General features: G+C 34.1%; 99 protein-coding genes, 2 tRNA genes and 1 riboswitch (1 of these 102 cut by a window edge). Of the genes, 46 read left to right on the top strand and 55 right to left on the bottom strand.

The features are described 5' to 3' along the window. Nucleotides 1-1,012: the start of an AsmA-like C-terminal region-containing protein gene (locus BSF41_RS02920; RefSeq protein ID WP_095928024.1), read on the bottom strand. 1,751 nt of this gene lie to the left of the window's left edge; only the first 1,012 of its 2,763 coding nucleotides appear in the window; it begins with the start codon at nucleotides 1,010-1,012; its stop codon lies beyond the left edge, outside the window. Nucleotides 1,013-1,064: 52 nt separating this feature from the next. Continuing rightward, on the bottom strand, nucleotides 1,065-1,646 hold the full coding sequence (locus tag BSF41_RS02915; protein ID WP_095928023.1) for a tRNA-(ms[2]io[6]A)-hydroxylase: 582 nt from the start codon (nucleotides 1,644-1,646) through the stop codon (nucleotides 1,065-1,067). A gap of 113 nt (nucleotides 1,647-1,759) precedes the next feature. Between BSF41_RS02915 and BSF41_RS02910 the strand changes: the two genes are divergently transcribed. After that, entirely contained in the window at nucleotides 1,760-3,001 is a 1,242-nt protein-coding gene (locus tag BSF41_RS02910) for a glycosyltransferase (RefSeq protein WP_095928022.1), read from the top strand. A gap of 42 nt (nucleotides 3,002-3,043) precedes the next feature. On the opposite strand, the gene BSF41_RS02905 is transcribed toward BSF41_RS02910, so the two are convergent. The 8 genes from BSF41_RS02905 to porU all read right to left on the bottom strand — a co-directional run bounded on the left by BSF41_RS02905 (nucleotide 3,044) and on the right by porU (nucleotide 15,343). After that, nucleotides 3,044-3,934 carry an AraC family transcriptional regulator gene (locus tag BSF41_RS02905; RefSeq protein ID WP_253251749.1) on the bottom strand — a complete coding sequence of 297 codons (891 nt, stop codon included), beginning with the start codon at nucleotides 3,932-3,934 and terminating at the stop codon, nucleotides 3,044-3,046. 87 nt (nucleotides 3,935-4,021) lie between these two features. Next, nucleotides 4,022-4,552, bottom strand: a complete 531-nt coding sequence (locus BSF41_RS02900) for a carboxymuconolactone decarboxylase family protein (protein ID WP_095928021.1) — start codon at nucleotides 4,550-4,552, stop codon at nucleotides 4,022-4,024. A 408-nt stretch (nucleotides 4,553-4,960) separates the two neighbouring features. Beyond that, complete coding sequence (locus BSF41_RS02895; RefSeq protein ID WP_095928020.1) at nucleotides 4,961-6,808, bottom strand: hydrolase/aminopeptidase; 1,848 nt, start codon at nucleotides 6,806-6,808, stop codon at nucleotides 4,961-4,963. Between the two features lie 91 nt (nucleotides 6,809-6,899). Further along, complete coding sequence (locus tag BSF41_RS02890) at nucleotides 6,900-8,534, bottom strand: pyruvate dehydrogenase complex dihydrolipoamide acetyltransferase (protein WP_095928019.1); 1,635 nt, start codon at nucleotides 8,532-8,534, stop codon at nucleotides 6,900-6,902. Nucleotides 8,535-8,538: 4 nt separating this feature from the next. Continuing rightward, entirely contained in the window at nucleotides 8,539-9,537 is a 999-nt protein-coding gene (pdhA, locus tag BSF41_RS02885; protein ID WP_095928018.1) for a pyruvate dehydrogenase (acetyl-transferring) E1 component subunit alpha, read from the bottom strand. A gap of 159 nt (nucleotides 9,538-9,696) precedes the next feature. Continuing rightward, nucleotides 9,697-10,179: a cytidine deaminase gene (gene cdd / locus BSF41_RS02880; protein WP_095928017.1), complete on the bottom strand. Its 483-nt coding sequence runs from the start codon at nucleotides 10,177-10,179 to the stop codon at nucleotides 9,697-9,699. An 80-nt stretch (nucleotides 10,180-10,259) separates the two neighbouring features. Continuing rightward, nucleotides 10,260-11,465 (bottom strand): type IX secretion system outer membrane channel protein PorV, encoded by a 1,206-nt coding sequence (gene porV / locus BSF41_RS02875; RefSeq protein ID WP_095928016.1) that lies wholly within the window; start codon nucleotides 11,463-11,465, stop codon nucleotides 10,260-10,262. A 41-nt stretch (nucleotides 11,466-11,506) separates the two neighbouring features. Next, a complete protein-coding gene (gene porU / locus BSF41_RS02870; RefSeq protein ID WP_095928015.1) occupies nucleotides 11,507-15,343 on the bottom strand; it encodes a type IX secretion system sortase PorU in 3,837 nt (1,278 codons plus the stop codon). A 212-nt stretch (nucleotides 15,344-15,555) separates the two neighbouring features. Between porU and gldJ the strand changes: the two genes are divergently transcribed. Then, the gene (gene gldJ / locus BSF41_RS02865; RefSeq protein ID WP_095928014.1) at nucleotides 15,556-17,241 is read left to right on the top strand and encodes a gliding motility lipoprotein GldJ; all 1,686 of its coding nucleotides are present in this window, start codon (nucleotides 15,556-15,558) and stop codon (nucleotides 17,239-17,241) included. Nucleotides 17,242-17,359: 118 nt separating this feature from the next. Further along, nucleotides 17,360-18,643: a UDP-N-acetylmuramoyl-tripeptide--D-alanyl-D-alanine ligase gene (murF, locus tag BSF41_RS02860; RefSeq protein WP_095928013.1), complete on the top strand. Its 1,284-nt coding sequence runs from the start codon at nucleotides 17,360-17,362 to the stop codon at nucleotides 18,641-18,643. A 38-nt stretch (nucleotides 18,644-18,681) separates the two neighbouring features. Here the strand turns inward: murF and BSF41_RS02855 are convergent, their stop codons facing one another. Next, a complete protein-coding gene (locus BSF41_RS02855) occupies nucleotides 18,682-21,561 on the bottom strand; it encodes a triple tyrosine motif-containing protein (RefSeq protein WP_095928012.1) in 2,880 nt (959 codons plus the stop codon). Between the two features lie 344 nt (nucleotides 21,562-21,905). Between BSF41_RS02855 and BSF41_RS02850 the strand changes: the two genes are divergently transcribed. The 14 genes from BSF41_RS02850 to BSF41_RS02785 all read left to right on the top strand — a co-directional run bounded on the left by BSF41_RS02850 (nucleotide 21,906) and on the right by BSF41_RS02785 (nucleotide 46,360). After that, a complete protein-coding gene (locus BSF41_RS02850; RefSeq protein WP_095928011.1) occupies nucleotides 21,906-25,136 on the top strand; it encodes a TonB-dependent receptor in 3,231 nt (1,076 codons plus the stop codon). Nucleotides 25,137-25,152: 16 nt separating this feature from the next. Next, nucleotides 25,153-26,862 (top strand): RagB/SusD family nutrient uptake outer membrane protein, encoded by a 1,710-nt coding sequence (locus tag BSF41_RS02845; protein ID WP_095928010.1) that lies wholly within the window; start codon nucleotides 25,153-25,155, stop codon nucleotides 26,860-26,862. 28 nt (nucleotides 26,863-26,890) lie between these two features. Next, the gene (locus BSF41_RS02840) at nucleotides 26,891-27,682 is read left to right on the top strand and encodes a hypothetical protein (RefSeq protein WP_095928009.1); all 792 of its coding nucleotides are present in this window, start codon (nucleotides 26,891-26,893) and stop codon (nucleotides 27,680-27,682) included. Nucleotides 27,683-28,697: 1,015 nt separating this feature from the next. Continuing rightward, a complete protein-coding gene (locus BSF41_RS02835; protein WP_095928008.1) occupies nucleotides 28,698-31,808 on the top strand; it encodes a TonB-dependent receptor in 3,111 nt (1,036 codons plus the stop codon). 15 nt (nucleotides 31,809-31,823) lie between these two features. Further along, nucleotides 31,824-33,332 carry a RagB/SusD family nutrient uptake outer membrane protein gene (locus tag BSF41_RS02830; RefSeq protein WP_095928007.1) on the top strand — a complete coding sequence of 503 codons (1,509 nt, stop codon included), beginning with the start codon at nucleotides 31,824-31,826 and terminating at the stop codon, nucleotides 33,330-33,332. A 29-nt stretch (nucleotides 33,333-33,361) separates the two neighbouring features. Beyond that, nucleotides 33,362-34,237, top strand: coding sequence for a hypothetical protein (locus tag BSF41_RS02825; protein ID WP_141248111.1), 876 nt, complete (start codon nucleotides 33,362-33,364; stop codon nucleotides 34,235-34,237). Between the two features lie 150 nt (nucleotides 34,238-34,387). Then, the gene (locus BSF41_RS02820; RefSeq protein WP_095928005.1) at nucleotides 34,388-35,842 is read left to right on the top strand and encodes a glycoside hydrolase family 30 beta sandwich domain-containing protein; all 1,455 of its coding nucleotides are present in this window, start codon (nucleotides 34,388-34,390) and stop codon (nucleotides 35,840-35,842) included. A 91-nt stretch (nucleotides 35,843-35,933) separates the two neighbouring features. Then, nucleotides 35,934-37,385: a glycoside hydrolase family 30 beta sandwich domain-containing protein gene (locus BSF41_RS02815; RefSeq protein WP_095928004.1), complete on the top strand. Its 1,452-nt coding sequence runs from the start codon at nucleotides 35,934-35,936 to the stop codon at nucleotides 37,383-37,385. 28 nt (nucleotides 37,386-37,413) lie between these two features. After that, a complete protein-coding gene (locus BSF41_RS02810) occupies nucleotides 37,414-38,886 on the top strand; it encodes a glycoside hydrolase family 30 beta sandwich domain-containing protein (RefSeq protein WP_095928003.1) in 1,473 nt (490 codons plus the stop codon). Between the two features lie 17 nt (nucleotides 38,887-38,903). Further along, a complete protein-coding gene (locus BSF41_RS02805; RefSeq protein ID WP_095928201.1) occupies nucleotides 38,904-40,646 on the top strand; it encodes a cellulase family glycosylhydrolase in 1,743 nt (580 codons plus the stop codon). A 60-nt stretch (nucleotides 40,647-40,706) separates the two neighbouring features. Further along, a complete protein-coding gene (locus BSF41_RS02800; protein ID WP_095928002.1) occupies nucleotides 40,707-41,780 on the top strand; it encodes a family 16 glycosylhydrolase in 1,074 nt (357 codons plus the stop codon). A 72-nt stretch (nucleotides 41,781-41,852) separates the two neighbouring features. Beyond that, on the top strand, nucleotides 41,853-42,692 hold the full coding sequence (locus BSF41_RS02795) for an endonuclease/exonuclease/phosphatase family protein (protein WP_095928001.1): 840 nt from the start codon (nucleotides 41,853-41,855) through the stop codon (nucleotides 42,690-42,692). Between the two features lie 2 nt (nucleotides 42,693-42,694). Continuing rightward, nucleotides 42,695-44,119, top strand: coding sequence for a glycoside hydrolase family 30 beta sandwich domain-containing protein (locus tag BSF41_RS02790; RefSeq protein ID WP_095928000.1), 1,425 nt, complete (start codon nucleotides 42,695-42,697; stop codon nucleotides 44,117-44,119). 12 nt (nucleotides 44,120-44,131) lie between these two features. Continuing rightward, nucleotides 44,132-46,360 (top strand): glycoside hydrolase family 3 N-terminal domain-containing protein, encoded by a 2,229-nt coding sequence (locus BSF41_RS02785; RefSeq protein WP_095927999.1) that lies wholly within the window; start codon nucleotides 44,132-44,134, stop codon nucleotides 46,358-46,360. Nucleotides 46,361-46,406: 46 nt separating this feature from the next. Here the strand turns inward: BSF41_RS02785 and BSF41_RS02780 are convergent, their stop codons facing one another. Further along, a complete protein-coding gene (locus BSF41_RS02780; RefSeq protein ID WP_095927998.1) occupies nucleotides 46,407-48,428 on the bottom strand; it encodes a hypothetical protein in 2,022 nt (673 codons plus the stop codon). Between the two features lie 149 nt (nucleotides 48,429-48,577). Beyond that, nucleotides 48,578-48,835: a hypothetical protein gene (locus BSF41_RS02775; RefSeq protein WP_095927997.1), complete on the bottom strand. Its 258-nt coding sequence runs from the start codon at nucleotides 48,833-48,835 to the stop codon at nucleotides 48,578-48,580. A 283-nt stretch (nucleotides 48,836-49,118) separates the two neighbouring features. On the opposite strand from BSF41_RS02775, the gene BSF41_RS02770 reads away from it, so the two are divergent. Continuing rightward, nucleotides 49,119-49,874: an NUDIX hydrolase gene (locus BSF41_RS02770; RefSeq protein WP_095927996.1), complete on the top strand. Its 756-nt coding sequence runs from the start codon at nucleotides 49,119-49,121 to the stop codon at nucleotides 49,872-49,874. Between the two features lie 63 nt (nucleotides 49,875-49,937). Then, nucleotides 49,938-50,258 (top strand): MmcQ/YjbR family DNA-binding protein, encoded by a 321-nt coding sequence (locus BSF41_RS02765; protein ID WP_095927995.1) that lies wholly within the window; start codon nucleotides 49,938-49,940, stop codon nucleotides 50,256-50,258. A gap of 4 nt (nucleotides 50,259-50,262) precedes the next feature. Here BSF41_RS02765 and BSF41_RS02760 read toward each other — a convergent pair whose 3' ends face one another. The 10 genes from BSF41_RS02760 to ahcY all read right to left on the bottom strand — a co-directional run bounded on the left by BSF41_RS02760 (nucleotide 50,263) and on the right by ahcY (nucleotide 59,496). Further along, on the bottom strand, nucleotides 50,263-50,871 hold the full coding sequence (locus BSF41_RS02760) for an alpha-ketoglutarate-dependent dioxygenase AlkB (RefSeq protein WP_095927994.1): 609 nt from the start codon (nucleotides 50,869-50,871) through the stop codon (nucleotides 50,263-50,265). Further along, entirely contained in the window at nucleotides 50,858-51,103 is a 246-nt protein-coding gene (locus tag BSF41_RS02755) for an Ada metal-binding domain-containing protein (protein ID WP_095927993.1), read from the bottom strand. The genes BSF41_RS02760 and BSF41_RS02755 overlap by 14 nt, the downstream gene beginning before the upstream one ends. A 133-nt stretch (nucleotides 51,104-51,236) precedes the next feature. After that, a complete protein-coding gene (locus BSF41_RS02750) occupies nucleotides 51,237-51,950 on the bottom strand; it encodes a 2OG-Fe(II) oxygenase (protein ID WP_095927992.1) in 714 nt (237 codons plus the stop codon). 82 nt (nucleotides 51,951-52,032) lie between these two features. Next, nucleotides 52,033-52,875, bottom strand: coding sequence for a methylated-DNA--[protein]-cysteine S-methyltransferase (locus BSF41_RS02745; RefSeq protein WP_095927991.1), 843 nt, complete (start codon nucleotides 52,873-52,875; stop codon nucleotides 52,033-52,035). Between the two features lie 273 nt (nucleotides 52,876-53,148). After that, on the bottom strand, nucleotides 53,149-53,616 hold the full coding sequence (locus tag BSF41_RS02740) for a GNAT family N-acetyltransferase (protein ID WP_095927990.1): 468 nt from the start codon (nucleotides 53,614-53,616) through the stop codon (nucleotides 53,149-53,151). Nucleotides 53,617-53,634: 18 nt separating this feature from the next. Further along, complete coding sequence (locus BSF41_RS02735) at nucleotides 53,635-53,967, bottom strand: multidrug efflux SMR transporter (protein WP_095927989.1); 333 nt, start codon at nucleotides 53,965-53,967, stop codon at nucleotides 53,635-53,637. A 39-nt stretch (nucleotides 53,968-54,006) separates the two neighbouring features. Then, nucleotides 54,007-55,086, bottom strand: a complete 1,080-nt coding sequence (locus tag BSF41_RS02730; RefSeq protein ID WP_095927988.1) for a WG repeat-containing protein — start codon at nucleotides 55,084-55,086, stop codon at nucleotides 54,007-54,009. 10 nt (nucleotides 55,087-55,096) lie between these two features. Then, nucleotides 55,097-55,381, bottom strand: coding sequence for a hypothetical protein (locus BSF41_RS02725; RefSeq protein ID WP_095927987.1), 285 nt, complete (start codon nucleotides 55,379-55,381; stop codon nucleotides 55,097-55,099). 275 nt (nucleotides 55,382-55,656) lie between these two features. Beyond that, nucleotides 55,657-57,975, bottom strand: a complete 2,319-nt coding sequence (locus tag BSF41_RS02720) for a patatin-like phospholipase family protein (RefSeq protein WP_095928200.1) — start codon at nucleotides 57,973-57,975, stop codon at nucleotides 55,657-55,659. Nucleotides 57,976-58,179: 204 nt separating this feature from the next. Further along, entirely contained in the window at nucleotides 58,180-59,496 is a 1,317-nt protein-coding gene (gene ahcY / locus BSF41_RS02715) for an adenosylhomocysteinase (RefSeq protein WP_095927986.1), read from the bottom strand. Nucleotides 59,497-59,813: 317 nt separating this feature from the next. Here ahcY and BSF41_RS02710 point away from each other — a divergent pair, with 317 nt between their 5' ends. Beyond that, nucleotides 59,814-60,464: a 4'-phosphopantetheinyl transferase superfamily protein gene (locus tag BSF41_RS02710; protein WP_095927985.1), complete on the top strand. Its 651-nt coding sequence runs from the start codon at nucleotides 59,814-59,816 to the stop codon at nucleotides 60,462-60,464. A gap of 46 nt (nucleotides 60,465-60,510) precedes the next feature. Here the strand turns inward: BSF41_RS02710 and BSF41_RS02705 are convergent, their stop codons facing one another. From BSF41_RS02705 to BSF41_RS02695, 3 genes are all read right to left on the bottom strand, one after another. Continuing rightward, nucleotides 60,511-60,909 (bottom strand): group III truncated hemoglobin, encoded by a 399-nt coding sequence (locus BSF41_RS02705; RefSeq protein ID WP_095927984.1) that lies wholly within the window; start codon nucleotides 60,907-60,909, stop codon nucleotides 60,511-60,513. After that, nucleotides 60,906-61,193, bottom strand: coding sequence for a hypothetical protein (locus BSF41_RS02700; protein ID WP_095927983.1), 288 nt, complete (start codon nucleotides 61,191-61,193; stop codon nucleotides 60,906-60,908). Before BSF41_RS02700 ends, BSF41_RS02705 begins: the two co-directional genes overlap by 4 nt. 82 nt (nucleotides 61,194-61,275) lie before the next feature. Next, a complete protein-coding gene (locus BSF41_RS02695) occupies nucleotides 61,276-61,872 on the bottom strand; it encodes a Crp/Fnr family transcriptional regulator (protein ID WP_095927982.1) in 597 nt (198 codons plus the stop codon). Nucleotides 61,873-61,967: 95 nt separating this feature from the next. On the opposite strand from BSF41_RS02695, the gene BSF41_RS02690 reads away from it, so the two are divergent. The 5 genes from BSF41_RS02690 (at nucleotide 61,968) to BSF41_RS02670 (ending at nucleotide 68,266) form a co-directional block, all read left to right on the top strand. Beyond that, nucleotides 61,968-62,696 (top strand): geranylgeranylglyceryl/heptaprenylglyceryl phosphate synthase, encoded by a 729-nt coding sequence (locus BSF41_RS02690; RefSeq protein WP_095927981.1) that lies wholly within the window; start codon nucleotides 61,968-61,970, stop codon nucleotides 62,694-62,696. 21 nt (nucleotides 62,697-62,717) lie between these two features. Further along, a complete protein-coding gene (pnuC, locus tag BSF41_RS02685; RefSeq protein WP_095927980.1) occupies nucleotides 62,718-63,341 on the top strand; it encodes a nicotinamide riboside transporter PnuC in 624 nt (207 codons plus the stop codon). Continuing rightward, a complete protein-coding gene (locus BSF41_RS02680) occupies nucleotides 63,302-65,416 on the top strand; it encodes a DUF4301 family protein (protein ID WP_095927979.1) in 2,115 nt (704 codons plus the stop codon). Before pnuC ends, BSF41_RS02680 begins: the two co-directional genes overlap by 40 nt. Nucleotide 65,417: 1 nt before the next feature. Continuing rightward, nucleotides 65,418-65,822 carry an alternative ribosome rescue aminoacyl-tRNA hydrolase ArfB gene (arfB, locus tag BSF41_RS02675; RefSeq protein ID WP_095927978.1) on the top strand — a complete coding sequence of 135 codons (405 nt, stop codon included), beginning with the start codon at nucleotides 65,418-65,420 and terminating at the stop codon, nucleotides 65,820-65,822. 281 nt (nucleotides 65,823-66,103) lie between these two features. After that, nucleotides 66,104-68,266, top strand: coding sequence for a TonB-dependent receptor (locus BSF41_RS02670; RefSeq protein WP_095927977.1), 2,163 nt, complete (start codon nucleotides 66,104-66,106; stop codon nucleotides 68,264-68,266). A 52-nt stretch (nucleotides 68,267-68,318) separates the two neighbouring features. Here BSF41_RS02670 and BSF41_RS02665 read toward each other — a convergent pair whose 3' ends face one another. After that, nucleotides 68,319-68,735, bottom strand: coding sequence for a hypothetical protein (locus tag BSF41_RS02665; RefSeq protein WP_095927976.1), 417 nt, complete (start codon nucleotides 68,733-68,735; stop codon nucleotides 68,319-68,321). Nucleotides 68,736-68,892: 157 nt separating this feature from the next. On the opposite strand from BSF41_RS02665, the gene greA reads away from it, so the two are divergent. Then, on the top strand, nucleotides 68,893-69,369 hold the full coding sequence (gene greA / locus BSF41_RS02660) for a transcription elongation factor GreA (RefSeq protein WP_057117494.1): 477 nt from the start codon (nucleotides 68,893-68,895) through the stop codon (nucleotides 69,367-69,369). Between the two features lie 71 nt (nucleotides 69,370-69,440). Beyond that, on the top strand, nucleotides 69,441-69,830 hold the full coding sequence (locus BSF41_RS02655) for an HIT family protein (RefSeq protein WP_095927975.1): 390 nt from the start codon (nucleotides 69,441-69,443) through the stop codon (nucleotides 69,828-69,830). A 90-nt stretch (nucleotides 69,831-69,920) separates the two neighbouring features. Here the strand turns inward: BSF41_RS02655 and BSF41_RS02650 are convergent, their stop codons facing one another. Beyond that, entirely contained in the window at nucleotides 69,921-71,072 is a 1,152-nt protein-coding gene (locus tag BSF41_RS02650; RefSeq protein ID WP_095927974.1) for a PAS domain-containing sensor histidine kinase, read from the bottom strand. A 160-nt stretch (nucleotides 71,073-71,232) separates the two neighbouring features. Here BSF41_RS02650 and BSF41_RS02645 point away from each other — a divergent pair, with 160 nt between their 5' ends. From BSF41_RS02645 to BSF41_RS02630, 4 genes are all read left to right on the top strand, one after another. Further along, complete coding sequence (locus BSF41_RS02645; RefSeq protein WP_095927973.1) at nucleotides 71,233-72,108, top strand: flavin reductase family protein; 876 nt, start codon at nucleotides 71,233-71,235, stop codon at nucleotides 72,106-72,108. 33 nt (nucleotides 72,109-72,141) lie between these two features. Continuing rightward, nucleotides 72,142-72,513 (top strand): DUF3127 domain-containing protein, encoded by a 372-nt coding sequence (locus tag BSF41_RS02640; RefSeq protein ID WP_095927972.1) that lies wholly within the window; start codon nucleotides 72,142-72,144, stop codon nucleotides 72,511-72,513. A gap of 121 nt (nucleotides 72,514-72,634) precedes the next feature. Beyond that, nucleotides 72,635-73,273 carry a leucyl/phenylalanyl-tRNA--protein transferase gene (aat, locus tag BSF41_RS02635; RefSeq protein ID WP_095927971.1) on the top strand — a complete coding sequence of 213 codons (639 nt, stop codon included), beginning with the start codon at nucleotides 72,635-72,637 and terminating at the stop codon, nucleotides 73,271-73,273. A 3-nt stretch (nucleotides 73,274-73,276) separates the two neighbouring features. Next, on the top strand, nucleotides 73,277-74,071 hold the full coding sequence (locus BSF41_RS02630) for an MOSC domain-containing protein (RefSeq protein ID WP_095927970.1): 795 nt from the start codon (nucleotides 73,277-73,279) through the stop codon (nucleotides 74,069-74,071). Here the strand turns inward: BSF41_RS02630 and BSF41_RS02625 are convergent. The 13 genes from BSF41_RS02625 to BSF41_RS02565 all read right to left on the bottom strand — a co-directional run bounded on the left by BSF41_RS02625 (nucleotide 74,068) and on the right by BSF41_RS02565 (nucleotide 84,281). Continuing rightward, nucleotides 74,068-74,778 (bottom strand): HesA/MoeB/ThiF family protein, encoded by a 711-nt coding sequence (locus BSF41_RS02625; RefSeq protein WP_095927969.1) that lies wholly within the window; start codon nucleotides 74,776-74,778, stop codon nucleotides 74,068-74,070. The two genes, BSF41_RS02630 and BSF41_RS02625, sit on opposite strands and share 4 nt — an antisense overlap. A 70-nt stretch (nucleotides 74,779-74,848) precedes the next feature. After that, on the bottom strand, nucleotides 74,849-75,961 hold the full coding sequence (gene thiH, locus BSF41_RS02620; RefSeq protein WP_095927968.1) for a 2-iminoacetate synthase ThiH: 1,113 nt from the start codon (nucleotides 75,959-75,961) through the stop codon (nucleotides 74,849-74,851). A 74-nt stretch (nucleotides 75,962-76,035) separates the two neighbouring features. Further along, nucleotides 76,036-76,413, bottom strand: coding sequence for a GxxExxY protein (locus BSF41_RS02615; RefSeq protein WP_095927967.1), 378 nt, complete (start codon nucleotides 76,411-76,413; stop codon nucleotides 76,036-76,038). A 140-nt stretch (nucleotides 76,414-76,553) separates the two neighbouring features. After that, nucleotides 76,554-77,330: a thiazole synthase gene (locus BSF41_RS02610; protein WP_095927966.1), complete on the bottom strand. Its 777-nt coding sequence runs from the start codon at nucleotides 77,328-77,330 to the stop codon at nucleotides 76,554-76,556. Then, nucleotides 77,311-77,949 carry a thiamine phosphate synthase gene (locus tag BSF41_RS02605; protein ID WP_095927965.1) on the bottom strand — a complete coding sequence of 213 codons (639 nt, stop codon included), beginning with the start codon at nucleotides 77,947-77,949 and terminating at the stop codon, nucleotides 77,311-77,313. The genes BSF41_RS02610 and BSF41_RS02605 overlap by 20 nt, the downstream gene beginning before the upstream one ends. Further along, nucleotides 77,942-78,682 carry a hydroxymethylpyrimidine/phosphomethylpyrimidine kinase gene (locus tag BSF41_RS02600; RefSeq protein ID WP_095927964.1) on the bottom strand — a complete coding sequence of 247 codons (741 nt, stop codon included), beginning with the start codon at nucleotides 78,680-78,682 and terminating at the stop codon, nucleotides 77,942-77,944. The genes BSF41_RS02605 and BSF41_RS02600 overlap by 8 nt, the downstream gene beginning before the upstream one ends. Then, nucleotides 78,649-79,254 (bottom strand): thiamine phosphate synthase, encoded by a 606-nt coding sequence (locus tag BSF41_RS02595; protein WP_095927963.1) that lies wholly within the window; start codon nucleotides 79,252-79,254, stop codon nucleotides 78,649-78,651. Before BSF41_RS02595 ends, BSF41_RS02600 begins: the two co-directional genes overlap by 34 nt. A 47-nt stretch (nucleotides 79,255-79,301) precedes the next feature. Continuing rightward, nucleotides 79,302-81,125 carry a phosphomethylpyrimidine synthase ThiC gene (gene thiC, locus BSF41_RS02590; protein WP_095927962.1) on the bottom strand — a complete coding sequence of 608 codons (1,824 nt, stop codon included), beginning with the start codon at nucleotides 81,123-81,125 and terminating at the stop codon, nucleotides 79,302-79,304. Between the two features lie 113 nt (nucleotides 81,126-81,238). After that, nucleotides 81,239-81,445, bottom strand: a complete 207-nt coding sequence (gene thiS, locus BSF41_RS02585) for a sulfur carrier protein ThiS (protein WP_095927961.1) — start codon at nucleotides 81,443-81,445, stop codon at nucleotides 81,239-81,241. Between the two features lie 67 nt (nucleotides 81,446-81,512). Further along, a riboswitch (TPP riboswitch) is annotated at nucleotides 81,513-81,610 on the bottom strand. Nucleotides 81,611-81,695: 85 nt separating this feature from the next. After that, the gene (locus BSF41_RS02580) at nucleotides 81,696-82,259 is read right to left on the bottom strand and encodes a DNA-3-methyladenine glycosylase I (protein WP_095927960.1); all 564 of its coding nucleotides are present in this window, start codon (nucleotides 82,257-82,259) and stop codon (nucleotides 81,696-81,698) included. Nucleotides 82,260-82,329: 70 nt separating this feature from the next. Next, nucleotides 82,330-82,755 (bottom strand): lipocalin family protein, encoded by a 426-nt coding sequence (locus BSF41_RS02575; RefSeq protein ID WP_141248110.1) that lies wholly within the window; start codon nucleotides 82,753-82,755, stop codon nucleotides 82,330-82,332. 165 nt (nucleotides 82,756-82,920) lie between these two features. Next, nucleotides 82,921-83,601, bottom strand: a complete 681-nt coding sequence (locus BSF41_RS02570) for a hypothetical protein (protein WP_095927958.1) — start codon at nucleotides 83,599-83,601, stop codon at nucleotides 82,921-82,923. Between the two features lie 17 nt (nucleotides 83,602-83,618). Then, nucleotides 83,619-84,281 (bottom strand): queuosine precursor transporter, encoded by a 663-nt coding sequence (locus BSF41_RS02565; RefSeq protein ID WP_095927957.1) that lies wholly within the window; start codon nucleotides 84,279-84,281, stop codon nucleotides 83,619-83,621. A 169-nt stretch (nucleotides 84,282-84,450) separates the two neighbouring features. Here BSF41_RS02565 and BSF41_RS02560 point away from each other — a divergent pair, with 169 nt between their 5' ends. After that, nucleotides 84,451-86,514, top strand: coding sequence for a M3 family metallopeptidase (locus BSF41_RS02560; protein ID WP_095927956.1), 2,064 nt, complete (start codon nucleotides 84,451-84,453; stop codon nucleotides 86,512-86,514). Nucleotides 86,515-86,575: 61 nt separating this feature from the next. Here the strand turns inward: BSF41_RS02560 and tsf are convergent, their stop codons facing one another. From tsf to BSF41_RS02530, 6 genes are all read right to left on the bottom strand, one after another. Beyond that, nucleotides 86,576-87,538, bottom strand: coding sequence for a translation elongation factor Ts (gene tsf / locus BSF41_RS02555; RefSeq protein WP_095927955.1), 963 nt, complete (start codon nucleotides 87,536-87,538; stop codon nucleotides 86,576-86,578). 140 nt (nucleotides 87,539-87,678) lie between these two features. Continuing rightward, nucleotides 87,679-88,443 carry a 30S ribosomal protein S2 gene (rpsB, locus tag BSF41_RS02550; RefSeq protein ID WP_095927954.1) on the bottom strand — a complete coding sequence of 255 codons (765 nt, stop codon included), beginning with the start codon at nucleotides 88,441-88,443 and terminating at the stop codon, nucleotides 87,679-87,681. Between the two features lie 176 nt (nucleotides 88,444-88,619). Next, nucleotides 88,620-89,006, bottom strand: coding sequence for a 30S ribosomal protein S9 (gene rpsI / locus BSF41_RS02545; protein WP_035645327.1), 387 nt, complete (start codon nucleotides 89,004-89,006; stop codon nucleotides 88,620-88,622). Beyond that, entirely contained in the window at nucleotides 89,006-89,461 is a 456-nt protein-coding gene (rplM, locus tag BSF41_RS02540; protein WP_095927953.1) for a 50S ribosomal protein L13, read from the bottom strand. Before rplM ends, rpsI begins: the two co-directional genes overlap by 1 nt. 194 nt (nucleotides 89,462-89,655) lie before the next feature. Then, the gene (locus tag BSF41_RS02535; RefSeq protein WP_095927952.1) at nucleotides 89,656-90,468 is read right to left on the bottom strand and encodes a ferritin-like domain-containing protein; all 813 of its coding nucleotides are present in this window, start codon (nucleotides 90,466-90,468) and stop codon (nucleotides 89,656-89,658) included. 26 nt (nucleotides 90,469-90,494) lie between these two features. Then, nucleotides 90,495-91,241 carry a ferritin-like domain-containing protein gene (locus tag BSF41_RS02530; protein WP_095927951.1) on the bottom strand — a complete coding sequence of 249 codons (747 nt, stop codon included), beginning with the start codon at nucleotides 91,239-91,241 and terminating at the stop codon, nucleotides 90,495-90,497. Between the two features lie 208 nt (nucleotides 91,242-91,449). On the opposite strand from BSF41_RS02530, the gene BSF41_RS02525 reads away from it, so the two are divergent. Beyond that, nucleotides 91,450-92,475, top strand: coding sequence for a LacI family DNA-binding transcriptional regulator (locus BSF41_RS02525; protein ID WP_095927950.1), 1,026 nt, complete (start codon nucleotides 91,450-91,452; stop codon nucleotides 92,473-92,475). Nucleotides 92,476-92,583: 108 nt separating this feature from the next. Here the strand turns inward: BSF41_RS02525 and polA are convergent, their stop codons facing one another. Both polA and BSF41_RS02515 read right to left on the bottom strand, forming a co-directional pair. Then, the gene (polA, locus tag BSF41_RS02520) at nucleotides 92,584-95,424 is read right to left on the bottom strand and encodes a DNA polymerase I (protein ID WP_095927949.1); all 2,841 of its coding nucleotides are present in this window, start codon (nucleotides 95,422-95,424) and stop codon (nucleotides 92,584-92,586) included. 71 nt (nucleotides 95,425-95,495) lie between these two features. Continuing rightward, nucleotides 95,496-96,071 carry a hypothetical protein gene (locus BSF41_RS02515; RefSeq protein WP_095927948.1) on the bottom strand — a complete coding sequence of 192 codons (576 nt, stop codon included), beginning with the start codon at nucleotides 96,069-96,071 and terminating at the stop codon, nucleotides 95,496-95,498. A gap of 295 nt (nucleotides 96,072-96,366) precedes the next feature. Here BSF41_RS02515 and BSF41_RS02510 point away from each other — a divergent pair, with 295 nt between their 5' ends. From BSF41_RS02510 to BSF41_RS02485, 6 genes are all read left to right on the top strand, one after another. Beyond that, a complete protein-coding gene (locus BSF41_RS02510) occupies nucleotides 96,367-96,594 on the top strand; it encodes a hypothetical protein (RefSeq protein ID WP_095927947.1) in 228 nt (75 codons plus the stop codon). 184 nt (nucleotides 96,595-96,778) lie between these two features. Beyond that, the gene (locus tag BSF41_RS02505) at nucleotides 96,779-97,453 is read left to right on the top strand and encodes a response regulator transcription factor (protein WP_095927946.1); all 675 of its coding nucleotides are present in this window, start codon (nucleotides 96,779-96,781) and stop codon (nucleotides 97,451-97,453) included. 10 nt (nucleotides 97,454-97,463) lie between these two features. Continuing rightward, nucleotides 97,464-98,792 (top strand): cell wall metabolism sensor histidine kinase WalK, encoded by a 1,329-nt coding sequence (locus tag BSF41_RS02500; RefSeq protein ID WP_253251748.1) that lies wholly within the window; start codon nucleotides 97,464-97,466, stop codon nucleotides 98,790-98,792. 105 nt (nucleotides 98,793-98,897) lie between these two features. Beyond that, entirely contained in the window at nucleotides 98,898-99,098 is a 201-nt protein-coding gene (locus tag BSF41_RS02495) for a hypothetical protein (protein WP_095928199.1), read from the top strand. Nucleotides 99,099-99,258: 160 nt separating this feature from the next. After that, nucleotides 99,259-100,494, top strand: a complete 1,236-nt coding sequence (locus tag BSF41_RS02490; protein ID WP_095927944.1) for a metallophosphoesterase — start codon at nucleotides 99,259-99,261, stop codon at nucleotides 100,492-100,494. A 73-nt stretch (nucleotides 100,495-100,567) separates the two neighbouring features. Continuing rightward, nucleotides 100,568-100,870 carry a co-chaperone YbbN gene (locus BSF41_RS02485; RefSeq protein WP_008466807.1) on the top strand — a complete coding sequence of 101 codons (303 nt, stop codon included), beginning with the start codon at nucleotides 100,568-100,570 and terminating at the stop codon, nucleotides 100,868-100,870. A gap of 24 nt (nucleotides 100,871-100,894) precedes the next feature. On the opposite strand, the gene BSF41_RS02480 is transcribed toward BSF41_RS02485, so the two are convergent. Together BSF41_RS02480 and BSF41_RS02475 are read right to left on the bottom strand one after the other, a co-directional pair. Continuing rightward, nucleotides 100,895-101,536: a polysaccharide deacetylase family protein gene (locus BSF41_RS02480; protein ID WP_095927943.1), complete on the bottom strand. Its 642-nt coding sequence runs from the start codon at nucleotides 101,534-101,536 to the stop codon at nucleotides 100,895-100,897. A 97-nt stretch (nucleotides 101,537-101,633) separates the two neighbouring features. After that, entirely contained in the window at nucleotides 101,634-104,915 is a 3,282-nt protein-coding gene (locus BSF41_RS02475; protein ID WP_095927942.1) for a DUF2723 domain-containing protein, read from the bottom strand. Between the two features lie 245 nt (nucleotides 104,916-105,160). On the opposite strand from BSF41_RS02475, the gene BSF41_RS02465 reads away from it, so the two are divergent. Then, a tRNA-Gln gene (locus BSF41_RS02465) sits at nucleotides 105,161-105,231 on the top strand. Nucleotides 105,232-105,340: 109 nt separating this feature from the next. Continuing rightward, nucleotides 105,341-105,411 (top strand) — tRNA-Gln (locus BSF41_RS02460). Between the two features lie 99 nt (nucleotides 105,412-105,510). Here the strand turns inward: BSF41_RS02460 and BSF41_RS02455 are convergent. Then, entirely contained in the window at nucleotides 105,511-106,317 is an 807-nt protein-coding gene (locus BSF41_RS02455) for an AraC family transcriptional regulator (protein ID WP_095927940.1), read from the bottom strand. 62 nt (nucleotides 106,318-106,379) lie between these two features. Next, entirely contained in the window at nucleotides 106,380-107,801 is a 1,422-nt protein-coding gene (locus BSF41_RS02450) for an aldehyde dehydrogenase family protein (protein ID WP_095927939.1), read from the bottom strand. Nucleotides 107,802-108,118: 317 nt separating this feature from the next. Here BSF41_RS02450 and BSF41_RS23675 point away from each other — a divergent pair, with 317 nt between their 5' ends. Continuing rightward, on the top strand, nucleotides 108,119-108,286 hold the full coding sequence (locus BSF41_RS23675) for a hypothetical protein (protein ID WP_172426839.1): 168 nt from the start codon (nucleotides 108,119-108,121) through the stop codon (nucleotides 108,284-108,286). A 79-nt stretch (nucleotides 108,287-108,365) separates the two neighbouring features. Here the strand turns inward: BSF41_RS23675 and BSF41_RS02445 are convergent, their stop codons facing one another. Then, the gene (locus BSF41_RS02445) at nucleotides 108,366-109,190 is read right to left on the bottom strand and encodes a universal stress protein (protein WP_095927938.1); all 825 of its coding nucleotides are present in this window, start codon (nucleotides 109,188-109,190) and stop codon (nucleotides 108,366-108,368) included. Between the two features lie 174 nt (nucleotides 109,191-109,364). Here BSF41_RS02445 and rimP point away from each other — a divergent pair, with 174 nt between their 5' ends. The 4 genes from rimP to BSF41_RS02425 all read left to right on the top strand — a co-directional run bounded on the left by rimP (nucleotide 109,365) and on the right by BSF41_RS02425 (nucleotide 114,697). Next, nucleotides 109,365-109,829, top strand: coding sequence for a ribosome assembly cofactor RimP (gene rimP / locus BSF41_RS02440; protein WP_172426838.1), 465 nt, complete (start codon nucleotides 109,365-109,367; stop codon nucleotides 109,827-109,829). Between the two features lie 19 nt (nucleotides 109,830-109,848). Beyond that, nucleotides 109,849-111,102: a transcription termination factor NusA gene (nusA, locus tag BSF41_RS02435; protein WP_095927936.1), complete on the top strand. Its 1,254-nt coding sequence runs from the start codon at nucleotides 109,849-109,851 to the stop codon at nucleotides 111,100-111,102. Nucleotides 111,103-111,160: 58 nt separating this feature from the next. Next, the gene (gene infB / locus BSF41_RS02430; RefSeq protein ID WP_095927935.1) at nucleotides 111,161-114,037 is read left to right on the top strand and encodes a translation initiation factor IF-2; all 2,877 of its coding nucleotides are present in this window, start codon (nucleotides 111,161-111,163) and stop codon (nucleotides 114,035-114,037) included. A 150-nt stretch (nucleotides 114,038-114,187) separates the two neighbouring features. Next, a complete protein-coding gene (locus BSF41_RS02425; protein ID WP_095927934.1) occupies nucleotides 114,188-114,697 on the top strand; it encodes a DUF4920 domain-containing protein in 510 nt (169 codons plus the stop codon). A gap of 131 nt (nucleotides 114,698-114,828) precedes the next feature. On the opposite strand, the gene BSF41_RS02420 is transcribed toward BSF41_RS02425, so the two are convergent. Beyond that, the gene (locus BSF41_RS02420) at nucleotides 114,829-115,218 is read right to left on the bottom strand and encodes an SPOR domain-containing protein (RefSeq protein ID WP_095927933.1); all 390 of its coding nucleotides are present in this window, start codon (nucleotides 115,216-115,218) and stop codon (nucleotides 114,829-114,831) included. Nucleotides 115,219-115,343: the final 125 nt, after the last annotated feature.

Below are 115,343 nucleotides of genomic sequence, written 5' to 3'. Positions count from 1 at the left end.
TTTTGTTATAATTAACAAAACCGTCATTTATTTTTACATCTAAGTTCAAATCTGGAGCAATATTTTCTGAAGCGATATACTTTCCTTTTAAGGTCAGTAAAAGATTCGTATTTCCTTTCAATTCGGTTTTAGAAAGCCAAGTAATGTATTTTGGAGGAAAAGCGGTAAAAACATCATATAGATTGCTATTGTCAGATTTAATAACAAAATCCATGTTGTAACCATCTTTCAAAATGTCAAATTTTCCTTTAAAGTCAACCAGAAGCTGATTGATTTTAAGGTTGTTTTGTTGGAAAAAGAAAGAAAGCGAGTTGATGTTGACTTTTGTGATCAAATCAGCATCAATTTTTTTGTTCATTAAATAAGGTTCATCTTCATAAACGATATTCAATTTCTCAATTTTAGCTTTCGAATACAAGTCAAAAACAGCTTTATTCAAATCTCCTTTTCCTAAATAATTAAATCCGTAAGCATCAAAATGGACTTTTGTCGACTTATCGTCGTAAATAATTTTACTATTCAAAATCTCAATTCGCTCTAGTTTTAAGGCAGTGTCGGAGCTGTCTTTTGGTTGCGAAGCCTGTTCCTGAGATTTATAAATGTTGTAATTGGCTTCTCCATTTGGATTCACTTTTACATTTATAAAAGAATCGGATAGATAAATCTGGTCAATTTTTACCGATTTGCTGAAAATAAGACTCGCTACATTGATTCCGAAAGAAACCTCTTTTGCAGTGATAAATTTTTCATTTGTATATGGAGCTGAACCATTTAAACTTAAATTATCTAAAGTTAAAGTAAGAGAAGGAAAATGGCGGAAGAATGAGACAGAAACGTCAGAATAATTTAGTTCTGCGCTTAATCTTTCGTTAGCTGTTTTCTTTATTTGCTCTTTTATTTGATCCTCAAAGACGATAGGCGTTAAAAATAATAATCCTATAATAACCGCGAAAGTTATTCCGAAATACTTCGCAATTTTAAAAACGATTGATCTGGACTTACTTTTCTGCATAGCGAATAGTGGTGTTTAAATATGAAAATAGAGTAATAAAAAAGAGCGTAATTTATCCGTGAACGGTTTCGTTTTTACCATAATTAGTAATAATCGAACCTTCATATTCAATCCATTCTTTCCAGCGTTTATCGATATCAATATTATCTTGATATTTTCTGGCAAATCCTAAAAATGTAGTGTAATGGCCAGCTTCAGAGATCATTAAATCGCGGTAGAATTTTGCTAATTCTTCATCTTTAATGTTTTCAGAAAGTACTTTAAAGCGCTCGCAACTTCTAGCTTCGATCATTGCAGAAAACAATAATCGATCGCAAAGTGCATCTCTACGGCTACCATCTTTTTTCATGAACTTAAAAAGTACATTTACGTAATGATCTTTTCTTTCGCGGCCTAAAGCAAGTCCGCGTTGCTTTATAATGTTATGAACCATCTGAAAATGTTCCAGTTCTTCTCTTGCAATTTCAAGCATTTCGGTTACCAATTCTTCGAGTTCAGAGTTGTAAGTAACGATACTAATCGCATTTGAAGCCGCTTTTTGTTCGCACCAGGCATGATCCGTTAAAATTTCTTCGATATTTGACTCAACGATATTTACCCAGCGCGGGTCCGTAGCTAATTTTAATCCCAACATAATTTCCCACCATTTAGATTTTGCAAAATTAGTGTTTTTTTACGACCGAATTTCAGGAAATTGGGTGCAAATCCGCGGAAAATAGTATTATTTTGTAATATGAAACAAAGATTATGAATCAAATCAAAAAACTTTTAATTATAGGGTTTGTCTGGCCCGAGCCAAAGTCTTCTGCAGCAGGTGGAAGAATGATGCAATTGATTTCTATTTTCAAAGAAAATGGATTCGAAATTACTTTTGCAAGTGCGGCTCAGGACAGTAATTTTATGGTTGATTTATCTGAATTTGGAGTAATAAAAAAGAGTATCGAACTCAATTCTTCCACTTTTGATGATTTTATCTTGGAATTAAATCCAGATGTTGTCTTGTTTGATCGCTTTATGATTGAAGAACAATTTGGGTGGCGCGTAATTGAAAAGTGTCCAAAAGCGATTAGAATTTTAGATACAGAAGATGTGCATTGTTTAAGAACGGCGAGGCAAAAAGCTTTTAAAGAAAATCGGATTTTCGAATTGGAAGATTTATTGTCTGAAGAAGTTGCAAAACGAGAAATTGCCAGTATTTTAAGATGTGATCTGTCTTTGATTATTTCTGAATTCGAAATGAATATTCTAAAAGATGTTTTCAAAATTAATGAAGACTTATTTTTTTATCTTCCTTTTTTGGTGGATGAAATGAAAGAGGAAGAACTTTTGAAATTGCCTTCTTTTGATGAACGAAAAAATTTCATTTTCATTGGAAATTTTCTTCATGAACCAAATTGGAATACCGTTCAATATTTGAAAGAAGCGATCTGGCCTTCTATAAAAAGAGATTTTCCAGAAGCCATCTTGGAAGTTTACGGAGCATATCCCTCGCAAAAAGTACTGCAATTGCATCAGCCAAAAAATGGTTTTTATATAATGGGAAGGGCAGAAGATGCCAATGAAGTTGTGAAAAAAGCTAGAGTAGTTCTAGCGCCAATTCGTTTTGGTGCGGGTTTAAAAGGTAAACTTTTAGAAGCCATGCAATGTGGAACGCCAAGTGCGACAACGTCAATTGGTTCTGAAGCAATGCATGAAAATTTGCCTTGGAATGGTTTTATTGAAGATGATTCGGTTGAGTTTGCAAAAAAAGCGATTGAGCTTTATAAAGATGAAAATCTTTGGAGACAATCACAAAAAAACGGAATTAAAATCATTAATAAATGCTATCAAAAAAGCACTTATTCAAGTCAATTGATTTCATTGATAAATTCACTTTTAATAGATTCTAAAAGCCACCGACTTCATAATTTCATGGGAAATCTGCTGCAACATCACGCTTATACAAGTACGAGATACATGTCTAAATGGATAGAAGCGAAAAATAAGTAATCAGTAACAGTTTTATAGTAATCAGCAAATTGCGACTCTAAACTAAGCTTCCATTTTTCCAAAACCTACCGTTTCGCGATAAATTTGTGGAGAAACATCGGCATTAGTTTTAAAGAAACGACTGAAATAATGTTCGTCATCATAACCTAATTCGTATGCAATTTCTTTGACCGTTTTGTTGGTTAGATATAATTCTCTTTTAGCTTCAATAATAATTCTTTCTGAAATTAAATCGGTTAAGGTTTTATTGAAATAATTCTTAGATAATTTTGCCAAGGCTTTTGGAGAAATGTTCAATAATTCAGCATAGTTTCCCGCAGAATGTTTCGTTTTAAAATTCAGTTCAATGGCATCTTTTAAGTTTTGGAGAATTATAGGTTCTTTAGAATCTGGAACCGATTTCATCTCTTCCAATTGTTCTGTTTTTAATCTTGAAGCGGTAATTAAAAATATTTTCAAGTAAGAAATCAATAATTCATACTGCGCTAATTCTGCGTTCTGAATTTCAGCTTTCATCTGATCAATTACCATATTAAAAGTTTGTGAAGCTTGTTCTGTAACCTGAACATACGGTGGCTGATAAATATTATTGAATAAAACGCCATTGCAAGAAATTTCTTTTTGATGCATGTGAATGCAATAGAAATCAGAATGAAAATGGATTGCGATTCCTTCAATTGGTTCGCTCACGCAAAGCATAAAAGGCTGGTAAGGCGAAAAAGCAAGAAGTGAGTTTTCTTCAAAATGATGTTCTGCAAAATCGGCTTTTACTTTGCCTTTTCCTTTGGTTACCCAAATTAAAGAGTAATAATTATTTCGCTGCAAATGATCAAAATAGCTGTTATCTTCAAAAGGAAGAATTTTAAAAGCCAAATTTCCATTTTGCGGATTTATTAAGGTGAAAACATTTTGAGCGCTCATATTTGGTTTCATTTTTAAAAATATAAAGATAGTTATGAAATAAATTCACAACTATCTTTATAAATTGTTTTTTGTTATAGTGATTGCGTAAATCTTGATTTAAACTGCTGGAAAATCAATTTCAGTATTTGCTACATTGTTAAAGTAGTTTGTCAATACATTTAGAGCTACATGAGCGATAGTTTCTGCAATTTCAGCATCAGAAACTCCTGCGTTTTTCGCTTTGTTGACATCTTCGTCATTTACTAAGCCACCTTTGCTAATTAAGGTTTTAGCTAATTGTAAAATAGCCTCTGTTTTAGCATCATCAGAATTTCCTGTTCTTGCTGCTTTTAAAATTGCAGGATCTGCTTTTACTAGTTTTTCTCCAATAAAAGTGTGGGCTGCTAAACAATAATCACAAGAATTGCTTTCTGAAACTGCTAATGCAATTAACTCACCTGTTTTTGCGCTTAATTTTCCGTGACTTAATGCACCGCTCAAATTCAAATATCCTTCCAAAACGGCTGGAGAATTTCCCATTGTTCTCATCATGTTTGGAACAACGCCTAATTTTGCCTGAACTGCTTTGAATAAATCTTTAGTTTTTCCTGTTACTTCTTCTGGGTTTAAAGCTGTTAATCGTGTCATTTTATTTAATATTTAATTGTTGTTATTTGTTGTTGTCTTTTGACATTACAAAGTTGCGACGATTACAGATTTTAAAACATGGAGAATGTACGCTATGTGATGGATGATTTTCCCTGCTGTTTTTTTAGAAGCTATTTCCCGCTATCCGTTCCAATCTTTTGTGCCGAACCCCGGCACAAAAGGATTTCCACTTCTATCGGGGCTAGGGCTCTCGTTTTTATAAGATTGTTTTCGTTTAGTTTGTCATCCTGACGAAGGAAGGATCGCACACGAAACTCGACAAAGATTAAGGAATTGCTTTGCGGAATTTCTAGTGCGATTCCTCGTTCCTCGGAATGACAAACAAGGCGAAAAAAAAGTGTCTGTTCCTAAAGAACAGACACTTTTAAACTTAAATTCTTGAAAAAACTATTTCAAAACACTTGCAGCATCTTGAATAGTCGTTGCGTGATAACCAGATTTTGCTTTATCAAAAACTTTTTTGGCCCAAACTTTTCCTTCTGGAGTTTTAACCATTTCTTTATAAAGCATCATGATAGAGCCAGTTCTGCTGCTTCCAATTAAAAATTGTTCAATTGCAGGATCAGCAGCTTTGTATTGATGACGAATTGCCTGAACAAACCATTGACGTTTAATGATGAAATTACCGCCCTTAGTAAAGTTGAATTCTTTATCAATCGCTTCCATTTCTTTTACGGTAATATCAGCAGGAAGATGGTCAATAAAATGCTGTTTTTCTGCAGTAGTTGTGATTTTTTTGCTTAAACCTGCAACACCAGTTTCTCTCCAGCTTTTTTGGATTGCGTCAATAGCATCAAATTCTGCCGAGCTAACAGGAACAATGTTTGATGGAATTCCTGGTTTGTAAATCCAGTTGTCTAATTGTATTTTATCTGCTAAAGCCTTATCTCCTTTGATAAGATTTTCGTTTAAATACGTTACAAAATCTTCTGTTGTGATAGATTGGAAAGCATGAGAATCGAAATAGTTTTTAATAAACGGATCGAATTTTTCTCGTCCAACGGCATTTTCAATAACTCTTAAAAAAGAATATCCTTTTACATAAGGAATCATGCTGATTCCGTCGTCAGGATTTCTTCCTGTCAAACTAACTTTTAATCTTGTGTCTGGATTTGTATCTCCATATTCAGCAACATTATCAATCAATTCTTTATTGGTGATAACGTTTTGCATGTCAAATTCTTTTTTGCCAAAAATTGCTTCTCCAATTCTGTGCTCAACGTATGTCGTAAAACCTTCGTTTAGCCAAATATCATCCCAAGTAGCATTTGTAACTAAGTTTCCGCTCCAGCTATGGCCTAATTCGTGTGCTAGTAAACTTGTTAGCGAACGATCTCCAGCAATTACTCCAGGAGTTAAGAAAGTGAGGTTTGGATTCTCCATTCCGCCATAAGGGAAACTTGGTGGCAAAACCAAAACATCATAACGTCCCCATCTGTAAGGTCCGTATAATTTTTCAGCAGCATTTACCATTTTTCCTAATTCAGCAAATTCATAAGCAGCACTTTTTAGAACAGATGGTTCTGCATAAACTCCAGTTCTGTTGTCGATTGCTTGAAATTCGATATCTCCAACTGCAATTGCCATTAAGTAAGACGGAATCGCTTTGTCTTGTTTGAAAGTATAAACTCCAGTGTCATTTTTCTTCTGCGGATTTACAGCGCTCATAACTGCCAATAAATCTTTAGGAACCGTAACTTTTGCATTATAAGTAAAACGAATTCCTGGAGAATCTTGACAAGGGATCCAAGTGCGTGACCAAACGCTTTCGCCTTGAGAAAAAACAAAAGGTTTCTTTTTGTCTGCAGTTTGCTCTGGTTTTAACCATTGTAAAGCTACAGCATCTTTAGTAGTGTTGTAATAAATGTTTACTTTGGTTGTGTTTGGTTCGATTGTGATATGAAGTGGTTTTCCGTGAAATTCTGTGTCTTTTCCAAGTTCGAATTTGGTTTCTTTTTCTTCGTCGCCTAAAGTTACTTTAGTAATATTTAAAGTGTTTTCGTCGAAAATAATTTCATTTCCTTTACTGATGTTGTCAATTGTCCAAGATGCTTTTCCTGAAATTGTTTGAGTGTCAAAATCAACTTTAATATCAAGATCAAGATGTTTTGCGACAGCGAGTTCTGGTTTAGAGTAACTGTGTTCATCAACAACAGCTGTAGTTTTTTCTGTACTTTCTTTTTTCTGGCAGGCAATTGCTGTCAGAAATAAAGTGGCAAGAATTAGTTTCTTCATTTTGTGAGGTTTTGAATTTGAGGATGAAAATTAAACAAAAAATCCCGTTTTGAATAAACAAAACGGGATTTAATTATAAAATTAACAACGATTATGCCAACATTGTAACTGGGCTTTCGATGTATTGTTTTAATGTTTGTAAGAACTGAGCTCCAGTTGCACCGTCAATTGTTCTGTGGTCACAAGCTAATGATAACATCATTGTGTTTCCAACTACGATTTGACCGTTTTTAACTACTGGTTTCTCAACAATTGCACCTACAGAAAGGATAGCAGAGTTTGGTTGGTTGATAATTGAATTGAATTCAGTGATACCAAACATTCCAAGGTTAGATACTGTAAAAGTACTTCCTTCCATTTCTTGTGGTCCTAATTTTTTGTTTTTAGCTCTTCCAGCAAGATCTCTTACAGAACCGCCAATTTGAGATAAACTCATAGCATCTGTAAATTTCAATACAGGAACTACTAATCCGTCTTCAACAGCTACAGCAACACCAATGTTTACGTGGTGGTTGATGATGATAGCATCTTCTTTCCACTGAGAGTTGATTTTGGGATGTTTTTTCAATGCTAAAGCACAAGCTTTGATTACCATATCGTTGAAAGATACTTTTGTATCTGGAACGCTATTGATAGCAGCTCTTGCTTGCATTGCTTCGTCCATACTTACTTCGATCACTAAGTTGTAGTGAGGCGCAGTAAATAAAGATTCTGCCAAACGTTTTGCAATGATTTTACGCATTTGAGAATTTTTGATCTCTTCTGTGTAAACTTCTCCAGCAGGAACAAAAACTTTTGGTGCAGCAGGAGCAGACGCTTCTTGTTTAGCAGCAGGTGCAGAAGCAGTTTGCGCTTGAGCAGATGGAGTAAAGTTCTCGATATCGCTTTTCACGATACGTCCGTTTTCTCCAGAACCTTTAACTTGAGATAATTGGATTCCTTTGTCAGAAGCAATTTTCTTAGCTAATGGTGAAGCTAAAATTCTTCCTCCGTTTGAAGTTTCAGCAGCAGCTTCAGGTGCTTTTTCAGCAGCAGGAGCAGCTTTTTCTTCTGCAGCAGGAGCACTTGCAGTTGCAGCGCCTCCAGCAGTAAAGTTATCAGCAACTCCAGAAATATCAGTTCCTGCAGGTCCAATGATAGCTAATAAGCTGTCAACAGGAGCAGTGTTTCCTTCTTGAATTCCGATGTATAATAATGTACCAGCATTGAAAGACTCAAACTCCATAGTCGCTTTGTCTGTTTCAATTTCTGCTAAAATATCTCCTTCAGCTACAGTATCGCCAACTTTTTTCAACCAAGTTGCTACAGTACCTTCAGTCATTGTATCACTCAAACGTGGCATAGTTACAACTATAACACCTTTTGGTAATTCAGCAGCTTTTGCAGGAGCAGCAGTTTCAGTTTTTGCTTCAGCAGCAGGAGCATCCGCTTTTGGAGCTTCAGCAGCAGGAGCATCACCACCAGCTAAAAGAGCAGATATATCTTCTCCCTCTTTACCAATGATAGCTAATAATGAATCAACTGGAGCAGTTTCTCCAGCTTGAATTCCGATATGTAAAAGAGTTCCTTCGTTAAAAGATTCGAACTCCATTGTTGCTTTGTCTGTTTCGATTTCAGCTAAGATATCACCTTCGCTTACTTTGTCGCCTACTTTTTTAAGCCAAGTTGCTACCGTTCCTTCAGTCATAGTATCGCTCAAACGAGGCATTGTTACTTTAATCGCCATGATATTATAATTTATGAGGTGTAAATGGATAGTCTTCTTGTGCGTATACTACATCGTATAATTGTTGTAAGTCTGGGTATGGAGATTCTTCAGCGAATTTCGCACACTCTTCAACTAAGTCTTTAACTCTTTGGTCAATTACTTCAATTTCTTCTTGTGTAGCATATTTTTGATCCAAGATTACGTCAAGAACTTGAGTAATTGGGTCGATTTTTTTATACTCTTCAACCTCTTCTTTAGAACGGTATAATTGAGCATCAGACATAGAATGTCCTCTGTAACGGTACGTTTTCATTTCAAGGAAAGTTGGTCCATCTCCGCGACGTGCTCTTTCGATAGCTTCGTGCATTGCTTCAGCAACTTTTACAGGGTTCATTCCGTCAACAGGTCCGCAAGGCATTTCATAACCTAAACCTAATTTCCAGATGTCAGTGTGGTTTGCAGTTCTTTCTACAGAAGTTCCCATTGCGTAACCATTGTTTTCAACGATAAATACAACTGGAAGTTTCCATAACATAGCCATGTTAAAAGCTTCGTGAAGAGAACCTTGTCTAGCAGCACCATCACCAAAGTAAGTCATAGTAACACCGCCAGTGTTGAAATATTTGTCTGCAAAAGCAATACCAGCTCCCACAGGAATTTGAGCACCTACGATTCCGTGTCCTCCGTAAAAACCATGTTCTTTAGAGAAAATGTGCATAGAACCTCCCATACCTTTAGAAGTTCCTGTTGCTTTTCCTAAAAGTTCTGCCATTACGTTTCTAGGATCAACTCCCATACCAATTGGCTGAACGTGGTTTCTGTAAGCAGTAATCATTTTATCTTTGGTCAAATCCATAGCGTGCAGTGCGCCAGCTAATACAGCTTCTTGACCATTATATAGGTGTAGAAAACCTCTAACTTTTTGTTGAATGTATAATGCTGCAAGTTTGTCTTCAAACTTTCTCCAAAGTAGCATGTCCTCATACCACTTTAAATATACCTCTTTTGTAACTTCTTTCATCTGAATTCTTTCTTTTGCTAAAGTTGTTTGTGTTATCGATTATTGTGCCTGTAACGCAAAATAGTTTCCTCCCACAAATTTGCGCCCGAAAGGTCGGGATGCAAAAATAAGACATTACATTTAAGAACTAAAATTAAAACGATACTTTTTGGCTTTTTTTTACAAGAACTTTTTGTCGAACATCAATGGGAGTAAATTTTTTAGGGATGATGATTTATAAATTTCACCAATTTCTCCCATAAAATAGATTTCAATAGGGGTGTCTTGTTTTATTTCGTATTCTGCTATTGATTGTCGACAAGATCCACAAGGCGGAATAGGGGCAGTGGTCTGATTGATGTCTGAAGCTGCTGTAATTGCCATTTTTAAGATTTTTGCTTCTGGATACGTACTTCCTGCGTAAAAAATCGCAGTTCTTTCTGCACAAAGTCCAGACGGATAAGCGGCATTTTCTTGATTAGAACCTAAAATAACTTTTCCGTTATCTAAAAGCAAAGCGGCTCCAACTTTAAATTTTGAATAGGGTGCGTAAGCTTTTTTTCTAACCTCAATAGCTTGATGCATTAAATCCTGAATTTCAGTTGGAAGTTCATTTAGGGTATCAAATATGGTAAATGACGTTGTTATATTGATTTCTTTCATCTGTTTTTAAGGGAAAAAAAATCCAAATTCCTAAAATGCCGGAATTTGGATTGAATTATTTTTATTTTAAACTTTCTCTATTAATACGTTTCGTATTTGTCTCCAAAGTTAAACGTTAAAGAGAAACGAAGTGTGTTTTCTAAAGGATTTTTTATTTTAGATGCTGAGAATAAGTACGACACATCGATTTTCATAATGTTGTATTTGAATCCTGCTCCTAAAGAGAAAAATTGTTTAGCACCTTTTTCTGGGCTTTCATGGTAATATCCTAAACGCATTACAAAAGCATCTTGATACATATACTCTGCAGCTACGCTATACGTTACTTCTTTTATTTCTTCTTTAAATCCGCCTGGTGCATCTCCAAAAGACTTAAAGATTCCTTGAAACCAGCCAATGTCGTTATAATTTTTATAACCAATGTCTGTCGCTTCTTGTTGAGAAATATCTTCTGGATCGTCAAAATCACCATCGCCGTTTACGTCTACAGGTGTTCCAATTCCTGGAGGAGTCGGAACTAAAAGTTTAGTAAGCTCAGCACTTAAAGTAAGTTTGTTGTAATCATCAAAGATAAAATCAAATCCTCCTCCTAATCTTAAATTTGCAGGTAAGAAGTTTGTGCTTACGTCGTCATTATCATAGCTGATTTTTGGTCCCATGTTTTGGAAGTTAACACCGGCTCTCCATCTACCATTGAAATCTTGATAAGCAATTTCTTCAGATTGGTAAAAAGCGGCCACATCAACAGCAAAAGATCTTGCAGATGTAGCATCAACTTCTTCTGAAGCAACTTTTAAGTTTGAACTGATGAAACGTCCAGCAACAGCCATCGAGAATTTCTCGCTTAATTTTAATGAATAAGATCCGTCTAAGGCAAATTCGTTTGGATTTACTTCTCTTACGGCTTCATTTGGGTCTCCAGTGTATCTTAATTCAATTCCTCCAAAACCAAAATAGCGAAAACTTCCTGCAAAGGCACTTTTTTCGTTGATTTTGTTGTAGTACGTAATCTGACCTAATGAGATATCATTGGCAAGATCTGTTAAATAAGGAGTGTAACTGATAGAAAGCCCTTGTGCATCTTCAGAAAATGCATACTTTGCAGGGTTCCATTGTTGAGAGAAAACGTCTGCAGAAGTGGCGACACCTTGATCTGCCAAACCTGCTGCTCTAGCATCAGCAGCGACTAATAAAAAAGGTACTCCGGTAACAATAGGTCTTGATTCCTGAGCCCTAGAATTGTAAATGCTAAAAATACAAATTAATAAAAGTGATAGTTTTTTCATTTATGGGACTAATGTTTTTGGTGGTGCAAATATATATAATATTATAGGATGACAAGCTTTTCGTATTTTTCTGCTTTTTTATTTGTTAAATTAGATTTTACAGTCAGTTTGTAAATATACACTCCTTTTCCGATTTTGTCACCAAAATCGTCTCTTCCGTCCCATGTTATTTCTCTAGATAAAAAACCTTCTGTTGTAATCGTTTGATTTTTTGTCCAAACTACTTTTCCTGTAATAGTCATTACTTGTACTTGTACGTCTAATGGTTCATAAGGTCTATTGTGCGAAAACCAGAATTGGGTATAAGTTGAAAATGGATTTGGATAATTAAGAACGTGTGATAGTGTCAAGGAATCGTCTCCTACCACTGTAAATTGGATTTCACTCGTTACGGGATTATTGTAAACATCCCAAGCGGTAAAGCTTATAGTGTGCAGTCCAGGGGCTAAATTTCGGAAAGGAAAACGTAAATTTCCATTAGTGTAATCGTCTAATTTTGTTTGGTAATAATCATTCAAAATATAAGGATTACTCACATCTCCGTCTAAAATAGCGACAATATCATGTCCGATTCCACTTGCTGTATTAATTCCGTTTTCATCTTCTAAAAAAGCCAAAAGAAAAGGCGATTCATTCGTTATTCCACCAGATACAAAAGTTTCGTCGTTCATATATAACTTCACTTTTGGACTTATATTGTCCTGAGGTGCATTTTCGTTAATTCCTCCAATTTTGATCGTATTGTTGTATCCTGTTTGGTTTTCTAGCGATTCGTTTTTCTTTGAATAAAAACTGATTCTGCCGTTGTCAACAGGAATTCTAATGTCTCTAGGGACAACAAAACTAAATTCGAATTGTCCGTTGGTAACAGATGCATTTCCTCTAAAAATGGTTTCTCCCAAAGTTTTAAACTGCATTGGAGGGCTAAATCCGTCATTGTTTAAAGTGGTGTTTGTGATTAATTTATCGAAAATGGCCGTTGCCAATTCTCCATTATAATTGCTTAAAAGCGTATTGTTTTCGTCTGTGATTTCTCCTGAAATTTTAATTTTTGACAATGATTTTAAATCAGGAATTGCCTGCGAAATCACAATATCGTTTACTTTAGTTAAATTAATTCGGGGTTTTGCAATAGCAAGCATCAAAGCAGGATCTCCTAAATAAAATACAACATTGCTGGAAGAACTTGGATTTTCGTTTTTGGATATTCTTAAAGACTCTGCAATAGTGTTGTATTGATTTGAGCCATAAGAAAGAAGGTTTTTGCTGAGTGTTCTGTTGAATTCTTCTGCGTTTGCCTGTCCGATTTCGCGAATGGTTGTCAGCATTGAAATAGCTCCTCCTTTTGGATTCCAGAAAACATATTCGCCAGCGGTTGGTCTCGTCGGATCATCAAAACGAGAAAATTCGCAGGTAATGGTAATAAATAAAGGATATTTGTATTGATTGGCCAGGTTTTGCCCATCCGATTTTTCCCAAATTCTTTCGCTTGCTAGTCCGTCCTCTCCACCATGACCTAAATAGTTAAATATTAAAGCACCTTTTTCGAAAGCATTAAAAAAGTCGGTTCTTGCTTTAGGATATCGCGCTCCACCCGCAGAAGCTTCTTGCGTATAAGCGTCTAAAAATATTTTATCAATATTAAAAAAAGGCTTTTCGGTTGCAATTTGATCTGCAAGAGCATTTTGGTTGGCTTGTAAGGTCTGATCACCAGCTTTGTCTGAATCGTCACTAATTAAAACAACATTATTTCTCCAATTTCCGTATGATTTTGTGTCATAATATTCAAAGACTTTGTTCACCATTTCCTGTGCTTGGGCATTATCTGAAACTAACATTCTTCCTACGGCTATGTCTATTCCTGCAACAGACGGAATAATAATTCCTTCGTTAGGATCCATTAATCCGTAAAAATCATCAGAAGCAAATGAAGATTCTCCGACTGTATTGCTTATTAAAGATTGATATATAGGTACAATATTGGAATTGTTTGAGATACGATCTTTATAATCAAACGAAGCATCTCCAAATAAGTTTACATAGCGTACTCTTTTTTCTGGCGAAGAAGCATTGTTGTAGATGTATCTGATGCAGTTTCTAATAGCGGCAATATCTTGTTTGCCAGAAGAAAATTCTTGATAGATGTTTTCTAATGCAATCACTTTTACATTTAAATTGGAATTGGTTCTATGAAAACTCGCTAATCTTTCGGCCTGTGACGCTAATACCTTTGGAGTTATAATTACATAGTCAATATCTTGAAAAGAGCTTTGATTGTTTCTGAAAAGCGTTCCTTTTAAATTCTGGTTGGCAACTTTTGACTGATTTTCTTTTAATGGTGTATAATAATCAGAAGCATCTATTGCAATATATTTTCTAACTTCTCCCAAATTGGCCTTAAAGCTAAAAGAGGTTTGATTGGCATTTTCGATTTTATATACATTATATAGGTCAGTAACGTCCCAGATTTGTGTTATTCCAGATGCGTTTCCGATGGTGTAATTGACAATTCCTGCTTTAGAGCCAGCATCATTGTATTGAAAATGAAATTGTTTGCCTGTTCCTAAAAGTTTTCGTTTGGCAGTAAGATTGATATAATCTAAATAGCCTTTAGATCCCGGAACACCATTATTATTATAGGTAAGCTTTATTTTGATATTGTCTGTTCCAGTAAATTCGGTATTAGCTGGAAGTTTTCCCGTCCTATATTTAGTGTCAGAGTTTGCAATTAAAGAAGGAAAGCTTATAGATCCCGCATTTTGTGTGTTTGCAGCTATTGAAAAAGAAGTGTTGGTTAAAGACGCAGATGCTGCACTTACTTCTATTTTTACAGGCACAGTGGTATCAAGGTTTGGAAAAGTAAAAGAAAATTCCTGTTCCTGATTAATATCAAACGATTCGCCGACCCATTGACGACCAAGATGGACAATGTTGGTTTGGTCGATTTCATGATATTGATAGTCATCAAACGTGTTTAGCTCTAAGGTGCTATTTCCTGAAGGCTGATTTAAGTTTGGAATTCTTTTTCCGTCTCCGCCAGAAGCTGTAATATAATAATAGGACTTGGTGTCGTATAAATTTAAGTTAGTTTGGTTTTCAGAACTCCAATTGTCGGGGCCTTCGGCATAAAAAAGAATGTAATCTTCATTGTTAAAAACGCCATCATTTTCATCTATTACCTGTATAGTGTTTTCTGTTAAATCATCAGGATAATAACTGTCATTGGGAAGAGGTAACATTCTTCCGCCATTTCCATAGATTTTAATTTTTCTCGGGTCAGCTTTAGAAGGGTCAAATCCTAAACTTTGTAAAAAAGATCGGTTTATTCTGTAAACACCAGATTTCTGAATATAAAAGCGATACCAATCTCCGGATGCTAAGACCGAATTTGAAATTGCTGCCGATTTTTGAAAGGAAGAAGTAGACGCCGTTCGTCCTGTTGTGTTACTAATAAAGTAAGAAAAAGATTTGATGCGTTTGTAGCTGTTTCCTTCCTTAATTATAGGAGATAAGGAGAGAAAAGTATATCTTATGTCTCTTGCATTGGTCACTATTAAGGATTCATTTGGTTTTTCTGGAATGTTTTCAAGTGTTAAATCTCCTAAATCTGCTCTAGAAACCGACTCATAAATGACATTACTAATTTGTGCCGAACTACTGCCTGAAGCGTTAGGTTGATTCAGATTTTGCAGGAACATTATGTTTTTTTTTGTAGTGTCGAAGCGAAAACTACTTCCTGAGAAGAATGGAATTGTAATTTTATTTTCGCCATAATTTACCTCTTTTTTGTTTTGCCAATCTATCGTTATACTCCCATTTATCTGGGAAAACGAAAGAATTGGGATCAGTAAAAGAGAGATAAGAATTGCTTGTTTCATGAGTTAAAAAACCGAAATTTAATTAAAAAATAATTAGTAAGTAAAAATATAGTATTTCATGTTACAGTAAATAATAAAAAGTATATTTTTGCGTTCGTAACTAAAGGTTATTTTCTGGAAAAAACAGCTAAATAAAATTATTAGAACAGATGTTGCCAATTAAATGTTAATTATTATATTGCAGCACCTAAATTTATCACCTAAGAATGAGTATGAAAGTAAACAAAATTGTAGTCTTGCAGTTAATGATGTCAATGGTATTGATGTTGGGCACGGCTAGTTGTAGCAAAAAATCGAGTTCGAGCCATGCTTCTAGAGCTACAGGCTGGGATGTAGATAGTCAGAATGGAACTGCTGCCAGAAATGCAGGTAAAAAACAACAGGCTGGTCCTGGTTTGGTTTTTGTTGAAGGAGGTACGTTTACTATGGGTAAAGTACAGGATGATGTTATGCATGATTGGAATAACACGCCGACTCAACAACACGTTCAATCATTCTATATGGATGAAACCGAAGTTACGAACGGTATGTACTTAGAATACCTAGAGTGGTTAAAGAAAGTTTTTCCACCAACAGAAGAAAATTACAAGAATATTTATGAAGGAGCATCTCCTGATACATTAGTTTGGAGAAATCGTTTAGGATACAACGAAACGATGACTAATAACTATTTAAGACACCCATCTTATGCTAACTATCCTGTAGTTGGTGTTAACTGGATTCAAGCAGTTGAGTTTAGTAAATGGAGAACAGACCGTGTTAATGAGGCTGTTCTTGAAAAAAGTGGTTATCTTAAAAAAGGAGCTAAAACTGCAGATGTAAGTGCAGAAAGCTTGTTTAATACTGAGGCTTATTTAGCTTCTCCATCTACTACTTATGGTGGAAACGAAGAGTTAGTATTGAAGAAAAATCCAACAGGAAGAAAACCTAGAGCTGGTAAAGACGGTGTAGTTCCTGAAGAGAAAAACGTTTATGCTCAGCGTTCTTCTGGTATCATTTTACCAGAATATAGACTTCCTACTGAAGCAGAATGGGAATATGCAGCTGCTGCAGACGTTGGACAAAGAGAATACAACATCTACAAAGGGCAAAAGAAATATCCTTGGTCTGGAGATTATACACGTTCTAACAAACGTAAAAATAAAGGTGATCAATTGGCTAACTTTAAACAAGGAAACGGTGATTACGGTGGAATTGCAGGTTGGTCTGATGATGGAGCTGATATTACGAATGAAGTAAAAAGTTACGCACCAAACGATTTCGGTCTTTATGATATGGCAGGAAACGTTGCAGAATGGGTAGCTGACGTTTACAGACCTATTATTGATAATGAAGCAAATGATTTTAACTACTACAGAGGAAATCAATATGCTAAAAACAAAATTGGTAAAGATGGTAAACTTGAAATCGTTTCTACTGCTAATATTAAATATGATACTTTAAGTAACGGTAAAGTTATTGCAAGAAACCTTCCAGGAGAAATTGCTCAGATTCCAGTTGACGAACAAGAAACATATTTGAGACAAAACTTTAGCACAAGCGACAATATCAATTACAGAGATGGTGATAAACAATCTTCTAGATATTTTGATTTTGGTGACTCAGAGTCTGGATCTAAAACAGAACAGGCAATGTACAACTCTCCTAAGCATAATGTTACAACAGACAGTTTAGGAAAAATGATCAGAAAATATGATAACTCTAGTAAACGTACTACTTTGATCGATGATAAAGTAAGAGTTTACAAAGGAGGATCTTGGAGAGATAGAGCTTACTGGTTAGATCCAGCTCAAAGAAGATACTTCCCGCAAGATATGGCAACTGATTACATTGGTTTCAGATGTGCAATGTCTAGAGTAGGTTCTAAAGCTGAAAAAAGAAAATCTCCTAGAAACTAAGATTTAGGAATTCAAAATAATAAAAATTCCAAATTCCAAAAGCTGAATATTCAGTCTGGAATTTGGAATTTTTTTATTGTTTTTTTTCTACTTTTATGACATATTAAAAAAATTATAAATGAATATTCAAGACATTCATAACTTATATTTACAGTGCAGTTCTCTGTCTATCGATACCAGAAAAATCGAAAAGGACTCGATGTTTTTTGCTATTAAAGGAGAGAATTTTGATGCTAATACATTTGCTAAAGAAGCATTAGATTTAGGAGCTTTATTTGTTGTTATTGACAACGAATCTTATTTTATTGACGATAGGACTATTTTGGTAAAAAATAGTTTGGAAACGCTTCAAGAGCTGGCAAAGTTTCACCGTGCTTATTTAGCACTACCAATTGTTGCTTTGACAGGTAGTAACGGAAAAACGACGACAAAAGAATTGATCAATGTTGTTTTGTCAAAAAAGTTCAAGACAAAAGCGACTGTTGGTAATTTAAACAACCATATTGGCGTTCCGTTGACACTGCTTTCTTTTACAAAGGAAACCGAAATCGGAATTGTAGAAATGGGTGCCAACCATCAAAAAGAAATTGAATTTTTATGTCAGATTGCACAGCCTGATTTTGGCTATATAACCAATTTTGGAAAAGCGCACTTGGAAGGTTTTGGCGGAGTTGAAGGTGTAATCGCAGGTAAAAGTGAAATGTACCAATATCTTTCTGCAAACCAGAAAACTGTTTTTGTAAATTTAGAAGACCCGATTCAGATTGAGAAATCAGCAGGCATAAAATCTTTTACTTTTGGAGTAAAAAAAGAAAAAGCAGACTTAAATATCGAGAATATTACAGCAAATCCTTTTGTTGCTATTAAATACAATGATTTTTCAATAGAATCTCATTTAATTGGTCTTTACAACGCCAACAATATAAATGCGGCTACAGCAATAGGAAAATATTTTAAGGTAAACGAAAGCGATATTAAGAGTGCTATTGAGGATTATATTCCGGCTAATAATAGATCTCAAATGATGCAAAAAGGTTCAAATGAGATTATTTTAGACGCTTATAATGCTAACCCGAGTAGTATGGCTGTGGCGATTACCAATTTCTTGCAATTGGACAAGAAAAACAAGGTTATGGTTCTTGGAGATATGTTCGAATTGGGAGATGAAAGTCTTCATGAGCATAAAGTTATAATTGATTCTTTAGCAGATCAAAAACAGGCTTTATGTTTTCTAATAGGAAAAGCCTTTTTTGCGAATAAGATTTCGAGTGAAAACATTCAATTCTTTGAAACATTCGATGCTTTCGCCGAATTTTTAAAGACCTTCAGCTTTGAGTCTAATATGATATTGATAAAAGGTTCGCGAGGTATGGCCTTAGAACGAACTTTAGATTATATTTAATTAAAAGAAAAGCCATTCAAATTTGAATGGCTTTTCTTTTATATACTCATTAAGAATCCGATTAGGTTTTCCTTTTTGTTTAGGCCTAATTTCTTTCTTAGACGATAACGAGCCAATTCGACTCCACCTGTAGAAATGTTCATAATTTCGGCTATTTCTTTGGTAGACATATTCATTAATAAATAAGTAGATAAATCTAATTCTCTTGGAGAAATGGTTGGATATTGTCCTTTTAATCGCTTTAAAAACTCAAAATGAACGTTTTTAATGTGCTTTTCGAGGTCTTTCCAGCTCTTGTCGGTATTTACTTCTTTTACAATGCTTTTATGTAATTTGCTAAACTCGGATTTGGTTGTTTCGTCTAAAATTCCAGTGTCAATATCTTTCAGTTTATGAATGATTCCGTTTAAAACTTTGTTCTTTTTTACAACCTGTAAAGAGTTGTTTACTAGTTCTTTATCCTTTGCTAAGATTTTGATTTGAAGCTTATCGTTTTTCAGCTTTTCAATTTCTTTTTCCAGGTCATGTTGCTCATGTCTAATTTTAGACTCCTTTTCAAGATATAGTCTTCTTTGTTCAATGGTTTCATAATACCTGTTTTTTCTAATCTTCAGTTTAATTCTAACTGAGATTAAATATGCGCCAAGCAAAATAAGCACCAGATAAAATAAGTAAGCCAAAAAGTGCCTGTACCATGGTGGAGATACTGTAAATTCCACTTCTGTGATACTAGATTCTATACCATAGCTATTTCTGGCTTTCAGTTTCATTACATAATTGCCTTCTCTCAGATTCGTATATTCTTTTATTGCTGTCGATGACCATCCGCGCCAGTTTTCTTCAAAAGGTTCTAATTTATAGGAGTACATTACGTTATCCTGATTTTCATATGTTGGCGACGCAAAAGTAAATTTGACACGATTGTATTTATAAGGTATGCTGTAGGATTCTAGTTTATTGGCCAAATTGCCAGTTAAAATAGTGTCTCCAGGATTCGTAAAGCTTTCAATAAAAGCTTTTGGTTTTGTCATAAAAGTGTTTGGAATAGTGGAGTTATAATGCGCCAAACGATCTGTCAAACCTATAAAAACATTCTGAGGATCTATTGCGTTTACAGATATGTAATTGTTAACCAAATTCCCCGTTAAATTTGAAAAAATAGCTTGTTTTTTCGTAAAAGTTCCGTTTTTGTTTTTGACTAATACGCCAAGAGATTCGTTAAATGCATACCAAAGGTTTCCGGCAGAATCTTCAATTAAGGTATTAATAGTAGGAATTCCGTTGAATAAGTTTGTTATTTTTTTATCTTCAAAAAAGGCTTCCTGCTCGACAGAATATCTGTAAAAATGATTTTTTACTTGAAAATAGACTTTGCCATTTATATTTTGCAGACTGTTTATTCCTTTGTACTTTTCTGATATGTTGACGTGCTTTTTTATGAAATCAAAGCGCTGTAAGTCTTCAGATAATTTTACTTGGTACAAGAAAGGGTTTTTCTTTAGCCAAAGATAGTTCGCATCAATTTCTATAGAAAAATTATTGGTCGTTTCATCAAATCCTTTTACTTGATGTAAGTAATCGTATCCAGAGGCTGATCGTTTAAAGACTGAAAATCCATTATAACTTTCACCTATAATGTAGTTTTCATGATCAGGTATTTTTTTGAAGCCAAAGTATCCTTTATTGTCCAATATCTTTGAAACCCTGTTATTCTCAATGATTAGTGCTCCACTATTACTGGCGCATATTAATACATTGTTTAAAACCTGGATGTTCCAAACTTGCGAAATTGTTCCTTCAACTCTTGTAAATGGACTGTCTTTAAAAGAACCTCCCCAAGAATGATAAAATAATCCCTGGTTGGTTGCGACATAAAGATTCCCATTATACATCGTAGAGGCGTATACAGTACCTATATTATAACTGTAATCAAAGTAGGAGAAAGGAGAATTTTCATTTATAAAAGTGATACCATTATCTAGCCCGAGCCAAATATTACTTTTGTTGTCAACAAATGAAGCTAAAATTGTATTGTTCTGAATTCCTTTTTGGCGGTTTAAATGCTGGATTATTTTTCCGTTTAGATCGCAGATAATGGCTCCGTCTAATACCGAATTAAGTATTATAAATTTATTTTTGATGATAGATCCACCAAGCGAAGTGTTTTTCTTTATAAATTCATTGGCTTCAGTTGCCCATGGTTTAATAATGCCATTTTCGGACACAAAAAGTCCCTTTTCTAAAGTAGCGTATAATAATTTATTGTTAGACAATGGGAAAAGAGACCATATCTCTTTATCATTAAACATGGTAGTGCCTTTTATTGCAGTAAGCTTTCTGTTTTTGTATTCGAGTACACCTAATGTTTTATCTTGAAAGTAAAGTCTATTGTTTACTAAAAATGAAAATTGAAATTTATGTGGAGCTGTAAGGGTTGTGACTTTTTCATTTTTTAGAAAAAATACTTTGCTGAAAGACTGAAAGATAACTTCTCCATTAAAAATATGAATTCTCCATATTAGGTTGATGTTTTCTTTGTCTATTGGACTCAATAGATTATAGAGAGAGTGATATTTTAATATTCCTTTTTCGTCGTTTTTGAAATAGCCAAATTCGTTATTTCCTCCAACAAATATTCGTCCTAAAGCATCAATTTTTAAACTTCTGATCTCAGATTTGTTTGGTAAAGAGTATTTGTGCCAGTTGGAGCCGTCAAATTGAATTAAACCGCTGTTGTTAGCAAAATAAATATTTCCATTTTTATCCTGATCAATACTCCAATTTTGAGTTCCACCTTTATATTCTGATCTTTTATAGTTTTTTATGTCTGGAATTCCAATATTTTTTACTTGCGAAAAACCTTTAATTTGTAAGAATAATAACAAAATTAATGTAAAAATTCGAACTATGTATTTCATAAAATTTTAAATATATTTTTATTAGAAATGCTTTATTTTGATTTTAAATTGTTGATTTATCAATCATGATAAATCTTGTTTTTTGATTTTTTTATAAATTATAACGTAATAGTTACTCTTCTGCTCATGTAATATACGTTTTTTTTAATTAACATTTTTATAACAATTTTTTTTAAAAATTAAAACACAGTAAATGAGTTTATTAAAAGATAAATGTTGTGTTTTTGTAGTGTGTTAATATTTAGTTTGAAGTGTTTTTGTAAAGATTTTTAATAAGAGTTTATTCAAATTTAACATTATCATTGCATTAAATTACTAATTAATTAACCAAAATTTTTAGAAAAATGAAATTGACAAAATTATTTATTTTTTGTATTTCGTCTTTACTGTTTTCTGTTGTCGCATTAGCTCAGGATGTGACCATAAATGGAATCATTAATGACGAAAGTGGATTACCCGTCCCAGGTGCGACGGTTTTAGTAAAGGGGACCAATAAAGCAACTGCATCTGACTTTGATGGGAAATTTCAGATTAGTGCTCCCTCTAACGGAACTTTGACTATTAGTTTCGTTGGTTTTGAAACTGTAAATGAAGTAATAGGAGGTAAAACCAAACTTACTATTGTTCTTAAAGCAGTATCTCAAAGTTTAAATGAAGTTGTGGTTATCGGATACGGTACGCAAAAGAAAGCTTTGATTACGGGTGCTTCTACTAACTTAAAAGGAGAGACACTAAAGGAATTGAATACGGGATCGGCTATGGAAGCTCTTCAAGGTATTGCGCCTGGTATTAGCATTACAAGAAATAGTGGTGCGCCAGGAGCAGGTACAAAAGTTGTTATCCGTGGTATCGGTACCATTGGGTCTTCAAATCCGTTGTACATCGTAGACGGAGTGGCTGTTGGAGATATAGATTATCTAAGCCCTTCAGATATCGAATCTATAGATGTTCTTAAAGATGCGGCTTCAGCTGCAATCTATGGTTCTAGAGCAGCAAATGGAGTTGTTTTGGTAACTACAGTGAAAGGACGTAAAGGAAGACCAGCTAAAATTTCTTATGACACTTATTTTGGAATTCAGAACATCTACAAAAATCTGGATCCTTTAAATGCGCAAGAATACATGTACATCATGGATGAAGGAAGAGTAAATGATGGTCTTGCTCCAAATGACTGGAAAACAATGTTGACTACCAACGATTGGTTAGAGAGAAATTATCCTGGAGCTGGAACGCAGCTTGGAGAAGAGATCTGGAATAAACTGCAAAATGGTTGGACAGGAACAAACTGGATCAATGAAATGTCTAAAAAGGATGCTCCTGTAGTGAATCACTCGATTAATATTACTGGAGGAACTGAAGATATTACGTATTCATTTGGGGTTTCCTATTTTGATCAAGACGGTATACTAGGTGGAAATATCGTAGATGCTGGATTTAAAAGATTAACCGCAAGGATGAATACGCAAATGGTTTTGAAAAAAAATGAAAGCCATAACATCATTACTATTGGAGAGAATTTAACTTATACCAATATTCAAAAGAGAGATGTTTCAAATGGAAATATTTATGGAAATGACTTGCATAATGCTCTTACACAAAATCCGTTACAGCCTGCTTATTGGCAGACAGCGATTGATAGAAATATCAACGAATACGGATTTACTCCTACATTAGATGGATTAAATACAAATCAAACCAACCCTTTGGCGGTAATGTATTACAGAAGTAATTACAATTATCCAAAAGATCATAAAATTATTGGGAATGTATTTGTAGAGATTGAGCCAATTTCTAACCTGAGATTTAAATCAGTTTATGGAATCGATTCATGGTTTGGTTACAATAGAACAATGAACCCAACCTATCATTTGGGAGTGCTTTACAATGATGCTATTGATGGCGCTACGCAATCTCAGTATTTTGGTGCTAACTCAACATGGACGAATACAGCTGCGTATCAGAAACAAATTGGTAATCATAATATTAATGCAGTAATTGGTACAGAGTTATGGCAAAGAATTGTTGATAATAATGTATATGGTTCAAGAAATGGTTTATTGTTTCCAAATGATCCAAAGTATTCTTATTTAGATAACACTAAGAGCCCTGGAACTGTTGCGGATATTAATACAACAGGCTTTGATAAAGCAGCAGGTGGTGGTGCTATTATGTCGTATTTTGCACGTGCACAATACGATTATAAAGAGAAATATCTTCTTTCTGCTGTTATACGTCGTGACGGATCTTCAAACTTTGGTGATGGAAACAAGTATGGTAATTTCCCTTCTGTTTCTGCAGGATGGGTTGTTACAAAAGAAGATTTTATGGCAAGCACTTCAAAATATCTTAACTTCTTGAAGTTAAGAGCAAGCTGGGGGCAAAACGGTAATCAATATACTGATTATGCTTTCTATTACTCATCTAGTATTAAATATGCTTTCCCTGGATATTTCTTTGGAGATACAAAACCAGTTTCCGGACAGACTGCTTATCCTTCAACAGTGCCAAATCCAGATGTTAGCTGGGAAACGTCAGAACAGTTAGATTTCGGATTTGATTCAAGTTTTTTCGATTCAAGATTAGGAGTAACATTTGACTGGTACAAGAAAACAACAAAAGACTGGTTGGTTAAAGCGCAATACCCTGGAACTGCTGGTGCTGATGATCCTTATATTAATGGAGGAGATATTGAAAATACGGGTTATGAGCTTTCTGTTACTTGGAAAGATAAAATTGGTGGTTTTAAATATGGTGCTACTGTAAGTGGAGCTTTCAATAAAAATAGAGTTACAAGAATTGCAAACGGTAATGGTATCATTAACGGTTTATCTCACGTACTATCTCAAGGAACCTCAGAGATTTCAAGAGCACAAGTAGGTTATGCGATTGGTTCTTTCTATGGCTTTAAAACAGCAGGAATTTTGCAAAACCAACAAGAGGTTGAGGCTTACGTAGGTCCTACAGGTCAGCCGTATTTTAATGATCAGCGTCCTGGAGATGTTCGTTTTGTCGATCTAAATAATGATGGTGTTATAGACGAAAAGGATAAAACAATGTTAGGAGATCCAAATCCTGATTTCCAATTAGGTATTCAGTTAAACTTCGAATATAAAAATGTGTATTTAAACACTACAATGGCAGGAAAATACGGAATGCAGGTAATGCAATCTTACAGATCATTTGCTGATAGCCCGAAACAAAATTATACTTCAGATGTTTTTGATCGTTGGCACGGAGAAGGAACTTCAAACAAAATGCCTCGTTTAAGTTCTGTATCAAACAGAAACACAAATTATATTTCTGACATATACATGCACAATGCTGATTATTTGAGAATTAATAATTTAACTGTAGGTTATAATTTTAATGAAATACTGAAAGATTTCAAATTTATCTCGAATCTTAAATTTTATGTTGCTGTAAATAACTTGTACACATTTACTAAATATGATGGTATGGATCCAGAGGTGCGCTGGGGAGGAGATAATACAAACTATTCATGGGCTTCTGGGGTAGATCTTGGTCTATATCCACAATCGAGAACAGTAATGTTTGGATTAAGTGCAGATTTTTAATATTAAAACATTGACAATGAAAAAACTAAGATATATAATAGCAATTTCAGCAATTTTTGCAGTATCAAGCTGTGATGATTATCTGGATACCGAGAACCTTTCAGAAAAGAGTTTAAATAGTTTTTATAAAAGCCCTACTGATATAAACGAAGCCATGGCAGGTGTTTATAATGCCATCTATACAGCGAATGTTCATAGTGAAGAACAAGTTGCAGCTAACTTAATGGATAATATGATGTTTGGCGGTGGTGGTCCTGATGATAAGTCTGCAAAATGGGTAGATAATTTTGAAGACCCGGCTGAAGATACTTATCGCGACATGTGGAAACAATCATACAATGGAATTTCTAGAGCAAATGCCATTATAGAAAAAGTGCCAACGGCAGATTTTTCTAAGTATTTTAATACACCGCAAGAAGCAGATGATTTTAAAAAGCAAGCGCTTGGTGAAGCTTTATTTATGAGAGCTTTCTTTTACTTCAGATTAGCTAAATTCTTTGGAGGTGTTCCACTGATTATAACGTATGATGCTGATAGATTGGTGCCGAGAGCAACTTACGAGGAGACCTTTGCACAAATTGCATCTGACTTGAAATTGTCTATTGAAACCTTGCCTTCTACGCCATTTACAAGTATTCCGACTTCTAGATATGGACATGCTAATAAATGGGTTGCTGAAGCTTATTTAGGACGTGTATTTTTGTTTTATACTGGATACATGAGCAATATCGAAAAGAAAGCAACCGCAGATTTACCTCTTGTAGGCGGCGGTTCTTTAACAGGAACGCAAGTTGCCTCTTATTTAGATGATTGTATCAATAATAGTGGTCATAAGCTAGCATCTGATTTCAGAAACCTTTGGCCGTATTCTTATGTGAATAAAAGTGCAAAAAGCGATAGTGTATTGCCTTGGGCTGCAGCAGAAGGATTGTCATGGGTTGGTCAAGACGGTGTTACTCCAACATTTGGGACAGGAAATTTAGAGACTATGTTTGTACAAAGATATTCTTTTGGTAACTGGGATTGGACAAATGGTCAGAGCTATACTAATAGACTTGCCCTGTTTAATTCATTGCGTGGTAACTCATTGGCACCTTTTGGAGAAGGTTGGGGATGGTGTACCGTAAACCCAAGATTATATAGTGGCTGGGATGATGCAGACCCAAGAAAAAGAGGTTCTATACTTGAAGTGGGGAAAGCAGATCAAGGAACAGATGGCTATGCAGCAGATAAAGGAGACCATGAAACAGGGTATTTTAATAAAAAATATGTTTCATTACAGCATGACAATGGTAAAGGATCATATGTTGGTATGTTTGTTCAAATGTATGCTTGGTCAATTACAGATATGCAGTTGATGCACGCTCAAGACTTTATTTTCATGCGTTTTGCAGATGTATTATTAATGCACTCTGAAATTACTAAAACAGCTGACGGTATGAATGCAGTAAGAGGAAGAGCACATCTTGGACCAGTTGCCTATTCTCTTGAAAATATTAAAACAGAACGCTTGCATGAATTGGCTTTTGAAGGTTTACATTGGTTTGACTTAGTTCGTTGGGGAGATGTTGAAACCGCTTTTAATGATGTAACTCAAGTTAGAAATTCTGGTGTTGATGCTAATTATAGTGTAAAATACAGAACCGAAACTAAAGGGTTGGTTCCGATTCCTGAAACTGAAATTAGACTATTGAATGGAGTTTACAATCAAAATCCGGGTTGGTAATATTTAATAACTATTAATAATTAGAAAGATGAAAATTCACAATATAAAATATTTACTAATTGCTGCATTTATGCTGGTCTTTTCGGCATGTGACCCAATTGTAGATGAACAGCATTTACAGAATTCTACAGACGTTGCAGGTGTTCAATTAAAAAGTGTGCAAACCCCTCCTGGCGGAAATAAAATTACTTTAAGTATGGATACGCCTGGTGTTACGGGGTATTGGGACTATAATTTAGGAAAAGCGCTTACAAATGAAGTAACTGTTGTTTACCCAATTCCTGGTAAGTCTACTTTTACATTTATAGGAACTTTAGGAGGAGAATTTTTTACAAAAACGATAGATGTACAAGTTGACAAACTTGATACTCCATTAGATCAAGATTGGTATGATTTAGTTAGTACTAATACTGCGGCAGGTAAGACATGGGTTTTTGATGGTGCTGCAGGTACAGGTGAAGCCTATTGGTTTATGTCTCCTCCAGATAATCCTGATTCAGCCATGACTGCTTGGTGGAATGCGGGAGATTGTTGTCCTCCTTTAGACGTTGATGGTAAAATGCATTTTGACTTAAATGGGGCTGCGAATTATAATCATTATCAAACGGCTTCTGCAACAGCTGAAAAAGGAAGCTTTGTTATGGATATTGCTAATAAAAAGTTATTTATCACTAATTCAAAAATTTTAGGATATGAGGCAGGAAATACAGCTAACGAATATTCTATTGTTACACTTACAGAAGATAAATTGGTTTTATATGTGCCAAGAAGTTTAAAAGATGCTGGAACTGGTTGGACATTTGTATACAGACCTGAATAATATTTTGTGTTAGTTATTTCGAAAAAGGAAGACTAAAAGATTCCTTTTTCGAATTTCAAACCTTTTATGCTTCATTCTAAGAAAGAAGTGTATTTAAGATTTAAACTATGGTTAGTTTAAGTTAAGTTTATTGCCTGGTTAGCCCATAATTTAGATTATGGGCTATTTTTTGCTTATTACTTTCCTAGAATTTATTACTTTGATTTTATGTATTGATATGCTCTCTAATAGCCTTAAAAGGCTCTTTATGTCCAATTTCTTGACGGTATTCCAACATAACTCTTTTTTATTTTCATTTAAGGTAGTATAGGACAGTTTTAAACATGTAGAAATGGTGTTTTGAAGCTTTTTAAAGCTTTTCTGGAAGATTCTTTTCTTTCTGTATTCGTTTTTCTTTAAATAAAATTATAGTTGTCCTGAAAAGGTTTAAAAGAAATCCCAATTGCGAGATTAAATTTCATTGAAAAAACCAATCTTCTTCTCATTTGCGCTAAAAAATGATGTTTTTCCCATTTTTTAAGACGCTATTTCCCATTTTTTTGATTGGTAAAGCCATTTAAAAGAAAGTAATTTCTTGTGAAATTTAGCAAAATAAGGTTTTTCTTATAATAAAAATAATTGCTGATAATGTAAAAAAAGTAGGGTAAAAAAATGATATTCTCTATTTTTTTGATTTTAGTAAAAATGAACGTTTTATTCTTCTAATTGTTTATTTAATAGCTGTTTACAACGTAATAGTAGGCACTATCACGTTGTAGTTTTGATGATTTTTAATAAACTATTCTGCTAAAAAGTTCATGTAGTGTTATTTTTTAATATTAACTTTTTTTTAGTACTATTTTTTGTTTTATCAAAACACTAATAATCAAATATTTATGCTTTTTTTGATGTGTTTTTATAATATTATTTTTTTGTTTTTGATGTGTTTTTGTAATGACTTTTAGATGTGAAAAGTAAAAATTTAGTTTTAGTATTGCATCAAATTACTAATTAATTAACCAAAATTTTTAGAAAAATGAAATTAACAAAATTACTTGTTTTTTGTATTTCATCTTTGTTATTCTCGGTTATCGCTGTGGCTCAGGATGTCACAGTAAATGGAATAATTAAAGATGAAACTGGTATGCCTGTTCCAGGTGCAACAATTTTATTAAAAGGTACTACTAAATCTACTGCGTCAGACTTTGACGGAAAATTCCAGATGCAGGTACCTTCAAACGGATCATTAACAATTACGTTTATTGGTTACTCGACAGTAACAGAAGCGGTAAACGGAAGAACAAAAATTACTATTCAATTAAAACCAGAATCACAATCTTTAAATGAAGTTGTTGTTGTTGGATACGGTACTCAAAAGAAATCTGTTGTAACTGGAGCAATCTCTAGTGTAAAAGCAGCTGATCTTGAAAAAGTGCCAAACGGAAGAGTCGAGCAGACGCTACAAGGTAGAGTAGCAGGGGTTTCTGTAGCGGCAACTTCTGGACAGCCTGGTGCGGCATCAAAAGTTCGTGTAAGAGGTATCACTACATTTAGAGAAGGTGGAAATGATCCTTTATGGGTTGTTGACGGTATTGCTGTAGATGCTGGTGCAATTGGTTTCATCAATCAATCTGACATTGAGTCTATTGAGGTACTTAAAGATGCTGCTTCTGCTGCAATCTATGGTACTCGTGCTGCAACTGGGGTTATTTTAGTTACTACTAAAAAAGGAAAATCAGGAAAAATTTCTGTAAACTATAATGGTTTTGCAGGTATTTCTGCTCCAGCTAAAAGATTAGATATGTTGAATGCTACTCAGTATGCAACTCTTATGAATGAAAAATCTTTGAATGATGGTGGTGCTATTAAATATGCAAATCCAGCTTCTTTCGGTAAAGGTACAGATTGGCAAGATGCCATTTTTAACGATTCTGCTTTCAGATACACACATGAATTAAGCATTAGCGGTGGTGGTGAAAAATCTACTTTTTATGCTTCTTTTGGAATTCAAGATCAAGAAGGTATCGTAGCTACTCAAATTTCTAACTATACAAAGAAAAACTTCAGATTAAACTCTACACACAAAATTTCTGATTACTTTACTTTCGGACAAACTTTCGGATATACACACCAAAAGTCTAAAGGTATTGGTAATACAAACAGTGAGTTTGGTGGACCTTTAAGCTCTGCAATTAACTTAGACCCACTTACTCCACTAGTGGTTACTGACCCTGCTGTAGCAAATACAGGTTTCTATACAAACCCAAATGTTATTAGAGATGCAAACGGAAATCCTTACGGAATTTCTTCTTTAGTGCAGCAAGAGATGACAAACCCTCTAGCATATACTCAAACAAGATTAGGAGGTTACAACTGGTCAGATGATTTTGTTGGTAATGCTTATTTAGAAGCTAACATCACAAGTCATTTAAAATTTAGAACTACACTTGGTGGTAAGATTGCATATTGGGGAGATGAGATGTTTACTCCGGTTAACTTCTTAAACCCAAATATGAAAGCGGATAGAAATAACTATAACCAAAACAATGAGAAATCATTTTCTTGGACTCTTGAAAATATCTTAACATACGCTAACAAATTTGGAGATCACAATTTTAGTGTTTTAGCAGGACAAGGTGCTTATGTTGAGAATATTGGTACTACTATCGGAACAACAATGTTTGGTCTTCCAATTACAAGCTACAAAGATGCTTCTTGGAATTTTGATATTCCTCAAACAGATAGATCAACAAGAACAAGCGATAAAGTAGAGCACAAATTATCTTCACTATTCTTACGTGCAAACTACGATTACATGGAAAAATATCTTTTTACTGGTATTGTTCGTCGTGATGGTTCAACTCGTTTTGGAGAAAATAACAAATGGGGAGTTTTCCCTTCATTCTCTCTTGGATGGGTACTTTCTAAAGAAGGTTTCTGGAAAGAAAACAATGTAGTTAATACTTTAAAAATACGTGGAGGTTATGGAGTTGTAGGTAACGATAATATTGATGATTTTAAATATAGAGCATTAGTAGTTGGAGGTTACAATTATGCTGTAGGAAATACAGGAGATATTACAACAGGATACGGAAACTCTACTCTTCCAAATGCAAACTTAGGATGGGAAGAAACTTCTCAAACAACTGTAGGTCTTGACGCAAAATTATTTAATGATTTTACTTTTACTGCTGATTACTACAAAAAAACAACAAAAGGAATCTTAAGAAACATTGTAATTCCTGGATATGTAGGAGTTGTTGATGCGCCTTCTGCAAATATCGCAGATATGGACAATAGCGGTTTTGAGCTTGAATTAGGATACAAGAAAAGACTTGGCGATTTTAACTTAGGTGTTAATGCCAACGTTGCTTACCTGAAAAACGAAATTACTTATGTAGGATCATCTACTAATTTCATTGTTGGAGATGCTAGTTTCCAATCTATGGGGCCAGTAACTAGAACACAAGTTGGGCACTCATTTAACGAATTCTATGGTTTTAAAACAGCAGGTATTTTCCAAAATGAAGCTGAAGTTGCAGCATACAAAAATGCAGCAGGTGGTTTAATCCAACCAAATGCAAGACCTGGAGATTTCCGTTGGGTAGATACAAATGGTGACGGAAATATTACTGAGGACGATAAACAATTCTTAGGAACAAACTTGCCTAAATATACTTTTGGTTTTACAGTAAATTTAGATTACAAAAACTTTGACTTTATGGCATTTACTCAAGGAGCTGCGGGAAGTAAAATTTTCCAAGGTTTAAGAAGATTAGATGTGCTTAATGCAAACTATCAGACTAAAGCTTTAGAGCGTTGGGTTGGAGAGGGAACTTCAAACGATTATCCAAGATTGACAAATAATGACCCAAATAAAAATTACACTAACATGTCTGATTTTTATCTTGAAAATGGAAACTACTTGCGTCTAAAAGTTGTAACTCTTGGTTACACAATGCCAGCAAGTTTATCATCTAAAATTGGAGCAGATAAATTACGTTTTTATTTAACTGGAGAAAACTTAATCACTTTTACAAAATATACTGGATTTGATCCAGAAATTGGAGGTCAGGTTTATGGTGTAGATAAAGGAGTTTATCCGCAAGCAAGATCTATTCTGTTTGGAGCTAACGTTCAATTTTAAAAAAATTAAAGAATCATGAAAACGATAAAATTTAAATATATATATATCGCTGTGGCAATGGCTGTTCTAGGATCTTGTTCTGAAGATTTTGTGACCATCGATCCACAAGGAAAATTTGATACAAGTACCTACTTTTCTAATGAGCAGCAATGTTATGCGGCTTTAATTGGAGTTTACGATCCAATTAGAAAAAACACAGGTGGTTTTGAAAACCTAGTAGCAATGTTGAATGCTGGTTCTGACGATTTTTATGCTGGTGGAGGTAGTTCTACAGATGGAACAGGAATTCAAAATTTCTCTACACACTCACTTTCTTCAATCACTATTCCAGGAAGCTACTGGAACGATCACTATCAAGGTATTTCTAGAGCAAATATTTTGTTAGCTAAGTTACCAGCTGCTTCAATGAATGATGCAGTTAGAAGTAGATTTGCTGCAGAAGCTAAAACACTACGTGCATTTTACTATTTTAACTTAGTACGATTGTTCAAAAACATTGCATTAGTTTTAGAGCCATTAACAACAGAAACAATCTTTACACCTGAGCAAGTTGCACCAGAGGTAATTTATGCTCAAATCGAAAAAGATTTAACAGAGGCTATTGCAGTTTTACCAAATACGGTAGTTGCAAAAACTGAAGCTGGAAGATTTAACAAAGGAGCAGCTCAAGCACTATTAGGAAAAGTATATTTATTTGAAGGTAAAAAAGCTGAAGCAGCAGCTGTTTTAGCAGAAGTAAATGGTACTCCAGGAGGAGTAAATCAATATGGCAATAAATTGTTAGATAAATTTAGTGACTTATGGATTACATCAAACAAATTCAACGCAGAATCATTAATCGAAGTATCTCACAGTAGTGCAGGAAACTCTGATTGGACTTTCTGGGGGAATGGTAGAGACGAAGGTAACTCTTTAAATATCATGGTTGGACCTAGAGGATATTCTAGACCAGAAGGTTCTGATGCACCAAATCTTCCTGCGGGATGGGCATTTAACGTTGCAACTCAAAAATTATATGATGCAATGCAAGGTGATCCACGTTTAGAAGCTACAATTCTTGATCTAAAAGCATTAAAAGCAGCAGGAAAAGCAGATTATATTCCAGCTTACCAAGATACTGGATATTTCTTGAACAAATACCTTCCAAGACAGTCAGATGTTAGTACTGGTGGAGGTAACTCAGAGTTGAACTACAAACAAAATTCTTATATAATCAGACTTGCAGATACTTACTTAATGGAAGCAGAAGCTTTAGGATCTGGAACAAGAGCACAGCAATTACTTGATGCAGTTAGAAAAAGAGCAGGACTAGATCCAGTTCCTGTAACATTAGCAGCTATCAAGCATGAAAGAAGAATGGAGTTAGCAGGTGAAGGACATAGATTCTTCGATTTAGTAAGATGGGGAGATGCAGCGGCAGCTTTATCTGATAGAGGTTTTGATGCTGGAACAGATGAGATTTTCCCAATTCCGTACACAGAACTTAACGGTACTAAATTGAAACAAAATCCTAATTACCAATAGTATTTACTAATTAACCAAAACAAAAAGAAATGAACCTAAATATATATTTTAGAAAAAGTGTATACCTAATGCTAGCTTTAGCATTAGGAACACTAAATAGCTGCAGCGAAGAAGTTAATGAAAATCCTCTTGTAGCTACTAATGTTGATGCTGCGTTTACTATTACACCAGTTGCTGGCGCAATGAATACGTATCTTCTAACGGCACAGACTAAAGGAGTTATTTCTTCAAAATGGGATACTGGAGACGGTGCTAGTCCGGGAAAAATGAATCAAGTGATTTCTTTACCTGATGCAGGAACGTATACAGTTACACATACTGCTATTGGAGCTGGAGCTGCTATGGGAACTTCTTCTCAGCAGATTGTGGTTGCTCAGACAGATCCTGCAAAAGGAAACTTAGTGCAAGGCGGAACTTTTGCAACAGCTGCAGATCAAGCTAAATGGACAAGTGCAAAATTAAGCCCATCTGGTACTGCTTTTTGGTCTTATGCTAATAACAGTGCTACAATTCATTCGCCAGGCGGATGGGCTCAGGAAGGTATTTATCAAGCAATCGAGGTTGTAAAAGATAGAGAATATACTATCGACATGTCAATCTCTTGCCCTAGCGGTTTAAAAGAAACTTTTTTTGAAGTATATGCTGGTAAATCGGTACCACAACCAGGTGTTGAGTATAAAGAGAATAAAGTGATGGGATTAAGTACTTGGGATGGTTGCGGAACATCTAAATTTTCAGGAAAATTATCTGGAATTGGATGTGTAAAAAACGATGTAACTAAGACAGTTTCTAATGTGGTTAAATTCTCTGAAAGCGGAACAATTTACCTTTTAATTAGATCTGGATGTAATGCTACAGGTAATGAGCCAATTACTATCACAAAGGTTGAATTCAGAGGAAAATAAAAAGTTAAGTTAAGTTTAAGTTTAAGTTTGGTTGTAAATAGCCCATAATCATTATGAGTATGGGCTATTTTTTAAATCCTTCAAAGGGTAGAACTCGATTTTTGATTTCTTCTAAACTTCAATTTAATAACACACAATAATTGGAAGCGAATGAAAAAAAATAGCCTAAAAATTATATGCCTTTTGTTTTCTGCTGCAGCTTTTGCACAACAGCCAAAAACAAAAAAAGAGTTTACAACCAACGGCAAAAAAATAACCGTTTACACTACCGCAGAGAACTCTAAGTTGCGATTAACTACCACAGACAATTTGACTTTTTCTGCCGCAAAACAGCCTTTAGAAATAGAAACTTCTGTTTTTGTACAGCCAGCTAAAAAATTTCAAACATTTATGGGAATCGGAGGTGCTATTACAGATGCTAGCGCCGAAATATTTGCTAAACTTTCAAAAGAAAAACAAGCAGAATTTTTAAATGCCTACTACGATCAACAAAAAGGTATTGGCTATTCTTTGCTAAGAACAACAATTCAAAGTTCTGATTTTAGCAGTGGAAGCTATTCTTACATCGAGGAAGGTGACAAAGATTTGAAGACTTTTTCTATTGATCATGATAGACAGTATCGTATTCCTTTAATCAAACAAGCCATTCAGAAAGCGGGAGGAAAATTGACAACATACGTTGCGCCTTGGTCTCCAAATGCTTTTATGAAAAGCAATAAAAATGTATTGAAAGGTGGTACTTTACTTCCAGAATACTACCAGACTTGGGCAAATTTCTATGTAAAGTTTATTAAAGCCTACGAGAAAGAAGGTATTCCAATTTGGGGAACTTCTACACAAAATGAGCCAATGGCGGTGCAGACTTGGGAATCTTGTATTTACACAGCTGAAGCTGAAAGAGACTTTATCAAAAATTACCTTGGACCAACTTTGAAAAAAGAGAACCTTGGCAATAAAAAAATAATCGTTTGGGATCATAACCGCGATTTAATGAACTATCGTGCAAACGTAATTTACTCAGATCCAGAAGCGTCAAAATATGTTTGGGGAATGGGATTTCACTGGTATGAAACTTGGTCGGGCGGTGCGCCGATGTTTGATAATGTAGGAAAAGTAAACGAAGCTTATCCAGATAAAAAATTGATGTTTACCGAAGGATGTATCGAAAAATTTGACGCATCGAAATATCAATTTTGGGGTAATGCAGAGCGTTACGGAATCAATATGATAAATGATTTTAATAATGGAACAGTAGCTTGGACAGACTGGAATATTCTTTTAGACCAGTTTGGAGGACCTAATCATGTTGGAAATTTCTGTTTTGCACCAATCCATGCAGATACTACAACAGGAGAATTAATCTACACACCATCTTATTATTATATCGGACACTTTTCAAAATTCATCCGTTTAGACGCAGTTAGAGTAAGTACTGCAGTAAGCAAAAGCGCTTTATTAAGCACCTCTTTTTTAAATGCTGACGGAACAATGGCAACAATTGTCATGAACCAATCGGCAAACGACCTTACCTACAATTTGATTATTGGAGATAAAAAGGCAGAAGTAAAAATTCCGCCACACGCTATACAAACACTTGTTTATTAATATTTTGCAGTAAAGTAATGAAGAGGACTAATTTGAATCATCCATCTTAGTCTTCTCTTGCTTTTAATTTTAAAACGATTATTTAAGCAACATGAAAGTTACCTCTCAAATATTTTTATCAGCCTTTGTCTTAATACAATTAAGCGGTTTTAGCTCAAAAATAACAGCTCAAAAAAACAGTAAAATAAAGGTTTATACTACAGCCGAAAACACCAATTTGAAATTGACTTTATCAAACGATTTAATTTCAAAAAACAACACTACACAACAAAAAATAGCAACAGTATCTATTCGAATAAATACTGAAAAAACAGACCAGACTTTCCTTGGAATAGGAGGAGCAATTACAGATGCAAGCGCAGAAGTCTTCGCAAAATTATCGCCGAAAAAACAGCAGGAATTCTTAACTGCTTATTACGATAAAAACAAAGGCATTGGATATTCTTTAGCAAGAACAAACATTCACAGCTGTGATTTCAGCAGTGACAGCTATACTTATGTTTCAGAAGGAGACAAAGAATTAAAGACTTTTAATATAAACCACGATCGCAAATATAGAATTCCATTAATTAAAAAAGCAATTGAAACAGCCGGCGGGAAACTAACCTTATTTGTCAGCCCTTGGAGTCCCCCAGCTTTCATGAAAGACAATAACGATATTTTGCACGGCGGCGTTTTGTTGCCAGAATTTGCTCCTGCTTGGGCATTGTATTATGCTAAGTTTATAAAAGAATACGAAAAAGAAGGAATTCCAATCTGGGGATTAACGGTTCAGAACGAACCAATGGCTAAACAAAGATGGGAATCTTGTATTTACACTCCAGAAGCAGAAAGAGATTTTCTTAAAAATCATCTTGGTCCAACTTTAGAAAAAGAAGGGCTGGGTTCTAAAAACGTTATTATTTGGGATCATAATAGGGGAGATATGTTGGAAAAAAGAGCCAATCTTGTTTTCTCAGATCCAGAAGTTTCTAAATATGCTTGGGGAATTGGATTTCACTGGTATGAAACTTGGAATGGAGGCCCACCTCAATTCGAATCTGTAGCGAAAGTTCATGAAGCATTTCCAAATAAAAATCTCCTTTTTACCGAAGGATGTATTGAGAAATTTGATGCTGCAAAATATCAGTTTTGGGGAAATGCAGAACGTTACGGAACCAATATAATTCATGATTTTAATAACGGTACTGTGGGCTGGACAGACTGGAATATTCTTTTAGACCAGAACGGAGGGCCTAACCATGTTGGTAATTTCTGTTTTGCGCCTATTCATGCCGACACCACAAAAGATGAATTAATCTATACTCCAATGTATTATTATATTGGACATTTCTCAAAATTCATTAGACCAAATGCAAAAAGAGTACTTGAAACTGTAAACGATACATCGTTGTTAAGTACTTCTTTTAAAAATTCTGACGGAAAATTGATTACGATCGTAATGAATCAATCTGAAAAAGAGATTGTTTATTCTTTAGAAAATCAAAAAGAAAAAACAACAATTACAATTCCGGCACACGCTATACAGACAATTGTATATTAATTGTCAGCTAACTAAATAACCACGAAATATGAAATTTAATTTAAAGAACTCTATAAAAGTATTTTTCTTTATTACAGCCGTATTGGCTCAAGTAAAATGCTCTTCTTCAAGTGATCCAGTAGAAAATCCGCCAGTAGATCCACCAGTTGTAAACCCTCCAGTAGTAGTAACAAACGATGTTGATTTTTGGCTTACAAAAGGCAATCAGAGTGTTTTATTGGCAAAACAATCAGGGACATTAGGATTTGGTACAACAGCAAATGGGCATGCTAATATTGAAGTGAATGTTGCTCAAAAATACCAGACTATCGATGGTTTCGGATATACCTTGACAGGAGGAAGTGTAGATGTTATAAACCAATTAAACGCTGCTAAAAGAACCGCTCTTTTGCAGGAATTATTCGGTAATGGAGAAAACTCAATTGGAGTGAGTTATATTAGAATCAGTATCGGAGCTTCAGATTTAAATGCAACACCATTTACTTACAACGATCTTGCAGCTGGAGAAACAGATTTAAATCTAGAGAAATTCAGTTTAGAAAAAGACAAAAATCTAATTGCCATGCTGAAAGAAATTGTGGCAATTAATCCTAAAATATTAATCTTAGCAACACCTTGGTCTGCACCTATTTGGATGAAAGATGTAGCAAGTTTTAAAGGCGGAAAACTGAAAACAGAATACTATGATGTTTACGCTAAATATTTTGTAAAATACATTCAGCAAATGAAAGCAGAAGGAATTACCATTGATGCTGTAACTCCTCAAAACGAACCTTTGCATGACGGGAATAACCCAAGTATGTATATGTCTGCTGCTGATCAGGGAAGTTTTATTAAAAATAGTTTGGGGCCTGCATTTAAAGCCGCAAATCTAAATGTAAAAATTATTGCTTACGATCACAATTGCGATAATCCAAATTATCCAAAAGCAATTTTGGCAGATGCAGATGCCTTTCCTTTTGTAGACGGATCGGCTTTTCATTTATATGCAGGAGATATTAGTGCGCTAACCAATGTGTACAATTCTTATCCGACCAAAAACGTATATTTTACAGAACAATGGACTTCTTCTGAAGGTAGTTTTGATGGCGATTTAAAATGGCATCTTCGAAATGTAATTATCGGATCAATGAGAAATTACAGTAAAAATGCTTTAGAATGGAATGTGGCCAACAATCAAAATTTTGGCCCGCATACTGATGGTGGTTGTACAATGTGTAAAGGGGCTATCACGATAACTTCAGCCGATAGTTTTCAGCGTAATGTGGCGTATTATATTATTGCTCATGCTTCAAAATTTGTTCCAATGGGATCTACTAGAATCGAGAGCAATTCTGGTGGTAGCTTGCAAAATGTCGCTTTTATCACCCCTTCAGGTTCAAAAGTATTGATTGTTGAAAATGATGGATCTGCAACAGAAACTTTCAATATTAAATTCAATGGAAAATGGGTAACCACTTCACTTGAAGGAGGATCTGTCGGAACTTATACATGGAAATAATTGAAAAACTATTTTATATGAAAAAAATACTTTTAACATCGCTGCTTTTTGTTTCGATTGCCTCTTTTGGACAAGGTTTTTTGCATAGAGACGGACAAAAAATAGTAGACGGAAATGGTAAAAATGTTCTTTTAAGAGGTTTAGGTCTTGGCGGATGGATGGTGCAGGAAGGTTATATGTTGAAGACCCAGCCATTTGCTAGTCCGCAATATCAGATAAAACAAAAAATAGAAGATGTAATAGGCGTAGAGGGAACAAAAGAATTCTACGCAGCCTATAAAGCAAACGGGATCACAAAGCGAGATATTGATTCTTTGGCAAAATGGGGATTCAATTCGATTCGTCTTCCAATGCATTACAATCTGTACACACCGCCAATCGAGCAGGAAAAAAATGGTGAAATCACTTGGATAGAAGAAGGTTTTACCATGACCGATAATTTGTTGAAATGGTGTGCAGAGAATAAAATATATCTGATTTTAGATTTGCACGCAGCTCCTGGAGGACAAGGAAACGACGCTGCAATTTCAGATTTTGATACTACAAAACCAGCGCTTTGGCAGAGCGAAGCCAATCAGAAAAAAATGATTGCTTTATGGAAGAAATTGGCTTCTCGTTACCGAGATAATCCTTGGATTGGAGCGTATGATATTATCAACGAACCCAACTGGAATTTTACAGGATCAAACAAGAATGGTTGTGACGAAAATTCAAACGGACCTTTAAGAGATTTAATGGTCGCAGTTACAAAAGCCATTCGCGAAGTCGATACCAATCATTTAATTTTTATTGAAGGAAATTGTTGGGGAAATAACTACAACGGAATTTTTCCGTTATGGGATGATAATTTGGCTTTAAGTTTTCATAAATATTGGAACTATAACGACAAAGCTTCTATCGAAAAGATGCTAGAGTACAGGGAAAAATACAATGTGCCAATCTGGATGGGAGAAAGTGGAGAAAATTCGAATGTTTGGTTTAAAGATGTACTTACTTTAGTAGAAAACCATAATATCGGATGGGCATTTTGGCCAATGAAAAAAATAGACAATATCGCTGGAGTAGCTTCTGTTACTAAAACTCGTGAATATGATGTTCTGTTGAAATATTGGAAAGACGGTGGTCTAAAACCATCTCCAGAATTTGCAAAAAAGACGCTGATGAAAATGGCCGACAACTACAAAATGGAAAACGTAACCGTTAAGCCAGATGTTGTAGATGCCATGTTTAGACAAGTGCAAACAGACGATACAAAACCATACAAGAAGAATGCTGTTCCAGGAAAAGTTGCCGCAACGCATTACGATTTAGGAACCAACGGAAAAGCCTATTCAGATACTGATTTTGTAAATTATAGAAGCGTTACCGGAAAAGATGATCAATGGAATCGCGGTAACAGTATGAGAAATGATGGAGTTGATATTTTGCCTTGCCAAGACAAAGATTCAAACGGTTATCAAGTTTCTTTTATTGAAGACGGAGAATGGATTCAATATACGGTTGATGCAAAAGAAGGAACTTACAATGTTGCCATTCGTTATTCTAGCGAGAAAGCTGAAGGAAAATTGCACTTAGAAATTGATGGAACAAAATCTAATGAAATCACGCTTCCCGCAACAGCTGGAGATAACAAATGGAAGACTGTAGTTTTATCTACGGTAGCATTAAAATCGGGTTCAAATAAAGTAAAAGTTGTATTTGAAAAAGGAGGTTTTAATTTGAACTATTTTGACTTTGTTATGAACAAAAACAAAAAGTAGAAGAAATAATATTTATCTTGATATTCAATTTATTAACTAAACCATTTAAATAATAAAAAGATGAAAATGATTAATCTCGCAAATAGAGCTGGAGTTCTTACTTTAATCCTATTGTTTGTATTCCAGTCTTGCAGCAGTAACAACGATACGACAGATACTCCTGTTGTTGTAGCTCCCGATAAAATTTCTGTACAAGTTGATGTAGTGGGCAAAACCGCCGAAATGCCAAATGGAGACGGAAGCGGAAAAATTAATTTAAAAATTGAAGCTCCTAATGCAAAGTCATATAAGGTAGTGGTAAACAACGAAACAAAAGAGTTTACAACTAGCAGTTTTACATATGAATTTACGCAGCCAGGAACCAAAACCTATACGATTGATGTTACAGCATTTAACGGAATAAAGTATACGAATACTTCTGCAACAGTAAATATTTTCGTAGCCAGAAAATTAATTTGGTCAGATGAATTCAATACCGATGGAGCGCCTGATAGTTCAAAATGGGGTTATGATTTAGGAACAGGAAATGGCTGGGGAAATAACGAATTGGAATATTACACCAATCGTTCTGAAAATGTAAAAATCGAAGGAGGTCTTTTGAAAATTACGGCAATCAAAGAAAATTACCAAGGAAGCCAATACACTTCTACAAGAATGCTAACCAAAGGGAAGTTTTCTTTTAAATACGGAAGAGCAGAGATTCGCGCAAAATTGCCAGCTGGTGGCGGTACTTGGCCTGCTTTCTGGTTGCTTGGAGATAATATAGATACTGCAGGTTGGCCGTTATGCGGAGAAATAGATATTTTAGAATCAGTTGGTAATAATCCAAATGTAATCCATTCGTCCTTGCATTCACCAGGACGCTCAGGAAATACGCCAGATACTAAAACAACAACGGCTCCAAATTCGACAACCGAGTTTCACATCTATGCTGCCGAATGGAGTGCAGAAAACATCAATTTTTATGTAGATGATAATTTATTTTATAGCTACAAAAACTCTAGTACAACTCCATTTAATGATAAATTCTTTGTGATTATAAACTTTGCAATGGGAGGAAATTTTGGAGGAGCTGTCGATCCAAACTTTCAAAGAGCAACCTACGAAATTGATTATGTAAGAGTATATAATTAACATAATTTTTAAACAGATTTTTTTCTTTAAAGCCTCGTAAACACTAGCTTTACAAGATTAAAATTTTTTAACATGAAAAAGATAAACAAACTTGTTTTTGCAGTAATGCTGCTTTTAAGCGTGAACTTATTTTATGGTCAGAATTTAAAAATTATGACTTATAATATCCGTCTGGATGTTGCCTCAGATGGAGAAAATGCTTGGCCAAACCGAAAAGATTATTTTACATCTCAAATTGGTTTTTACAGTCCAGACGTTTTCGGAGTTCAGGAAGCAATGCCAAACCAAGTGTTAGATATTGCATCGGCTTTGCCAAATTATAACAAATTCGGAGTTGGAAGAGAAGAAGGAGGTTTAGGTGAAGCGTGTACGATTTACTACAAAAAAGACCGATTTAAAGTAGAGCAATCTAATACTTTCTGGTTGTCTGAAACTCCAAATGTGGTTTCAAGAGGTTGGGATGCTGCTTGCAATAGAGTTTGTACATACGGACTTTTTAAAGATCTAAAAACTAAAAAAGTATTTTGGGTTTTCAATTTGCATTTAGATCACATGGGTGAAGAAGCGCGAGTAAAAGGGGTACAGCTTGCTCTTTCTAAAATAAAAGAATTAAACACAAAAAACTACCCCGCTTTTTTAATGGGTGATTTCAATTCTGAACCAAACACAACGCAAATTGGAGAAATCAAAAAAGTGATGGATGATACCAAAGATGTTTCAATAGAAAAACCTTTCGGTCCTTCAGGAACTTTCAACGATTTCAAACACAATGAATCCGTAACATTATTATTAGACTACATTTTTATTTCAAAAAATAGTGGTCTAAAAGTTCAAAAACACGCAGTGTTAAGTGATTCTAAAGATTTAAAATATCCGTCAGATCATTTGCCTGTCTTAATAGAAATAGATTAAAAATGAAAAACATCAACAAAAAACTTCAGATCCTAGTTTTGCTGCCATTAATTGCAATGCAGTTCAACTGTGGATCTTCAACAAATGCTGTAAAAAATACTGGAAAAGTTTCTTCTTGGATTACCACAACAGATGAAACTTCAAAACTTAAAAAACAACCTGAGTTAGTTTTCACTTCAGAAACAAATTCAAATCAAACCATTGAAGTAAATCCTTCAGAGAAATTCCAAACTATTGAAGGTTTCGGATTTTCATTAACTGGAGGAAGTGCGCAAGCCATTAAAAAGCTAGACAAATCAAAAAGAGAAGCTTTGCTTCAGGAATTGTTTTCTAGAAAAGAAGATGCCATTGGTTTAAGTTATTTAAGAATAAGTATTGGTGCATCAGATTTGAATGAAAAAGTTTTTTCGTATGATGATATGCCAGAAGGTCAAACCGATTTAAAATTGGAACACTTTAATCTTGGTCCAGATTTAGACGATGTGATTCCGGTTTTGAAAGAGATTTTAGCTATAAATCCTAAAATCAAAATAATGGGTTCTCCGTGGTCGCCTCCAGTTTGGATGAAAGATAACGGAAGTTCAAAAGGCGGTAGTTTACAGCCAAAATACTATCAGGTTTATGCAGAATATTTTGTGAAATATATTCAAGCAATGAAATCGCACGGAATTGTAATTGATGCGATTACGCCTCAAAATGAACCTTTACACCCAGGAAACAACCCAAGTTTGCTAATGTTGGCAGAACAGCAAGCAGATTTTGTTGGGAATAATTTGGGTCCCGCTTTCGCGAAAGCAGGAATCAAAACCAAAATTATTGTTTACGATCACAACTGTAATAAACCAGAATATCCTTTGACGATTTTAAGAGATTCAAAAGCAAATCCGTTTGTCGCAGGGTCAGCTTTTCACTTGTACGAAGGAGATATCAGTGCTTTATCAACTGTTCATAACGAATTTCCAAATAAGGATTTGTATTTTACAGAACAATATACCGGAAGCGGAACTAATTTTGAAACCGATTTGAAATGGAGTGTAAAAAATGTAGTAATTGGTTCAATGCGTAACTGGAGTAAAAACGCACTTTCTTGGGGATTAGCAAATGATGAGTTTTACAAACCTTTCACGCCAGGAGGATGTTCAACTTGTAAAGGTGCTTTGATGGTTGACCAAAATCAAAATATCAAAAGAGAAGTAGGATATTATATTATCGGACATGCTTCTAAATTTGTTCCAGAAGGTTCAGTAAGAATCGGCAGCAATATTGTAGGAAATTTACACAATGTTTCTTTCATGACTCCGTTAGGACAAACAGTTTTAATTGTAGAAAATGACGGAACTTCGGCAGAAACTTTTAATATAAAATACAACGACAAACAAACTACAACCACACTAAACGCAGGAGCAGTTGCTACTTACGTTTGGTAAACCACTTAAACTATGAAAAAAGCAACGACAATTACACTGTTTATGCTCTCGCTTTTTGCGACGGCACAGCAGCAGTCAATAGATCAGAAAGTCAATGATCTGTTGAAAAAAATGACAATTGAAGAAAAAATTGGCCAGCTAAATCAGTACACTGGCGACAATCAGGCAACGGGACCAATTACAATTAATCCGAACAAGCAAAACGAAATCAAACAAGGTTTAATTGGTTCGATGCTAAATGTTATCGGAACAAAATACACAAGAGGATATCAGGAATTGGCGATGCAGTCAAGACTTAAAATTCCGTTGTTGTTTGGCCAAGACGTTATTCACGGTTACAAAATGACTTTTCCTCTTCCGTTAGCAGAAGCGGCAAGTTGGGATTTAGCAGCAATCGAATTAGGCGCAAGAGTGGCGGCAACAGAAGCAGCAGCAAGCGGAATTCATTGGACATTTGCTCCAATGGTAGATATTGGTCGTGATCCTCGTTGGGGACGTGTAATGGAAGGTGCAGGAGAAGATACTTACTTGGGTTCTAAAATTGCCTACGCAAGAGTAAAAGGTTTTCAAGGAAACAAACTTGGAGACTTAAACTCTGTTATGGCCTGCGTAAAGCATTTCGCGGCTTATGGAGCCGGAGTTGGAGGAAGAGATTACAACTCTGTAGACATGAGCGAAAGAATGTTATGGGAAACCTATTTACCGCCATTTAAAGCGGCTTTAGATGCAGGAGCTGCAACATTTATGAATTCATTTAATGATATTAACGGAATTCCAGCAACTGGGAATGCACACTTACAAAGAGATATCTTAAAAGGAAAATGGAACTTTCAAGGTTTCGTAGTTTCAGACTGGGGATCAATTGGAGAAATGGTAGCTCACGGTTATTCTAAAGATCTTAAAGAAGCAGCTTATTCGGCGATTACAGCAGGAAGCGACATGGATATGGAAAGTAATGCATATCGCTACAACTTAGCAGCTTTGGTAAAAGAAGGTAGAGTTTCTATTGATTTAATTGATGATGCTGTAAAACGTATTCTTCGTAAGAAATTCGAATTAGGATTATTTGATGATCCTTACAGATACTCAGATGAAAAACGTGCTGAAAAAGCATTAAACAATCCGGAACACAGAAAAGCAGCTAGAGAAATGGCTGAAAAAAGTATCGTTTTATTAAAGAACGAAAACCAAACTTTGCCAATTTCAAAAAATGCTAAAACCATTGCATTTATTGGTCCAATGGTAAAAGAATATAAAGAAAACATGGGATTCTGGTCTGTAGAACTTCCAGAAGTTGATTACAATAAATGGATCGTTTCGCAATGGGATGGATTGCAAAATAAAGTGGGCAAAAACACCAAATTATTGTATGCAAAAGGTTGTGAAATTGAAGGAACAAACAAAGATGGTTTTGCAGAAGCGGTTGCGACAGCTAAACAAGCCGATGTTGTGATTTTGAGTATTGGTGAAAGACGCGACATGAGCGGTGAAGCCAAAAGTAGAAGCGACTTGCATTTACCAGGAGTTCAAGAAGATTTAGTAAAAGCAGTTATGGCAACAGGAAAACCAGTTGTCGTTTTAATAAATGCTGGAAGACCTTTGGTTTTCAACTGGACTGCAGATAATGTTCCGGCAATTTTATACACTTGGTGGTTAGGAACTGAAGCTGGAAATGCTATTGCAAATGTTTTATTTGGAGACTACAATCCGTCTGGAAAATTGCCAATGACTTTTCCAAGAGAAGTAGGGCAGATTCCAATTTACTACAATCACTTTAGTACAGGAAGACCTGCTAAAGACGAAAACGCAACAAACTATGTTTCGGCTTATATCGACTTGAAAAACTCTCCAAAATATCCTTTTGGATATGGTTTGAGCTATACAACGTTTGATTATTCAGGTTTGAAATTATCTTCAACTAAAATAAAAAGCAATGAAACGATTAAAGTTTCTTTCCAATTGACAAATAGCGGAAAAGTAGCTGGAGAAGAAGTTGCTCAATTGTATTTGAAAGATAAATTTGGATCTGTTGTAAGACCAGTTTTAGAATTAAGAGATTTCCAGAAAGTGAAATTAAATGCAGGAGAATCTAAAACAATCGAATTTACAATTGACAAAGAGAAACTTTCTTTCTATAATGATAAAGTAGAATGGGTTGCTGAACCAGGAGATTTTGAAGTAATGATCGGAACTTCATCAGCAGATATTAAATTAAGATCTGATTTTGAATTAGTAAATTAAATAAAAAACGGGGCTTCTTTTTGAGCCCCGTTTTTTTATATCGAAATTATTTTAATCGTTTTTTAAAACTATATTTCAGCATATTCATTAAACCTTGTTCGATAATGTCAATTCCAACGCCATAATTACTGTCGGCAATTTCATGATGTGCATTTCTAAAATCTTCAAAATCTTCACTTGGAATTTCTAAGTTGATTAACGGTTTATAATCAACAATTATAGAAGCACCATGTTTGGTTACTTTTTTACGGCTTGTGAAATCAAAATAAGGATTTGTGATCGTACTTTCCTGAATTGTATATTTTTCCTGAGTATCGATTTTTTGATCTGTCGTTAAATTGATTTCGTACTTCTCGTTATCAAAATTATGCCAAAACAAAAGATCCGTGTGCATAAAGTCGCGTGCAGCATTTTTAACCACATTGCGATCAAAATACATTAAAAAGCGATTCTTTTCTGCATCTGTAAAATACGGATTTTCGACTGTAGCATTATACTGAATCGTAAATTCATTTAGCTTTTTATCATCGCTTACAAGTTCAATCGTCGCATCTTTAAAAATGGTTCTGATATCCGTTCCGTTTCGATCATTAGAATAATTTAAAGCATAGAACAAGAAATTATTCCAGCTGTCAATGATCTCTCTTTTGTTTGTGTTTTTGAAATATTTACGCATATAATTGGCACGACCTCCTTTGTAAGTCGAAACCAATTTTAGCGTTCCTATATTATTTTGAGCACTAAAATCTGCTTTTTCAGTTATTCCATAATAAGGAAATCTGTAAGGCTCCTTAATCTGCAATTCCTGATTTGGTTTTACTTCCAAGTAATGCATAAAATAGATATAGCCGCGATTTTCAATTAGCCCGAATTCGTCTCTTGAAGTAGCATCAACAAAATAAGTTCCGCCTTTGTAATTGATTTTTACAATAACATGATTAAAAGTCAATAATGACGGAAGGTAATATTTAATGTAAAGATCTGAATTGAAATTAACCAAAACTACAGAAGCATCAATATTGATATAATCTAAAACCACTTTAAGTAAAACCGATTTTGCCTTGCAATCTCCCTGTTTATTTTCATACGTTACTGATGGCTCTTGCGGTTTATGGCCATTCATTTCATCCGCATTATAAATGTAGTAAACATGGTTCTGCACGTAATCAATTGCAAATTGTAATTTTTCGTCTTGATCTGCAATGGCATCCAATTTTTCTACCAGTTTTGGAGCAAATTCTGTTAAAGAAGCTTTACTGTATATGTCTTCGTAAAGCGGAGAAATGTAATTTGATAAGTCAACCCAGTTGCGATCTGTTGCAAAATCAATAAAAGGAGCAATTTCTCGGTTTGAATCAAAAGAGTTAATATAATCTTCTTTTTCGATTACAAACTTTTCTTCTTTTTTCAAGAAATTAATTTCTGGTTCCAAAACATTTCCCTCTTCATCTCTAAAGAATGTCTTTTTGTATGTGATTGCTTCCTTTCTGTCATTGATAAAAGAAAACTTGTATTTGCCATAAGCCCAATAAGTGCTTGGTGTTACGTAAACATACTTAAGAAATTCTTTTCGCATAAAATCGCGATCAGTAAAAACCTTGGTGCGCGAATCTTCAGTAATTAAAACATCATAAAGACGTAAATCTTTAATCGTAATATTTACTTTTTTGTTACTGCTTAAAATGCCGCCTTCACTCTGATTTTCACTATCTAAAACTTTAATTTTAGTATCAGGAATTTTATCAATCAGAACACCATCTCTCAGCACGCTAATTCTGTGTATTAAATAAGTTTCATTTTCTTCCACAACAACATCTTTTACCGAAGCGTTTTCAAGATTGGAAGGCTCGTTAAGAGTATAGGCCACGCAAGCATATTCGCTGTTTTCAGTATCGCTTGTGTAGTAGATTTTATCTAAGAAGTAGCAGAAATCACGACCTTCTTCAACTTGTTTTTTTGAGAAATCGGATTCTTTTATATATTCAATAAGTTGATCGTCATTAATTGTAGGAGCCCAGTTTTCTGGTTTTTGAATTTTGTAACTTTCTGATTCAATGATGTTTTCCATGTATTCGTTCTATAGGGGTATATTCTTACTTTTAAAACGGCTAAAATAACTAATAAATGACCATTTTCTTTCATTTTAGTGTAAAATTTATAATAAAAAACCTCACCGAAGTGAGGCCAGCATTATAAATTATAAAAATGTGTAGGTATTTATTTTAAAACGGTATTTATAAAATCCATTGCGCCAATTCCTTTATAAGATGCATACAAAGCTTTTTCATAAGCTTCTCGCTTTGCTTTTTTATCTTTTGCATCAGTTTCGACGATCATTTCATTGAAAATTCTCTCCTGTTCTTCGCTATATTTTAGAGATTCTTCCAGAAGATATGTTTTCGAAACAAATCCGAATGAAGACCAGATTCTGGTTCTAATTTTTTTATTGATGTCTTTTAAAGGATTGGTAATCATAACTTCTGTGTTTAAATTTCTACGCTCACTTGAAGAAAAATGGAAACAGCTTGTATTATTTTTCTTTGAATTTGATTCTAATTTTAATAATTAAAATCATTAATGTGTTATTATGACGCAATGTACTTATTTTTTTTAAATTTGATTTTAAATTTTCGTTAAAATTGTAGTTTCAACACTTCTGTTTTAATGAAAATCAGCGCTTTGTTTTTTAATATATTTCAGTTTTATAAAAATGAAGTAAATTGCAGCGTTATTAAAAGAAAGAATTTATACGAATCTGATGTTAAAAGACATTATAGATAATAACGAAAATTATCAACCAGGACTTTCTATAGACTGTGTTATTTTTGGTTTTCATGACAATCAGTTAAAAGTTTTATTGATTAAAGTGGAACGTGCCAATAAATGGTCTTTGCCCGGCGGTTTTATTCCTGTAGATCAGGATATTGATACGGCTGCAATCACGGTTCTGAATGGCAGAACAGGTGTTGATGGAGTATTTTTAAGGCAATTTGCAACGTTTGGAAAAGTAAATCGTAACCATCAGCATTTTGATAAAAAAATCTTGGAATATCTTCAAATTGAAGAAGAAAAAGGAAAATGGCTAACACGCCGTTTTGTTACAATTGGATATTATGCTTTGGTGGATTTTTCTAAAATTCTTCCAAATCCAACAGGCAGATACGAAATAGTGGAATGGATTGATCATAAAGAAGTTCCTGAGCTTATTCTAGATCATAAGGAAATTTTGGATAAAGCTTTAGACACTTTGCGTACAGAATTAAATTTAATGCCAGTGGGTTACAATTTATTGCCAGAGAAATTTACCATTCCAGAACTGCAAAAATTGTACGAAACGATTTTGGATAAAAAATTAGACCGACGAAATTTTTTACGCAAAATCACCAATATAGGAATTCTTAATAAATTGGACGAAAAGAAAAGTAACGTAGCACACAAAGCTCCAAACTTATATTCTTTTGATAAAGAAAAATATGATGAGGTGCTTAAAAACGGACTGAATCAAGGGTGGTAAATTTTACATAACGAAGACCGAACAGGTTTTTAAAAACTGTTAGGTCTAACTAAAAAAGCCGATATGATTTCAATTGAAGAATTTAGAAAATTAGCAATGTCGTTTCCAGATGCGACTGAAGAACCCCATTTTGAGAAAACTTCCTTTCGAATCAAAAAAAAGATTTTTGCCACTTTTGACGAAAAGAATAATCATGCGGTTTTAAAACTAAACGAAATAGATCAATCGGTTTTTTGTGCGTCAAGCGAAAAGATTTTTTATCCAATTCCAAATAAATGGGGAGCGCAAGGCTGGACTATTGTTGAGCTTTTAAGAGTAAGACCCGAAATGTTCGAGGACGCTTTAATACGTTCGTACGAAAATGTTGCTACAAAAAAGAAGTAATATTTTATCTCACAATAGTTCTAAAAGTCAAATTTACTCGAGGTTTTTGAGTTGTTTTTGTTGGAGGTAATCGATGCAGCCAATGCGTTTGTGTTTCGTCTTTCATAACCAATAAACTTCCGTGTTCCAGAATTAGAGAAACGGTTTCTTTAGATTCTTTATGCTTGAAGGCAAATTTACGTTCGGCACCAAAACTTACCGATCCAATAGCGCCATTTTTCTTTAAATCTTTTTCGGCATCGCTGTGCCACGCCATTCCTTCTTCGCCAGTATGATATAAATTCAGTAAGCAAGAATTGAAAGTTTCTCCCGTTTTCTCTTCAATGATTTTCTTTAACTTTAGAAGTTCAGGAGTCCAAGGCAACGCTTTTTTGGTCGTATTCGAATACGTATATTCAAATTCCTGATCGCCGTACCAAGCCACTTTTCGTTTGGTTAAAATTAATTTTCCGAAGATCACCGCTTCGTCATTTTTCCATTCAATTGTATTTAATAAGACATCGCGATAGAAATCGGCTTCCTGTCTGGAGAAGCATTTTCCATAATAATTCACCGTTCCATCTTTCGGAAGCAGATTGGTTGTTTCGTCTGTTTGAGGATTAAATAAGTCCATTTTTCCATTTTTGATATTCCGATTTCATACAATGCCCGCAAGGCCTGAAACCATTTTGTTTGGCGTCATTTTCAGATAAAAAGAAAACACGATTTTCTCTTTTCATTCTTTTTCCCGAAGAACATTTGAGCGTTCCGTAGATTTTTAGTTTTTGATTGCCGCCGAAACAAATTTCGCCTTTTTTGATTTTATTTCGAAGCTCTCGATCTGAAATTTTATTGTGTTCAATCATAATTATATTGTTAAAGATTTATTTCTCGCAAAGTCGCAGAATCGCAAAGTTTAGAACTTATTAATCTTAAAAAATTAAGTTAGCTAAGTCTTAAAAATATCTCTTGGCGACTTCGCGACTTTGCGAGCAAAAATCACGAAAGGGCATCATGAAAAATAATTCCCAACGTGTATCTTTCGCCAGAAAGGATTTCGCTTACTCCATGTTTCATATTCACGCGATAATATCCTTTTGTGCCTTTTACGGGTCTGAAATTAGTTGTAAAAACAAGAATATCTCCCTTTTTAGGTTTTAAGACAATGGCTTTAGATTGTGCTCGTGGAGTTTGTTGCGTAAGCACAAATTCTCCGCCAGTAAAATCTTCATCAGGTTCGTTTAGAAAAAGCACAATTTGAATAGGAAAATATACATCTCCATATAAATCCTGATGTAAAGTATTGAATCCGCTTTTTCCATATTTTAAAATTAAAACCGTCGCTTTCAGCTGATTATTGTCGTGACATTTTTTCAATAATTCTTCGTGTTTGTTAGGGAAAACGGTATCGATGTTCAATGCTTTCATCCAAGAATTAGCAATCGAAGCTAGTTTCGGATAAATTGAAGAACGAATATCTTGAATTAAATCAGGCAACGGATAATTGAAATACTTGTATTCGCCTAAACCAAATCGATAACGTTCCATAACAACCGTTTTTCGATATAAATTCGGATTGTCATAATCGAATTTTAAATCTTCGCATTGTTCGTTATTAAGCACTTTTGGAATAATGGCAAAGCCGTTTTCGTGCATAGATTCGGTGATGCTTGCCCAGTCTTGAGAAGCGATTTTTGATTGTATAGTTTGCATAGCAATTAGATTTTATGAAATTTTCAATGAAGATTAATCATTGAAATTTGGAATTTGGGATTCGAAATTTGGAATTTTGTTTTTATGGATTTATTTGAGCGCCTTCCCAGCCGATAATGGCTGTTTTTCGTGTGTTTCCCCACATATAACCGCCAAATGTTCCCGAAGATTGAATTACGCGGTGACACGGAATTAAAAAAGCCACAGGATTACTTCCAATTGCTGTTCCAACTGCTCGTGATGCATTTGGTTTCTGAATTTGGTGCGCAATAGTTCCGTATGTAGAAAGCTGTCCCATTGGAATTTTTAGTAAAGTTTCCCAAACTTTCAATTGAAAATCGGTTCCTTTTAAATGCAGTTTGATTTCAGATAATTTGCTCCAATCGTTTTGAAAAATGAATAAGGCATTTTGCTGCAATAAATCCAGTTTTTTCGAAAATTGAGCATTCGGGAATTTATCTTTCAACGCGATAAATCCAGTCATTTCATCTTCGGCGAAAGCCATAAAACAAACGCCCTTTTGAGTAGACGCAACGATAATATTCCCAAATGGACTTTCGGCAAAACTATAATTGATCTCAAGATTTTTCCCTCCATTTTTATATTCTGCAGGTGTCATTCCTTCGATATTTACAAATAAATCATGAAGTCGGCTGGTTCCTGAAAGGCCAGTTTCAAAAGCAGTTTCAGATATTGTGGCTTGATTTTCTTTAAGTAACTTTTTAGCGTGTTCGATGCTGGTATATTGTAAAAACTTCTTCGGACTTGTTCCTGCCCATTCACTAAAAAGTCTCTGAAAGTGAAACGGACTTAAATGCACTTTCTCAGCCACCTCATCCAGATTGGGCTGCTCTTTAAAATTAGCTTTGATATAATCTATAGCTTCAGCGATACGATTATAATTTATGGTTTCCTGTGTGTTCATCTTCTTTCCATTTTATAATACAAATATCGATTGGTTTTAGAAGGTATAAAATCCGAAACTTGCTGAGTTTTTTAACCGTAAAGAGCGTTATGGTTTACGCCAAAGTTTGCAATATTTGTAATCTCGCAAAGACGCAGAGTCGCAAAGATTTTTCTCAATTTTGTCTTCCTGAGAGAAGTCGAAGGATCACAAAGTAAGTCTACAAAGATTATAAATTTAAAAAATAAAACTTTGTGACTCCGCGTCTTTGCGAGAGATTATTCCGTTAGACTTTTATTGTTTTAATTGCTTCTCCATTTTGTAATTGATCAGTTCAACATTTAAGCGTATGTTTTTTTGCTCAGCTTTTGCAACAAATCCTTTCTTTTCAAAAAAAGGTTTGGCAGTAATGCTAATATCCGAAGTTATCATTTTTGAATGCTGTTTTTGAGCTTCAAGTTCTAATTCGGTTAAAAGTTTATCTGCAATTCCTTGTCGTTGAAAATCTTTGTGAATGTAGAAAAAATCAATGTAACCTCCATCTTTTAAAGTTGCGAAGCCTGCAATTTTGTTTTCAATTACTGCTAATAGAACGTATTGTGTTTCGATAACGGCAATCCAGCGTTCTGTATTTTTGACGCCAGAAATCCAAGCTTCTCTTTGCGCTTCATTATAATCCTTTTTGCATACAGATTGTATGGTTTCGATATACAATTGCTGCATTTCGTTTAAATCTGAAATTGTAGCATTTCTAAAAGTCATTTTCTCCTAAGATTTAAATTAGTGAGCAGTAGTTTTAGAAAAAACATTAATTACAATAACGCCAATTACAATCAATGCAAGACCAATTATTGCTGGCAAATCTGGAATTTCTTTGAAGAAAAGAGCGCCAATTGCAGTAATTAAAACAATTCCGACACCAGACCAAATGGCATAAGCAAAACCAACCGGAATGGTTCTAATGGCAAAACTTAAAAAATAAAATGCACCACAATAACCAATAATAGTAATAATGCTTGGAAGCAATTTGGTGAATTCTTCAGATTTTTTTAATGCTGAAGTAGCAATAATTTCGAAGATTATGGCAAGGCCTAAAAATATAAAATTCTTCATAGTTCACTTTTTTACAAAGGTAAACTTTAAAGCTGAAAATTATTTAAGATTATCTGTTCTAGAAGAAACACTGATCAGCTTGTATCCGTTTTCTGTTCTTAGAAATTCAAAATGATCTTGCCCGCGATCGGTTTGCTTTTTTGGATTGATAACAATATCCATTGTTGGATAAATCCAATCTTTAGATTCATTACAATTGTTGAAGTAAATGTCGTATTCGCTTGATTCAAAAATAAACTGATTTAATCCGTCAGAAGAAATAAAGTAATCTGTTTTTGGATTTTTAAGTTCCTGTAGTTTTAGTTTTAAATAGGTATAATTTTGATTAATGAATTGGGTTTTCGAAGCATTTATCCAGCCGTCTGGTTCTTTCCAATAAGTGATTTTGTCGAAGGTGTGTTTTTCTAAATTGGCTTTGGATAAATCCTTAAGGAGAGTATTTTCTAACCAATATTTAAACTCTTTATCAAAATTTATGAAAGAATAATATTGTCCATCAACTCCAAGAAAACTGTCCCTTGTTGGATCTTTGCTAGGTTCTTTTGACTTTTCTAAAGAATAAAAATTCAAATCATCATTGTAGGAGAAATTTTCAATCAGGACTTTGTTGTTGATATCGATTAAAAATTCTTTTCCTCCTGTCAACAAAAAATGTTCTCCGTCTTGTTGCTTTTTGGCGTCTTTTAAAACCGTTATCATTCCGTTTGTAACTTTGCTTAAGGCGCTGTATTCTGCTGGAATTGCAATTTTTCCTTCGGCATTAAATACTCCCATTTTATCAGTTTTACGATCTGTAAATCTTATAAAACCTTCGTTTTCGCAGTCAGGACCATTATCAAATACATACAGGCTATCTTGCCCGATAATCTTTCCTTGTTTGGTTAAATAATAGCTGTTCCATTTACCGTTTTCTTCTTCAGTAACAGCAATTATATTTTCGAATTTGCGCGCAATGGTAAAACCACTAAACTTGGGTTCTATTTTGATTATTCCATTTTTGTCTTTAAACCCGGTTAATGTAGTGTCTTTGTTAGGAAATGCAGTCCAGATGTCATTGCTTTGAGCAAATGTTAAAGAATTAAAGAGAAAGAATAGAATGAGGATAAGGATTTTTTTCATGAAAAGGCAGTTATCGAATATGAACTTCTGTTTCGTTGTTTCTTGCTTCTTCAAAACAATCAGAACATAACATTTTGAAATCGGCAAGAGATTGAAAAGTTTCTGTCCATTCTTCTCCATTATCCAAAAGATATTGTTCGCAGGAACCGCACCAAGCAATTTGTGGAAGATCTTCCTCGGCTTCTGAATAGAAAAATCCAACTTGATTTTTTGAATCTATTGCAGTTGCGATATGAATGCAGGTAAAAGACATTTCTTTTGAGCCGTGTATGTCGCAGGAAATTTTTTCGATCATTTTTTGAATTTTAAAAAGCTTTAAGTTCAAATTTAAAGCTATAAATTAAAAACCTTGTAAATGTCTTGTTAAATTAAGTCGTTCTTGATCTACGTGAGCGTGAGGGATAGAAGTAGGCTACCAAAGTAGCACGTATAGCCCGACAGCATCCCGATAAGAGGGCGAATGAGCATAAAGTATTTTTGCCCTCTTATCGGGATGGTGGCACGCCCAGATTGTTTTTTTGTTTAAAGTTTCAGGTTTCAGGTTTCAAGTTTAGGCGTTAGGTTTTTCTTTTAAGGATTAAGGGACAGTCCAACGCTAAAAAATAATCGTACTTTGTCGATATTATTGATCCATGAAGTATCGAAATGGATTGGGCCTAAAATGGATTGATAGGAAATTGCGGCGCCTCCCGATATTACGAGACTGGTCTCAATATTTTCATCCCACTTTCCTTTTGGATTGAAGGCATGTTTTAGATAATCGTTAAAAGTATCAAAACCTACAGATGCGATATTGAAGTGGGGCGTTAGATAAATTTTTCCGATTAGATTGATCTGAGATGCAAGTTTGACTCCCATATATTGCGTAACATTAAGTTCGTCTTCGTGGAGTCCTGCAAACGAAAAGCGATTGCTGCCAGAACTGGGTATAATGCCGCCTATGAAATATTTTGCAGCATAACCAAATCCCGAAAATGGAATATCGTCATGTTTAAGTTTGTCTTGAAAAATGAAATAAGAATCAAATCCTAAGATTCCTGTAATTTTCTTTTTTATGGGCAATCTCTTTTCGTAGGTTAAACCAAATTTGGTGTAGCCATTTGTTGAGCCAGAAACACGTGTTAAGTCCGGATCTGAAAATGCGGCATTAAGATCGGTAAGAAATGACCGTGCTATGTTTGATTTTATAATGGTTCCGTTTGTGGCAAAGAAAACTCGATCCATGTCATTATAAGAGTAATGTAGGTTGAATTCGATGTTGTTAAAGTTATAGTCGTTAATACTCACAGAATTTGGGTTGTATTCTCGGTCATATTTTGGTTTTAGATTCGTATAGCTGTAGTTTAGTCCAAAGCCTAAATAGCTTTTCAGAGAATTGATGTTTCTGTTTACTTCACTGTTGAGTTCAAAAGTATTGTAGAGTATATTGTCTGATGCTTTACCATTTAGATAGATTTCTTGACGAAGGAAAGCTCCATAAGCTTCAGTTGCCCACCACCATTCTCTATGGCCTCCAAAATTTTTCTGATAATTGATTCTGGCTTTTGGCTGTTCGGCAATATCGGCAGTTATTAAAAGGCGTGAGGCATCAGCTAAGATATTTCTTCCGGTGTAGTTAAAAATGATTCCAACACCTCTATACGTATCATAATGCACTGATGTGTTTAACTGATTTTTGGCACGTTCAAAACCAAACAATGTAATGCCTAATTTATCACCGTCTTGGATGAAATAACTATACGTAATCTCATCAAAAAGATTGGTTCCCATTGCTCTGTTAATGCCTGCTATTAAATCTTTGGTAGTGTATTTTACATGGGTTTTAAGATTGGCTCTTCCAACAACAAGGGGAAGGTTTTCGGGGCTTATTTTTTTGTAGACAATCGTATCTAGAACAAACTCATTTGGCATATCGGGCAATTTATGCGTTCGCTGCTTAAATCCTTTTAATTTTTCTGAAAGAGTAATTAAAGCGGGAAGATTTTGATTTGTTGCTATTTTTCCATCTTTGTAGATTTCGTTGCTATCGGCAAAATCGGCTGTTGAGAAACGGAGATTGGGTAGATGATCAACCAATATATTGCATAAATCGCGATTTGCAGGATTTTTAATGTTGCTCGGGAACATACTGGTCTGCATTAATATGGTCATAAGATTGTTTAGCTTATCTACAGGTTCCATTCCGCCTCCTACATCACTTCCAATAATAATGTCGGCGCCCATTTGTTTGGCAACATCTGTTGGGAAATTATTCAATACTCCACCGTCTACCAAAACCGTTTTTCCATAAGGCATTGGCTTAAAAATAGCGGGTAGCGACATACTGGCACGCATAGCATAGGATAAACTTCCTTTGCTTAAAATAACTTCTTTTCCTTCTACCAAGTCCGTAGCCATGGCTCTAAAGGGAATCGGAAGACTGTCAAAATCTTTAACATTGTATACAGGGAAAGTTAATTCAGAAAGATATTCTCTTAGATTTTGATCATTTAATAGAGAACCAATGCTGTTAAGTTTCCCATCTTTAACGCCTATTCCGACTAAATATCGTTGAAATTCTCTTTTTTCTTCGGCACTTACAGATCGTAGCGCCTGTCCACCACCTAGGAGTTTATCCCAATAAATATCTTTAGTGATTTTTTCTATGCTGTCACCAGAATATCCCATTGCATACAAACCACCTATAATACTTCCCATACTGTTTCCAACAATAAGGTCTGGAACGATGTGAAGAGAATCTAATTTTTGCAAAAGAGGAATATGTGCAATTCCTTTTGCACCGCCACCACTTAATACTAATACAACTTTGGGCTTTTTTTCCTGAGAGAAAAGAAAGTGCGGAAGGGTTAATAAAAATAAGAAGACGAGTAAATAAGATGTTTTTTTCAATTTTTTACTATTTAAGTATTTGATAAATAGATTCTTATTCTGGTTATTAAAAGTAAGCAGATATTTATAAAAGTACAATTTTTTGATAAAAATGTTTTGACTGAAACATAAAAACAGAAAACCCGACAAGTTTTTAAAACCTGTCGGGTTTGAAATATTTAATCAAAGATATCTAATCCCGATAGCTATCGGGACTAAAATAAATTAGTATCTGTAGTATTCTGGTTTAAATGGACCTTGAACTTCAACACCGATGTAAGCAGCTTGATCTTCTCTTAGAACTTCAAGTTCAACACCTAATTTAGCTAAGTGTAAAGCAGCAACTTTTTCATCTAAGTGTTTTGGTAACATGTAAACTTCGTTTTTGTAAGCTGCGCTGTTGTTCCATAATTCGATTTGAGCCAAAGTTTGGTTTGTAAATGAGTTACTCATTACAAAACTTGGGTGACCTGTAGCACAACCAAGGTTTACTAAACGACCTTCAGCCAAGATGATGATATCTTTTCCGTTGATGTTGTATTTGTCAACCTGAGGTTTGATTTCGATTTTAGATGCACCGTGGTTTTTGTTTAACCAAGCCATGTCGATTTCGTTATCGAAGTGACCGATGTTACAAACAACAGTCTTGTCTTTCATTTGTTCGAAGTGCTCTCCAAGAACGATATCTTTATTTCCTGTAGTTGTAATGATGATATCAGCATTTGCAATTACAGTGTTTAATTTTTTAACTTCATAACCGTCCATTGCAGCTTGTAAAGCACAGATTGGATCAATTTCAGTAACTGTTACAATAGAACCAGCACCTCTAAAAGAAGCAGCAGTTCCTTTTCCAACATCACCGTATCCGCAAACAATTACTCTTTTTCCAGCTAACATTAAGTCAGTTGCACGACGCACAGCATCTACAGCAGATTCTTTACATCCGTATTTGTTATCAAATTTAGATTTAGTAACAGAGTCGTTAATGTTGATTGCAGGCATTGGAAGAGTTCCAGCTTTTACTCTTTCATAAAGTCTGTGAACACCAGTTGTAGTTTCTTCAGAAAGACCTTTAATTCCAGGAACCAATTCTGGGTAACGATCAATAACCATATTAGTTAAATCTCCACCATCATCCAAAATCATGTTTAATGGTTTTCTGTCTTCTCCAAAGAATAAAGTTTGCTCAATACACCAGTCAAATGATGCTTCATCAAGACCTTTCCAAGCGTAAACTGAAATTCCAGCAGCAGCAATAGCAGCAGCAGCCTGATCTTGAGTAGAGAAAATGTTACAAGAAGACCAAGTAACTTCTGCACCAAGAGCAATTAAAGTTTCGATTAAAACAGCAGTTTGAATCGTCATGTGTAAACATCCAGCAATACGAGCGCCTTTTAATGGTTGTTCGTCTTTGTATTCAGCGCGAAGTGCCATTAAACCTGGCATTTCAGCTTCAGCTAGTTCAATTTCTTTTCTTCCCCAAGCCGCTAGAGAAATGTCTTTTACTTTGAAAGCCACGTAAGGCGTAGTCGTTGTACTCATTTATATTATATTTGTAGAATTGTAAATTTTTTGCAAATTTAAGGAATAGCTTTTTATTTTTACTAATTTCTGACAGATTTGTGAAATCTTTAATTTCTTAATCTCTAGAATGTTAGTTTCTGAATCGTTTTAAACCATATAAGTAATATAAGTTCATTTTAAAAAAGATTCTGAAACTATTACCTTTGCTGCAAATTGCTTATATTTACTAATACATTTTTTGAACCAGCAGTTATATCTTCTTAAATGACTTATATGGTTTAGTAATCAAGAAAATAATTTATCATTCACCATTCATAATTTACAATTAAAAAGTAATGCCTTTATTTCAGACCATACAATTCAATGAAACGACTAAAATTTTAATTTGGGAAATCACAGAATCTCTCGAAGAATTATTGAGTAAAGTGGTGTTGAAAGAAAAAACACAAAAGAGATTGGACGGAATGAAATCGCAAATGCATCAGCGTGCTTTTTTAAGTGTTCGTATGCTGATTCAGGAAATGGGTTTTACAGATAAAGATTTGCATTATGATGAATTCGGAAAACCTTATTTTGATTGTGATAATCATATCTCAATTACACATTCGTACCATTTTGCGGCGATAATTATAAGCAAAGAAAAGGTTGGGATTGACATGGAATTGCAGCGAGAAAAAATCCAGAGAATTGCAGATAAATTTACAGACTTTGAATGCGATTATTTGGATCCTTCATCTATAGAAGAATACATAAAAAAACTTACCGTAATCTGGGGAGCCAAAGAGGCGATCTTTAAAATCAGAAATGAAAAAGGGATCAGTTTTAAAGATCATATTAATGTGAGCAACTTTTCTTTAGGAGAAACCCAAACGCAGGCAAGTCTTCATTTTGATAATCTGATCAAGGATTTTGATGTACATTATCAAGAAGTCCAATCAGATAATTTTGAGGGTAAGTTTACTTTGGTTTATGCTTTTGAGAAGTAAAATTTCAATTTAAAAATACCAAATTCCAAACCCAAGATTTATATATTTAAACTTCACTTTCTTTTTGACGGTGCTGAAACATACTCATGTATAAAAAAGTGCTCATTTTTCGAGCGCGTCTTTTTAATGTTTCGGCATTTTCGCCTTCAAAATGTTCATCAATAGTTTGAAACCAATGATTCAACCAGATTCCGAATTCGTTTGTTGTGATTTTTTCGTCAAAATGAGCGTCAACTTCATTATGGACCGCATGAGGATTTCCTTTGTATTTGCGAACGCCAAAAAGATTGGTTTCCCAAAAATCAGTTAGTTTTTCGAGATGAGCGTCCCAATCAGAAATCATTTCATTAAAATAAAAGCCGATTTCTCGATCGGCTCTTATTTTAGCATAAAACTGATGAACCAAAAAGGAAACATCAGCTCTATTGTCTATTTGTTTTTTCATAGAATTAAACTATTTAAAAGTATAAAGAACAAACTTAAAAATGCACTTAGCATTATAAGGTTGAAAACTACTTTATGTTTCATTTGTGCCAAAATAGATGTGTTTGCAAAAACACAAGCTAAAACAATAATTCCTAGCTGAATCATTTGCGGAATTGAAGTTCCGTTGGCTAAAACATACATAGCTGCAGCGCCTCCTAAACAGCTTTGTCCAATAACTGCCATTGCAGCAGAGCCCATATAGTTTCTATTGAAAATGTCGAATGTTGTTTGATATAGTGTCATGGTATTCAGTTTTTTATACCAACAAAATTACGCCTACAATAGTGCTGCGTTTTATGATTAAAATCATAAAATGGGATTTTTTTTATCTGTATACTTTTCGGTTAATAATCTTCAATTCGCCTTTTTTCTCCAATGCTTTTATGGTCCTAATAACTGTTTCAACACGTAAACCTGTTAAGTCTCCAATTTGCTGTCTGGTAAAATTAATCAGATATCCATTTTTATCTTTCTGAAAATTGAAATAGGCAATACCGTGATCTATGAGCTTCAATACACGATGTTCGGGTTCGTGTGTAGAAATTTCGGCGGCCATAACCGATTTATAATACAATCGCTGCGCAAGATTCTCAATTACTTTAATGCTGACTTTTGGGTTTTCTTCTAAAAGCTTCATAAAGTTTTCTTTTGGAAGAATGAAAACCTCAGCTTTTTCTACAGCAATAGCATTTGCTGGATATTTTTGGTTTAAAAATAAAGGTGGTTCGCCAAAAGATTGTCCGTTATAAAATATACCTTGAATAAATTCTCGTCCGTCATCATTATAATTACTCATTTTTATTTCACCCGAAATAATCTGATAATAGTGTAAGGGCAGATTTCCTTCTTCGAAAATAATGTCATTTTTATCAAATGATTTTTTTGCAACACCATATTTTTCTAGTAATTCAACTGTAATCATAATGTATTATTTATGTTATCAAAAGACGTAGAACAAATATAATTTATTCAAAATAGTTCTTCTGCATTAAAAAACTTTTACTTTTACACCTTGGTATGCAAGAACAATTACTCACTATTAGACAACAGATTTTAGAAGCTAAAAGCAACGGTCAAAAACTACTGGCAGTGCTTTTGGATCCTGATAAAATTGTACTGGAAAATTTAAATCATTTAATTGATAAAATCATTCAGTCTCCAGCAACTCATATTTTTGTGGGAGGAAGTATTGTTCAGAATAATATTTTGGAGGAATTAATTACGGCATTAAAACAAGAAACGAATCTGCCTGTTATTTTGTTTCCTGGAGATCCTTCGCAGATTTCACCAAAAGCAGATGGTATTTTGTTTCTGTCTTTATTATCTGGCCGAAATCCCGATTATTTAATTGAATATCAAGTTCAGGCTGCTCCAATTCTTAAGAAAACAAACTTAGAAGTTATTTCTACTGGTTATATTTTGATAGAAAGCGGTAACGAAACCGCTGTTGCTCGTGTAAGTAAAACGAAACCCTTAAGTCGCGAAAATCTTGATTTGGTCTTGGCGACAGCACAGGCAGGAGAAATGTTAGGAAATCAACTGATTTATTTAGAAGCCGGAAGTGGCGCAAAACAGTCTGTTCCGACAGAAATGATTGAGCTGATTTCTCAAAATATTAAAATTCCTGTTATTGTTGGTGGAGGAATTGTAGATTTGCACGGAATTCAGAAAGCATATAAGGCTGGTGCAGATTTGGTTGTTATTGGAACTGCTTTTGAAAACAACAGTCATTTTTTTGAACAATAAACGCCAAATACCACATTTCCGATGATAGATTTTTTCTTAGAAAGTTATAAAAATGCACCGCTATGGCATATTGCTTTAGAGTTTTTAGTATTTGTTTGCGGAATTTTGAGCGTTTGGTTTGCTAAAAAGGAAAATATTTGGGTATATCCAACAGGACTAATTGCTACCGTAATATCGGTTTATCTGCTTTATGTTGCGGGTTATATAGGAGACATGATTATTAATGCTTATTTCTCAATAATGAGTATTTATGGATGGTACGTTTGGGCAAAAGGAGGAACGACTGAAGACAATCTGCCGATTACCCGTACAAGTTTTAATGAAAAAATAATCGGAATCTTACTGTTTATTGTGACCGTTTTTGTAGTTTTCGGGATTTATAAATATTTTGACTATGAAATTCATAAAGACAATTATGTCGATATGATTTCGTCTGGGATATTTTTTGCTGGAATGTGGTACATGGCCAGAAAAAAAATAGAAAACTGGACACTTTGGATTATTGGTGATATTATTGTTGTGCCTCTTTATGCTTATCGTGGCCTAGGGATGCTGTCACTTCAGTATATAATTTTTACAATTTTGGCTATTTCAGCTTATTTAGAATGGAGAAAGATCTTAGACAGCAAAAAACAAATATCATAAAAATTGCTTTGTTTGGACCTGAAAGTACAGGGAAAACAACCTTAGCAAAACAGCTTGCCGATTACTACGAAACAGAATGGGTTCCTGAGTTTGCACGTGACTATTTGCAAGAAAAATGGGAAGAAAATCAGCATATTTGTGTAGCAGATGATATGTTGCCAATTGCTTATGGACAGACTGCATTAGAAAACGAAAAATTGGCCAGTGCAAACAAATATTTGTTTTGTGACACCAACTTAATGGTGACTAAAGTATTCTCTGAAATGTATTATGGTTTTTGTGACCCGCTTTTGAATGAGGCGGCATTAAAACATGAATACGATTTATTTTTCTTGACCGATATTGATGTTCCTTGGGAAAAAGACGATATTCGCGATACTCCCGAAGGAAGAGAAACTGTTTTTTCTGCTTTTAAACAAACTTTAATAGATACAAAAAAGCCCTTTATAATCTTATCTGGTAATAAAGAAACGAGATTGGAAAAAGCAACAGCCATTATTGAGAATTTGACTATTGCTAAAGAAAATGATTTCTCATCGAATGATTTTGTGCAGATATACAATAGAGGTATTTCTTTTGATGCTATTCTAAAACAGTTAAAAAGTTTTAAAAAAGGAATTGCAAAAAGTAATTTAATTAGACCAGCCACAATCAATGATGGGATTTTAAATTTATCGGAGAATGAATTTCAGCAGAAAGCCTTATTTTTTGATCAGCAAAAGGATAAATTTAAAATTAAAAAATTTGTTCCAGCATCAGGTGCGGCAACAAGAATGTATAAATTCTTAATAGCATTTCTGAATGATTTTGATATTACAAAAGAAACAATAAATGCATACATAAACAGAAAAAACGATAAAGAACTTGCTATTTTTATTGTTGGTATGGAGAAGTTTCCCTTCTTTGAGACGGTAGATAAAAAATTAAGAGAAATTTATCCTGAATTTGAGAGTTTAGAAAGAGATTATAAAAATTACTATTTTATAAAATTACTCCTGTCTCCAGAATATTTTAATTCAGCGAACAAACCCAAAGCTGTTTTACCATTTCATCAATATGATACCCACATTGCCAATCCGATTGAAGAACATTTGAATGAGTGCGTACATTATGCATCATCAAAAAATGTATCTAATTTGCATTTTACAGTTTCAGAGATACATCAAAACTTATTTGAAATAGCGGTTGCTGAAATTAAAGATAAAATCGAAAAACCTTCAGGTATTAAGATTGACATTGGATATTCCTATCAAAGTAAAAGCACAGATTCTATCACAATAGATACAAAAAATAAGCTGGTAAAAGATAAGAACGACAATTTGGTTTTCAGGCCAGGAGGACATGGCGCTTTGATTGAAAACTTAAATAATCTGGATGCCGATGTAATTTTTATTAAAAATATAGATAATGTAATCCAAAATCATATTGATCAAATTACATTGTATAAAAAAGCTTTGGCAGGCGTTTTGGTTGAGATGCAGCAAAAGGTTTTTGAATATTTAAGATTAATTGATCAAGAGAAAATTAAAGAAGATAATATTGAAGAAATACTTCTTTTTTTAGAGAAGGGTTTTAGCGTTGAAATGACTGCTGATTTCAATAAATTTACTTTTGAAAATAAAATAAGTAAACTGAAAGAGCTTTTAGATAGACCAATTCGCGTTTGCGGAATGGTTAAAAATGAAGGAGAACCAGGCGGTGGCCCTTTTTGGGTTATGAATAAAAAAGGAATAAAATCGCTTCAGATTGTAGAGACTTCACAAGTTGATTTAGAAGATAAAAAACAAGAGAAAATTTTAGCCGAGGCAACACATTTTAATCCTGTAGATTTGGTTTGTGGTATAAAAAACTATAAAAACGAAAAATTTAATCTGCTGCAATATGTAGATCAAGAAGCAGGATTTATTGTTGAAAAAAGTGTTGAGGGAAAATCAGTTAAAAATTACGAATTACCTGGTTTATGGAACGGATCAATGGCCAACTGGTTAACCGTTTTTGTCGCTGTTCCTTTGATTACTTTTAATCCCGTAAAAACGGTAAACGATTTATTGAAAGCGGCACATCAGCCACAATAATATGGATGCAGAAAAAATTATATCAGAATTAAGCTTTAAAGCCGTTCGCAGTAGCGGCTCGGGCGGACAAAACGTAAATAAAGTTTCATCAAAAGTAGTTCTGAATTTTGATTTGAATGCTTCTCAAGCTTTGTCTGATGAAGAAAAACTACTCTTGCAGGAAAATCTCTCAGCAAGATTAACTTCAGAAAATCTCCTGATTTTAAATTGTGACGAAGACAGAAGTCAGCTTAAAAATAAAGAAATTGTAATTAAACGATTTTTGGAAATTATCAAAAAAGGATTGCATGTTCCGAAAGTAAGGAAGGCTACAAAAGTTCCGAAAGCGGTAATTAAAAAGAGAATTAAAGACAAAAAGAATGTTTCTGATTTAAAACAATCTCGAAGAAAACCGAACTTGGAATAAATTCCAAGTTTTAAAATTCCAAATTCCAAAAGAATCAGAATTAGTCTGTTTTGGAATTTGGAATTTCTTTTTTGGAGTTTTAAATATTTTAACATTACCTTTGCACTGTCTCAAAGGGGTGCTCTAAATAACGAGCTGAGATCATACCCAAAGAACCTGAGCGAGTAATGTTGCTAAGGGAAAAACGACACAATCGAGCGTACACACTTTATTTTGTCGGGAAACACATTTATTAATTTAACAAAAGAATAATTCCCCCTTTTATTCGTAATTCTTTACGAATGAAAACTATCTTTAAAGGTACTGAGGTACTAAGTTGCAAAGGTTCTAAGGTTCAAAAAATGAGCAGAACCAAATCTATTTTATTTCTTCTATTCTCTTTTTTCTATTCTCTTTTCTCTTTTGCGCAACAGCAAGATTCTACAAAGGTTAATCAGCTTGACGATGTTCTAGTTTCTGCAGTTCGTGTCACTTCTAAGACCCCAGTGAGTTTTAGCAATATGGATAAAAAAGAAATTAAGTACAGAAATTTAGGTCAGGACATTCCTGTTCTGATGAATTATCTTCCTTCGGTTGTAACAACTTCAGATGCAGGTAACGGTGTAGGTTATACCGGAATTCGTGTGCGTGGAAGTGATGCTACTCGTGTAAATGTAACCATAAACGGAATTCCGTATAATGATGCAGAAAGTCAAGGAACTTTTTGGGTAAATATGCCTGATTTTGCTTCTTCTGTAGAAAGCCTTCAACTACAACGCGGGGTTGGGACATCTACAAATGGAGCAGGTGCTTTTGGAGCTAGTTTAAATTTACTAACAGATAATTATGCTAATAAAGCAACTGGCGAAATTTCTAGTTCTGCAGGATCTTTCAATACATTTAAAAATACAGTGAAATTTAGTACTGGTTTGATGAATGATCATTTTGAAATTGCGGGACGTTTATCTACAATAAAAACAGATGGTTATATTGATCGTGGAAGCGCAGACTTAAAATCATATTTTCTTCAAGGGACTTATGTTGGCAAAACGACATTAATTAAAGCTTTGGTTTTTGGCGGAACTCAAAAAACATATCAATCTTGGAATGGAATTGACGGGGAAACATTAAACGAAAACAGAAAATATAATTCGGCAGGAGTATATACAGATGAGTTTGGTGTAACGCGTTATTATGATAACGAAACCGATAATTACAATCAAGATCATTATCAATTGCATTGGAGCGAATCAATTTCTGATAAATGGAGTACAAATTTTGCATTGCATTATACAAAAGGAAAAGGTTATTTCGAAAATTATAAAGAAGATGCAGACATGGCCGATTATAGTTTAAATCCTGTTGGAACAGTAACAACAACAGATTTGATTCGTCAAAAATGGTTGGATAATGATTTCTACGGAACTACTTTTTCTGCTAAATATGTAACAGAGGACTTGAATGTGATTTTAGGCGGAGGCTGGAATAAATATGAAGGAGATCATTTCGGAAAAGTAATTTGGGCGAGATATGCTTCTCAGTCTGAATTAGGAGATCACTACTACGATGATTATTCATCAAAAACAGACGGTAATATTTTCGCGAAAGCAAATTATCAATTCACAGAAAAATTAAGTTTCTATGGCGATTTACAATATAGAAATGTAAAGTACAAGGCTAATAGTGCAGAAACTGGTTTGGTAGATGATAATTTCAATTTCTTTAATCCTAAAGCAGGTTTAAATTATGCCTTTACTCAAAACAGCACTTTGTATTTTTCTTATGCAAGAGCGAATCGTGAGCCAAATAGAACTGATTACGAAGGCGGAAATGTAAAACCTGAAAAATTAAATGATTACGAGTTAGGATGGAGATTTAATACAGAGAAATTCCAACTTAATTCTAATGTGTATTATATGGCTTACAAAGATCAATTAATCTTAACAGGTAGATTAGACGATGTTGGAAACCCAATTCGTGCCAACACAGAGAAAAGTTACCGTTTAGGTTTTGAATTTGACGCCACAATTGCGCTTTCTGAGAAATTTACTTTACGACCAAACTTTACTTTAAGCAGCAACAAAAATGTAGATTTGGCTGTTGATGGCGAATACTATGGAACAACTAAAATTGCGTATTCTCCAGAAGTTATTGCAGGAAACGTAGTGGTATATAAACCGCTTAAGGGATTGTATCTTTCATTATTGCAGAAATATGTTGGAGAACAATACATGAATAACATTGAACTTCCTGCGGCAAAATTGGCAGATTACTTCGTAAATGATTTTAATGCTTCTTACGAAATAATTCCTAATAAGATTTTTAAATCGATAACCGTAACGGCTTTGGTTAATAATATTTTCGACAAAAAATATGTTTCAAACGGATACATGTACGATGTTTATCCATACTATTATCCTCAAGCGGGAACCAATTTCTTAATTGGTTTGAGTTTGAAATTCTAATTAAGCCAAATGCAAAAAAAGCCTGAAATTTATTTTTCAGGCTTTTTTGTTTTTAGTTGTATACGTGAATAACAGTTCCAGAAGATTCCACTCGATATTGTTTCATCGGATATTCTTTGTCTCCAAGTCCCGTGTATAAATTATATTGAGTTTTATCACAAGAACAAACAGCATAAATTCCGTCAATTGTCATTGCAGTGCAAGAAGTTAAGGCTTGATTTGGACACGCAGCATCAAAAGCGGTGTAGGTTCCTTCGCCAGTTTTCATAACAATAATTCCTTTTGCACCGTAATTGGCAACATAAACAGGGTTGCTCGGATACATTAACTTGTTATAAGTTGGCAAATTGGTATCAAGATATGCGTTTACAGAATAATTAGGGATGTAAGGATTGTTGTTGCTCTTGCTATTGTCACTACAAGAGAATAAAATAGCAGTAAATGCGATAAAAAACCAGATTTTTTTCATTATTTGAATAAGAATTAGTTAAAACAAAAATAATTTATTTAGATTTGAAATCTATATGATTAACATATAATTATGTACTATTAAAAATTATAGTATATTTGTGGTAAGAAAATCCCGTCGCGATGGGATTTTTTGTATTTATATAAACGATGAAGTTATGAGTAAAGTATCTTATTATACAGCTGAAGGATTAAAAAAATTAAAAGATGAATTGGAGCACCTGAAAAGTGTAATGCGTCCAAAAGCATCTCAAGATATTGCAGACGCAAGAGATAAAGGAGATTTGTCTGAAAATGCAGAATATGATGCGGCAAAAGAAGCACAAGGCTTGTTAGAGATGAGAATTTCTAAACTAGAAGAAGTATATGCAAATGCAAGATTAATTGACGAATCTCAATTGGATGTTTCTAAAGTTTTGGTTTTATCGAATGTAAAAATCAAAAATCAAAGCAACGGAATGGAGATGAAATATACGCTTGTTGCTGAAAGTGAAGCAGATTTAAAGACAGGTAAAATCTCTGTAACTTCTCCTATCGGGAAAGGTTTATTAGGAAAATCTGTTGGAGAAGTAGCTGAAATTACAGTTCCAAACGGAATTTTGAAATTTGAAATTCTAGAAATTTCTAGAGACTAAATTTTAGTTTAACTGGTTAATCGTTTATTCGTTTAACCGATTTAACGATTAACCGATTACACAAATAAACCATGGCATCAATATTCACTAAAATAGTTAACGGAGAAATTCCGGCATACAAAATCGCTGAAGACGAGAACTATTTAGCATTTTTAGATGTAAATCCGAATGCTAAAGGACATACACTTTGCATTCCGAAACAAGAAATCGATAAGATTTTTGATATGGACGAAGAACTGTATTTAGGGTTAATGAAATTCTCAAAAAGAATTGCCGCAGCATTAGAAAAAACAGTTCCATGCAAAAGAATCGGAATTGCAGTTGTTGGGCTTGAAGTGCCCCATGCACACGTACATTTGATTCCGTTAAATCATATGGATGAAATGCGTTTTATTGATAAAGTTTCTCTTTCAAAAGAAGAATTCGAAGCTTTAGCAAAAGATATTCAGTCAAATTTATAAGATTCAAATAGAATAAGCTTGTCAGGCTGAGCGGAGTCGAAGCCATATAAAGCTGAAAAATTATATAGAAAACAAAAAAGTGCAGCAATATTACTGCACTTTTTTATTTAATGAAATCTGAAAAGTAGTTCCTTTCCCAATTTCAGAATGCAGGACTTTTATTTTTCCATTGTGATATTCCTCGACAATTCTTTTAGTTAAAGAAAGACCAAGACCCCAGCCACGTTTTTTAGTGGTGAAACCAGTTTCAAAAATAGTTTTAAATTGTTTTTTAGGAATTCCGCTTCCAGAATCTTTAATGTTGATTTTTACATGATTTGCATCTTGTTCGAGATAAAGATCTAGTGTTCCTTTTCCTTTCATAGCATCAATAGCATTTTTAACTAAATTTTCGATAGTCCAGCTATGTAGTGTTGGATTTATCATAGCTAAAATAGGTTCGCTTGGAGCTTGAAACGAAAACGCGACTTGCTTTGAAAAACGAGATTGTAGATATTCATAAGCAGTTTTAGTTTCTTGTACGATGTCATGAAGTTCTAAAACGGGTATCGAACCAATCTTGGAAAAACGATCTGTAATAGTCTGTAAACGTTCGATATCTTTTTCGATTTCGATACTAATAGACGGATCAATATCTTCTGTTTTTAATATTTCAACCCAGCCAATTAATGAAGAAAGTGGTGTGCCAATCTGATGCGCTGTTTCTTTTGCCATCCCTGCCCAAAGTTTGTTCTGGGTTGCCATTTTGGTGCTTTTATAAAAGTTGTAAATTAAAGCAATACATAAAAATATAATTAGAAGCAGTGCAATTGGATAATATTTGAGTTTATTTAGCAATGAAGAGTTGCCATAATATAACGTCTGATATTTTCCTGGCGCATATTCGAAAGTGATTGGTTCATTTTCATTTTTCAGCTTATTCAAGAAAGCAATTCTTTTTTTCTTATCATTCAGAATTTCGTCGGGAACATTTACCGCACTCACCACTTTATCATACAGCATTATTATACCCGGAATTGAAGTGTTATTGTTGAAAATCTGAAGAGGAAGCTCTACATCCGTATTTTCATCGGCATTAACTATTGAAATTTGAGCCTTTACAAAAAGGTTCATTTTCAAGCGTTCTTCATTTTTAAAAATTTGGAAGAAAGTATAAGTGTTCCAAAGAATTAGAGAAATGATTATAAAACAGACCGAAATAATAATCCAGCGGGTTGTATTTGTTCTTTCAGAAAAAGACATATCAGTTTTTTTGAGGTATAAATATAACGAAATATACACATTTTATATTTTGCCGATGTGGAAAGATTTTTCGTTTTTATCTGCAAAACTATTTCTTCGAATTAAACCATTTCAATACTTTTGTAGCTACTAAAATGAGATTCTGTCTAAATTTTAAAGTATGATCAGCGTTAACCCAAAAGAAATTCCAACGGCCAAATTGCAAGGCTATCTGCAGAGTTCAATCGGACCTAGGCCTATTGCTTTTGCAAGTACAATTAGCGAAACAGGGATTCCAAATTTATCTCCCTTTAGTTTCTTTAATGTATTTAGTGCCAATCCGCCAATTTTGGTTTTTTCGCCATCAAGACGTGTTCGCGATAATACGATTAAACATACTTTAATTAATGCCGAAGCAACTCGAGAAGTAGTGATAAATGTTGTAAATTACGATATTGTACAGCAAACTTCTTTAGCAAGCACAGAATATGGAGACGGAGTAAACGAATTTATTAAAGCGGGATTAACCCAAATTCCTTCAGATTTAGTAAAACCATATCGTGTAAAAGAATCTCCCGTTCAGTTTGAGTGTAAGATTACGCAGATTATTCCGTTAGGAACAGAAGGTGGAGCAGGAAATCTGATTTTGTGCGAAGTGGTGAAAATTCATATCGATGAATCGATTCTAGATGAAAATGGAGCAATCGATCAGCATAAAATTGACTTAGTTTCGAGACTTGGAAATAATTGGTATTCAAGATCTAATCAAGGACTTTTTGAAGTCGCAAAACCCTTGACAACACTAGGGGTTGGAGTAGATGCAATACCAGATTTTGTAAAAGAAAGCCTTGTTTTTGATGGAAATGATTTAGGAAAATTAGGTAATATAGAAGCCTTGCCTACAAAAGAAGAAGTTACTATATTTGTGAAAGAAAATTTCGCAGTCAAAGGAGTTTTAAGCTCAGACGACCAGAAAAAAGTACACTTAGAGGCCAAAAAATACTTGGATAATGGCGATGTAGAATCGGCTTGGAAAGTACTTTTAGCTAAAAAATAAAAAGAAATAGAAACAATAATTAAATAGACGAAGATGGAAGTTACAGGAAAAGTAAAAGTGGTTAACCCAGAGCAGCAAGTTAGTGCCTCATTCAAAAAAAGAGAGTTAGTTGTTACTACTGAGGAGCAGTATCCACAACATATTTTAATCGAATTTACACAAGATAAATGCGATTTATTGAGTAGCTATAAACAAGGAGATGCAGTAAAAGTTTCTATCAATTTAAGAGGAAGAGAATGGGTTAACCCACAAGGAGAAACTAGATATTTCAATAGTATTCAAGGTTGGAGAATCGAAAGATTAGCTCCAGAAGGGCCTGCACAAGGAGCACCAATGCCAGCTGCAGAAACTTTTGCACCAGCAACAAGTATAAACGAAGACGAACCAGACGATTTACCGTTCTAAAAAAGGTTTAAATTCCAAATTATAAATTCCAAATTCCAATTCATTCACGTGAGTTTGGGATTTGGAATTTTGTTTTTGAATTAATAATTCTAATTAGAATTTTGTCATTGAAATTTAAATAATGTATTTCTTATTTGATAATTTATATTTTCCGCCCGTTTCAGAAGCCGATGAAGAAGGTATTTTGGCTGTTGGTGGTGATTTGAGTCCCGAACGCTTAAAATTGGCGTACCAAAAAGGAATTTTTCCTTGGTTTAATGAAGGTGAGCCTATACTTTGGTGGGCACCTGATCCTCGTATGGTTTTGTTTTTAGACGAATTAGTTATTTCTAAAAGCATGCGGAATATTTTAAATAGAAAACAATTTACAGTTACCTTTAATACCAATTTTAAAGAAGTAATTTCGAACTGCCAGAAAATACAACGTATTGGCCAGGACGGAACTTGGATTTCAGATGATATAGTAGAATCGTATTGTGAACTTAATCGTCAAGGAATTGCAAAATCGGTTGAGGTTTGGCAAGACGATGTTTTAGTTGGAGGTTTGTATGGCGTCGATTTGGGACATATTTTCTGTGGAGAAAGTATGTTTTCGAAAGTGTCAAATGCTTCTAAAGTGGCTTTTATATCTCTAGTAAATCATTTAGAAAAAGAGAATTATAAATTATTGGATTGTCAGGTTTATAATCCACATTTGGATAGTTTGGGTTGTCGCGAAATTGATCGTGAAGAGTTTATGTCCATTTTAAAAAGTAAATAGAAAATGAATGCAATTTACAGCGTAAAAGAAATTTATATTTATCCGATAAAGAGTTTGGCAGGAATCAGCCTTGCGTCTGCAAAAGCTGAAGAAATGGGATTTGAAAACGATCGACGTTGGATGCTCATTGATGCAGAAAATCAAATGCTGACGCAGAGAGAACATCGCATTATGAGCCAGTTTTATCCGCAGATCTCAAATGGAAAAATCAGTATTACGTTTCAGGATCAAAAACATGAATTCTCTACTGACGAAAGTTTAGAAGATGCAATAGAAGTAAATGTGTGGGATGATAAAAGCCAAGTTGTTGAGGTAAATCTAGAAACATCAAAATGGTTTAGCCTGCATTTAGGTTTTGAATGCAAATTGGTTAAAATACTTAAAAATGGAGCCCGTAAGCACGAAAGTTCCAGGTTAAAAGAAACATTCAATGTAAGTTTGGCAGACGGTTATCCATATTTATTAATTGGATCCAAAAGCTTGGATTTTTTGAATGAGAAGCTCGATGAAAAAATTACTATAAAAAGATTTCGTCCCAACATTGTAGTAAGCACTGAAAATCCTCATGAAGAAGATGATTTTAAGACTTTTGCGATAGGCGGAGTTCAATTTAAAAATATAAAACCCTGTGGAAGATGTGTTATGGTGAACAATGATCCAGAAAACGGGCGTTTAAAAAAAGAACCTTTGAAAACTTTAAGTAAATACCGAAATGTAGATAATTCGGTTTTATTTGGGACTAATATCGTGAGTTTGAATTCTGGAATTATTAGCGTTGGTGATGAGGTTATTTTTTAGAAATTCAGTTTTGTAAAATTCCAATTTAGAGTATTAAAAATGACCAATTCATTTTTTAAAGTTGGTAATTCTAAAATTAATTTTAAGGTTTCGTGCGCCATCATGTTGCCAATAATTCCTGGCAATGTTCCCAAAACACCGTTTAAATTGCAATTTGGAACATCTTTTGGATCTGGCATTTCGGGAAATAAATCTCTAAGATTTTTACTTCCGTTATGATTGAAAACCGCAATTTGCCCTTCAAATTTTAAAATGCTTCCGTAAACTAAAGGTTTGCCGTGCTCAACGCAAGTATCATTGACTAAATAACGAGTAGAAAAATTATCAGAACCATCTACAACAATATCATACTGCTGAATGGTTTTTGAAGCATTTTCAGCAGTTAGTTTTTCATTAATTGCAACAGTTTCAATCAACGGATTGAGTTTTGAAACTACATCTTTTGCCACAATTGCTTTATGTTGACCAATTTCATTTTCGGTATACAAAATCTGTCTGTGAAGATTGTGAATTTCAATAATGTCAAAATCCATGATTCCAATAAAACCAACTCCTGCAGTTGCAATGTATTGTAAAATCGGACAGCCCAAACCTCCTGCGCCAATTACTAAAACTCTAGCTTTTTTTAATTTTTCCTGACCCTCATCACCAATTTCAGGCAGAATAGTTTGTCTGTTGTAACGAAGGAACTCTTGTATAATACTCATTTTTTTAATTGTGAATTGTGAATTGTGAATTGTAAAATGTTAAGTTTTCAAACCTGAAACTTGAAACATTTCAACTATAAGCTTTGTCCCAGTCTTTCCAAACGGGTTCATAGCCCGCGTTTTTAATGATTTTTGAAATTTCTTCTGCTGAGCGCTCATCGCTGATTTCAAATTGTTCCAAAGATTGCGGATCTACAACATAACCACCCGGATTGGTTTTAGAACCAGCACTCATACTTGTAACCCCAATTGGAATAATGTGGTTTCTGAATTTTTCGTTTTCGCGAGTTGAAATCGAAATTTCTAAATCTTCATTCCACAATCTGTAAGCACAGATAAGTTGTGTCAAATCTTTATCATCCATAATAAAATTAGGTTCGATAATGCCTTCAGCAGGACGGAGACGCGGAAAAGAAACAGAATATTTCGTTTGCCAATATTTTTTTTGGAGATAATCTAAATGCAAAGCATTAAAAAAGCTATCTGTTCGCCAGTCTTCTAAACCTAATAAAACGCCCAAACCTATTTTATGAATTCCGGCAGTTCCAATTCGATCCGGAGTTTCTAATCGATAATCAAAGTTTGATTTCTTCCCTTTTGTATGATACTTTTTGTAAACTTCCTGATGATACGTTTCCTGATAAACCAAAACTGAATATACTCCAGCATTGTGTAAACGTTCGTAATCTTCTGTAGAAAGGGGTTGTACTTCAACAGAAATAATTGAAAAATCTTTTTTGATTAAGTTAATGGCATTCAGGAAATAATTGATGTTTACAGTATAATTCGCCTCGCCTGTAACCAATAAAACATGATCAAAGCCAGTGTTTTTTAGGGCTTCTACTTCCAGTTTTATCTCAGCATCAGAAAGTGTTTTTCTTTTGATTTTATTGTCTAGACTAAATCCGCAATAGGTACAAATGTTTTGGCATTCGTTGCTTAAGTAAAGCGGGGCATACATCTGGATGGTTTTCCCGAAACGTTTCTTGGTAATTTCATGGCATTTTTGCGCCATTTGCTCTAAATAATTTTGAGCAATAGGTGAAATTAGAACTAAAAAATCATCAAGATTGTATTTGGTTTTGGCCAAAGTGCGTTCAACATCTTTTGACGTGGTTTTATATATCTTGGATTGGATTTCATCCCAATTATATTGCTCAAAAATAGATTTGAATGTTTTCATTTTGTTTTGGTTTCACGCAGATTTTACAGATTTAAGCTGATTAAAATGATTTAAATTTTGATCTGTGTGATTGATTAGATTTTATTTGCAATTCTTTTAATGTCATTAAGAATGTTTGTCGTATTGAAATTTACTAACAAGCCTAATTTTTTGTTTGTTAATCTTAAGTATGTTGCTACTTGTTTGTAATGAATAGGGGCTAAATCCTCTACAGATTTTAATTCTATAATTACTTTGTCTTCTACTAAAATATCAATTCTAAAAGCTGGATCTAACGTTATTTCTTCATATGGAATTATAACTTCAACTTGTTTTTGAATCTTTAAATCCAGCTTTTCTAATTCATAAAACAAAGCGCTTTCATAAACAGATTCAAACAAACCTGGCCCTAAATTGTTATACACTTTAAAAATTGCTCCTCTTATCAGATACGAAATTTCATTCTCAGTCATAATTCTTTAAATTTTATTAAAAAAAACAAAATCAAAGAATTTTCTTTCTTTTTAAGGTATTGGTTTTATACAGATTTGAGCGATAAAAAAAATCAAATTAAATCTGCTTTAATCTGCAGAAATCTGCGTGAAACCAAAAATTACTCATAAAGAAAAGAAGTCAAAGGGCTAGAAGCCGAAGCATAATTTTGTTGATTGGCAACTTTGGCTTCAAAGGCTTTTCTTCCTGCAATTACAGCTTCCTTAAAAGCCTCAGCCATTAATTTCGGGTTTCCTGCAACAGCAATTGCAGTATTTACCAAAACAGCATCGGCACCAATTTCCATTGCTTTTGCGGCATCAGAAGGAGCTCCAATTCCTGCATCGACAATAACAGGAACCGCACTTTGTTCAATTATAATCTCTAAGAAATCAATCGTTTTTAAACCTTTATTGCTTCCAATTGGCGAACCCAAAGGCATAACGGCAGAAGTTCCTGCACTTTCTAAATGTTTGCACAAAACAGGATCAGCATGAATGTAAGGAAGTACAATAAAGCCGAGTTTAGCCAATTCTTCTGTTGCTTTTAAAGTCTCAATTGGATCTGGCATTAAATATTTCGGATCGGGATGAATTTCGAGTTTTACCCAGTTTGTTTCTAAAGCTTCACGAGCCAGTTGTGCTGCAAAAACAGCTTCCTTGGCATTTCTTGCTCCTGAAGTGTTGGGTAATAAATTAATATTTGGATGATTTAAATGCGATAAAATAGCATCTGTATCAGTTTCCAGATCGATACGTTTTAAGGCAACCGTAACCAATTCACTTTCTGAAGCTAAAATAGCGCTTTCCATTTCTTCATTAGAACCAAATTTTCCCGTTCCAAGAAACAAGCGGGATTGAAGGGTTTTGTCTCCTATATTAAACAATGATGTTTGCATGTAATTTTTCGTTTAGTTGTTGAATTAATTTTTCTTTCTCATCACTTTCGGTAATGATTCCAGAAACGGCAATTCCATGAATTCCAGTCTCCATTAACGGACTCACGTCTCTTAATGTGATTCCTCCAATGGCATACACAGGAATATCGATTTTATTTTTTTTCAGTTTTTGAAGAATATCGAAATAGCCTGATAATCCTAAAATTGGACTTAGTTTTTCTTTTGTGGCAGTAAAGCGAAAAGGTCCTAAACCAATATAATCACAGCCATTTTTAACATGATTTTCAATATCTTCAAAAGTATTTGCAGTTCCTCCGATAATTTTTGCAGCGCCTAAAATTGCTCTTGCTTCGTCGATTTTTGTATCGGTTAATCCTAAGTGAACTCCACAAGCGTCTATTTCTTTGGAAAGATGCAAATCGTCATTTACAATAAAATTGGCGGTGTATTTTTCGCATAAAAATTTTACCGCTTCCGCTAAAGTGAAAGCATCTTTTTGTGTTTGGCTTTTAAAACGCATTTGTATCCAATTGCAACCAGCGTCAAGTGCTTTATGAATATTATACAATTGATTTTCGATAGTTTCGCCCTGCGAGATATATTGAAGTTTGCTATACATAGTGATATCCTATTAAAGTTGTAGTTGAGCTTAAGTAATTTTCGATATAGATTTTAGCGTTTTTGCAGGCTTCTTTTATAGGCTGATTTAAAGCTAAATTCGAAGCAATGGAAGAAGAAAGTACACAACCTGAGCCATGTTTTTCAAAGCAGTTTTTTTCTGATGGAAGCAATTCTAATACTTCATCTTTTAGAAACAGACGATCTGTTCCTAGTGCCTTTTCGTTATGTCCGCCTTTTAATAAAATGTTCGTTGAAAATCTATTTTTTTTAGAAATATAATCAGGAAATAAAATTTCAGCTTCATGATAGTTCGGTGTAATCAAATCTATTTTTGACAGTATTTTATTTAAATCTAATTGATCTTCAATATTCATAAATTCAAATTTTGTAGTCGATTTCAAAACAGGATCCCAAACAATTTTTGTTGAAGGAGAAAGCTGTTTTATAATTGAAAGAATCTGGTTTAAATCATGTAAAGAAGACACAATTCCTATTTTCACAACGCTGATTTTATAATTTAAAAACAAAGTTTCGATTGAACGAATTACAAAACTCAAATCAGTCCACTGAATTTCATAAAACTGATTTTCAGTTTGAATAGTATTCGCTGTAGAAATAGCAAAACCAGTCACTTTAAGCTGTTCAAATGTCTTGATGTCAGCCAAAATTCCAGCGCCTCCAGACGGATCTAGACCTGCTATTGTAAGTGCGAATGGACGATTTTCTGACATAATTTAAATTGTTTTAACGGATTTTCATTTTTCCAAATAGTTCCCAAAAGTGCGACATCATCAAAACCATTTTCAAATGCTTTTTGAATGTTTCCTGAATCAATTCCGCCCAAAGCAACCATTTTTGTTTTATGATTTTTTCTTGATTTTATTTCTTCAAAAAGATCTTTTTGAGGAGAATAATTTTCTTTAGAAATACTTTTAAAAACAGGACTTAAGAACGCATAATTAAATTTCGTTTCTAACGAATTGAAATCTTCGATGGAATGCGTTGATGTTGAAATTGATTCGCATTTAAACCTACAAGGTTTTGGAAACCTTGCAGGAAATTCTTTTCTATCTTTCTCAGAAAAATGAAATCTTTCAATGCCAAGATCTTCGGCTAACTGATGATGACTGTGCAAAACCAGATTAGTCCGAAATTCTAATTTGATCTGATGAATGAACTTTGCCGTTTCTACTTCTGAAAAATCAGGTTTGCGGATATGAAGCGAATACAATCCTTCTTCCAATAAAGAATGAAGAATTTGAATTTCATCTTCAATAAAAAAAGGATTTGTAATCACAATCATATCTTTCCTCTATGTTCTTTTTTCTATTTTCTTTCCTCTATGTTCTTTTAGATGTAAATCTCTTTCCCCTGTTCAATAAATTCTTCCGATTTCTCCTGCATTCCTTTTTCAGCTGCAGCAACATCCCTAATTTCCTGAGATATTTTCATAGAACAGAATTTAGGACCGCACATCGAGCAGAAGTGTGCTACTTTTGCGCCATCAGCAGGAAGTGTTTCATCGTGGAATTCTCTTGCTGTATCTGGATCTAAGGCCAAATTAAACTGATCTTCCCAACGGAATTCAAATCTTGCTTTGCTCAACGCGTTATCGCGATACTGCGCACCCGGATGGCCTTTCGCTAAGTCGGCAGCATGAGCAGAAATTTTATAAGTGATTACCCCATCTTTGACATCTTTTTTATTCGGTAGACCTAAATGTTCTTTCGGTGTAACATAGCACAACATCGCGCACCCGTACCAGCCAATCATAGCGGCCCCAATTGCCGAAGTGATATGGTCGTAACCTGGCGCAATATCCGTAGTTAAAGGGCCTAAAGTATAAAATGGAGCTTCATGACAATGTTCCAGCTGTTTGTCCATGTTTTCTTTAATCATGTGCATTGGTACGTGCCCTGGACCTTCAATAAAAACCTGAACATCGTGTTTCCAAGCAATTTTTGTCAATTCACCCAAAGTTTCTAATTCGGCAAATTGTGCAGCGTCATTCGCATCCGCAATCGAACCTGGACGTAAACCATCTCCCAAAGAAAAGGCAACGTCGTATTGTTTCATGATTTCGCAGATTTCTTCAAAATGCGTGTAAAGGAAGTTTTCTTTATGATGAAACAAACACCACTTTGCCATGATAGATCCGCCTCGTGAAACGATTCCGGTAACACGATTGGCAGTTAAATGAATATAACGAAGCAAAACCCCAGCGTGAATAGTAAAATACGAAACGCCTTGTTCTGCTTGTTCAATCAGTGTATCACGGAAAATTTCCCAAGTTAAATCTTCGGCAATTCCTTTTACTTTTTCTAATGCCTGATAAATTGGAACGGTTCCAATTGGTACAGGAGAATTACGAATAATCCATTCTCTGGTTTCGTGAATGTTTTTTCCTGTGGATAAATCCATTATAGTGTCAGCTCCCCAACGGCAAGCCCAAACGGCTTTTTCAACCTCTTCTTCAATGCTTGAAGTCACGGCGCTATTTCCGATATTGGCATTTATTTTCACCAAGAAATTACGTCCCACAATCATAGGTTCGCTTTCTGGATGGTTGATGTTGTTTGGAATAATCGCCCTTCCGCAGGCAACTTCAGTGCGTACAAATTCTGGAGTGATTTTGTTTTTTGGGGTATTTGCACCAAAACTATTCCCACCGTGCTGGCATTGCATGGCTTTGGTTTGCTCATTTAAAAGTTCAATACGCTGGTTTTCACGAATCGCAATATATTCCATTTCTGGAGTAATAATGCCTTGTTTGGCGTAATACAATTGTGTTACATTCGCGCCTTTCTTAGCACGTTTTGGCTGATGTAAATATTCAAAACGAAGATGATTTAGACTTTCATCTTTTAATCGGCTTAAGCCATAATCTGAGGTGATTTCGTTTAGGATTTCAACATCATTTCGATCTAAAATCCATTGTTCTCTTAATCTCGGCAATCCTTTTCTAATATCAATTTCAATATTTGGATCTGTGTAAGCGCCCGAAGTGTCATAAACGGTTACGGGTGGATTTTTCTCAATTCCGCCATTTGAAAGTTTAGTATCGCTTAAACCAATTTCGCGCATTGCTACTTTTATGGGATGAATTTCTCCATCGATATATACTTTCTTAGAATTCGGAAACGGGGTTCTGGATATTTGTTCTTCTGTTGTCATAATCTTGTATATTGTAAAAAGTTAGATGTAAAATGTGAATTGTAGAGACGCACCGCAGTGCGTCTGCATCCAGTATATAATTGGAATTTGGAATTTTTAGATTGGAATTTATGTCATCCTCCCTGCGTTGCAGAAATAATTAAAATTTCGTCAGTTTCTTGTACGAAGAATTCGCTCCATTTATTTTTTGGAACAACAGTATTGTTGACGGCAATAGCGATTCCGTTTTGTTTGTGCGGAATTTCGAGATCGAGCAATGATTGAACGCTTAGCGATTCAGCATTGAATTTTTTAGTTTGTTGATTGATTTTTAGTTCCATTCCTTATTTGAGTTTAGTGTATAGATACACCTTAGGAATGGCTACAAGAACGCATAGAAATGCGTGCAGAAGTCATCTTACTTTTCCCTACGCTAGTATGAACTAGATCAGGTTCAGAGGGTAAAATCTCAGCCTACAAGTTTGTAGACACCCCTAAAGTGTGAAGCAAATATATGTAATTTTTGTTTAAAAGTTTCAGGTTTCAAGTTTCAGGTTCAAAAAAACTGAAAACTGTGACTGAAAACAGAGACTATTTTCTTTTTCGGGTAAAGCAATCTTCCACATGATCATTGACCATTCCAGTTGCCTGCATGTGTGCATAAATAACTGTCGAGCCAACAAATTTAAATCCGCGTTTTTTTAAATCTTTGCTGATTTCATCTGAAAGAGGAGTAGTAGCTGGGGCATCTTTTGAATTTTTTAGATGGTTTACAATCGGTTTTCCATCAGTATATTTCCAAATATAATCGGAGAAAGAACCAAATTCCTCTTGGACTTTCATAAAAGCGAGAGCATTAGAAACCGCTGCCTTAATTTTTAGTTTGTTTCTAATAATTCCTGTATTCTGCATTAGCTCTTCAATTTTATCTTCAGAGTAAAGAGCTATTTTTTTATAATCGAAATAATCAAAAGCAGCTCTGAAGTTTTCTCTTTTGTTTAAAATTGTAATCCAACTTAAACCAGCCTGAAAAGTTTCTAAAATTAAAAATTCAAATAAAGTAGGATCATCATAAACAGGAACGCCCCATTCTTCATCATGATATTTTTTATATAAATCGCTGGCAGAACACCAGCTGCATCTTATTGGTTCCATCTTTTTATTTTAAATGTAAAAAAAAACCTCAAACTTGAAGGCTTGAGGTTTAAAAAAAGTTTCAAAAAAATTATATGCGTTTGAACTCAACTACATATGTTTCAGATACACTGTATGTATATTTAATTTTTAAAGTTGTTTTATTTAATACTAAGATTTCTCCATTATCAACAGAAGTATCACCGTCATATTTAACAGTTATTGTATTGTCTTTTCTAGTCCAAGTTCCATTTTCAGAATAATCATTACATTTTGAATTGCTGTATTCAGAATAATGATCGATGAATTTTCCTCCTGCTTGAATTTCAAAAACATCTTTGTTGCAACCTCCTTCGTAAACTACTGGAGTTAATTTTTCTTTTCCGTCAACAATAGTTCCGTCTTGGTATACTTCCCATTTCCCTTCAAGAGACGCGTTATCACTGTCATTACTGCTGCAAGATACTGATAATCCTAGTGCCAATACAGACACAAAAAAAATACTTAGTTTTTTCATTTTGGTAGATTTGTTTGTTAAATTTTTTAACAAAAGTAAAATCTTTTTTAAGAAAAACTAGCTTTTAAAATCAGTTTTTTCGTATTTATTTAACATTTTTTTATAATTTGTTGGTTTTTAGGTAAATATGATTTTTTTTTGCTTTTTAATAGTTTTTTTCTTTTTCTATCTTCCTATTTGCCAGCTATATCCTTTTACACTCGGGATATAAGCAGAACGTCCAACAATGACTAAATTAGTGTAGATTTTTCGATTGTATTTTATACCAATTGCATTTCCAGAAGTGTACATTTTATTGGCCTTAAAGACTACTTTCATTTTGCCGTCTTCAAGTTCTGCGTCAGATACTCTTTCAACAAGCCAAGTAGATTGCCATTTTACGGCCAATTCATTTTCTGCCGTTTTGGTTACGCTTTTTACTAGTTTGACAGCTTCTTCGGGAATTTCAAAGTGTTCCGTTAACTGTTTTTGAGTCATCGTCTGGCCCATTTTGCATTTTGCTAATATTTTACGGACATTAACAAAATTCAATAATTCCTCATTGACTTCTTTTTTTACAGAGATTGGAGGACTTACAACAGTATTTTCCGCTTGAGAGCTTAATTTGTTTACTTCTATCGGATTTTTAAGTGAAAAAGGATTTTTTTGAGCAGTAGTTTTCTTTGATTCAAACTCTTTTGGAGCGGTGATGTTTTTTGAAGAAACTTTATGGGGTATCTTCATAGTTGCTGGTGTCAACTTATTGACAGACTGAATGACTTTTTTAGGCTGTTTTTTTTCGTCATTGCCACAGCTGAAAAAGAAATAGGTAACAGAGAATAAAATAAGTAAATAATTATTTTTCATGACCTAAATATGTTTTTTTATCCCTTGTGTGCAGGATCTTGGTCTAAATATTTTTTAATCAGATGATGCCCTAAATAAATTGCGGGAGTTAATAAAATAGCAATTGCTAATTTAAAAGTATATCCTATTAACCCTGAAGATATAAAAGTGTCAAAATCAATTTTTCCCGGAAGCCAAAAAGCAATTCCTAGAACAATAAATGAATCAAACAATTGCGAAATAACAGTAGAACCAGTTGCTCTTAGCCATATTTTCTTTTCGCCAGTTCTGTTTTTGAAAAACCAAAATATCCAGACGTCAATCAGCTGAGAGGCCATAAAGGCAATTAAACTTCCGACGATAATCCACATACTTTGCCCAAAAACAGCTTCAAACTGCTGATCGTTAACAGGGCTGATTCCTTTTGCGGCGGGAATAACAATTGCCATAAAAAGTATCAGAAAAGCATAAGCAATCAGACATGCTGTAATGAAAGAAAGCTTTTTTACTCCTTTTTCGCCAAAATATTCATTAATCAAATCGGTTGTAAGAAATACAATTGGCCAAGGCAAAATTCCTATACTCATCACAAAAGGACCAATTTGAATTAGCTTTCCCCCAATTAGCTCAGCCACAACGGCGTTGGTTATAAATATTCCTGCTAAAATTACAAAAACAATTTCTTTTCTGGTTTTAAACATGTCATTTTTAAATTGATATTTCAAAAATAAACTATTTCTTTTAAATCTTTGAAACGGATTAATTTTTATAATCCGTTTCGATATGAAGTTTGCTTTTGATTGGTTATTTTTGAGATTCTGTTGCTTTTTTAAATTGAAATTTTGCACAGACTTAATTAATGTATTTGTTATGAAAACACCAATAGAATTAGATAATTCATTATTAAAAAGTTGGTCCGGTCCATATGGAGGAGTTCCAGATTTTACAGCTTATAAAGTTCCAGATTTTCAGCCCGCAATAGAATTTTCTATCAAGGAAAAATTAGAAGAAATTGAGGCAATCGCCAATAATCCAGAAAAGCCGACATTTGAAAATACAATCGAAGCTTTAGAACTTTCTGGCGAAAAATTAGATCGAATTCATGCGGTCTACGGTATTTACAGGTCTAATCTGAGTACTCCAGAATTTAATGAAGTTGATACCGAAATGTCTCCAAAATTGGCAGAGATTAATGATAAACTGTATCAAAATGATAAACTGTTTGCTAGAATTGAAACCTTATACAAATCGGATGAAAAGAAGAATTTAACTAAGGAACAGCGACGTTTACTTTGGCTGTATTATAGCGATTTTGTTAGGGAAGGGGCAGAGCTAACCGGAGCGGATAAAGATAAAGTAGCTAAGATCAATCAGGAATTAGCGGGACTTTTTACCGCTTTTAGTCAAAAGTTGTTGGCAGAAGAAAACAATCAATATATTGAGTTAAGTGCCGAAGCTGATTTTGACGGTTTGCCCGAAGAATTTAAGAATGCAGCAATTGCAGAAGCGAAAGAAAGAAATCTAAATGTTTTAGGCTGTATTGGAAATACGAGATCTTCGATTGAGCCTTTTCTTACTTTCTCAAACAGAAGAAATTTAAGAGAAAAAGCTTTTGATATTTTCGTAAAAAGAGGTGATAATAAGAATGAAAATGATACAAATGAAATATTGGTATTTATTTTAAGATTAAGGGCTGAAAAGGCGAAGATTTTAGGTTTTAAAAACTTTGCTGAATGGAGCTTGTCTAATAAAATGGCCAAAGACCCACAGAAAACGCTCGATTTAATGAACTCGGTGTGGAAACCTGCCGTAGAAAAGGTGAAAAATGATGTTTTGGCCATGCAGGAAATGGTAAATAATGAGGGTGGAGATTTTAAAATACAGCCTTGGGATTACCGTTTTTATGCGGAAAAAGTGAGAAAAGCACAATATGATTTGGATCAAAATGAAATAAAAAAATATCTGCAGTTAGAGAATTTGCGAGAAGGAATGTTCTGGACGGCCGGTGAATTGTTTGATTTAGGATTTAAACAATTATTTGATGTTCCCGTTTATCATTCCGATGTTCGTGTTTGGGAGGTGAATAATAAAAAAACAGGAGAACCAATTGGTTTGTGGTATTTTGATCCCTATGCACGTGTTGGTAAACGTTCAGGCGCGTGGATGAATTCGCATAGAGATCAGCAGAAGATAAAAGGAAATGTACTTCCAATTGTTTCAAATAATTGCAATTTTATTAAAGGAAATAGCGATGAAGCTGTTTTGATTTCGTGGGATGATGCCACAACTTTGTTTCATGAATTTGGTCATGCGCTTCATGGATTGTGTTCCAATGTTACTTATCCAAGTCTTTCTGGGACTTCAGTTGCCAGAGATTATGTAGAGTTTCCTTCGCAATTGCTAGAGCATTGGTTAGCGACTCCAGAAGTGTTGAATAAATTTGCGCTTCATTATAAAACGAACGAACCTTTATCACAATCATTGGTAGAAAGAATAGGAAAAGCGGCTAATTTTAATGAAGGTTTTGCAACTGTCGAAACGATTTCAAGTTCTTTTGTTGATATGAAATTGCATTTAACAACTGAAACAGTCGATCCGCATGCATTTGAGAAGAAAGTTTTAAGTGAAATTAATATGCCTTCAGAAATCGTGATGCGACATAGAATTCCTCAATTTGCTCATATTTTTTCAAGCGATGGATATGCGGCAGGTTATTACAGTTATTTATGGGCAGATGTAATTAATGCAGATGCGTACGAAGCTTTTTTAGAAGGTTATGGACCTTTTGATAAGAATGTTTCTGAACGTCTTTATAAGACAGTTTTAAGCGTGGGTAATACTATTGATAATGAAGAGATGTATGAAAATTTTAGAGGGCATGCGCCGAAATCTGATGCATTGATGCGAGCAAGAAATTTTCCAATTGAAAGCTAAAAATAAAAAAAAGCCCGAATAACTAAATATTCGGGCTTTTTAATATTGAAAAAATAATATATTAACCTAAAGAAACTCTTTTGAAACCTGTAATTTCAACATTGAATCCTTTTACGTAATCACCAACTTTTTTACTATCATCTTTGATGAAGTTTTGATCTAATAAAGCTTTTTCTTGATCTAAAGTAGTATTGTCAGAAATGAAACGTTGAACTTTTCCTGGAAGAATTTTATCCCAGATTTGCTCTGGTTTTCCTTCAGCTTTTAATTCAGCTTTAGCATCTTCTTCTGCTTGTTTGATAACTTCAGGAGTTAATTGAGAGAAAGAGATGTATTTAGGAACATTTTTTAAAGTTTTTCCTAAACGTGCAGCTTCTTCATTTTCTTTTTCGATTACAGCAATACGAGCAGCAAGTTCAGAAGCAACGAAAGCAGGATCAAAATCTTTGTAAGATAATGTATCAGCTCCCATAGAAGCAACTTGCATAGAAACGTCTTTTGTTAAAGCCTCAGCATTAGCGATTGGAGCAGAAATAGCTGTTAAAGCAGCAATTTTGTTAACGTGAACATAAGATCCAACGAAAGCACCTTCTAAAATTTCGAAACCACCGATTTCGATTTTCTCACCAATAACACCAGTTTGCTCGATTAATTTCTCAGCAACAGTGATTCCGTTGAAATCAGAAGCTAAAAATTCTTCTTTAGAAGAGAAGTTGATCGCTTTTTCAACTAAATCTTTAGCTAAAGTTACGAAAGCTTCATTTTTACCTACGAAGTCAGTTTCACAGTTTAAAGTGATGATAGCTCCTTTAGTGTTGTCTGCATTGATAAAAGAAACAGCAGCTCCTTCAGAAGAATCACGGTCAGAACGGTTAGCAGCAACTTTTTGTCCTTTTTCTCTAAGGATTTGGATCGCTTTATCGAAATCTCCTTCAGCTTCAACTAAAGCTTTTTTACAGTCCATCATTCCGGCACCTGTAGATTGTCTTAATTTATTTACGTCTGCAGCAGTAATTGTTGACATAATATTTTGAATTTTTAATGTTAAAAGTAAAAAATTCCAGCTTTTAAATCCCAAACTCCAATTTTAATAAATTATCAACATAACGTTTTTAATTTTGTATTTGGATTTTGGAATTTAAAATTTGGAATTTAAATTTTGATTTATTCTTCAGTTGCAGGAGCAGCTTCAGCCTCAACAGCAGGAGCTTCTTCAGCAGCTTCAACTTCTTTTTCAGCACCTCTGTCAGAAAGACCTTCGATTACTGCAGTAGTTACTAAAGATAAAATTTTGTCAATTGATTTAGAAGCGTCATCATTTGCAGGAATCACGTAATCAACCTCTCTTGGGTCAGAATTCGTATCAACCATTGCGAAAACTGGAATGTTTAATTTTTGAGCTTCTTTTATTGCGATGTGTTCAGCTTTGATATCTACTACGAACAATGCTGCAGGTAATCTAGACATATCAGCAATTGAACCTAAGTTTTTCTCTAATTTAGCACGTAGACGATCAACTTGTAAACGCTCTTTTTTAGATAAAGTGTTGAAAGTGCCATCTTTCTTCATTTTATCGATAGAAGACATTTTTTTAACTGCCTTTCTGATAGTTACGAAGTTAGTCAACATTCCACCTGGCCATCTTTCAGTGATGTAAGGCATGTTTGCAGCTTTTGCTTTATCAGCAACGATGTCTTTTGCTTGTTTTTTGGTAGCTACGAATAAGATTTTTCTACCTGATGCAGCGATTTTTTTCAAAGCTTCGTTAGCCTCTTCAATTTTAGCTGCAGTTTTATATAGATTGATAATGTGAATACCATTACGCTCCATATAAATGTAAGGAGCCATGTTTGGATCCCATTTTCTAGTCATGTGTCCGAAGTGAACACCTGCTTCTAGTAATTCTTTTACTTCTATTTTGTTTGCCATTTTTGTACTAGTTTACGTTCTGTTGATTAGCAATGTATAAATGGCGATTTCTCTGGCTTTATACATTTAGATGCTAAACTATATCCTACCTCGGTAGGAGAGCAACAATAACTGTGTTTTTTAATTTCAATAAATAATTGATAATGTCTTGTCCCATTTGAACAAGACAGGTAATATTAACGTTTAGAGAACTGGAATCTCTTACGAGCTTTCTTCTGACCGAATTTCTTACGTTCAACCATTCTTGGGTCTCTTGTTAATAAACCTTCTGGTTTAAGGATTCCTCTGTTTTCAGCGTTAACTTCACACATTACGCGTGCTAATGCCATTCTTACAGCTTCTGCCTGACCAGTTGTACCACCTCCGTAAACGTTTACTTTTACATCAAAGTTACCAGCGTTTTCTGTCATAGAAAGCGGTTGTAAAACTTTGTATTGTAAAGTTGCAGTTGGAAAGTAAGTTGCGAATTCTTTTTTGTTTACAGTGATGTTTCCAGTTCCTTCAGAAACGTATACACGTGCAACAGCGGTTTTTCTTCTACCGATTTTGTGAATAACTCCCATTACTTAAGATCATTTAGGTTAACAGTTCTAGGTTTTTGAGCTCCGTGAGTGTGCTCAGATCCTACAACAACATTTAGATTTCTAAAAAGTTCAGCTCCTAATTTGTTTTTAGGTAACATACCTTTTACAGCTTTTTCTACTAATAATGCAGGGTTTTTAGCTTGCAATACTTTAGCAGTTAAAGTTCTTTGTCCTCCTGGGTAACCTGTATGACGCATGTAAATTTTGTCATTCAATTTTGTACCTGTAAGGTTAATTTTTTCTGAGTTGATAACAATTACGTTATCTCCACAGTCAACGTGCGGTGTGTAACTTGGCTTGTACTTGCCTCTTAAAATCATTGCAACTTTAGAAGCAAGACGTCCTAAGTTATGACCCTCAGCGTCAACAACAATCCACTCTTTAGTTACAGTGGCTTTGCTTGCTGAAACTGTTTTGTAGCTTAATGCGTCCATAATATTATTTTAATTAAACATTCCATCCCCAATAAAGGGGATGCAAAAGTACAATTAATTATTTTAAAACCAAATACCTGAAAGAATATTTTATCTGCTGAAAATCAGGGCTTCAGTTTTTTAAATAATTTGCGAATAAAAAAACCGTCTCTACAATAAAGTAAAGACGGTTAAATATTTATGAAAAAAAGTGATTATACAATAAATATATTGGCAATATCAACAACTTGCTGTGTCGTAAGTGGCTCATCGTAAGCTTCTGAGCCCGCTGCGGCACCAAAAGCGGCTGCGGTATTAAATCCTGCCTGAACGGTTACGCCTTCGCCATCGTAAACGGCTTGAGTTGCTGCCGGCATACCAGCGCCTCTTTCAGCATTAGAGATCCATCCTTTTAAACCTCTTAATCTTCTCACTTCAGATGCATGTCGCGCTTCAACAGAATGTATCTGCAATGCTGCCGTCAATAAATCGGGTGTTGTGATCAAGTTTGCAGCTTGTCCTTTATAGGCTCTAACACCTGTGTCTTCAAATGCTTGTGCCAAAGCTAAAAAGGTTGGGTAATCTCCAAACGGATTAAATGCTCCTCCAACCGTAAAGTCAAAAGTAGGTTTAGGAACGAAGTTGACACTTGCGGTGCCGCCTAAGCCTGCAATTAAAAATTTAACATGATCAGATTCGTGTGCTGCAATTTGTTGGAATACTTTTAAGTCTCTTCCTCCGTTTTCTGAAGCTGGAATTACTCCAGAATCTAAAGCCATTGCATAAAATTCGTTTTCAAGATATTCTAACGTTAGCGCGAATTGCAAAGCTCCAATAGGTGTTGCCGGAGTTGCTGTAATGTCTTTTGCGAAAGCCTTATTGGTAAGAGCCGACAATCCGAATGGAATTGATGCTAAAGCTAAATTTTTCCCGATATTTCCAAACTGTGTAAAACTGTCTCTTCGAGAACCAGTACTGTTCATCAAATTATCGTCAGTAAAGGATTCTATAAATTTTAAAATGTTCATAATTTCTAAGTTTTTGACGGTTAAGATTAAGGTAGGTATTTAGCTGTGAATTTTGTGGTGATAAAACCAGCAGCAATTGGCAGTATTTTAGATGGATCTTTTGCATCATCTAATCCTGTTGACATATTTACAATATCATCTCCGGCAAAATCTTTCGAATTCGGATTAATTAAACTTCTTATTGCAGCAGCATGTCTGGCTTCAACAGAAACAATTTTTCCTGCCAATAATAAGTAGTCCGCTGTTTTAATTAATTTCCCTGCTCCGTTATAAGCAGCAACGCCAGTATCTTCTAATGCTTTTGCAGTTGCAAGAACTTCGGTACGGCTATTGAAATTTAATGAACCATAATTAAAGGCTAAAGAAGGCAGCAATTGTGAACTTGGATCAGGAAGTGCTCCATTCAAAGCCGCTTTGAAGAAATCTCTGTGAACCACTTCATGATGGTATAAATCGGTTAGAACTTCACGTTCAAGACTGCTAAATACAGTATTAAAACTACTTGCATTAACAACTTTAGTATAAAAGTCGGCTTCTAGTTGTTCGAGAGCGTACGCGTAAGTCAAAACTCCAAAATCTCCAGAGCCTAAATCAAAAACGCCATTTCGTATTCCAGGCAATGAGGTGTCTGGCATATCATTATCATTGTCATTGTCGCTGCAGCCAGCTAGGACCAAACCTGTGGTGACTAATGTTAATCCGCTGAGCTTAAGAAAGCTCCTTCTGCTATTCAGTGAAGGGTCAACTTCATGAATTTTAACTTCGTTTTTCATAATCAAGTTTTTTATTAGGTTAATAACATTGGTTTTTAGTTAACGGGTATTTAGTTATTAACGAAATTTTAGTAAGAGCGGTTTTAAAATCTCTGTTTAATTAATTATTATTTCGAAATGACTTATATTTTTAAATACTAATGGCTTGTTTTTGTTTTATTTTAGGTAATTCTACTATATTTGTATTAATTACATAAAATTCAATTGGATGAAAGCTAAAGCAACTCTAAAACAAATTGCGAAGGAACTGGGAGTTTCGGTTTCGACTGTGTCTAAAGCATTGAATGACAGTCCAGAAATTAGTGAACAAACCAAGGTGAAGATTAAAGAGTATGCCAAACTCAAAAATTATAAGCCGAATGTTATTGGTTTGAATCTTAAGAATCGTAAGACAAAAACGATTGGCGTGATTATTCCTAATATTTTAAATTCTTTCTTTGCGAAAGTTTTTAGTGGTATTGAGAAAGTTGCCGATAAAAAAGGATATAATGTAATTACCTGTATCTCGAACGAATCTTTGGAGAAAGAAATTCATACGCTTGAAATGTTGAGCAACGGAACAATTGACGGATTTATTCTTTCGGTTTCTGAAGAAGCTCAAAAACTTCAAGATTACAATCACTTTTCGGAAATAATTAATGATGGAACACCAATTGTGATGTTTGACCGTATTGCCGATGAAGTAGATTGCGATAAAGTTGTGGTAGATGATTTTGATTCTGCATTAAACTCAACACAGCATTTAATTAATTTAGGATGCAAAAATATTGCTCTAATTTCTTCTGTAGATAATTTAAGTGTTGGAAAATTGAGAGCCGATGGATATTTGAAAGCTTTGGCAGATAATAATATTCCGGTTAACGAAAAAATTATTCTTCGTACCGATTCTGAAGATGATATGAAAGCAAAAATTGACTCGATTTTTGATCATAAAATTGACGGAATTTTTGCCTTAGACGAAAATGATTCTGTTGCGGCTTTAAGAGTAAGTTTGAAAAAAGGTTACAGAGTGCCAGAAGATATTTCAATCATTGGTTTTGCTGACGGAATTTTGGCTTCAAGACGTTTATCGCCAAGTCTGACAACTGTAAGTCAGCATGGAGTTGAAATTGGAGAAGTTGCGGCAAAAAGATTAATCGAAAGATTGGAAGAACCAGAAGGAACAATTTCTGAATACGAAACAATCGTCATTAAAACAAAATTGAAAGAAAGAGAATCGACTCGAAAAAAATAAAACTAAAAAACCATCAGCTGAAACTGATGGTTTTTTTTATGAATTGTAAAATCAGATTGTTTTAAAGTTATTAAAAATCTAAAACCAACAATCTGAAATCTAAGATTATTAATGTGCTTCTAACCAATCTTTACCCATTCCTAATTCAACTTCCAATGGAACCGACATTTTAAAAGCATTTTCCATTTCATGTTTAATCATTGGCTGGATTTTTTCGAGTTCGTCGTTATGAACATCGAACACAAGCTCATCATGCACCTGAAGCAACATTTTAGATTTCCAGTTTTCGTCACGAAGTTTTTTATGAATGTTGATCATTGCAATTTTAATCACATCAGCAGCGCTTCCTTGAATTGGAGCATTTACAGCATTTCGTTCAGCGGCACTTCTTACAACGGCATTGGCAGAATTGATATCTTTTAAATATCTGCGACGACCTAGAATGGTTTGTACGTAACCTTTTTCTCGTGCAAATTCAATTTGCTCTGAAATATAAGATTTAAGACGAGGATATGTTTTATAATAAGCGTCAATCAATGCAGCGCTTTCGCTTCTTGACAACGAAGTCTGATTACTCAATCCAAAAGCAGAAACACCGTAAATGATTCCAAAGTTTACTGTTTTTGCATTGCTTCTTTGTTCGCGGGAAACTTCTTCCAGCGCCACGTCAAAAACTTTTGCTGCGGTTGCTCTGTGAATGTCTTCTCCGTTTTGGAAAGCGGCAATCATATTTTCTTCACCACTCAAAGCAGCGATAATTCTTAATTCGATTTGCGAGTAATCGGCAGAGATTAAAGTGTAATTTTCATCGCGTGCTACGAAAGCTTTACGTATCTGACGACCTCTTTCGGTACGAATCGGAATATTTTGCAAGTTCGGATTATTAGAGCTCAAACGTCCTGTTGCAGCAACCGTCTGCATATAATCGGTATGAACGCGTAACGTTTTTTTATCAACTTGTTCTGGTAAAGCCAAAATATAAGTGCTTTGCAGTTTTACCATCTGACGCCAATCTAAAATCTGTTTTACAATTGGGTTGTCATTGGCCAAATAAGTCAGAACTTCTTCACCAGTTGCGTACTGACCCGTTTTGGTTTTCTTTTGCTTTGCACCGCCAATTTTTAGTTTGTCAAATAAAATATCACCTAATTGCTTTGGAGAAGCCAAGTTGAATTTCTCGCCAGCAGTTTCATATATTTTTTCTTCTAAAGATTTGATTTCAACTTCCATCTCAGAAGACATTGCTTTTAGGAAATCTACATCCAAACGAATTCCTTCCGTTTCCATATCGGCCAATACGCTTACTAATGGAATTTCGATTTCGTCAAATAACTTTTTAGTTTCTGTTTTATCTAATTCGGTTGTGAAGATTTCTTTTAATTGTAAAGTAACATCGGCATCTTCAGCCGCATATTCTTTAATATCTTCTAAAGGAACATCGCGCATATTAAGCTGGTTTTTTCCTTTTTTGCCAATTAAAGTTTCAATAGATTTTGGTGAATATTTCAAGTATGTTTCTGCCAAAATATCCATATTATGACGCATATCCGGATTAATCAGATAATGCGCAATCATCGTATCAAAAAGTTTTCCTTTTACGGTTACACCATAATTAGAAAGGATTTTTAGATCGTATTTTAAATTCTGTCCGATTTTCTCAATATTTTCATTTTCAAAAAACGGAACAAGTTTATCTACTAAAGTTTTTGCTTCTTCCTGATTTTCTGGAAACGGAACATAAAATGCTTTTCCTTTTTCGTAAGAGAAAGACATTCCCACAAGTTCTGCGTGCAAAGCATCGATTCCTGTAGTTTCAGTATCAAAACAAACTGAAGTCTGTTTTTGTAAATTTTGTAAAAGCATTTTAATACCTAAATCACCTTGAATGGTTTGGTAAAAATGTTCTGTGTTTTCTAAAGTATTATAAAACGAAGTTCTTTCGATTTCAGCGTTTTCTCCATTCGTATTTCCGCCTCCAAAAAGATCAAATTGGTCTTCGTTTTTAGGCTGTGCTTTTTTGTATAATTTGGCATCAGGAGCTGGAGCAGCACTTTGAGTGCCATCAGTTTTAAATAAATTGTCAAACTGTTCTGCCATTCTTCTAAATTCTAATTCTTGAAAAATAGCATCTGTTTTTTCGATATCAGGACGAGAAAGTTCGTAATCTTCTTCATTAAAAGTAACATCACAATCGGTAATAATTGCGGCTAATTTTTTAGAAAGAATCCCTTTTTCTTTGTTCGCTTCGATGTTCTCTTTCATTTTGCCTTTTAGTAAATGTGTATTTTCCAAAAGGTTTTCCATGGTTCCAAATTCTTTCAAGAATTTTTTGGCTGTAACTTCACCAACTCCAGGCAATCCAGGAATATTATCCACGGCGTCACCCATCATTCCAAGAAAATCAATTACTTGTTCAGGTCTTTCGATTTCAAATTTTGCCAAAACCTCAGGAACGCCCCAGATTTCGATTCCGTTACCCATTCGGGCAGGTTTATACATAAAAATGTTTTCAGAAACTAGTTGGGCAAAATCCTTGTCTGGAGTTACCATGTAGACTTTGTAGTTTTGTTTTTCTGCTTGTTTAGCGATTGTTCCAATTAAGTCATCGGCCTCACAGCCCTCGATTTCAATAATAGGAATATGCATTGCTCGCAATAATTCCTGAATATACGGAATGGCAATTTTAATAGCCTCTGGTGTTGCATCACGATTGGCTTTATATTCTACAAACATTTCACTTCTTACGTGGCTACCGCCTTTATCAAAAGCGACGGCTAAATGATCTGGTTTTTCTCTTTTAATAACATCCAAAAGTGAGTTCATAAAACCCATAATTGCAGATGTATCCATTCCTTTTGAGTTGATTCTCGGGTTTTTTATAAAAGCATAATAACCACGAAAAATTAGTGCATAAGCATCTAGAAGAAAAAGGCGTTTTTGAGTTGACATATTTTATACTTAAAGAATAAGAATGTAAAAGTATAAAAATAGGATTATTTAAAGCTTTTTAAATAACAAATTTAAGTGATGTAAGGAATTATGTTCTCTAGAGTGGATTCTATTTTATCTTTATTCAATAAATTGAAAAAGAACGAAAGATAGTTGCTTTTTACTATAAACGGCTGAAAGAAATTTCTATGTCTAATTATATCATATAGTTTTTCTTCTTCAATTTTTTCTTCTAAGAAATACAAGTCATATTCAAGCTCTATTTCTTCTTCATTAAATATTGTATAGCTGAAAAAAGGAACATTTAAAATTTCTCCAATTTTAATTGAAATACTATTTTTATCGTATTGGAACTTCTTAATTATGTGTATTTCTGAATTTGATTGTAGATGATTCATTAGGTTTAAATTTGTAAGCAATTCAATTTTTTCAAGTCTTCCAGTAGTATAAAACATTTTTTCATGTAGATAAACTTTAACTTCTTCATTGTTTTTGTAATCCTTAATGATGTAATTTTCAAAAGATCCTGATGTTTCGATTTTTATAATCGTCCCTAATTTTCTCTTTTTTCCCTCGATATAATAATGAACTAATTCGCCTTCTTTGAATATTCCAAAGATTCGATTATTACTCTTTTGCAATTCCATTTTATTCTTTTTAAAATTAATAGTATACAAAATTAAGTGCTATTATTTAGTAAAAAAAATGTTTGAAAATGGTTGTAATGATTTTGGATAGTTGTTTGATTATTAGTATTTTATAAGGATAATGTTTTGTGATATAAGTTTGGTAAACTTATAAAGCCTATATAGTAGCAAAACTGCAAAAGTTAATATCAAGTTAAAATTTTTTATTCAGGGATTTCTTCATTTTCTCTTCATGTTGCGAAGGTAATTTTGAGGTATAAAATAAAAGGTTATTAATTCTTAAATCTTAGAAATCATGAGAAATTTATTAATGTTACTAGTAGCAGTTTTAGGAACAAGTGCAATGGTTCACGCATTTCCTGCAAAAGATGGAAAAGAAGCTCCAGCAAAAGAAGTAAAAGCAACCAAACACCCTAAACACAAATCTGATAAAAAAGCAAAATCAGTAAAAACTGAAGCGACAAAAACAGAAACTGCGAAACCAGAAGCTGTAAAACCAGAAACAGCAAAGGCTAAAAAATAAAAATTGCTCTCATTTTGTTTTCGAAGCTTTGTAACGAAGGCAAAACAGGAATAATGATTATGAGAATGCGATTGAAGAAGCTGATGAAGAAATTTATCAGCTTTTTTCATTCGTTAATTTTTTAATAATACGCTACTCAATTTTTTATAATTGATTAATTTTAATTGCGCTAAATGTTGGGCTTATGAATGTTTTAATTGTTGAAGATAATAAAGAACTTGCCGTAGAAGTCTACGATTTTTTATGCAACGCAGGATATATTTGTAAAATTGCCAATAATTGTGCTGAAGCTCTGGAAGAATTTGGAAGCAATGATTACGATGTTATGCTTTTGGATCTTGGTTTGCCCGATGGCGATGGTTTTGAGGTTTTGCAGGCAATTAGAAAAACAAAATCGAAAATTGCGGTAATTGTTCTTACTGCCCGTGGAGAGTTGGATGATAGAATAAATGGACTGCATTTGGGGGCTGATGATTATTTGACCAAACCTTTTGCGTTGACAGAATTGGCCGCAAGAATGTTTGCCGTAGTTCGCAGAATTCATGGTTTTACTTTAAATAATTTAAGCATTCATGGTTTTTTATTACAACTTCAGGATTATAAGGTGAGCTTTAGCGATCAGCCAATCAGTCTTACCAAAAAAGAATTTGATATTTTTCAGTATTTGGTTCTCAATAAAAACCGTGTTATTACAAGATTGCAATTAACAGAGCATATTTGGGGCGATATTCTAGAAGTTAATTCTGATTCTAATTTTATAGATGTGCATGTTCGTAATCTTAGAAAAAAACTGGATAAGCATACTGCTATAGAGTGGTTTGAAACGGTTCGAAATGTTGGTTATCGTATAAACGAATAAATCGATTCTTGTGAAAATTAAACATCAATTAGCTATTTTTAACGCCTTGACCAGACTGCTGGTCATTTTGGTTTTATGGCTAATGCTTCCAATTTTGGTAGAAAATGTGGTGTATCATCACATTAATAATACACTGCGAGAGAAAAAGAAAAAATTTATTGAACATCTGAATAAGGAAGAAATAAATGATTTTATAGAAAATCCAGACGATTCAACCGATGCTTTTTCTGAGTTTTCGACACTTCACAGCGAATTTTTGGTTTTATCCAGAGTTTCCATAAAACCACATCAGAAAAAAACAACTTTCAGTAATGAATATCGAAAAATAGAAGGGGAAGAAAGCGAGTATCGAATCCTGCAGCATCATTTTACGTATGAAGGTGAAGATTATCAGCTTGAAATAGGAAGTAGTTTGAGCGAGGTTAATGATCTGACTTTTGCGATTAAACTTTTCATTATCATTGTTTTTGTGGTAATTCTTCTGATTACTTTTTTGGCTGATACTTTTTATATCGAATATCTTTTAAAACCATTTTACAAAATTATCGATACTAAAATCAGGCGCGTAAACGAGCCAGAAACATTTGATCATACTCCTATAAAAGCAACTTCAAGAGATTTTAGAGAATTGGATTTTGTTTTAAATCAAATGATGGATAGAATTACTGAAGTTTTTAAAAAGGAAAAACAGTTTATTTCGAATGTTTCGCACGAACTTCTTACTCCAATTGCCCTTCTTAAAAACAAACTTGAAAACTTGTTGCAGAATGAATCTTTGGATGATCATGCGATTGATAAGATTGCAGGTTCTTTGAAGACATTAGATATGCTGAAAAAAATCATTAATAATTTACTGTTGATTTCTAGAATAGATAATAATCAATATGAAGCAAATGAAGAAATCAATCTTAGAGAAATCGTTTCTGATTTGCAGGAAGATCTTCAGGATCGAATTGAGGATAAAGATATTCAGTTTATGAACGAAATGGAAAATGATTTTGTTTTTATAGGAAATAAAACCCTAGTCCATATTCTTATCTATAATCTCGTAACCAATGCTATAAAATACAATAAGCCCAAAGGAAAAATAATTATAGAAGACGGTTTTGTAGAGGAACATTATTTTATTTCGGTAAAAGATTCAGGAATAGGAATGGACGAATCGCAACTTGAGAAAATATTTAGCCGTTTTGCGAGAATTAATTCAGATCAAGAAGGGCAGGGGCTAGGCCTTGCAATTGCACAAAGTATTGCTTCTTTTCATCATATTCAAATCAAAGTTAAATCGGCTTTAAATCAAGGTACAACTTTTACGTTGTTATTTGAAAAAGCCAATTAAAAGTTAAAATTTTCTGTAAGACTTTTTCTTCATTTTGTCTTCATTTTACGATTCTATCTTTGACTTGTAAAAATGAAAATAAACAATCATAAAAAATTTAAAGTCATGAAAAAATTAGCAATTTTAGCAGTAGCAGTTTTAGGAACATTCTCAATGGTAAACGCACAAACAACTCCAGCGCCAGCGCAAACGAAAGAAGTGAAAGCCGCTAAACACGATAAAAAAGCAGAAAAGAAAGCGGACAAAAAAGCTAAAGGGGAGAAAAAAGCAGAAGCTCCAAAAACAGAAGCTCCAAAAGCAAAATAAAACGAGACTTTAGGTCTTAGAGTAAATAGTTTTAAAGGTTGGTAGGTTAAAGCTGAAAGAGCCATCTTTCAGCTTTTTTATTTTAACAGCGTTAAATTTTTTATAATAAAAAGAAATAGAATTTTCATTCTTTGTTACTTTGTTTAAAACTATAAATTAAATGATCTTTCGTTTTATAATTCTATGCGCTCTTTTATTATTTATTGAGTTCTATTCTTATCAGGCTTTTCGAACTTTAATCAAAGCACGTTGGGTTTTGATTGGCTATCAAGTTATAAGCTTGCTGGTTTTAATTTTTATTATCTATTCTTTTTCGCAGGTAGACCGATCAGTTGGTCAGACTAGGCAATTTATGTTTACTACAGGTTTGATGCTTGTCGTATATGTGCCAAAAATTGTACTTACATTAATAATGTTTGGCGAGGATATTATTAGAATAGGTGCCAGTATACTGAATTATTTTGTTTACAATACTCCGCGAAAGGAGATGATGCCCGACAGAAGAAAATTTGTAAGTCAGATTGCTTTAGGTTTGGCGGCAATTCCGTTTCTTTCTATTATTTACGGAATTTTTGAAGGGAAATATAATTTCAAAGTAATCAAACAAACCATATTTTTTCCAGATCTTCCAGATGCTTTTGACGGTTTTAAAATCACGCAGATTTCTGATGTTCACAGCGGAAGTTTTGATAATCCGGAGAAAATTAATTATGCTATTGATTTGATCAATGCCCAAGAAGCAGATTTGATTTTGTTTACAGGAGATATTGTAAATACGCACGCCAAAGAAATGCATCCTTGGCTGGAAACTTTCAATCGTATTAAAGATTATAAATATGGTAAGTTTGCTGTTTTAGGAAATCATGATTATGGCGAATACGTAACATGGCCTTCTGAAAAAGAAAAAGACGAAAATTTTAAGGCGATTAAAGACCTTTATGGTCAGATTGGTTTTAAATTAATGTTGAATGAGCATACTTATATTCAAAAAGGTGACGATAAAATCGCTTTGATTGGAGTAGAGAATTGGGGAGTGAATTTTAAAAAAGCAGGCGATTTAAACAAAGCTTCAGAAAATGTGCATCAAGACGATTTTAAAGTTTTAATGAGCCATGATCCGAGCCATTGGGATGCTGAAATTAAAGACCATCCAAAGAATTTTCATCTGACTTTTGCTGGCCATACTCACGGTATGCAGTTTGGAATTGAAATTCCAGGTTATTTTAAATGGAGTTTGGCACAATACATTTATAAACAGTGGGCAGGTTTGTACGAAAACGTCGGAAAATACGTTTATGTTAACCGCGGATTTGGTTTTCACGCTTATCCAGGACGAGTTGGAATTATGCCTGAAATAACAGTAATTGAACTAAAAAAAGGCCGTAATGTCGCTTAATTCGTTAAAAATGCTACATTTGTATAATATTTATTTCTTTTAAGAGATTTAAAAAACTTAAATTTTTGGTTTTATGTCAAAATTTGGAGAACTAATAAATGCCCAAGTTCCAGTGTTAATTGATTTTTACACAGATTGGAATGAATCTTCGGTTTCTATGCATCCTGTTATTAAGGACGTAGCGGCTGCACTTGGCGATAAAGCCAAAGTAATCAAAATTGATGTAGATAAAAATCAGGAACTCGCAGAAGCACTTCGTATTAAAGGACTTCCCACTTTAATGATTTACAAAGAAGGACAAATGATCTGGAGACAATCTGGAGAGCTTGATGCTAATACTATTATCGGAATTGTTCAAGAACAATTTAATGTCTAAATAACTTCTTTTAATTGATGTTATTTAGTGAATAATATCAAACTTATATCCGTTTTCTTTTAAAAAATGCAGTGTTCTAGGCAGGGCAAATCTTAAATTTGGAGAAGCCTTAATACTGTCATGAAAAACAATTACGCTACCTGATTTTACATTTTTCGTTACGTTTTCAAGACATTTTTCTGGCGTAATACTTTGATCAAAATCAGCACTTAAAACATCCCACATTACAATCTTATAGCCTAAGCTTCTAAGAATTTTAGACTGTGCTTTTTTAATTTTTCCATAAGGAGGACGAAATAATAAACGGTGAGGGGTTTTCTCTTGCTCGTCTAAAATAGCGGCGCAGTTTTGTACATTCTCAATATATTCATTCGTGTGGCTTTTCCATCCATTAACATGATTCATGGTATGGTTTCCAATTGAATGTCCGTCGGTGATTAACTTGTCAAACAAAGCCAGATTAGCATTAATGTTTTTTCCGATACAGAAGAAAGTGGCTTTAGCATCAAATTTTTTTAATTCAGATAAAACCCAATCTGTAATTTCTGGAGTAGGACCATCATCAAAAGTGAGGTATATTTTCTTTTCGTTGTTAGGAATATCCCAGCAATATTTAGAAAACACCTTTTTGATAAATGCGTTAGTTTTTACCCAATAGAAGCCCATTTTGAATTAAAATTACAATAGTATAAAATTAAAAAATGCAGCGCTATTTATCAAACAGCGCTGCATTTTTTTAATAAGTAAGATTTGCGTATATTAATTACTCTTTTTCACGTCCAAAACGCTCAAAAACATTTACATAAGTGTTAAACGTAGTTTTGTGCTGGTTGTAAAAAGCAGTGTCTTTATTGTCGTCCATTACGTGTAGCAAGCTTCTGTAACGTTCAATATCAGTAATAATGTCTACTGCTAAAGAAGTTTGATCAGAAGGAGGCAATGTGCTGTAATAGTTTAGATTCTCTTTATATTTCTGAACTAATTTATTTAAAAGGTCATGCGCCTTAGTTTTTTCACCAACTTTATAATAACCATCTCCAAAAGCTTCAACCAATGAATAATAACCATATTTGTCTAAAGGCATTTTGGTCATTGCTAAATTGATTATGTTTTTGGCTTTATCAATTTTGCCTTCAGCAATAAGCTGATTCATTAATCTCGAAAGATTCGTACGGTATGTAATACTGTTTCTTCTAGTTTCAGGATCGTGATAGATTTTTTCACTTTCGCTATTGCCCCAATCCCATTTCATTACAATATCGTACATTTTATCTGCATCGATTTGTCCCATATCTAATGGTCCGCCATCTTTCGAAGGAGTGTTTTTAACTGGAACCAATTTATAAACCATTCCGTCTAATTGCAGATAATCTTTTAACCATAAATAATCTTCATCATCAAAAGCACCACCACTAAAATAGATTGGTCTTTTCCAGTTGTTATTTGCTAAGATATCAAGCATCATTAAACGGTTTTTGTATAATGCGCTTCCTTTGATATCAATGTCTAAATAAGGGACAATAGAATCGTAATATTTAGGATTAACTACTTTATTTTGAATAATAGTGTTTTTGTCAACATTCACTCTAATCTTGTTTGTTGGGTAGAAATGGATAGTTTGTCCGTTTTGTAAACCAACAGTCGATTTAGGGTTTTTGATAAAATCGATAAAATCTTTAATGTTCCAGCGTGTATCAATTTTCTGGATGTAAGCTGTGTAATCCAAATTATCTCCCACATATTGGCTATGGACAAAAGAAATTGGCAACGGATTTGACTCGTAAGACTTCGCTTTCATTTGATCAATGTACCAATCTGTCATAAATAAACTTGTATTTACAATCTTCACATCGGTTCTAAAATGCTCAATTTCCTGCGCATACCAAAGAGGGAAGGTGTCGTTATCTCCAATGGTAAATAAAATAGCATCTTTATCGCAAGAACTTAAATAAGCTTTTGCCATAGCAACTGCTGTATATCTTCCAGATCTATCGTGATCATCCCAGTTTTGAGAAGCCATTAAAACAGGAGCTGCCAATAAACTTCCAGCAATAATTACTGGTCCAGCAATTTTTGGAGCCAAGTATTTCTGCAGACTTTCATAAAGCGAATAAACACCAAATCCGATCCAGATGGCAAAGACATAGAAGGAACCTACAAGAGCATAATCTCTTTCACGAGGTTCAAAAGGTCTTTCATTTAAATATATTTTTAGTGCAATTCCTGTAAATAAAAACAAAGCCAGAAGAACATAGAAACTCTTCAAATCTTTATTGGCATGGTACATAATACCAATTAATCCTAAAATAAACGGAAGGAAATAATAAACATTACGCCCTTTGTTATTTAATACATCAGAAGGCAAATTGTCTTGAGAACCTAAATGAACAGAATCTAAAGCTTTGATCCCGCTAATCCAGTTTCCGTCAAGATTATCGTATTTACCTTGAACATCGTTTTGGCGTCCAACAAAATTCCACATTAAATATCTCCAGTACATATATCCAAATTGGTATTCAAACATAAAACTGAAGTTGTCTGCTGTAGAAGGTTTTTCGATAAGTAAATACTCGCCGTAGCTTCTTAAGAATTTTACGTAACCTTCGTTGTCAATTTGTTTTTGAGCGTAAGCTTTTCTGAATTCAGAAACTGTTTTTTCAACCTCATTACGCAATTGAGCCGTAGCTTTATTGTATTCATCTTCGCTTAATTGGCTAGCATCGATTCCGTATTTTGCCAAATCTTCATCATAATTGTAATTAGGATTGATTCGGAACTTCGGAGGATTTGTAAAGTTGATATAGTTTTGAATGTGACCCGTTTCTGTACTCCACATTCTTGGCAGAATTGCTTTCTGGTTATCGTCAGAATTTTGTTCTGCATTCTTATAATTATTGGTAATAATGTATTTACCTGTTTTATAATCTCTTTCGTAGTTTGGTTTTTTGTCTAAATAAGGTGTTTTAGCATCAAGACCAGCAAAAAGTTCCGTGTATTGAGGTCCGTAAAACAAAGGATTTACACCATATTGCTCACGATTATAATAAGCTAAAACTTCAGTAGCATCTGATGGTTTGTTTTCGTTAATAACGGTATTCGCATTTGCACGAACAGGAAGCATTAACCAAGTTGAGAAACCAATCAGGATAAATAAAACACATAATATAATAGTGTTGTAGAATATTAATCCTTTTTGTCTCGTGTATTTTAATCCAAAATAGAAAAACGCAATAAATACTAATGCAACAAAGATAGTTCCTGAATTGAATGGTAGTCCCATGCTATTCACCATGAAGATTTCGGTTTTTCCGAAAAACGCCATAGTAAGAGGAAGAAGCAATTTGAAAATGAACAATAGAATTCCAATAACTACAATGTTAGCAATAATGAAATTTTTGATTGTAACTTTTTCGTAGTGTTTGAAATAGTATAAGAATCCAATAGATGGAATAGTCAAGAGAGCCATGAAGTGAACTCCAAACGAAAGACCTACAACCAACGAAATAATTAAAAGCCATTTGTTTCCTTTTGGTTTGTCCATGTCTTGCTCCCAACGTAAACCAAGCCAGAAAAGCAATGCGATTAATAAAGATGCCATTGCATAAACTTCGGCTTCTACTGCGTTAAACCAAAAACTATCAGAAAACGTATAAGCCAAAGCCCCAACAAAAGAGCTTCCTAAAATAACAATCGAATTGTTTTGGTCAATTTCTGCAAAACGAGCCACAATCTTTTTTAAGATCATAGAAGAAGACCAGAACATAAATAATATGGTAAATGCGCTAGAGAAAACAGACATCATGTTAACCATTAGAGCCACATGTTGAGCATCTATTGCAAACATTGCAAAAAATGCACCCATCATCTGGAAAAGTGGAGCTCCCGGTGGGTGACCTACTTCAAGTTTAGCTGCGGTAGCAATATATTCTCCGCAATCCCAAAAGCTCATTGTAGGTTCTACTGTTAATGTATAAGTTATTAAAGCGATTGCAAATGCAAACCAACCAATAATTGTATTCCATTTATTGAAATTGAATTGTGCCATATTTAGGTGTTAAAAATTTGAGTGTTTTTCTATCCTACAAAGAAAATGTTTTTTTATGTAAAGAAACGAGCATTAACAAAAAATTCTATAAAACTATCGGGAAAGAGCAATATGTTGTTTATGAGGAACTTCTATTGTTGTTGGGGATTTCAAACGGAGAAAAATTAAAAAAAATGATTTTTTTTGGCCAAAAAGTTTGCACAAACTAAATAAAGACTTAAATTTGCACTCGCTAATAGCACTGCTGGTCTATGGTGTAATGGTAACACTACGGTTTTTGGTGCCGTCTTTCTAGGTTCGAGTCCTAGTAGACCAACAGAAAAGTCTCTCAGAAATGAGAGACTTTTTTTTATTTAAAAAAGTTTTGCTTAAAATTTGCATAAATTAAATAAAGTTTTAATTTTGCACCCGCTTAACCGCACTGCTGGTCTATGGTGTAATGGTAACACTACGGTTTTTGGTGCCGTCTTTCTAGGTTCGAGTCCTAGTAGACCAACAGAAAAGCCTCTCAGAAATGAGAGGCTTTTTTTATGCCGTAAATTTAAAATGAGTGGTTGTTCTTTTTAAGTGTTGATTTTGAATCGCCTTGGTCTTTTTATTTGTGATTTAAAGAAGAGGGAACGATTCCGAATTTCTTTTTAAATGAAAATGAAAAATGTGAAAGATCCTCAAAACCAACACCAATATATACTTCTGATGGCGGATTTCCTTGGCTGATTAAATAATAAGCTTCCTGAAGTCTTTTGTTTAAAAGCCATTTTCCGGGCGTTTGTTCAAATACTTTCTGAAAATCTCTTTTAAATGTTGCTAGACTTCTCCCTGTAAGATAGGCGAATCGATGCATTTGAACATTAAAGTGGAAGTTTTTGTTCATAAAAGCTTCTAGATCAATTTTTCCAGGTTCATTAAAATCAAATAAAATGTCTTTTAATTCAGGATTTACTTTTAATAAAAGATGAATAGCTTCTTTGATTTTTAAATTGAATAAAGCTTCGTTGTTTTCTTCGTCGACTTCTAAATAGGATATCAGTGATTCCATAAAAGATTTGTAGAGTGGGTTGGGAGCTAATGAGAACATAGCATCTGTGTCAGCTTTCTTATCTGCTTTTATGTTGTGCTCTTTGCTAATCTCCCTTAAGATTTCTTGATCGAGAAAAAGAGAAATGGTTTTGAATTCTCCTCCTTCGGGCGGAATCTTCGTAAACTTGGCCAAATGATTTCTTCTGCTAAAACGGAAGTCTCCTGGTTTTGAGTGAAAAGTATTTTGATTGTCTGTAACGATCATTTCGCCAGAAATCTGATAGCTAAAAACATGTTCGGGTATAAAATGTTCTCCTTCTCGGCTTCGTGAGTAGTAGCAAGAGTAGAGTATTTTTGGCTTTGTATGTGTTTCTGTGCTCATATTGTAAAAATACTAAAAGATCTGGAAATCTTTAAACAGAAAGATTTCCAGATTAATGAGGATTATTTTGGCTGAATTAATGCTCTTGGTTCTAAGTATGCTTCTAGGCCAAGTGTTCCAAATTCGCGTCCGATTCCTGATTGTTTAAATCCTCCAAAAGGAGCCATCGGGTCATGGCCGATTCCGTTAACTTGTACGCGGCCAGCATTAATTTGTGATGCGACGGTATAGGCTCTTTTTGAATCTGATGAACTCACGTAAGCCTGTAATCCATAAGTGGTGTCATTCGCAATTTCGATTGCTTCTTCTTCGGTTTTATAAGTAATAATAGATAGAACAGGTCCAAATATTTCTTCTCGTGCAATACGCATTTGATTGTTTGCGTTGGTAAAGATTGTAGGTTTAACAAAATTTCCGTTTTCTAATCCTTCTGGTTTTCCTAATCCTCCTATCAGTATTTCTGCGCCTTCATTAATTCCGGTTTGGATATAATCTTGAACGCGATTGTATTGTTTTTTGCTAACCATTGGTCCTACGGCTGTATTTGGGTTTTTTGGGTCGCCGACAATGAAGTTTGAAGCTATTTCTTTAATGAGAAGTTTTGTTTCTTCTAGTTTATGTTCTGGAATCAGTAACCTAGTACCTGCAATACAAGCTTGTCCGCTATTCATAAACGCTGCTCCAAGTGCAAGCGGAATGGCTTTTGAGAAATCGGCATCGTCTAGAATGATGTTGGGAGATTTTCCGCCAAGTTCGAGGGTGACTCTTTTCATCGTATTAACAGCCTCTTTTGCGATTATTTTTCCAACGTTGGTTGATCCTGTAAAAGATATTTTGGCAATATCTGGATTTCTGCTTATTTCTGCTCCAACAATTTCTCCCAAACCATTTACAATATTAAATACGCCTTTCGGGAGATTTGCTTCATGAAGACATTCGGTAATTAATTGTGTTTGTTGAGCACTCATTTCGCTTGGTTTAATTACGGTTGTGCATCCTGCTGCGATTGCGGTAGATAATTTGCTGCTGATAAAGCCGTTGCTTGAATTCCATGGGATAATAATTCCTACAACGCCAATTGGTGCCATTTGAACTTCAGATTCGCCCATTGTTTTGGTGAAGTTGTAGGTGTTAAGCAGATTGATTGTGGAGTCAAAACCTTTTATCATGTAATCGTAACTTACGCTTGCAAATTGAAATGTTCCGCCATATTCTTCTATCATTATATTGATAAAGTCGTCTTTTCTTTTTTCAATAGAAGATTTAATGTTTTTGAGGTACTGAATTCTTTCTAAGATTGTTGTTTTTGAAAAAATTTTGAATGCATTTTTCGCGGCTTCGATTGCTTTTTTGGTGTCTTCGCTATTTCCTAAAAGAACTTTTCCTAGTTTCTCATTTGTTGTTGGGCTAACAAGGTCAAAATATTCTGTTCCTTGCGGAGTAACAAATTCTCCGTTAATGTAAATTTTGTCTATTGTTTTCATGATATGTACTTTTTGATTTATTTGACAAAGTTCCGCATAAAGCTTGTTGGTAACTTTGTTGTAAGGCTCAAATAAACTTTGTTGAAAAGCTCATGAATGAGGAGTTTTTTTTTAGAAGGAAAAAAAGTTAATTGTTTGGTTTTTGTTATGCAAATAAATATTTAAAAATGTTGTCAAATCTATCTTGGAGTTTTTCTTTAAAATATTTTTTTTATTTATTATATTGATTGTCAATGTTTTGTGTGTATTTGTTGTAGTGGAAATACTACATACTATTTCTTTGTTTTTAACTGATTAATAATTTAATAATTGAAGCTATGGAGAATTTAGATTTTACGGAGTTAACTCCTTATGAGATGAAACAAGTAAAAGGAGGGAACTGGGTTGATGAGGTCGAAAAAATTGTTAATGCTATTGGTATTGATGCTGCTGCCGCATTTCTTGGTATGACTGTGCAGCAGGTACGAGATTTACTTGGGTTGTGATAACAAATAAAAGAATGTTGTCAATTCTATAATGTTTAATTAGTAAAAAAAAGCTTCTCATTTGAGAAGCTTTTTGTATTTATATTTTAAATGTAATTACAGGTTTAACGGCATGGTTTACTAATCCTTCACTTATGCTTCCGTTAAAGAAGTGTGCAAAACCAGTTCTTCCGTGTGTACACATTCCAATTACATCAGCATCTATTCTGTTGGAGAAATTGATAATTCCTTTTTCGATATTGGTGTCATTATAAATTTGGGTTGTATAATTGGTAATGTCGAATTCTGCCACAAAATCGTTCATTGCTTTTTCGCTAACATGAGTTGGTTTAAAACTATTAGGTGTGCAAATGGTAACCAGGTGGAGTTTTGAATCAAATAGTTTCGTAAAGCTTAAAAGTTTTTCAAATGGTTTTTTTGCTTCTTCAGAAAAATCAGAAGCAAAAACAATGTTTGAGGCGTTAAAATTTGGGATGTTTTTCTTGATGACTAAAACAGGGATTTCTGAATTTCTAACTACTTTCTCAGTGTTAGAGCCAATTAATAGTTCTTCAACGCCAGATGAGCCGTGAGATCCCATTATTATTAAATCGACATCATAATCTTTTCCTATTTGCGTAATTCCGTGTATCGGTTTGTCCATTTTTACAATTTCAGTTACCGGTATTCCTTCTAAATATTCTTTTGAGGCAACTTCATCTAGTGTTTCGTTTGCTTTTTTCATAAAAAGCATAGTTTCAGGGATGCTTGTTCCGCCCACTATAGCGTCGTTAGATTGTTGCGGTAATTCGAGCATGTGTAGAAGAATGATTTCAGAATTGTTCTTTTTTGCGATTTGAGCGGCAACTCTTAAAGCGTCTTCTGCATGTTCTGAGAAGTCGGTAGGTACTAAAATTCGTTTCATGATTTTGAGGGTTAAAAATATGAATAATTACATGTTTTGATGCTATTATAAAGATACGGAATTATTTTAGAGCAATCAATTTATTTGATTTATAAAAAAAACACTATATTTGCACTGTTATTTATTAAAATCTAAATAATGAGGGGACTAAGTGTCCCCTCTTTTTATAAAATTATGACATTTAAAGAAAAAGTAAACGGATTAATTACAGAAGCTCTTCTGGAAAAACCATCAGTCTTTTTGGTTGATTTGGCAGTTTCGGATTCTTTTAAAATTAGTGTTGGTTTAGACGGTGATAATGGAGTGGCGTTGCAAGACTGTATCGACATTAGTCGTGCAATCGAGAATAATCTGGATCGTGAAGAACAAGATTTTTCTCTTGAAGTAGCATCGGTTGGAGTAGGAACGCCATTGAAAATGGTAAGACAATACAAGAAAAATGTTGGTAGAACGTTGATTGTTACCACAAATACGGAAAAAATAGAAGCAGAATTAGTAGAAGCTAATGATGTTTTTATAATTTTGTCTTGGAAAGCAAGAGAACCGAAAAAAGTAGGAAAAGGAAAAGAAACAGTTCAAAAAGAGCAACAAATACCTTATACAGAAATTAAAGAGGCAGTTGTTACGGTAACATTTTAATTTTAATTAAAAAATTCGCATGGAAAATTTAGCATTAATCGATTCATTCTCAGAGTTTAAAGATAATAAACTTATTGATCGTGTAACGCTTATGGCAATTTTAGAGGACGTATTTAGAAATGCATTAAAGAAAAAATACGGTTCAGATGAAAATTTCGATATCATTATAAACCCTGATAAAGGTGATATGGAAATCTGGAGAAGAAGAGTAATTGTTGCTGATGAGGATCTTGATTTTGAAAATGAGGAAATTACATTGACTGAAGCAAGAAAAATTGAAGCGGATTTTGAAATTGGTGAAGAAGTTTCTGAAGAAGTAAAATTGATTGATTTGGGAAGAAGAGCTATCTTAGCGCTTCGTCAAAATTTAATATCTAAAATTCACGAACACGATAATACAAATCTTTACAAGCAATTTAAAGATATTATCGGTGATATTTATACAGCCGAAGTACACCACGTACGTCCAAGAGTAGTAATCTTAGTGGATGACGAAGGAAATGAAATTGTACTTCCAAAAGAAAAACAAATTCCGTCAGATTTCTTCCGTAAAGGAGATAATGTTCGTGGAATTATTGAAAGCGTTGAATTAAAAGGAAATAAACCTCAAATTATTATGTCTAGAACTTCAGAGAAGTTTTTGGAAAAATTATTTGAACAAGAAATTCCAGAAGTTTTCGACGGATTAATTACGGTTAAAAATGTAGTTCGTATTCCTGGTGAAAAAGCAAAAGTAGCTGTTGATTCTTATGATGATAGAATTGATCCAGTTGGAGCTTGTGTGGGAATGAAAGGTTCTCGTATTCACGGAATTGTGCGCGAATTAGGAAATGAAAATATTGATGTAATCAATTATACAAACAATATTCAATTATTTATAACAAGAGCTTTAAGTCCTGCTAAGGTTTCTTCTATCAAAATTGATGAAGATAACAAAAGAGCTGAAGTGTTCTTGAAATTAGAAGAGGTTTCTAAAGCAATTGGTAGAGGTGGTCACAATATCAAATTAGCAGGTCAATTGACAGGTTATGAGCTAGATGTTATTCGTGAAGGAGATGTTGCCGGTACTGTTGCAGATGAAGACGATGTTGAATTAACAGAGTTCTCAGATGAGATCGAAGAGTGGGTAATTGAAGAGTTTGCAAAGATCGGTTTGGATACAGCAAAAAGTATCTTGAAGCACGACGTAGAAGATTTAGTAAGAAGAACAGACTTAGAAGAGGAAACGATTCTAGATGTTATGAAGATACTAAAAGAAGAGTTTGATAATTAAGCAATGGCTTAGATCTGCTCTAACAACACAACGAAAAAGGTAATAATAAAAAGGTTATATGTCTGAAGAGAGAGTAATAAGAATAAACAAGGTTTTAAGGGAATTAAATATTTCGTTAGAAAGAGCTGTAGATTATCTAAAAGATAAAGGAATTGCTATTGATGCAAATCCAAATGCAAAAATTTCTGATAGCGAATTTAATATCCTTCAAAGCCAATTTGCGGGCGATAAGGGGAACAAGGAGGCTTCTAAAGAGGTTGGAGAAGAAAAAAGAAAGGAAAAAGAAGCATTACGTGTAGAGCGTGAGAAAGAAATTGAAGACAAACGCAGACAAGAAGAAGAGCGTCAAAAACAGCAAGAAATAATTAAAGCGAGAGCGGTTGTTTCGGGACCTGTACAAGTGGGTAAAATTGACTTGAATCCAAAAAAACCTGCGATTACTCCTTCTGAGGAAACGGTTAAGGCTGAAGAGCCAAAAGCTGTTGTTGCACCTGTGCAACCAGAAAAACCTGTTCAAAATGAAACAGTAAAATCTGAATCAGTTGTTTCAACTCCTGTTTCTGAAACAAAAAAAGAAGAACCTATTATTACTGAGAAAAAAGAAGTTAAAGTAGAATCTAAAGTTGCTCAGGAGCCAATCGTGTCTACTGATCCAACAACTTCAGAGGAAACTATTACTACTCAATACCAAAAACTTACAGGAACAACTCTTACAGGTCAGACAATTGATTTATCTCAATTTAATAAACCTAAGAAGAAGAAAGAAGATCCTAAAGCGGCTCAGAATAAACCTGGAGCTCCTGGTGTTGGTAATAACAACAACGCAAATAATAAAAATAAGCGTAAAAGAATTGGTCCAAAACCGGGTACGCCTGGTGCGCCAAAGCCTGCTACAGGTAATGCGGGTGGAACGCCAAATCCGAATAATAAACCAGCTCAAAATAGTGGAGGAGGATTTAATGCGAACAGAAGTCAGAGACCAGGTTTTGTAAAAGGAAACCGTCCTGCAATTGTAGCAAAAGTTGAGCCTACTGAAGAAGAAGTAAAAAACCAAATTAGAGAAACTCTTGAAAAACTTCAAGGTAAAGGAGGGAAATCTAAAGCGGCAAAATATAGAAGAGATAAAAGAGAAACGCACCGTCAGAAATCTGATGATGAGCAAAGAGCTCTTGACGAAGGAAGTAAAACGATTAAAGTTACAGAGTTCGTTACTGTAGGTGAAATTGCAATCATGATGGATGTGCCGATTACTAAAGTAATTGGAACTTGTATGTCTCTTGGTATCATGGTTACCATGAACCAGCGTCTAGATGCTGAAACATTAACTATTGTAGCAGATGAATTTGGTTATGATGTTGAATTCATTACGGTAGATATTGAAGAGGCAATCGAGGTTGTAGAAGATAGAGAAGAAGATTTAGTAACACGAGCGCCAATTGTGACAGTAATGGGTCACGTTGACCACGGTAAAACATCTTTACTGGATTATATTCGTAAAGAAAATGTAATTGCTGGTGAGTCAGGAGGTATTACTCAGCACATTGGAGCATATGGGGTTACTTTAGATAACGGACAAAAAATAGCATTCTTAGATACTCCGGGTCACGAGGCGTTTACAGCGATGCGTGCACGTGGAGCTCAAGTTACAGATATTGCGATTATCGTAGTAGCGGCAGATGATGATATCATGCCGCAAACTAAAGAAGCAATTTCTCACGCACAGGCTGCGGGAGTGCCAATTATATTTGCAATCAATAAAATTGATAAACCAAACGCGAATGTTGATAAAATTAAGGAGCGTTTGGCTGGTATGAATTTACTTGTTGAAGATTGGGGTGGAAAAATTCAGTCACATGATATTTCTGCAAAAGTTGGAACAGGTGTTAAAGAATTATTAGAGAAAGTTTTATTAGAAGCTGAGATTTTAGATCTAAAAGCAAATCCAAATAAAGGAGCTCAAGGAACTGTTGTTGAGGCTTACTTAGATAAAGGAAAAGGATATGTGTCTACGATTTTAGTGCAACAAGGTACTTTGAAAATTGGAGATTATATGTTGGCTGGTAAACACCACGGTAAAGTTAAAGCAATGCATGATGAAAGAGGGCATACTATTTTAAGTGCTGGTCCTTCGACTCCGGTATCTGTTTTAGGTTTAGATGGAGCTCCAACAGCGGGTGATAAGTTTAATGTATTTGAAGACGAAAAAGAAGCAAAACAAATTGCATCTAAACGTTCTCAATTAATGCGTGAACAATCTGTACGTACACAAAGACATATTACACTTGATGAAATTGGACGTCGTATCGCTCTTGGTCAGTTTAAGGAATTGAACGTGATTCTTAAAGGAGACGTGGATGGTTCTGTTGAGGCATTATCAGATTCGTTCTCTAAACTTTCTACAGAAGAAGTTCAGATCAATATTATTCATAAAGGAGTTGGTGCGATTACAGAAACCGATGTTAACTTGGCTTCTGCATCAGATGCAATCATCATCGGATTTAACGTTCGTCCAGCAGGAAATGCAAGACAGCTTGCAGATAAAGAAGAAATCGATATCCGTTACTATTCTATTATCTATGCTGCTATCGATGACTTGAAAGATGCAATGGAAGGAATGCTTGCTCCAGAGATGAAAGAAGAAATTTTAGGAAATGCTGAAATTCGTGAGATTTTCAAAATTTCTAAAGTTGGTTCGATTGCTGGATGTATGGTGACAGATGGTAAAATCTTAAGAACCTCTAAAATTAGAGTTATTAGAGATGGAGTTGTGGTTCATACAGGTGAGTTAGTTGCTTTAAAACGTTTCAAAGACGACGTGAAAGAAGTAAGTAAAGGTTATGATTGTGGTATCCAGATAAAAGGATTTAATGATATCGAAATTAATGATGTTATTGAGGCTTACCATGAAGTAGCAATCAAAAAGAAATTGAAATAATATTCAATTATATAATTAAAAAGTCCCAATGTGAATTGGGACTTTTTTTATTTGTGAAATTTTGAGATGAAATTGATCTGTAATAATTTGAGATAAATGTGTATTTTAGTTTGTTCAAGTTTTGGTGTACCGAATTAAAAATAATGAAATATGAAAAAAGGATTTTACTCGATGATTTTGTTTGTGTGTTTTTTTACTTCGTCTTTTGCTCAAGAAGCTGTAGAAAAACCAGCTCCGCCAGCAGGTAATGCTTCAGTTGGAGATTATTATGGCGAAAATGTTTCAGAAGCTTTGATGAGTAAAGCGATTTCTGTAGGGGAATTGCAGAAAGATTTAAAAGCTACAAATAAAATAGAAAGCGTTGCGGTTAGGGGAGAAGTAACAGATGTTTGTCCGAAAAGAGGTTGTTGGATAAGCGTTAAAACGGATGACGGGGCATCTTTCTTCGTTAAAATGAAAGATTATGCTTTTTTTGTGCCAACGGCAGTAAAAGGTAAGAATGTTGTTTTAGAAGGAAGTGTAGAGAGAAAAGTAACATCAGTTGAGGAGTTGAAGCATTATGCGAAAGATGCTAAAAAAACAAAGGCAGAAATAGGCGCTATTAATGCGCCTAAAGAGGAAATTCGTTTCTTGGCTAGTGGAATAAAAGTGGTAAATTAAAAATTAAAAATGCGACGGTTTCTAATGAGTGAAATGGTTTTATTTTTTAAAGGATAAGTGTTTAAGATATGTTAATGAAACAAAAAAAAGGCGAGATAAAAAATTTCGCCTTTTTTTGTTTTTTGAATGGATTATTTTCCAGGTTTAAGTAAGAAAACGCTTTTGTATCTTTTTTTGATTTCTGCTAGGTTTCTTTCTGCTTCTATTCTGGTTTTAAAATTTCCAACAATTACTTTGTAGTTTGGAGTGCTGAAAATAATGGTTCCGTCGATATTCGAATTTTCTCTTTTAAAATCCGATAACGTTTTTTTTGCCTCGTCGCTTTTACCGCTAAAGATTTGAATTCTATAAGTATCGTTTGTATTTATTGACGTGTTAATTTTGCGCTTTTCGTTAAGTAGCTGCTCAAATTTAGGGTCTTGGTTCAGTGTTAAATTTTGATCTTGAGCATTAATATTGTGTGCGAAAGCAATCGTTGTAATTGTTAAGAAAAGGTTTTTTGAAGGACTTAAAATTCTCATAATGTGATGGTTTTTATGCAAAAATACTATTTAAAGTTTGAGTGTGAAATTTTAATATTATTTAGAATTGATATAAATTGATAATTAAGACTATTTTAAGGTTTTGAGAATAGTTCATAAGTCGT

Source organism: Flavobacterium sp. ACN2, assembly GCF_002303885.1.
In the GTDB taxonomy this organism is placed as follows: domain Bacteria; phylum Bacteroidota; class Bacteroidia; order Flavobacteriales; family Flavobacteriaceae; genus Flavobacterium.
The sequence above is the reverse complement of the archived record's forward strand: the minus strand, read 5'-3'. Positions and strand labels throughout refer to the sequence as shown.

Coding starts and splice junctions, on each gene's coding strand:
- BSF41_RS02915 (WP_095928023.1), bottom strand. CDS start 1,646: ATGTTGGGATTAAAATTAGCTACGGACCCGCGCTGGGTAAATATCGTT.
- BSF41_RS02910 (WP_095928022.1), top strand. CDS start 1,760: ATGAATCAAATCAAAAAACTTTTAATTATAGGGTTTGTCTGGCCCGAG.
- BSF41_RS02905 (WP_253251749.1), bottom strand. CDS start 3,934: ATGAAACCAAATATGAGCGCTCAAAATGTTTTCACCTTAATAAATCCG.
- BSF41_RS02900 (WP_095928021.1), bottom strand. CDS start 4,552: ATGACACGATTAACAGCTTTAAACCCAGAAGAAGTAACAGGAAAAACT.
- BSF41_RS02895 (WP_095928020.1), bottom strand. CDS start 6,808: ATGAAGAAACTAATTCTTGCCACTTTATTTCTGACAGCAATTGCCTGC.
- BSF41_RS02890 (WP_095928019.1), bottom strand. CDS start 8,534: ATGGCGATTAAAGTAACAATGCCTCGTTTGAGCGATACTATGACTGAA.
- pdhA (WP_095928018.1), bottom strand. CDS start 9,537: ATGAAAGAAGTTACAAAAGAGGTATATTTAAAGTGGTATGAGGACATG.
- cdd (WP_095928017.1), bottom strand. CDS start 10,179: ATGAAAGAAATCAATATAACAACGTCATTTACCATATTTGATACCCTA.
- porV (WP_095928016.1), bottom strand. CDS start 11,465: ATGAAAAAACTATCACTTTTATTAATTTGTATTTTTAGCATTTACAAT.
- porU (WP_095928015.1), bottom strand. CDS start 15,343: ATGAAACAAGCAATTCTTATCTCTCTTTTACTGATCCCAATTCTTTCG.
- gldJ (WP_095928014.1), top strand. CDS start 15,556: ATGAAAGTAAACAAAATTGTAGTCTTGCAGTTAATGATGTCAATGGTA.
- murF (WP_095928013.1), top strand. CDS start 17,360: ATGAATATTCAAGACATTCATAACTTATATTTACAGTGCAGTTCTCTG.
- BSF41_RS02855 (WP_095928012.1), bottom strand. CDS start 21,561: ATGAAATACATAGTTCGAATTTTTACATTAATTTTGTTATTATTCTTA.
- BSF41_RS02850 (WP_095928011.1), top strand. CDS start 21,906: ATGAAATTGACAAAATTATTTATTTTTTGTATTTCGTCTTTACTGTTT.
- BSF41_RS02845 (WP_095928010.1), top strand. CDS start 25,153: ATGAAAAAACTAAGATATATAATAGCAATTTCAGCAATTTTTGCAGTA.
- BSF41_RS02840 (WP_095928009.1), top strand. CDS start 26,891: ATGAAAATTCACAATATAAAATATTTACTAATTGCTGCATTTATGCTG.
- BSF41_RS02835 (WP_095928008.1), top strand. CDS start 28,698: ATGAAATTAACAAAATTACTTGTTTTTTGTATTTCATCTTTGTTATTC.
- BSF41_RS02830 (WP_095928007.1), top strand. CDS start 31,824: ATGAAAACGATAAAATTTAAATATATATATATCGCTGTGGCAATGGCT.
- BSF41_RS02825 (WP_141248111.1), top strand. CDS start 33,362: ATGAACCTAAATATATATTTTAGAAAAAGTGTATACCTAATGCTAGCT.
- BSF41_RS02820 (WP_095928005.1), top strand. CDS start 34,388: ATGAAAAAAAATAGCCTAAAAATTATATGCCTTTTGTTTTCTGCTGCA.
- BSF41_RS02815 (WP_095928004.1), top strand. CDS start 35,934: ATGAAAGTTACCTCTCAAATATTTTTATCAGCCTTTGTCTTAATACAA.
- BSF41_RS02810 (WP_095928003.1), top strand. CDS start 37,414: ATGAAATTTAATTTAAAGAACTCTATAAAAGTATTTTTCTTTATTACA.
- BSF41_RS02805 (WP_095928201.1), top strand. CDS start 38,904: ATGAAAAAAATACTTTTAACATCGCTGCTTTTTGTTTCGATTGCCTCT.
- BSF41_RS02800 (WP_095928002.1), top strand. CDS start 40,707: ATGAAAATGATTAATCTCGCAAATAGAGCTGGAGTTCTTACTTTAATC.
- BSF41_RS02795 (WP_095928001.1), top strand. CDS start 41,853: ATGAAAAAGATAAACAAACTTGTTTTTGCAGTAATGCTGCTTTTAAGC.
- BSF41_RS02790 (WP_095928000.1), top strand. CDS start 42,695: ATGAAAAACATCAACAAAAAACTTCAGATCCTAGTTTTGCTGCCATTA.
- BSF41_RS02785 (WP_095927999.1), top strand. CDS start 44,132: ATGAAAAAAGCAACGACAATTACACTGTTTATGCTCTCGCTTTTTGCG.
- BSF41_RS02780 (WP_095927998.1), bottom strand. CDS start 48,428: ATGGAAAACATCATTGAATCAGAAAGTTACAAAATTCAAAAACCAGAA.
- BSF41_RS02775 (WP_095927997.1), bottom strand. CDS start 48,835: ATGATTACCAATCCTTTAAAAGACATCAATAAAAAAATTAGAACCAGA.
- BSF41_RS02770 (WP_095927996.1), top strand. CDS start 49,119: ATGTTAAAAGACATTATAGATAATAACGAAAATTATCAACCAGGACTT.
- BSF41_RS02765 (WP_095927995.1), top strand. CDS start 49,938: ATGATTTCAATTGAAGAATTTAGAAAATTAGCAATGTCGTTTCCAGAT.
- BSF41_RS02760 (WP_095927994.1), bottom strand. CDS start 50,871: ATGGACTTATTTAATCCTCAAACAGACGAAACAACCAATCTGCTTCCG.
- BSF41_RS02755 (WP_095927993.1), bottom strand. CDS start 51,103: ATGATTGAACACAATAAAATTTCAGATCGAGAGCTTCGAAATAAAATC.
- BSF41_RS02750 (WP_095927992.1), bottom strand. CDS start 51,950: ATGCAAACTATACAATCAAAAATCGCTTCTCAAGACTGGGCAAGCATC.
- BSF41_RS02745 (WP_095927991.1), bottom strand. CDS start 52,875: ATGAACACACAGGAAACCATAAATTATAATCGTATCGCTGAAGCTATA.
- BSF41_RS02740 (WP_095927990.1), bottom strand. CDS start 53,616: ATGACTTTTAGAAATGCTACAATTTCAGATTTAAACGAAATGCAGCAA.
- BSF41_RS02735 (WP_095927989.1), bottom strand. CDS start 53,967: ATGAAGAATTTTATATTTTTAGGCCTTGCCATAATCTTCGAAATTATT.
- BSF41_RS02730 (WP_095927988.1), bottom strand. CDS start 55,086: ATGAAAAAAATCCTTATCCTCATTCTATTCTTTCTCTTTAATTCTTTA.
- BSF41_RS02725 (WP_095927987.1), bottom strand. CDS start 55,381: ATGATCGAAAAAATTTCCTGCGACATACACGGCTCAAAAGAAATGTCT.
- ahcY (WP_095927986.1), bottom strand. CDS start 59,496: ATGAGTACAACGACTACGCCTTACGTGGCTTTCAAAGTAAAAGACATT.
- BSF41_RS02710 (WP_095927985.1), top strand. CDS start 59,814: ATGCCTTTATTTCAGACCATACAATTCAATGAAACGACTAAAATTTTA.
- BSF41_RS02705 (WP_095927984.1), bottom strand. CDS start 60,909: ATGAAAAAACAAATAGACAATAGAGCTGATGTTTCCTTTTTGGTTCAT.
- BSF41_RS02700 (WP_095927983.1), bottom strand. CDS start 61,193: ATGACACTATATCAAACAACATTCGACATTTTCAATAGAAACTATATG.
- BSF41_RS02695 (WP_095927982.1), bottom strand. CDS start 61,872: ATGATTACAGTTGAATTACTAGAAAAATATGGTGTTGCAAAAAAATCA.
- BSF41_RS02690 (WP_095927981.1), top strand. CDS start 61,968: ATGCAAGAACAATTACTCACTATTAGACAACAGATTTTAGAAGCTAAA.
- pnuC (WP_095927980.1), top strand. CDS start 62,718: ATGATAGATTTTTTCTTAGAAAGTTATAAAAATGCACCGCTATGGCAT.
- BSF41_RS02680 (WP_095927979.1), top strand. CDS start 63,302: ATGGAGAAAGATCTTAGACAGCAAAAAACAAATATCATAAAAATTGCT.
- arfB (WP_095927978.1), top strand. CDS start 65,418: ATGGATGCAGAAAAAATTATATCAGAATTAAGCTTTAAAGCCGTTCGC.
- BSF41_RS02670 (WP_095927977.1), top strand. CDS start 66,104: ATGAAAACTATCTTTAAAGGTACTGAGGTACTAAGTTGCAAAGGTTCT.
- BSF41_RS02665 (WP_095927976.1), bottom strand. CDS start 68,735: ATGAAAAAAATCTGGTTTTTTATCGCATTTACTGCTATTTTATTCTCT.
- greA (WP_057117494.1), top strand. CDS start 68,893: ATGAGTAAAGTATCTTATTATACAGCTGAAGGATTAAAAAAATTAAAA.
- BSF41_RS02655 (WP_095927975.1), top strand. CDS start 69,441: ATGGCATCAATATTCACTAAAATAGTTAACGGAGAAATTCCGGCATAC.
- BSF41_RS02650 (WP_095927974.1), bottom strand. CDS start 71,072: ATGTCTTTTTCTGAAAGAACAAATACAACCCGCTGGATTATTATTTCG.
- BSF41_RS02645 (WP_095927973.1), top strand. CDS start 71,233: ATGATCAGCGTTAACCCAAAAGAAATTCCAACGGCCAAATTGCAAGGC.
- BSF41_RS02640 (WP_095927972.1), top strand. CDS start 72,142: ATGGAAGTTACAGGAAAAGTAAAAGTGGTTAACCCAGAGCAGCAAGTT.
- aat (WP_095927971.1), top strand. CDS start 72,635: ATGTATTTCTTATTTGATAATTTATATTTTCCGCCCGTTTCAGAAGCC.
- BSF41_RS02630 (WP_095927970.1), top strand. CDS start 73,277: ATGAATGCAATTTACAGCGTAAAAGAAATTTATATTTATCCGATAAAG.
- BSF41_RS02625 (WP_095927969.1), bottom strand. CDS start 74,778: ATGAGTATTATACAAGAGTTCCTTCGTTACAACAGACAAACTATTCTG.
- thiH (WP_095927968.1), bottom strand. CDS start 75,961: ATGAAAACATTCAAATCTATTTTTGAGCAATATAATTGGGATGAAATC.
- BSF41_RS02615 (WP_095927967.1), bottom strand. CDS start 76,413: ATGACTGAGAATGAAATTTCGTATCTGATAAGAGGAGCAATTTTTAAA.
- BSF41_RS02610 (WP_095927966.1), bottom strand. CDS start 77,330: ATGCAAACATCATTGTTTAATATAGGAGACAAAACCCTTCAATCCCGC.
- BSF41_RS02605 (WP_095927965.1), bottom strand. CDS start 77,949: ATGTATAGCAAACTTCAATATATCTCGCAGGGCGAAACTATCGAAAAT.
- BSF41_RS02600 (WP_095927964.1), bottom strand. CDS start 78,682: ATGTCAGAAAATCGTCCATTCGCACTTACAATAGCAGGTCTAGATCCG.
- BSF41_RS02595 (WP_095927963.1), bottom strand. CDS start 79,254: ATGATTGTGATTACAAATCCTTTTTTTATTGAAGATGAAATTCAAATT.
- thiC (WP_095927962.1), bottom strand. CDS start 81,125: ATGACAACAGAAGAACAAATATCCAGAACCCCGTTTCCGAATTCTAAG.
- thiS (WP_095927961.1), bottom strand. CDS start 81,445: ATGGAACTAAAAATCAATCAACAAACTAAAAAATTCAATGCTGAATCG.
- BSF41_RS02580 (WP_095927960.1), bottom strand. CDS start 82,259: ATGGAACCAATAAGATGCAGCTGGTGTTCTGCCAGCGATTTATATAAA.
- BSF41_RS02575 (WP_141248110.1), bottom strand. CDS start 82,755: ATGAAAAAACTAAGTATTTTTTTTGTGTCTGTATTGGCACTAGGATTA.
- BSF41_RS02570 (WP_095927958.1), bottom strand. CDS start 83,601: ATGAAAAATAATTATTTACTTATTTTATTCTCTGTTACCTATTTCTTT.
- BSF41_RS02565 (WP_095927957.1), bottom strand. CDS start 84,281: ATGTTTAAAACCAGAAAAGAAATTGTTTTTGTAATTTTAGCAGGAATA.
- BSF41_RS02560 (WP_095927956.1), top strand. CDS start 84,451: ATGAAAACACCAATAGAATTAGATAATTCATTATTAAAAAGTTGGTCC.
- tsf (WP_095927955.1), bottom strand. CDS start 87,538: ATGTCAACAATTACTGCTGCAGACGTAAATAAATTAAGACAATCTACA.
- rpsB (WP_095927954.1), bottom strand. CDS start 88,443: ATGGCAAACAAAATAGAAGTAAAAGAATTACTAGAAGCAGGTGTTCAC.
- rpsI (WP_035645327.1), bottom strand. CDS start 89,006: ATGGGAGTTATTCACAAAATCGGTAGAAGAAAAACCGCTGTTGCACGT.
- rplM (WP_095927953.1), bottom strand. CDS start 89,461: ATGGACGCATTAAGCTACAAAACAGTTTCAGCAAGCAAAGCCACTGTA.
- BSF41_RS02535 (WP_095927952.1), bottom strand. CDS start 90,468: ATGAACATTTTAAAATTTATAGAATCCTTTACTGACGATAATTTGATG.
- BSF41_RS02530 (WP_095927951.1), bottom strand. CDS start 91,241: ATGAAAAACGAAGTTAAAATTCATGAAGTTGACCCTTCACTGAATAGC.
- BSF41_RS02525 (WP_095927950.1), top strand. CDS start 91,450: ATGAAAGCTAAAGCAACTCTAAAACAAATTGCGAAGGAACTGGGAGTT.
- polA (WP_095927949.1), bottom strand. CDS start 95,424: ATGTCAACTCAAAAACGCCTTTTTCTTCTAGATGCTTATGCACTAATT.
- BSF41_RS02515 (WP_095927948.1), bottom strand. CDS start 96,071: ATGGAATTGCAAAAGAGTAATAATCGAATCTTTGGAATATTCAAAGAA.
- BSF41_RS02510 (WP_095927947.1), top strand. CDS start 96,367: ATGAGAAATTTATTAATGTTACTAGTAGCAGTTTTAGGAACAAGTGCA.
- BSF41_RS02505 (WP_095927946.1), top strand. CDS start 96,779: ATGAATGTTTTAATTGTTGAAGATAATAAAGAACTTGCCGTAGAAGTC.
- BSF41_RS02495 (WP_095928199.1), top strand. CDS start 98,898: ATGAAAAAATTAGCAATTTTAGCAGTAGCAGTTTTAGGAACATTCTCA.
- BSF41_RS02490 (WP_095927944.1), top strand. CDS start 99,259: ATGATCTTTCGTTTTATAATTCTATGCGCTCTTTTATTATTTATTGAG.
- BSF41_RS02485 (WP_008466807.1), top strand. CDS start 100,568: ATGTCAAAATTTGGAGAACTAATAAATGCCCAAGTTCCAGTGTTAATT.
- BSF41_RS02480 (WP_095927943.1), bottom strand. CDS start 101,536: ATGGGCTTCTATTGGGTAAAAACTAACGCATTTATCAAAAAGGTGTTT.
- BSF41_RS02475 (WP_095927942.1), bottom strand. CDS start 104,915: ATGGCACAATTCAATTTCAATAAATGGAATACAATTATTGGTTGGTTT.
- BSF41_RS02455 (WP_095927940.1), bottom strand. CDS start 106,317: ATGAGCACAGAAACACATACAAAGCCAAAAATACTCTACTCTTGCTAC.
- BSF41_RS02450 (WP_095927939.1), bottom strand. CDS start 107,801: ATGAAAACAATAGACAAAATTTACATTAACGGAGAATTTGTTACTCCG.
- BSF41_RS23675 (WP_172426839.1), top strand. CDS start 108,119: ATGGAGAATTTAGATTTTACGGAGTTAACTCCTTATGAGATGAAACAA.
- BSF41_RS02445 (WP_095927938.1), bottom strand. CDS start 109,190: ATGAAACGAATTTTAGTACCTACCGACTTCTCAGAACATGCAGAAGAC.
- rimP (WP_172426838.1), top strand. CDS start 109,365: ATGACATTTAAAGAAAAAGTAAACGGATTAATTACAGAAGCTCTTCTG.
- nusA (WP_095927936.1), top strand. CDS start 109,849: ATGGAAAATTTAGCATTAATCGATTCATTCTCAGAGTTTAAAGATAAT.
- infB (WP_095927935.1), top strand. CDS start 111,161: ATGTCTGAAGAGAGAGTAATAAGAATAAACAAGGTTTTAAGGGAATTA.
- BSF41_RS02425 (WP_095927934.1), top strand. CDS start 114,188: ATGAAAAAAGGATTTTACTCGATGATTTTGTTTGTGTGTTTTTTTACT.
- BSF41_RS02420 (WP_095927933.1), bottom strand. CDS start 115,218: ATGAGAATTTTAAGTCCTTCAAAAAACCTTTTCTTAACAATTACAACG.